Origin of the sequence: Pseudosulfitobacter pseudonitzschiae (genome assembly GCF_002222635.1) — a bacterium.
Lineage (GTDB): Bacteria > Pseudomonadota > Alphaproteobacteria > Rhodobacterales > Rhodobacteraceae > Pseudosulfitobacter > Pseudosulfitobacter pseudonitzschiae_A.
The window spans coordinates 57,672-173,014 of the sequence record NZ_CP022417.1 but is presented as its reverse complement, the minus strand read 5'-3'; the positions used below and the strand labels follow the sequence as shown (position 1 = coordinate 173,014).

At 57.8% G+C, this 115,343-nt stretch carries 92 protein-coding genes, 3 tRNA genes, 3 rRNA genes and 2 pseudogenes (2 of these 100 cut by a window edge); 69 read left to right on the top strand and 31 right to left on the bottom strand.

Annotated elements, in window-relative coordinates:
- The 3 genes in view from SULPSESMR1_RS20350 to SULPSESMR1_RS20340 are tightly spaced (each overlapping or abutting the next) and all read right to left on the bottom strand, a layout consistent with a single transcriptional unit that may run on beyond the window.
- Positions 1-850, bottom strand: partial view of a TniQ family protein gene (locus SULPSESMR1_RS20350; RefSeq protein ID WP_089422885.1) — the 5' portion only. 209 nt of this gene lie to the left of the window's left edge; 850 of the gene's 1,059 nt are visible here — the first part of the coding sequence; it begins with the start codon at positions 848-850; its stop codon lies beyond the left edge, outside the window.
- Positions 847-1,785: a TniB family NTP-binding protein gene (locus tag SULPSESMR1_RS20345; protein WP_089422884.1), complete on the bottom strand. Its 939-nt coding sequence runs from the start codon at positions 1,783-1,785 to the stop codon at positions 847-849. The genes SULPSESMR1_RS20350 and SULPSESMR1_RS20345 overlap by 4 nt, the downstream gene beginning before the upstream one ends.
- On the bottom strand, positions 1,776-3,437 hold the full coding sequence (locus SULPSESMR1_RS20340) for a transposase family protein (RefSeq protein WP_240311299.1): 1,662 nt from the start codon (positions 3,435-3,437) through the stop codon (positions 1,776-1,778). The genes SULPSESMR1_RS20345 and SULPSESMR1_RS20340 overlap by 10 nt, the downstream gene beginning before the upstream one ends.
- A gap of 107 nt (positions 3,438-3,544) precedes the next feature.
- Between SULPSESMR1_RS20340 and SULPSESMR1_RS20335 the strand changes: the two genes are divergently transcribed.
- Positions 3,545-4,582 (top strand): tyrosine-type recombinase/integrase, encoded by a 1,038-nt coding sequence (locus SULPSESMR1_RS20335; protein ID WP_240311298.1) that lies wholly within the window; start codon positions 3,545-3,547, stop codon positions 4,580-4,582.
- Here SULPSESMR1_RS20335 and SULPSESMR1_RS20330 read toward each other — a convergent pair.
- A complete protein-coding gene (locus tag SULPSESMR1_RS20330) occupies positions 4,579-5,763 on the bottom strand; it encodes a replication initiation protein (protein WP_240311297.1) in 1,185 nt (394 codons plus the stop codon). The genes SULPSESMR1_RS20335 and SULPSESMR1_RS20330 overlap by 4 nt on opposite strands.
- A 495-nt stretch (positions 5,764-6,258) precedes the next feature.
- Here SULPSESMR1_RS20330 and SULPSESMR1_RS20325 point away from each other — a divergent pair, with 495 nt between their 5' ends.
- The 15 genes and pseudogenes from SULPSESMR1_RS20325 to SULPSESMR1_RS20260 all read left to right on the top strand — a co-directional run.
- Positions 6,259-7,650, top strand: coding sequence for an AAA family ATPase (locus SULPSESMR1_RS20325; RefSeq protein ID WP_089422882.1), 1,392 nt, complete (start codon positions 6,259-6,261; stop codon positions 7,648-7,650).
- Positions 7,637-8,719 (top strand): ParB/RepB/Spo0J family partition protein, encoded by a 1,083-nt coding sequence (locus SULPSESMR1_RS20320; protein ID WP_089422990.1) that lies wholly within the window; start codon positions 7,637-7,639, stop codon positions 8,717-8,719. The genes SULPSESMR1_RS20325 and SULPSESMR1_RS20320 overlap by 14 nt, the downstream gene beginning before the upstream one ends.
- A gap of 141 nt (positions 8,720-8,860) precedes the next feature.
- On the top strand, positions 8,861-10,576 hold the full coding sequence (locus SULPSESMR1_RS20315) for a thiamine pyrophosphate-requiring protein (RefSeq protein WP_089422881.1): 1,716 nt from the start codon (positions 8,861-8,863) through the stop codon (positions 10,574-10,576).
- A 16-nt stretch (positions 10,577-10,592) separates the two neighbouring features.
- Entirely contained in the window at positions 10,593-10,751 is a 159-nt protein-coding gene (locus SULPSESMR1_RS25075) for a hypothetical protein (RefSeq protein WP_157729067.1), read from the top strand.
- A 733-nt stretch (positions 10,752-11,484) separates the two neighbouring features.
- Positions 11,485-12,946: ribosomal RNA gene (locus tag SULPSESMR1_RS20310) — 16S ribosomal RNA — on the top strand.
- A gap of 289 nt (positions 12,947-13,235) precedes the next feature.
- Positions 13,236-13,312: transfer RNA gene (locus SULPSESMR1_RS20305), tRNA-Ile, on the top strand.
- 21 nt (positions 13,313-13,333) lie between these two features.
- Positions 13,334-13,409 (top strand) — tRNA-Ala (locus tag SULPSESMR1_RS20300).
- A gap of 540 nt (positions 13,410-13,949) precedes the next feature.
- A 23S ribosomal RNA gene (locus tag SULPSESMR1_RS20295) occupies positions 13,950-16,780 on the top strand.
- A 116-nt stretch (positions 16,781-16,896) separates the two neighbouring features.
- Positions 16,897-17,011, top strand: a 5S ribosomal RNA gene (gene rrf, locus SULPSESMR1_RS20290).
- Together the 16S, 23S and 5S rRNA genes with 3 tRNA genes alongside form the textbook arrangement of a ribosomal RNA operon.
- Before the next feature lie 53 nt (positions 17,012-17,064).
- Positions 17,065-17,141, top strand: a tRNA-Met gene (locus tag SULPSESMR1_RS20285).
- A 108-nt stretch (positions 17,142-17,249) separates the two neighbouring features.
- A protein-coding gene (locus SULPSESMR1_RS20280) for an IS630 family transposase (protein ID WP_089422512.1) occupies positions 17,250-18,208 on the top strand; the annotation gives its coding sequence in 2 pieces (ribosomal slippage) (positions 17,250-17,591 and positions 17,594-18,208; 957 coding nt in all).
- A gap of 12 nt (positions 18,209-18,220) precedes the next feature.
- A pseudogene (locus tag SULPSESMR1_RS20275) lies at positions 18,221-19,411 on the top strand (IS1182-like element ISRssp12 family transposase); the annotation flags it as partial.
- A gap of 245 nt (positions 19,412-19,656) precedes the next feature.
- The gene (locus tag SULPSESMR1_RS20270; protein WP_089422880.1) at positions 19,657-21,516 is read left to right on the top strand and encodes an ATP-dependent nuclease; all 1,860 of its coding nucleotides are present in this window, start codon (positions 19,657-19,659) and stop codon (positions 21,514-21,516) included.
- Positions 21,517-21,752: 236 nt separating this feature from the next.
- A complete protein-coding gene (locus SULPSESMR1_RS20265; RefSeq protein WP_089422879.1) occupies positions 21,753-22,109 on the top strand; it encodes a nucleotide-binding protein in 357 nt (118 codons plus the stop codon).
- Positions 22,110-22,140: 31 nt separating this feature from the next.
- A pseudogene (locus SULPSESMR1_RS20260) lies at positions 22,141-22,650 on the top strand (IS630 family transposase); the annotation flags it as partial.
- Between the two features lie 12 nt (positions 22,651-22,662).
- Here the strand turns inward: SULPSESMR1_RS20260 and SULPSESMR1_RS20255 are convergent.
- Positions 22,663-25,965 (bottom strand): DEAD/DEAH box helicase family protein, encoded by a 3,303-nt coding sequence (locus SULPSESMR1_RS20255; RefSeq protein ID WP_240311217.1) that lies wholly within the window; start codon positions 25,963-25,965, stop codon positions 22,663-22,665.
- Between the two features lie 836 nt (positions 25,966-26,801).
- On the opposite strand from SULPSESMR1_RS20255, the gene SULPSESMR1_RS20245 reads away from it, so the two are divergent.
- Positions 26,802-27,446 carry a TetR/AcrR family transcriptional regulator gene (locus tag SULPSESMR1_RS20245; RefSeq protein WP_089422875.1) on the top strand — a complete coding sequence of 215 codons (645 nt, stop codon included), beginning with the start codon at positions 26,802-26,804 and terminating at the stop codon, positions 27,444-27,446.
- Positions 27,447-27,595: 149 nt separating this feature from the next.
- The gene (locus tag SULPSESMR1_RS20240; RefSeq protein ID WP_089422874.1) at positions 27,596-28,735 is read left to right on the top strand and encodes a DUF2855 family protein; all 1,140 of its coding nucleotides are present in this window, start codon (positions 27,596-27,598) and stop codon (positions 28,733-28,735) included.
- A 176-nt stretch (positions 28,736-28,911) separates the two neighbouring features.
- Here the strand turns inward: SULPSESMR1_RS20240 and SULPSESMR1_RS25070 are convergent, their stop codons facing one another.
- The 4 genes from SULPSESMR1_RS25070 to SULPSESMR1_RS20225 all read right to left on the bottom strand — a co-directional run bounded on the left by SULPSESMR1_RS25070 (position 28,912) and on the right by SULPSESMR1_RS20225 (position 32,686).
- Positions 28,912-29,298, bottom strand: coding sequence for a hypothetical protein (locus tag SULPSESMR1_RS25070; RefSeq protein ID WP_157729066.1), 387 nt, complete (start codon positions 29,296-29,298; stop codon positions 28,912-28,914).
- 282 nt (positions 29,299-29,580) lie between these two features.
- Positions 29,581-31,095, bottom strand: a complete 1,515-nt coding sequence (locus SULPSESMR1_RS20235) for a tripartite tricarboxylate transporter permease (RefSeq protein WP_089422873.1) — start codon at positions 31,093-31,095, stop codon at positions 29,581-29,583.
- 12 nt (positions 31,096-31,107) lie between these two features.
- A complete protein-coding gene (locus tag SULPSESMR1_RS20230) occupies positions 31,108-31,596 on the bottom strand; it encodes a tripartite tricarboxylate transporter TctB family protein (protein ID WP_089422989.1) in 489 nt (162 codons plus the stop codon).
- A 103-nt stretch (positions 31,597-31,699) separates the two neighbouring features.
- The gene (locus SULPSESMR1_RS20225) at positions 31,700-32,686 is read right to left on the bottom strand and encodes a tripartite tricarboxylate transporter substrate binding protein (RefSeq protein ID WP_089422872.1); all 987 of its coding nucleotides are present in this window, start codon (positions 32,684-32,686) and stop codon (positions 31,700-31,702) included.
- Positions 32,687-32,809: 123 nt separating this feature from the next.
- Here SULPSESMR1_RS20225 and SULPSESMR1_RS20220 point away from each other — a divergent pair, with 123 nt between their 5' ends.
- From SULPSESMR1_RS20220 to SULPSESMR1_RS20210, 3 genes are read left to right on the top strand one after another with little or no spacing between them, the layout of a single operon-like run.
- A complete protein-coding gene (locus tag SULPSESMR1_RS20220) occupies positions 32,810-33,481 on the top strand; it encodes a response regulator transcription factor (RefSeq protein WP_089422871.1) in 672 nt (223 codons plus the stop codon).
- On the top strand, positions 33,474-34,847 hold the full coding sequence (locus SULPSESMR1_RS20215) for a sensor histidine kinase (protein ID WP_089422870.1): 1,374 nt from the start codon (positions 33,474-33,476) through the stop codon (positions 34,845-34,847). Before SULPSESMR1_RS20220 ends, SULPSESMR1_RS20215 begins: the two co-directional genes overlap by 8 nt.
- The gene (locus tag SULPSESMR1_RS20210) at positions 34,817-35,845 is read left to right on the top strand and encodes an extracellular solute-binding protein (protein WP_089422869.1); all 1,029 of its coding nucleotides are present in this window, start codon (positions 34,817-34,819) and stop codon (positions 35,843-35,845) included. The genes SULPSESMR1_RS20215 and SULPSESMR1_RS20210 overlap by 31 nt, the downstream gene beginning before the upstream one ends.
- 30 nt (positions 35,846-35,875) lie before the next feature.
- Here SULPSESMR1_RS20210 and SULPSESMR1_RS20205 read toward each other — a convergent pair whose 3' ends face one another.
- Together SULPSESMR1_RS20205 and SULPSESMR1_RS20200 are read right to left on the bottom strand one after the other, a co-directional pair.
- Complete coding sequence (locus SULPSESMR1_RS20205) at positions 35,876-37,039, bottom strand: ATP-binding protein (RefSeq protein ID WP_089422868.1); 1,164 nt, start codon at positions 37,037-37,039, stop codon at positions 35,876-35,878.
- A 202-nt stretch (positions 37,040-37,241) separates the two neighbouring features.
- Positions 37,242-37,937 (bottom strand): GntR family transcriptional regulator, encoded by a 696-nt coding sequence (locus tag SULPSESMR1_RS20200; RefSeq protein ID WP_089422867.1) that lies wholly within the window; start codon positions 37,935-37,937, stop codon positions 37,242-37,244.
- 178 nt (positions 37,938-38,115) lie between these two features.
- On the opposite strand from SULPSESMR1_RS20200, the gene SULPSESMR1_RS20195 reads away from it, so the two are divergent.
- The 6 genes from SULPSESMR1_RS20195 (at position 38,116) to SULPSESMR1_RS20170 (ending at position 43,852) form a co-directional block, all read left to right on the top strand.
- A complete protein-coding gene (locus SULPSESMR1_RS20195) occupies positions 38,116-39,150 on the top strand; it encodes a C-terminal binding protein (RefSeq protein WP_089422866.1) in 1,035 nt (344 codons plus the stop codon).
- A gap of 110 nt (positions 39,151-39,260) precedes the next feature.
- Positions 39,261-40,283: a TRAP transporter substrate-binding protein gene (locus SULPSESMR1_RS20190; RefSeq protein ID WP_421086405.1), complete on the top strand. Its 1,023-nt coding sequence runs from the start codon at positions 39,261-39,263 to the stop codon at positions 40,281-40,283.
- Between the two features lie 63 nt (positions 40,284-40,346).
- Positions 40,347-40,937, top strand: coding sequence for a TRAP transporter small permease subunit (locus SULPSESMR1_RS20185; protein WP_240311216.1), 591 nt, complete (start codon positions 40,347-40,349; stop codon positions 40,935-40,937).
- On the top strand, positions 40,937-42,262 hold the full coding sequence (locus tag SULPSESMR1_RS20180; protein WP_089422865.1) for a TRAP transporter large permease: 1,326 nt from the start codon (positions 40,937-40,939) through the stop codon (positions 42,260-42,262). Before SULPSESMR1_RS20185 ends, SULPSESMR1_RS20180 begins: the two co-directional genes overlap by 1 nt.
- Positions 42,263-42,308: 46 nt before the next feature.
- Positions 42,309-43,160 carry a fumarylacetoacetate hydrolase family protein gene (locus SULPSESMR1_RS20175; RefSeq protein WP_089422864.1) on the top strand — a complete coding sequence of 284 codons (852 nt, stop codon included), beginning with the start codon at positions 42,309-42,311 and terminating at the stop codon, positions 43,158-43,160.
- Positions 43,136-43,852 carry a GMC family oxidoreductase gene (locus SULPSESMR1_RS20170; protein ID WP_089422863.1) on the top strand — a complete coding sequence of 239 codons (717 nt, stop codon included), beginning with the start codon at positions 43,136-43,138 and terminating at the stop codon, positions 43,850-43,852. The genes SULPSESMR1_RS20175 and SULPSESMR1_RS20170 overlap by 25 nt, the downstream gene beginning before the upstream one ends.
- A 30-nt stretch (positions 43,853-43,882) precedes the next feature.
- Here SULPSESMR1_RS20170 and SULPSESMR1_RS20165 read toward each other — a convergent pair whose 3' ends face one another.
- The 4 genes from SULPSESMR1_RS20165 to SULPSESMR1_RS25065 all read right to left on the bottom strand — a co-directional run bounded on the left by SULPSESMR1_RS20165 (position 43,883) and on the right by SULPSESMR1_RS25065 (position 47,277).
- Positions 43,883-45,406: a phospholipase D-like domain-containing protein gene (locus tag SULPSESMR1_RS20165; RefSeq protein ID WP_089422862.1), complete on the bottom strand. Its 1,524-nt coding sequence runs from the start codon at positions 45,404-45,406 to the stop codon at positions 43,883-43,885.
- A 36-nt stretch (positions 45,407-45,442) separates the two neighbouring features.
- Positions 45,443-46,378: a bifunctional enoyl-CoA hydratase/phosphate acetyltransferase gene (locus tag SULPSESMR1_RS20160; protein ID WP_089422861.1), complete on the bottom strand. Its 936-nt coding sequence runs from the start codon at positions 46,376-46,378 to the stop codon at positions 45,443-45,445.
- A gap of 127 nt (positions 46,379-46,505) precedes the next feature.
- On the bottom strand, positions 46,506-46,838 hold the full coding sequence (locus SULPSESMR1_RS20155) for a PRC-barrel domain-containing protein (protein ID WP_157729065.1): 333 nt from the start codon (positions 46,836-46,838) through the stop codon (positions 46,506-46,508).
- A 7-nt stretch (positions 46,839-46,845) separates the two neighbouring features.
- Positions 46,846-47,277: a PRC-barrel domain-containing protein gene (locus SULPSESMR1_RS25065; protein WP_157729064.1), complete on the bottom strand. Its 432-nt coding sequence runs from the start codon at positions 47,275-47,277 to the stop codon at positions 46,846-46,848.
- Positions 47,278-47,376: 99 nt separating this feature from the next.
- Here SULPSESMR1_RS25065 and SULPSESMR1_RS25060 point away from each other — a divergent pair, with 99 nt between their 5' ends.
- On the top strand, positions 47,377-47,553 hold the full coding sequence (locus SULPSESMR1_RS25060; protein WP_157729063.1) for a hypothetical protein: 177 nt from the start codon (positions 47,377-47,379) through the stop codon (positions 47,551-47,553).
- Positions 47,554-47,557: 4 nt separating this feature from the next.
- Here the strand turns inward: SULPSESMR1_RS25060 and SULPSESMR1_RS20150 are convergent, their stop codons facing one another.
- The 4 genes from SULPSESMR1_RS20150 to SULPSESMR1_RS20140 all read right to left on the bottom strand — a co-directional run bounded on the left by SULPSESMR1_RS20150 (position 47,558) and on the right by SULPSESMR1_RS20140 (position 53,402).
- Positions 47,558-50,680 (bottom strand): efflux RND transporter permease subunit, encoded by a 3,123-nt coding sequence (locus SULPSESMR1_RS20150; RefSeq protein WP_089422859.1) that lies wholly within the window; start codon positions 50,678-50,680, stop codon positions 47,558-47,560.
- The gene (locus SULPSESMR1_RS20145) at positions 50,677-51,858 is read right to left on the bottom strand and encodes an efflux RND transporter periplasmic adaptor subunit (protein WP_089422858.1); all 1,182 of its coding nucleotides are present in this window, start codon (positions 51,856-51,858) and stop codon (positions 50,677-50,679) included. The genes SULPSESMR1_RS20150 and SULPSESMR1_RS20145 overlap by 4 nt, the downstream gene beginning before the upstream one ends.
- Positions 51,859-51,974: 116 nt before the next feature.
- Positions 51,975-52,103 (bottom strand): hypothetical protein, encoded by a 129-nt coding sequence (locus SULPSESMR1_RS25760; RefSeq protein ID WP_284107862.1) that lies wholly within the window; start codon positions 52,101-52,103, stop codon positions 51,975-51,977.
- A gap of 183 nt (positions 52,104-52,286) precedes the next feature.
- Positions 52,287-53,402 carry a Do family serine endopeptidase gene (locus SULPSESMR1_RS20140; RefSeq protein ID WP_089422857.1) on the bottom strand — a complete coding sequence of 372 codons (1,116 nt, stop codon included), beginning with the start codon at positions 53,400-53,402 and terminating at the stop codon, positions 52,287-52,289.
- A gap of 176 nt (positions 53,403-53,578) precedes the next feature.
- Here SULPSESMR1_RS20140 and SULPSESMR1_RS20135 point away from each other — a divergent pair, with 176 nt between their 5' ends.
- From SULPSESMR1_RS20135 to SULPSESMR1_RS20110, 6 genes are all read left to right on the top strand, one after another.
- Complete coding sequence (locus SULPSESMR1_RS20135) at positions 53,579-54,250, top strand: winged helix-turn-helix domain-containing protein (protein ID WP_089422856.1); 672 nt, start codon at positions 53,579-53,581, stop codon at positions 54,248-54,250.
- Positions 54,247-55,599, top strand: a complete 1,353-nt coding sequence (locus tag SULPSESMR1_RS20130; RefSeq protein ID WP_089422855.1) for a sensor histidine kinase — start codon at positions 54,247-54,249, stop codon at positions 55,597-55,599. Before SULPSESMR1_RS20135 ends, SULPSESMR1_RS20130 begins: the two co-directional genes overlap by 4 nt.
- Before the next feature lie 312 nt (positions 55,600-55,911).
- Positions 55,912-56,781: a tyrosine-type recombinase/integrase gene (locus tag SULPSESMR1_RS20125; protein WP_089422854.1), complete on the top strand. Its 870-nt coding sequence runs from the start codon at positions 55,912-55,914 to the stop codon at positions 56,779-56,781.
- Positions 56,782-56,789: 8 nt separating this feature from the next.
- Positions 56,790-57,971 (top strand): IS91 family transposase, encoded by a 1,182-nt coding sequence (locus SULPSESMR1_RS20120; protein ID WP_089422853.1) that lies wholly within the window; start codon positions 56,790-56,792, stop codon positions 57,969-57,971.
- A gap of 410 nt (positions 57,972-58,381) precedes the next feature.
- A protein-coding gene (locus tag SULPSESMR1_RS20115) for an IS630 family transposase (RefSeq protein WP_089422485.1) occupies positions 58,382-59,340 on the top strand; the annotation gives its coding sequence in 2 pieces (ribosomal slippage) (positions 58,382-58,723 and positions 58,726-59,340; 957 coding nt in all).
- A 203-nt stretch (positions 59,341-59,543) separates the two neighbouring features.
- Positions 59,544-60,503: a calcium/sodium antiporter gene (locus tag SULPSESMR1_RS20110; protein ID WP_089422852.1), complete on the top strand. Its 960-nt coding sequence runs from the start codon at positions 59,544-59,546 to the stop codon at positions 60,501-60,503.
- A 355-nt stretch (positions 60,504-60,858) separates the two neighbouring features.
- On the opposite strand, the gene SULPSESMR1_RS20105 is transcribed toward SULPSESMR1_RS20110, so the two are convergent.
- Complete coding sequence (locus SULPSESMR1_RS20105) at positions 60,859-61,794, bottom strand: LysR family transcriptional regulator (protein WP_089422851.1); 936 nt, start codon at positions 61,792-61,794, stop codon at positions 60,859-60,861.
- Between the two features lie 85 nt (positions 61,795-61,879).
- On the opposite strand from SULPSESMR1_RS20105, the gene SULPSESMR1_RS20100 reads away from it, so the two are divergent.
- The 13 genes from SULPSESMR1_RS20100 (at position 61,880) to SULPSESMR1_RS20040 (ending at position 75,629) form a co-directional block, all read left to right on the top strand.
- Positions 61,880-63,064 carry a CaiB/BaiF CoA transferase family protein gene (locus tag SULPSESMR1_RS20100; protein WP_089422850.1) on the top strand — a complete coding sequence of 395 codons (1,185 nt, stop codon included), beginning with the start codon at positions 61,880-61,882 and terminating at the stop codon, positions 63,062-63,064.
- Entirely contained in the window at positions 63,061-64,014 is a 954-nt protein-coding gene (locus SULPSESMR1_RS20095; RefSeq protein WP_089422849.1) for a hydroxymethylglutaryl-CoA lyase, read from the top strand. The genes SULPSESMR1_RS20100 and SULPSESMR1_RS20095 overlap by 4 nt, the downstream gene beginning before the upstream one ends.
- Positions 64,015-64,038: 24 nt before the next feature.
- Positions 64,039-65,025, top strand: a complete 987-nt coding sequence (dctP, locus tag SULPSESMR1_RS20090; RefSeq protein WP_089422848.1) for a TRAP transporter substrate-binding protein DctP — start codon at positions 64,039-64,041, stop codon at positions 65,023-65,025.
- A gap of 12 nt (positions 65,026-65,037) precedes the next feature.
- Positions 65,038-65,562: a TRAP transporter small permease gene (locus SULPSESMR1_RS20085; RefSeq protein WP_089422847.1), complete on the top strand. Its 525-nt coding sequence runs from the start codon at positions 65,038-65,040 to the stop codon at positions 65,560-65,562.
- Complete coding sequence (locus SULPSESMR1_RS20080; RefSeq protein ID WP_089422846.1) at positions 65,559-66,845, top strand: TRAP transporter large permease; 1,287 nt, start codon at positions 65,559-65,561, stop codon at positions 66,843-66,845. The genes SULPSESMR1_RS20085 and SULPSESMR1_RS20080 overlap by 4 nt, the downstream gene beginning before the upstream one ends.
- 258 nt (positions 66,846-67,103) lie before the next feature.
- Positions 67,104-68,780: a Hint domain-containing protein gene (locus SULPSESMR1_RS20075; protein ID WP_089422845.1), complete on the top strand. Its 1,677-nt coding sequence runs from the start codon at positions 67,104-67,106 to the stop codon at positions 68,778-68,780.
- Between the two features lie 154 nt (positions 68,781-68,934).
- Positions 68,935-69,771, top strand: a complete 837-nt coding sequence (locus tag SULPSESMR1_RS20070; protein WP_089422844.1) for a helix-turn-helix domain-containing protein — start codon at positions 68,935-68,937, stop codon at positions 69,769-69,771.
- A gap of 13 nt (positions 69,772-69,784) precedes the next feature.
- Complete coding sequence (locus SULPSESMR1_RS20065) at positions 69,785-70,792, top strand: ArsJ-associated glyceraldehyde-3-phosphate dehydrogenase (protein WP_089422843.1); 1,008 nt, start codon at positions 69,785-69,787, stop codon at positions 70,790-70,792.
- An 80-nt stretch (positions 70,793-70,872) separates the two neighbouring features.
- A complete protein-coding gene (gene arsJ, locus SULPSESMR1_RS20060; RefSeq protein WP_240311368.1) occupies positions 70,873-72,063 on the top strand; it encodes an organoarsenical effux MFS transporter ArsJ in 1,191 nt (396 codons plus the stop codon).
- A 50-nt stretch (positions 72,064-72,113) separates the two neighbouring features.
- On the top strand, positions 72,114-72,455 hold the full coding sequence (locus SULPSESMR1_RS20055; protein WP_240311353.1) for an ArsR/SmtB family transcription factor: 342 nt from the start codon (positions 72,114-72,116) through the stop codon (positions 72,453-72,455).
- A gap of 3 nt (positions 72,456-72,458) precedes the next feature.
- Entirely contained in the window at positions 72,459-73,478 is a 1,020-nt protein-coding gene (gene arsB / locus SULPSESMR1_RS20050) for an ACR3 family arsenite efflux transporter (RefSeq protein ID WP_089422841.1), read from the top strand.
- Positions 73,479-73,616: 138 nt separating this feature from the next.
- Positions 73,617-74,282 (top strand): potassium channel family protein, encoded by a 666-nt coding sequence (locus SULPSESMR1_RS20045; protein ID WP_089422840.1) that lies wholly within the window; start codon positions 73,617-73,619, stop codon positions 74,280-74,282.
- 3 nt (positions 74,283-74,285) lie between these two features.
- Entirely contained in the window at positions 74,286-75,629 is a 1,344-nt protein-coding gene (locus tag SULPSESMR1_RS20040; protein ID WP_240311352.1) for a TrkH family potassium uptake protein, read from the top strand.
- A gap of 19 nt (positions 75,630-75,648) precedes the next feature.
- Here the strand turns inward: SULPSESMR1_RS20040 and SULPSESMR1_RS20035 are convergent, their stop codons facing one another.
- The 3 genes from SULPSESMR1_RS20035 to SULPSESMR1_RS20025 all read right to left on the bottom strand — a co-directional run bounded on the left by SULPSESMR1_RS20035 (position 75,649) and on the right by SULPSESMR1_RS20025 (position 80,311).
- On the bottom strand, positions 75,649-77,067 hold the full coding sequence (locus SULPSESMR1_RS20035; protein WP_089422839.1) for a TrkH family potassium uptake protein: 1,419 nt from the start codon (positions 77,065-77,067) through the stop codon (positions 75,649-75,651).
- A gap of 179 nt (positions 77,068-77,246) precedes the next feature.
- Positions 77,247-78,275, bottom strand: a complete 1,029-nt coding sequence (locus SULPSESMR1_RS20030; protein WP_089422838.1) for a trans-3-hydroxy-L-proline dehydratase — start codon at positions 78,273-78,275, stop codon at positions 77,247-77,249.
- A complete protein-coding gene (locus tag SULPSESMR1_RS20025; RefSeq protein WP_089422837.1) occupies positions 78,275-80,311 on the bottom strand; it encodes an NADH:flavin oxidoreductase in 2,037 nt (678 codons plus the stop codon). Before SULPSESMR1_RS20025 ends, SULPSESMR1_RS20030 begins: the two co-directional genes overlap by 1 nt.
- Before the next feature lie 116 nt (positions 80,312-80,427).
- Between SULPSESMR1_RS20025 and SULPSESMR1_RS20020 the strand changes: the two genes are divergently transcribed.
- A complete protein-coding gene (locus SULPSESMR1_RS20020) occupies positions 80,428-81,102 on the top strand; it encodes a TetR/AcrR family transcriptional regulator (RefSeq protein ID WP_089422836.1) in 675 nt (224 codons plus the stop codon).
- Positions 81,103-81,215: 113 nt separating this feature from the next.
- Here SULPSESMR1_RS20020 and SULPSESMR1_RS20015 read toward each other — a convergent pair whose 3' ends face one another.
- The 3 genes from SULPSESMR1_RS20015 to SULPSESMR1_RS20005 are packed head-to-tail and all read right to left on the bottom strand — an operon-like array spanning position 81,216 to position 84,930.
- Positions 81,216-83,450, bottom strand: coding sequence for a TRAP transporter permease (locus SULPSESMR1_RS20015; RefSeq protein ID WP_089422835.1), 2,235 nt, complete (start codon positions 83,448-83,450; stop codon positions 81,216-81,218).
- Positions 83,447-83,953, bottom strand: a complete 507-nt coding sequence (locus tag SULPSESMR1_RS20010) for a DUF1850 domain-containing protein (RefSeq protein WP_089422834.1) — start codon at positions 83,951-83,953, stop codon at positions 83,447-83,449. The genes SULPSESMR1_RS20015 and SULPSESMR1_RS20010 overlap by 4 nt, the downstream gene beginning before the upstream one ends.
- Positions 83,953-84,930 carry a TAXI family TRAP transporter solute-binding subunit gene (locus SULPSESMR1_RS20005; protein ID WP_089422833.1) on the bottom strand — a complete coding sequence of 326 codons (978 nt, stop codon included), beginning with the start codon at positions 84,928-84,930 and terminating at the stop codon, positions 83,953-83,955. Before SULPSESMR1_RS20005 ends, SULPSESMR1_RS20010 begins: the two co-directional genes overlap by 1 nt.
- Positions 84,931-85,089: 159 nt before the next feature.
- Between SULPSESMR1_RS20005 and hutG the strand changes: the two genes are divergently transcribed.
- From hutG to SULPSESMR1_RS19990, 3 genes are read left to right on the top strand one after another with little or no spacing between them, the layout of a single operon-like run.
- Positions 85,090-85,887 (top strand): N-formylglutamate deformylase, encoded by a 798-nt coding sequence (gene hutG / locus SULPSESMR1_RS20000; RefSeq protein ID WP_250161488.1) that lies wholly within the window; start codon positions 85,090-85,092, stop codon positions 85,885-85,887.
- The gene (locus SULPSESMR1_RS19995) at positions 85,884-87,305 is read left to right on the top strand and encodes a formimidoylglutamate deiminase (RefSeq protein WP_089422831.1); all 1,422 of its coding nucleotides are present in this window, start codon (positions 85,884-85,886) and stop codon (positions 87,303-87,305) included. Before hutG ends, SULPSESMR1_RS19995 begins: the two co-directional genes overlap by 4 nt.
- An 11-nt stretch (positions 87,306-87,316) precedes the next feature.
- Positions 87,317-88,066 (top strand): IclR family transcriptional regulator, encoded by a 750-nt coding sequence (locus SULPSESMR1_RS19990; RefSeq protein WP_089422830.1) that lies wholly within the window; start codon positions 87,317-87,319, stop codon positions 88,064-88,066.
- Positions 88,067-88,101: 35 nt separating this feature from the next.
- Here SULPSESMR1_RS19990 and purU read toward each other — a convergent pair whose 3' ends face one another.
- Positions 88,102-88,986 (bottom strand): formyltetrahydrofolate deformylase, encoded by an 885-nt coding sequence (purU, locus tag SULPSESMR1_RS19985; protein ID WP_089422829.1) that lies wholly within the window; start codon positions 88,984-88,986, stop codon positions 88,102-88,104.
- A 39-nt stretch (positions 88,987-89,025) separates the two neighbouring features.
- Between purU and SULPSESMR1_RS25350 the strand changes: the two genes are divergently transcribed.
- From SULPSESMR1_RS25350 to SULPSESMR1_RS19945, 9 genes are all read left to right on the top strand, one after another.
- A complete protein-coding gene (locus SULPSESMR1_RS25350) occupies positions 89,026-89,199 on the top strand; it encodes a hypothetical protein (protein ID WP_217621153.1) in 174 nt (57 codons plus the stop codon).
- Positions 89,200-89,244: 45 nt separating this feature from the next.
- Entirely contained in the window at positions 89,245-89,487 is a 243-nt protein-coding gene (locus SULPSESMR1_RS19980; RefSeq protein WP_089422984.1) for an AbrB/MazE/SpoVT family DNA-binding domain-containing protein, read from the top strand.
- Complete coding sequence (locus SULPSESMR1_RS19975) at positions 89,474-89,869, top strand: PIN domain-containing protein (protein ID WP_089422828.1); 396 nt, start codon at positions 89,474-89,476, stop codon at positions 89,867-89,869. Before SULPSESMR1_RS19980 ends, SULPSESMR1_RS19975 begins: the two co-directional genes overlap by 14 nt.
- Entirely contained in the window at positions 89,866-91,101 is a 1,236-nt protein-coding gene (locus SULPSESMR1_RS19970) for a metallophosphoesterase family protein (RefSeq protein ID WP_089422827.1), read from the top strand. Before SULPSESMR1_RS19975 ends, SULPSESMR1_RS19970 begins: the two co-directional genes overlap by 4 nt.
- A complete protein-coding gene (locus tag SULPSESMR1_RS19965) occupies positions 91,101-94,550 on the top strand; it encodes an ATP-binding protein (protein WP_089422826.1) in 3,450 nt (1,149 codons plus the stop codon). The genes SULPSESMR1_RS19970 and SULPSESMR1_RS19965 overlap by 1 nt, the downstream gene beginning before the upstream one ends.
- 342 nt (positions 94,551-94,892) lie before the next feature.
- Positions 94,893-98,090, top strand: a complete 3,198-nt coding sequence (locus SULPSESMR1_RS19960; protein WP_089422825.1) for a CHASE domain-containing protein — start codon at positions 94,893-94,895, stop codon at positions 98,088-98,090.
- Between the two features lie 141 nt (positions 98,091-98,231).
- Complete coding sequence (locus SULPSESMR1_RS19955) at positions 98,232-99,896, top strand: ATP-binding protein (protein ID WP_421086407.1); 1,665 nt, start codon at positions 98,232-98,234, stop codon at positions 99,894-99,896.
- Positions 99,897-99,908: 12 nt separating this feature from the next.
- A complete protein-coding gene (locus SULPSESMR1_RS19950; protein WP_089422982.1) occupies positions 99,909-100,283 on the top strand; it encodes a response regulator in 375 nt (124 codons plus the stop codon).
- Positions 100,284-100,383: 100 nt separating this feature from the next.
- Positions 100,384-101,342 (top strand): IS630 family transposase gene (locus tag SULPSESMR1_RS19945; protein WP_089422824.1). Its coding sequence is split into 2 segments (ribosomal slippage): positions 100,384-100,725 and positions 100,728-101,342, totalling 957 coding nucleotides; the frame shifts between segments, so codons are not numbered across the junction.
- A gap of 176 nt (positions 101,343-101,518) precedes the next feature.
- On the opposite strand, the gene SULPSESMR1_RS19940 is transcribed toward SULPSESMR1_RS19945, so the two are convergent.
- The 4 genes from SULPSESMR1_RS19940 to SULPSESMR1_RS19925 form a co-directional block, all read right to left on the bottom strand.
- Positions 101,519-101,875 carry an Hpt domain-containing protein gene (locus tag SULPSESMR1_RS19940; RefSeq protein WP_240311197.1) on the bottom strand — a complete coding sequence of 119 codons (357 nt, stop codon included), beginning with the start codon at positions 101,873-101,875 and terminating at the stop codon, positions 101,519-101,521.
- Complete coding sequence (locus SULPSESMR1_RS19935) at positions 101,872-102,855, bottom strand: response regulator (RefSeq protein WP_240311196.1); 984 nt, start codon at positions 102,853-102,855, stop codon at positions 101,872-101,874. Before SULPSESMR1_RS19935 ends, SULPSESMR1_RS19940 begins: the two co-directional genes overlap by 4 nt.
- A 231-nt stretch (positions 102,856-103,086) precedes the next feature.
- Positions 103,087-104,064, bottom strand: a complete 978-nt coding sequence (locus SULPSESMR1_RS19930) for a response regulator (protein ID WP_240311195.1) — start codon at positions 104,062-104,064, stop codon at positions 103,087-103,089.
- 198 nt (positions 104,065-104,262) lie between these two features.
- Positions 104,263-105,024, bottom strand: a complete 762-nt coding sequence (locus SULPSESMR1_RS19925; protein WP_089422823.1) for a DeoR/GlpR family DNA-binding transcription regulator — start codon at positions 105,022-105,024, stop codon at positions 104,263-104,265.
- 217 nt (positions 105,025-105,241) lie between these two features.
- On the opposite strand from SULPSESMR1_RS19925, the gene glpD reads away from it, so the two are divergent.
- From glpD to SULPSESMR1_RS19880, 9 genes are all read left to right on the top strand, one after another.
- On the top strand, positions 105,242-106,828 hold the full coding sequence (glpD, locus tag SULPSESMR1_RS19920; protein ID WP_089422822.1) for a glycerol-3-phosphate dehydrogenase: 1,587 nt from the start codon (positions 105,242-105,244) through the stop codon (positions 106,826-106,828).
- A gap of 9 nt (positions 106,829-106,837) precedes the next feature.
- Positions 106,838-107,926 carry an ABC transporter ATP-binding protein gene (locus tag SULPSESMR1_RS19915; RefSeq protein WP_089422821.1) on the top strand — a complete coding sequence of 363 codons (1,089 nt, stop codon included), beginning with the start codon at positions 106,838-106,840 and terminating at the stop codon, positions 107,924-107,926.
- A 3-nt stretch (positions 107,927-107,929) separates the two neighbouring features.
- Positions 107,930-109,006, top strand: coding sequence for an ABC transporter ATP-binding protein (locus tag SULPSESMR1_RS19910; protein ID WP_089422820.1), 1,077 nt, complete (start codon positions 107,930-107,932; stop codon positions 109,004-109,006).
- Positions 109,006-109,875: a carbohydrate ABC transporter permease gene (locus SULPSESMR1_RS19905; protein ID WP_089422819.1), complete on the top strand. Its 870-nt coding sequence runs from the start codon at positions 109,006-109,008 to the stop codon at positions 109,873-109,875. The genes SULPSESMR1_RS19910 and SULPSESMR1_RS19905 overlap by 1 nt, the downstream gene beginning before the upstream one ends.
- 3 nt (positions 109,876-109,878) lie before the next feature.
- A complete protein-coding gene (locus tag SULPSESMR1_RS19900) occupies positions 109,879-110,751 on the top strand; it encodes a carbohydrate ABC transporter permease (RefSeq protein ID WP_089422818.1) in 873 nt (290 codons plus the stop codon).
- A gap of 15 nt (positions 110,752-110,766) precedes the next feature.
- Positions 110,767-111,039, top strand: coding sequence for a DUF2160 domain-containing protein (locus tag SULPSESMR1_RS19895; protein WP_089422817.1), 273 nt, complete (start codon positions 110,767-110,769; stop codon positions 111,037-111,039).
- Positions 111,040-111,111: 72 nt separating this feature from the next.
- Complete coding sequence (locus SULPSESMR1_RS19890; RefSeq protein ID WP_089422816.1) at positions 111,112-112,833, top strand: ABC transporter substrate-binding protein; 1,722 nt, start codon at positions 111,112-111,114, stop codon at positions 112,831-112,833.
- 79 nt (positions 112,834-112,912) lie between these two features.
- Positions 112,913-114,400: a glycerol kinase GlpK gene (glpK, locus tag SULPSESMR1_RS19885; protein ID WP_089422978.1), complete on the top strand. Its 1,488-nt coding sequence runs from the start codon at positions 112,913-112,915 to the stop codon at positions 114,398-114,400.
- Positions 114,357-115,343, top strand: the 5' portion of a protein-coding gene (locus SULPSESMR1_RS19880) for an iron-containing alcohol dehydrogenase (RefSeq protein WP_089422815.1). 165 nt of this gene lie beyond the right edge of the window; only the first 987 of its 1,152 coding nucleotides appear in the window; the start codon lies at positions 114,357-114,359; its stop codon lies off the right edge, out of view. The genes glpK and SULPSESMR1_RS19880 overlap by 44 nt, the downstream gene beginning before the upstream one ends.

The window sequence follows — 115,343 nt, the reverse complement described above, 5'->3', positions numbered from 1 at the left end:
CGCCGGGCACGAGTTTTGCGCCGAAGAGGTCGTGCAAGATCACCAGTGTCAGAGCACGCCAACGGACCGGCAAGTGTTGGAGCGGCGCGAGGCTGCCCACGGCCGCGCGGGCGTTATACGGGCAGTTCCATCCCGGTTCGTCGTACCAGAGCGCGAGAACCGGTCGGGCCGCGCCGCCCCGGTCGAGCGGTGCCCAGATGGTGCGAACTGCATGCTCGAGACAATCAAGACGACTCGGATCAGCTCTGACGATCCTACTGATCTGACGCTGGAGATCGAGGACCCCCGCAGCAAAACTCTCTTCCGAGGGGCTTCCGCCTCCCGCTCCCCTGCTGGTCAGAACGGCATCGCACTTACGACAGAAGGGGCGTAGCAAGTCGTTCAGCATGCGAAAGGAAGGCCGCAGCCGGCCGCGACAATCGGGGCAGCGATCAAGATGTATGTTCCGATGAGCCGGGCAAACCACCTGCTCCGCCAATCGCCAATCCGCCCGCAGATAGGCATCACGACCAGCAGCGACATCCGCATCGAAGCAGGCAAGACAAACCGGAACGGTCTCGTTCAGGAACCAGTCCCGCGGCCGATCGGGATAGCGGGAAGCCAGAGACCTGTGTCGGAGCCGCGCCGGATCGATCCTGCAGGCCTTTGCCCATAGCCTGAGTAACCCCATGTCCGGCGCCACATCGTCGACCTGCCGCAGGCCTTCAGTAGGCCTCCCCTGCCCCGCCAGGTACACCGTCAGTTCAAGGGGCTCGGAGCCGTAGCGGGCCGACACCCGCGCCATCCAGGACGAAAGCAGTTCGTCCGCGAACAGACGTGGCGCGACGGGCAGTCGGACCGAGGCCGTCATGCCCCGACCCGTTGCGGCACGCGCTTTCCCCGCCGCCGAACCGTCTGGGTCATCGAGACCAGCGGCAGCACCAGATTGTCGCCGAAACTATGCGCGTCGAGGCGTTCTTTGCCCGATTGGACGGCATCTTCCGTCGCCGTCTCGATCAGGCGGAAGATGCGCGCCGTTACACCGGAGGTCTGCTTATGAATCCGCTCTCGGGCCTCCCCGCTGATCAGATCGGAGGCGCTGCGCAAGGGCAGGATGCGCTCGAAGCTTTTCAGGAGCCCGGCGAAGGCGGCATCGTTTTGCCAGGGCTTGAGATGAAACGCTTCGAACCGCTCGGCCAGTTGTGCATCGGTCAGCAAGGCCTGGCGGGCCAGATCCGTCCCGGCACAAACCAATGGAATTCGCAGATCATTGGCCAGAAACCGGATCGCATTGAGAAAGATGCGCTGCTGCCGAAAGGTACCGGCCAGCATGCCGTTCACCTCGTCGAGAATGATCATCTTCGCGCCCACGGTCCGCAACAGCGACCGGCAGATATCCTTCTCGCGGGCGAGCGTACCGCCCACCATGGCCGGCGCACCCATGCTGGCCATGAGTTCGCGGTAGAGATCGCGCTCGATCGGTTCTGATGGCACCTGCGCGACAACCACCGGGCGATGGTCCACACCGGTCACCTGGCTGAACTTCGGCGGGTGATCACGTTCGAACTTGCGCACGATCTTGGTCTTTCCCATGCCAGTTTCGCCATAGATCAACAAGCACGGCATCCGGTCACGCGGCGGATAGGTCAGCAGATTCTCCAGACGTGCCAGGGCTGCCCCGGACTGCTCGAATCCAATCCAGCGGTCGGCCCGGATCCAGGCGATGCGCTCATCGTCCGGAAGCGCCGCGAACCGGCGGTACGCCGGATCGAGATGTGCAAATGCGTTGTCCTCGGTCACGACCATTCCTCAACATAGAAACCCGGGTGGTCCCTGAGCACATTCTCGTTTTCCTCCGGCTCCGGGTCGGCATCCTCGGCCTCGTAAGCCCTTACCCCATCAAGCGCTCGATCCCGTCGTTCGGAAAACCGCCTGGCTTCCCGTGTCTCGCTGGTGGCCGCATCCACCAGAGCCCGCTGTTCCTCGATCACCTCGAATATGAGCACTTCGTCCTCAAGCGCGCGTCCGCGCTCGCGCAGGATCGCCTGCGCGCGGCGATGCTCCGCAAGGGTGATCGACGGATGGCGCAGATCGGCGAACCGGACAGGATAGCGCTGACCATCAGGGGTCCGGACAAAGATCGTGGAAAGGTCACGTGGATCGTAGGCCACCCGCATTTGCCGGTCCTGCCGGCCTGCCCAGAGGCTGAGGATATCGTCCCAATACCGCAGGCCGAAGAGATGGATGCCATCGCGGCGCACCATGCGTTCCGTGCTCGGCAGGAAGTCGATCCGGAACCCCACCAGGTCGTAAGGCAGGCGCAAAGGTGCCCCGCGACGCCCATAGGCCTCGTTCCAGGCCGCAACTGGTGGAATCCCGAGCGAGCGGTGCCGTTCAGCATGATAACGGGTGATTTCCAGCGCCATCCAGTGCTCCAGCTCGTCGAGCGTCATCGCGGATTTCGCCACGGAATCGTAATCCCCACGGTCCTTGATGCTGCTGAAGGTCGATCCCGGCAGCAGGTGGACCGCCCCCATCATAGTGCCGATCAGACGCTCGATGTGACCACCGTAGTGCGGCGCACCGATCGGCCGGTACTGCAGCGAAATTCCGTGCTCTTCCGCACCCCGCTTCATAGCCTTCGAGCGGAATTCCTTGGCATTGTCGACGTGTATGGTCTCCGGCAAACCCTCCGCGGGCCAATCCGCGTCGATATCCAGGGCCTCCAACCAGTCGAATTTGGGCTGCACCAGGTGCTGAATGGCCAGTGCCACCGACAAGGCCGACGGCGGCTCCAGCGTCAGATAAAACCCCGCCACCATGCGGCTGGCGACGTCGATGGCGAGCGTCAGCCAGGGCCGTTGCAAAGGCTCCCGATGAACCCGGTCCACAACGATGACATCCACCAGCGTGTGATCGATTTGAACCACCTCATAGGCCCGTTCAACCTGATAGCTGCCCGGCACCGGGCGGTGGCGCTGGCGAGAGGCCTTAGCGCCCTCACGCGCAGCGGTGAGCTCTGCTGGATCCAGTGCCGCCACACGATCCCGCAACGTCGTCCAGCACGGCGCGCGCAGACCCCGCTGACTGCACCGCCTGCGTACCTCCTTTTGCAGGGCATTTATGCTGGGCTTCTGGCGTGATTTGAAGAAGTCCTCAATCGCCCCTGAAATCACCGCCTCAATCTCGTCCGGCAGCCGTCGACTGCCCGATGGCGATCCGGCGGAAGCCATCAGCAGTGAGCTGGTGACCGGGCGCGCCTTATAAGCACGGATCAATTCGTAAAGACGGGATCGCTTGAGACCAAGGTCTCGGCAGGCCTTGAGGAATTCGGTGCGGTTCGGGGTAGCCGTGCTCGCCAGCCGTCGGATCACCGCCTCTCGCGCAACTGCATGTTCCCAAGCGGCATCGTCGACGGCGTTGAAGTCTGAGCGATCCACCATGGTCAAAATCAACAAAAAGGTGTCATATGTCCGATATATGAAACTATAATCCGGAAATGAAACAAGAACGTGAATGTCATGATATTAACACGTTAGAGTCCACTAATGGAACAAGAACGACAATGGCCAAACTCCCGCCCCACACCGACACATCGCTTGCCCTGCCCGACCACGTCGCAGGCTCCGGCACCCTTGACCGGCTGGTGGACACCGCCCGCACCTATGCTCAGGCCGCGCTGTCCGAAAATACCCGCAAAGCCTATACCAAGGATTGGGCCCACTTCACCCGCTGGTGCCGCCTCAAGGGAACAGACCCCCTGCCCCCCGCGCCCGAACTCATCGGCCTCTACCTCACCGACCTTGCCGCCCCCACCGGCAACACCCCTGCCCTCAGCGTCTCGACCATCGAACGCAGACTGTCGGGGTTGGGCTGGAATTACGCCCAACGCGGTCTCTCCCTGAACCGAACAGACCGCCACATCGCCTCGGTGCTTGCCGGAATTAAACGCAAACACGCCCGCCCGCCGGTGCAAAAACACGCCATCCTGCGCGACGACATCATCGCAATGATCGCCACCCTGCCCTTTGACCTGCGCGGCCTGCGCGACCGTGCAATTCTGCTTATCGGTTACGCAGGCGGCCTGCGCCGTTCTGAAATCGTCAGCCTTGATGTGGCCAAGGATGACACACCCGATTCCGGCGGCTGGATCGAAATCCTTGATCAGGGCGCGCTGCTCACCCTCAACGCCAAAACCGGCTGGCGCGAGGTTGAAATCGGGCGCGGCTCGTCCGACCAGACCTGCCCCGTTCATGCGCTGGAACAATGGCTGCACTTCGCCAAGATCGACTTTGGCCCCGTCTTTGTGCGCACGTCCCGCAACGGCAAAACCGCCCGCCCCGACCGGCTTGGTGACAAACACGTCGCCCGACTGATCAAACAAACCGTGCTGGCTGCCGGAATTCGCAGCGACCTGCCCGAACGCGAACGGCTGGCGCTGTTTTCGGGCCACAGCCTGCGCGCCGGTCTGGCCTCGGGGGCCGAGGTCGACGAACGCTATGTGCAAAAACAGCTTGGCCATGCCTCGGCGGAAATGACCCGCCGGTATCAACGCCGCCGCGACCGGTTTCGCGTGAACCTGACCAAAGCGGCGGGGCTTTAATCTTCCGGAACCATCTCTGCCCAGAACGCCACGATCGCGTGATAGTTCAGCGCAGACATCCAGCCGTGCCGCTCGAAATCATCGCGTGCCGCGGCACTCTCCAACTGCGCCAGAAACAACCGCTTGTCCGCGTCGCGCTGCGTTGGTGTGCGTGCGCCCGCCAGATCCCGCACCCGCGCCAGTTTGACCCCGCGTTCGCTGGTGACAGGGCGCGGCGCATCCGCAGCCGTCGCCTTATAATCGTCGCGCAAGGCCGCCGTCAGATAGCTGACCGGATTTTGCACGCCCCCCTGCCCCGCCACATAGTCCAGCTTTTCGCTCACATGCACCGCGCCGTGTTCCGTCACCCATTGCCGCGCCAGACGGTCACTGACCCCCAGTTCGCGCAACTTGGCGTAAACCGGCGTGTTGCGCAGCCCTTCGCCGTCGTCCAGATCAAGGATCGCCAGCTGCGGATTCTCGGCAATGTGAAACCGTATCTCGACCACCTCGCGCCCGCGCTTGCGCACTTCGGGCGTCACCACAATGTTCGATGTTTTGTTCACCTCGGCCACGCTGGGTTTGATGATCTTGGCGTTCAGATGTTTGTAGCTTTGATAATAGGGGCTGTCGTCCACCCCCATCAGACGCCGGAACAGATCCAGCGACCACCACCCGGTGCTTTTGGTGCGCACGAACCGGTAACAGTTCTCGTACAGCGCCAGCGCATGACCGCTGGTGAACCGCCGCTGGATGTTCAGATTGATCAGCGCAAAAACCTTGGGATCGTTCAGCTTGGCTGCCAAAGCGGGCGAATAGGCATATTCACAAACCCCCGCCTTCAGCTTGGCATAGCTCAGCAAACTGGACACGCCCCATTCCTGCTGTCCCTTATCGTCCAGCATATCCCATTCGGCCACCGTCTCTGCCAGCCCGCGTAGAGACTGTTTTAGCGTGTCCATGTCGTTGGAATTGTACCCGATCATCATGCACAGCGTCCGCGCATCAATCAGATGGGTCTGCTGGTCTGTCAGCGTATCATAGGCGTTCAGCAACAACACATTCGACAGCTTGCGCTGCAAAAGGGTCAGCTTGCCCGACACATGAATTGCCGCCACATGCTTTTTCACCGCCCCGCGCCGCAATGCACCGGTCAGTTGGTCACGGGGGATGTCTTCGGTTCTACCTGCTCGTATGGCCAAAGGTTTGATTCCTTCTTGTGCCGCCTGCCACACTATCGCCCGTAACAGTACCCATCGACAAGCCCTTTCTGGATACCTTAGCTGCGACGGGTTCCCTTGGTCCGCCACAGTCTATAGGTACCCGTTTACGGGCCTTGCCCTATATGGACGCCGGGCGATTCCCGCATATGTGACCCTAAACAGGCCAATACCGTGGTCGGATACCCCAAAACCCGCGAATCGCTCCCCTTAATCCCGTATGCGGGTACCCTTGGACCTGTTTTCAGGTCCGCTTGATCCCGTATTCGGGCACCCAAATCCCGTCATCAGACTGAAACCAAAGAGTTATTCTAGGGTAAAGATTCTAAATATCTAAAAGATTCTACAACTATCTGTGCCGTTCTTTTCTTGATTTATAGGGACAAAGCCTTGGCGGCAAAGTTACGATTCACTTCGGGCCGGTGATGTGCGATGATATGTGTAACATCGCGCAAACTTGCATACATCCGAGGGTTCATGACAAATTCAGGCAAGCCGACCCCACCCCCCTATTTCAACATTGATCCGGCAGCGGCAGCATCGCGTCTCTCCGACCCTATCGACACGCTGCGATTCGCAAAAGCGGCGACATTCGCAGCCAAGGGTCGCGACGATCTGGCCAAGCGCGGATATTCCCCCGACGGGCGCAAACGGCTGCGCAAATTCTCGACATGGGAAGTCTGCCGCTATCTGCTCGACATCGCGCCCGCCCATTTGCGCCGTGTGTTAAAAGCCCACGCGGATCTGCCCCAAGGCACCGGCGAAGGCAATTCCAAGTGGTTCACCCTTGAAGAAGTGCTTGCCTTACGCGAACACTTTGCCAGCGAAGGATCGGCATCCAAACAATACAAATCCTTCCGCCCCAAGGGCCAGCCCGCCAAGGTCATCGCCGTCGCCAATTTCAAGGGCGGCGTAGGCAAAACCAGCACCGCCGCGCATCTGGCCATGTCTGCCGCACTTGACGGCTATCGCGTGCTGGTGATCGACCTCGACAGTCAGGGCTCCATGACCTCGATTATGGGCGGCAAGGTCGAAGACGAATGGCAAACCGCCTTTCCCCTGCTGGCCCGCGACTATGCCCGCCACGTTCAGGCCGAGAATGCGAACCGTCGTGCGGCAGGCAGCACCGAACTGCCGCTTGACGAAACCTTAACCGAAAGCCTCGAGGTTTCGCCGCGAAACCTGATCCAGCCGACCCACTGGCCGAACATTGATCTGATCGGCGCGCAGCTCAACCTGTACTGGGCCGAATTTCAGGTGCCGGTCTGGCGGATGCAGTTGCGGTCATGGCCGCTGTGGGATGCGCTGACCAACGCGCTGCAATCTGACGAGATACTAAAGGACTACGACATCATCCTGCTCGATACGCCCCCTGCGCTTGGTTATCTGACCATCAACGCCCTGTCCGCCGCTGACATCCTTCTGGTGCCGCTGGGGGCGTCGTTTCTGGAATTTGATTCCACGGGCCGGTTTTTCGACATGCTCTATTCCACCTTCGCCAGCATCGAAGAGGGCGAAAACCGCCTGCGTCGTCAGGACGGGATGCCCGAGATGAAATTCGAATGGGACGCCGTACGCGCCCTGATCACCCGTTTTGACGCGGCCCAGCAGACCGATCTAGCGAATGTGATTCAGGCCTATTTTGGCGACTTTATGACCACCTATCGGCAGGAACTGACCGCGATGGTCGGGCAGGCCGGCGAACAGGTGAACGGTATTTACGAGGCAGACTACCGCGAGTTTAATCGCGACACCTATGTTCGGGGGCGCGAGACGTTTGACCGGACTTGGGCCGAGATCAAGGAAATCCTTCTTGGGACCTGGTGGCGCGACATGCAGATGGAGGGGCATGAAGATGGCAAAGCGTAGACGGCTGGAGGCACCCAGCACCGATGATCTGAGTAGGATCGAAGAGGAGTTTCGCCGCGAAACCTCGCCCCGGAAATCGGGCGCGCCCATCGCGCAGGTCGCGGCAGACAGCACCGATGCGATGGTGGCAGGCGCACAGGCCCGCGATATGTCGGACGCGCAGGCGATGCGAACGGCGCGGGAAAAGGGGCTGGTGATCCTCGAAATTCCGCTGGCCCAGATTCAAGCCGACGCGATGATCCGCGACCGCACAGTGCTGATCGCGGAAGAAATGACCGAACTTCAGGATTCCATTGCGCTGAACGGATTGCGGCTGCCGATCGAGGTTTTTGCCCTGCCAGATCCACAGCCTGACGGGCCCAGATTCGGCGTGCTGTCCGGCTATCGCCGTCTCAAGGCGGTGCAGCATTTGTATGATCTGACCGAGCAGGAAAAACACGCCACCATCCGCGCCATTCTGCGTGACCCCGACCAGATGGGCGGGGCCTTTGCCGCGATGATCGAAGAGAACGAAATTCGCGCCTCGCTCAGCCATTTTGAACGGGGCCGGATCGTTGTGATCGCGGTGCAACAGGGGTCGTTCATCAACGTCGAAGAGGCGGTGAACGCGTTGTTCCCTTCGGCGTCCAAAGCGAAGCGAAGCAAGATCCGGTCCTTTGCTCTGATCTTTGAAGAGCTGGGGGACATGCTGAAATTTCCCGAGACCCTGAAAGAAAAAGAAGGGCTGCGGCTGGCGCAGGTGTTGCGGCAGGGCGGCGAAGGGCGGCTGCGCGAGGTTCTGGCCTCGGAAGATCCGGCGACGGCGGCCAGCGAGGCAGAGTTGCTGAAGCTGGCGCTGGACGAATTTGACGACAAGCCCAAGGACACGCGGCGGGGTGGGCGGCCTTCGGCGAAATTGCCGTCGTCCGGATGGCAGGACAAGCGGACGCTGACCCTGTCGAGCGGGATCACCTTGCAGCGGGATGAGGATACGCGGGGCTATCTGATCCGGTTGTCGGGGCGGGCGGTGACGTCTGATCTGATTGATTCCGTGATGGTCGAGTTGCAGCATCTTTTGGAAAAACCCTGAGGTTTCGCCGCGAAACCTGTGCCAGGTCGGCTAGGGCAGGGGCCTTGCCCGACCTGCGCCGCCCGAAATGCTGCTTTGTAAATATTAATATATAAGCTACAGATCGTGCGCTGCCTTAACCTGTGACCCAGAAAGACCACTATGACCGACGATACCAGCACCATGACCGCAGGCGCCGCCCTTTTGTCGCGGATGGCGACCCTGGGCGTGGACTATATATTTGCCAATTCCGGCACCGACTTTCCGCCGGTGATCGAGGGGCTGTCAGAGGCCGAGGCGGCTGGCATCGCCCTGCCCGAGACTGTGACCGTACCCTTTGAAAGTGCCGCCGTTGCGATGGCACATGGCTATACTTTGGCCACGGGGCGGCCACAGGCGGTGATGGTGCATACCAATGTCGGGCTGGCCAACGCGGCGATGGGCGCGATCAATGCGGCCTGCGACAATATCCCGATGTTGCTGATGTCGGGGCGCACGCCGACGGTGGAAAAGGGCCGGTTGGGCGCGCGGACGGTGCCGATTGGCTGGGGTCAAGAAATGCTGGACCAGTCGAGCCTGATCCGCGAGGCCTGCAAATGGGATTACGAGCTGCGCTTTCCCGAGCAGATTTTTGATGTGATGGACCGCGCCCACGGCATTGCGACATCCACGCCCAAAGGGCCCGTTTATGTCAGCCTGCCGCGCGAAGTGTTAAGCGAGACGATCCCCGCCAAAGGGGCTGCGCGACGACCGCAGATGGCGGGTGTGCAAGTGCAAGTGGTCGATACCCAGATGGCACAGGTGGCCGAGGTTCTGGCCAATGCGACGCATCCGGTGATTTTTGCCCAGCACGGGGCGGGCAGTGCCGCTGCCTTTGATGCGCTGTCGCGACTGGCCGCGCGGTGGGGTATTCCGGTCTGCCAATATTGGGCGGTAGAGCTGGCGCTGCCGACGACGCACCCGATGGCGGCGGGGCCGGATCCGCGTGCCTTGCTGGAACGGGCGGATGTGGTTCTGTGTCTTGATGTGCTGGCACCGTGGTCGCCAAATCAGGTTGAGCCGCTGGACGACGCGCTGGTCATCCAGATTGGCCCACGCCCGTTGCAAGAACGTTCGGGTGTACGGAATTTCCGCTGTGATCTGGGCGTGACGAGCGAGGTTGCACCGGCCATACTGGCGCTGGAGGCCGCGCTTGATCTGTTGTGGGACGCGCAGGCGGACCGCGTGACCCAGCGTGCCAAGACCTGTGCCAAGGCGCACGGGCAAGAGCAGCGCAAGCGGTTTGATGCCGCACTTGCCACCCGCGACGGGGCGGCGCTGACAAAAAGCTGGATCAGTCACGCATTGGCCCGAAGTATTGCGGGCGTGGATGCGGCGGTGTTTTCCGAACTGGGCTGCCAGTTGCCGTTCATGCAGCTTGCGCGGCATCAAAGCTGGTTTGACGGGCCACATGCGGGGGGGCTTGGCTGGGGATTTCCGGCGGCGATGGGGTTTGCGCTGGCGCAGCCAGACAAGACCGTGATCGCGACGATGGGCGACGGTTCGTATATGTTTGCCAATCCTGTCGCCTGCCACCAGATCGCCGAGGCGCTGGGGCTTTCGCTGATTGTGATTGTGCTGAACAATGCCGAATGGGGGGCGGTGCGCAGTTCGGTTGTTGATATTTACCCCGACGGCCATGCGGCGCGCGCCAATGCGGTGCCGCTGACCGATCTGTCTCCCAGCCCCGATTTTGTGAAGGTGGCCGAGGCCAGTCGTGCATGGGCGCGCCATGTCAGCGATGCGGACGGGTTCGAGGCGGCACTGGCCGAGGCACAGGCCCATGTGACGGCCAAGCGCGGACTGGCGTTGATCGAGGTGGCGATCGGCAAAAGCTGACCGGGGATTCGAGAAGGTGCGCACCTCGGGTATCGTGGCAGAGAAACTGCGGGCCTATGGCGTGGAGATTGATGTGAACCTGCGAAACCCTGCCTTTGTGCTGGATGACGCGATTTTGCCGGTGGGCGCGTCGATCTATGCGCGGATCGTGGAAACCCGCCTGCCCAAAGCCTGAGACCGGCCGACTATATATATGCAACAAAAAACCGGCGCAGTGCAGCCGGACGGGGCAGGGGAGGGCGATTCCCGCGAATCCGGCAAAATCGCCCGCGACTCTGTGCAGACTCGGCCCAGAGTCGGGCGGTGAATCAGGATTTAAGGCCCGATTTGGTGAAATCGCAGCGGATTTTGCGGTGGCTGGCCGGTGACCCCGAACAGGTTCACCAATTTAATCTACGCTACGTCCTTGTTTATAAACGATAATTCGTAAGCCTTCAGAAAACGTTCATAATGTTAAAAAAAGGGGTTGCGGGTTTTGGGTGTTAGACTTAGAACCCCCTTCACCGGCGGCGCAGTGATGCATCGGCGGGGCGCCAGAGAGGCCGGAGCGGAGACGCGGTGGTTTTGAGGCGGAACGAAAAACAGAGATAGAGCAGGCGGGGCGCGCCAAGAAGTTAGGGCGCATCACGGTTTGTTTTTGTCTCTACGCTCTTTGAAATTGATAATATCTGAAGAGATATGTGGGCGGTTTGGTTCATTCGATGGATCAACGTCTGTATATCGCGCTCTTAGGGAATGGGTTTAGGCTCGCTACCGATTATAGAGTGTCAGCTTCACTGTTTGGACGGCCTTCGGTTACTTTGGTAACTGAAAGCACAACAAACAGAAAAGACGCCTGTATCATTCAGTAAGTGATGCAGGTCGATGTGCAGAGGTTCGACGTCAAGGATAAGCAAGCAATTGCTTTTCAACTTGAGAGTTTGATCCTGGCTCAGAACGAACGCTGGCGGCAGGCCTAACACATGCAAGTCGAGCGCACCCTTCGGGGCGAGCGGCGGACGGGTTAGTAACGCGTGGGAATGTACCCTTCTCTATGGAATAGCCTCGGGAAACTGAGAGTAATACCATATACGCCCTTCGGGGGAAAGATTTATCGGAGAAGGATCAGCCCGCGTAAGATTAGATAGTTGGTGGGGTAATGGCCTACCAAGTCTACGATCTTTAGCTGGTTTTAGAGGATGATCAGCAACACTGGGACTGAGACACGGCCCAGACTCCTACGGGAGGCAGCAGTGGGGAATCTTAGACAATGGGCGCAAGCCTGATCTAGCCATGCCGCGTGTGTGATGAAGGCCTTAGGGTCGTAAAGCACTTTCGCCAGGGATGATAATGACAGTACCTGGTAAAGAAACCCCGGCTAACTCCGTGCCAGCAGCCGCGGTAATACGGAGGGGGTTAGCGTTGTTCGGAATTACTGGGCGTAAAGCGCACGTAGGCGGATCAGAAAGTTGGGGGTGAAATCCCAGGGCTCAACCCTGGAACTGCCTCCAAAACTCCTGGTCTTGAGTTCGAGAGAGGTGAGTGGAATTCCGAGTGTAGAGGTGAAATTCGTAGATATTCGGAGGAACACCAGTGGCGAAGGCGGCTCACTGGCTCGATACTGACGCTGAGGTGCGAAAGTGTGGGGAGCAAACAGGATTAGATACCCTGGTAGTCCACACCGTAAACGATGAATGCCAGTCGTCGGGCAGTATACTGTTCGGTGACACACCTAACGGATTAAGCATTCCGCCTGGGGAGTACGGTCGCAAGATTAAAACTCAAAGGAATTGACGGGGGCCCGCACAAGCGGTGGAGCATGTGGTTTAATTCGAAGCAACGCGCAGAACCTTACCAACCCTTGACATGCCTGGACAATCCCAGAGATGGGACTTTCCTTCGGGACCAGTGCACAGGTGCTGCATGGCTGTCGTCAGCTCGTGTCGTGAGATGTTCGGTTAAGTCCGGCAACGAGCGCAACCCACATCTTTAGTTGCCAGCAGTTCGGCTGGGCACTCTAAAGAAACTGCCCGTGATAAGCGGGAGGAAGGTGTGGATGACGTCAAGTCCTCATGGCCCTTACGGGTTGGGCTACACACGTGCTACAATGGCATCTACAGTGGGTTAATCCCCAAAAGATGTCTCAGTTCGGATTGGGGTCTGCAACTCGACCCCATGAAGTCGGAATCGCTAGTAATCGCGTAACAGCATGACGCGGTGAATACGTTCCCGGGCCTTGTACACACCGCCCGTCACACCATGGGAGTTGGTTCTACCCGACGGCCGTGCGCCAACCTTTCGAGGAGGCAGCGGACCACGGTAGGATCAGCGACTGGGGTGAAGTCGTAACAAGGTAGCCGTAGGGGAACCTGCGGCTGGATCACCTCCTTTCTAAGGATGTTTCTAGCAGATTTTAAGTGATGCCAACGCGCTCAAGTAGCGAAGCGGTAGCGCATAAAGCTCGTGAAACACTTAGCAGGACAGCAAACAAAGCTGTCCATATTTAGGGCATCGCAAGATGACCCTTCGGACCGAGCCGTCCTCATATCTCTTCAGGAAAACGCGGCAGCAGCCGTTACCGGCAGCTGTCAGGTGACATAACCACTGAGTGCTGCTTACGGGCATTGCTTCGCAATACCCTGTCGCACACGGGTTTTGTTTTGCACGCAAAATGAAAACCGGGTCGGTAGCTCAGGTGGTTAGAGCGCACGCCTGATAAGCGTGAGGTCGGAGGTTCAAGTCCTCCTCGACCCACCAGTATCCCGCAAGGGGTTAGATGGGGCCTTAGCTCAGCTGGGAGAGCGCCTGATTTGCATTCAGGAGGTCAGGAGTTCGATCCTCCTAGGCTCCACCAAGTCTCTTTCGAAGAAAGGGACGTAGGTCTGGGAATTGCTACGCAGCAGCAATCAGAAGACCATTACTTAGTAGAACATATCTTCGAGCATTCTGTGAATGTTCGAACGTCTGTTCTCGGACGAAGCGCAAGCTTCTGTTCTGCAGACGAATTGACATCGTATAGAGAGATACATAATCAACACTGTTTGATCACCATAAGTATTTGGATGATCTCAGTTTGGTGCTTGGGCCTTTTGGTTCAAGCGAGCGTTTGCATGGACTGTTTCCTCGGTCCCCCAAGCGTCTGCCAGCTGAAAAGAACGTGTTGTCCAAGTCAAGTACACTAACCAGAACGGTTCTGTTCACTTCCTGCACGGATGGTGAACACTCAAGAGCCGTTCATTGTCAGCATGCACAAACATGCTGGCGGGAAAAAGTATACTTTTGATCCCAGAAGAAGATCGGGTTTAGTTACCAGCTGCCCGGTCGTGTTTGATGCGACGTCTTCTTGTGGCCGCAAGGTTGCAGGTTGGCTTCAAGTCTTTCTTTTTCTGGATCAAATCAAGCGCGAAAAGGGCGTTTGGTGAATGCCTTGGCAGTAAGAGGCGATGAAAGACGTGATACTCTGCGATAAGTCATGGGGAGCTGAGAATAAGCTTTGATCCATGAATTTCTGAATGGGGCAACCCACCTGATACTGTGTTATTACTACCCTTCGGGGTGGCTAATAATACGGTAAACCAGGTATTTCTAGACTGAATACATAGGTTTAGAAAAGCAAACCCGGGGAACTGAAACATCTAAGTACCCGGAGGAAAGGAAATCAATTGATACTCCCCTAGTAGCGGCGAGCGAACGGGGACCAGCCGAGCCTTGAATGTGAATAGAATGGTCTGGAAAGGCCAACCATAGTGGGTGACAGTCCCGTATATGAAGCACGATAGGACGTATTAAGTAGGGCGGAACACGTGAAATTCTGTCTGAAGATCGGAGGACCACCTTCGAAGGCTAAGTACTCCTTACTGACCGATAGTGAACCAGTACCGTGAGGGAAAGGTGAAAAGCACCCCGACGAGGGGAGTGAAACAGTACCTGAAACCGAACGCCTACAATCAGTTGGAGGGCCCTTGAGGCCTGACAGCGTACCTTTTGTATAATGGGTCATCGACTTGGTCTCACGAGCAAGCTTAAGCCGTTAGGTGTAGGCGCAGCGAAAGCGAGTCTTAATAGGGCGTCGAGTTCGTGGGATCAGACCCGAAACCGAGTGATCTAGGCATGACCAGGATGAAGGTAAGGTAACACTTACTGGAGGTCCGAACCCACACCTGTTGAAAAAGGTCGGGATGAGTTGTGCCTAGGGGTGAAAGGCCAATCAAACTCGGAGATAGCTGGTTCTCTGCGAAATCTATTTAGGTAGAGCGTCATCCGAATACCCCCGGGGGTAGAGCACTGGATGGGTAATGGGGCCCCACAGGCTTACTGATCCTAACCAAACTCCGAATACCGGGGAGTACTAGATGGCAGACACACGGCGAATGCTAACGTCCGTCGTGAAGAGGGAAACAACCCTGACCTACAGCTAAGGCCCCTAATTCATGGCTAAGTGGGAAAGCAGGTGGGACGACCAAAACAACCAGGAAGTTGGCTTAGAAGCAGCCATCTTTTAAAGATAGCGTAACAGCTCACTGGTCTAATCAAGTTGTCCTGCGGCGAAGATGTAACGGGGCTCAAGCCATGAGCCGAAGCTTAGGATGCACATAGTGCATGGTAGCAGAGCGTAGTGTGACATAATTCCATGTCTCCTTAAGCCCTTCGGGGCGATTGGAGACGCGGAGTTTTCTGTGAAGCCGGCGCGTGAGCGATCCGGTGGAGAGATCACTAGTGAGAATGATGACATGAGTAGCGACAAAGGGAGTGAGAGACTCCCTCGCCGAAAGTCCAAGGGTTCCTGCTTAAAGCTAATCTGAGCAGGGTAAGCCGACCCCTAAGGCGAGGCCGAAAGGCGTAGTCGATGGGAACCAGGTTAATATTCCTGGGCCAGATGGAAGTGACGGATCTCGAAGGTAGTTCATCCTTATCGGATTGAATGGGCTGCTTAGAGGTTCCTGGAAATAGCTCCATCGCTAGATCGTACCCTAAACCGACACAGGTGGACTGGTAGAGAATACCAAGGCGCTTGAGAGAACTATGTTGAAGGAACTCGGCAAAATACCTCCGTAAGTTCGCGAGAAGGAGGCCCAGTTTCTAGGCAACTAGAGGCTGGGGGCACAAACCAGGGGGTGGCGACTGTTTATTAAAAACACAGGGCTCTGCGAAGTCGTAAGACGACGTATAGGGTCTGACGCCTGCCCGGTGCCTGAAGGTTAAAAGGAGGGGTGAGAGCTCTGAATTGAAGCCCAGGTAAACGGCGGCCGTAACTATAACGGTCCTAAGGTAGCGAAATTCCTTGTCGGGTAAGTTCCGACCTGCACGAATGGCGTAACGACTTCCCCGCTGTCTCCAACATAGACTCAGCGAAATTGAATTACCTGTCAAGATGCAGGTTTCCCGCGGTTAGACGGAAAGACCCCGTGCACCTTTACTACAGCTTCACACTGGCAATAGGTCAGGCATGTGCAGGATAGGTGGTAGGCTTTGAAGCAGGGACGCTAGTCCTTGTGGAGCCACCCTTGAGATACCACCCTTGCCTCGCTTGTTGTCTAACCGCGGTCCGTTATCCGGATCCGGGACCCTGTGTGGCGGGTAGTTTGACTGGGGCGGTCGCCTCCTAAAGCGTAACGGAGGCGCGCGAAGGTTGGCTCAGAGCGGTCGGAAATCGCTCGTTGAGTGCAATGGCAGAAGCCAGCCTGACTGCGAGACTGACAAGTCGAGCAGAGTCGAAAGACGGCCATAGTGATCCGGTGGTCCCAAGTGGGAGGGCCATCGCTCAACGGATAAAAGGTACGCCGGGGATAACAGGCTGATACTGCCCAAGAGTCCATATCGACGGCAGTGTTTGGCACCTCGATGTCGGCTCATCTCATCCTGGGGCTGGAGCAGGTCCCAAGGGTACGGCTGTTCGCCGTTTAAAGAGGTACGTGAGCTGGGTTTAGAACGTCGTGAGACAGTTCGGTCCCTATCTTCCGTGGGTGTAGGATACTTGAGAGGAGTTGCCCCTAGTACGAGAGGACCGGGGTGAACGATCCACTGGTGGACCAGTTGTCGTGCCAACGGCAGTGCTGGGTAGCTATGATCGGACAGGATAACCGCTGAAGGCATCTAAGCGGGAAGCCCCCCTCAAAACAAGGTATCCCTGAGAGCCGAGGTAGACCACCTCGTCGATAGGCCAGAGATGTAAGCGCTGTAAGGCGTTCAGTTGACTGGTACTAATTGCTCGATAGGCTTGATTTGATCCAGTAGAAGCAAGACTTCACAGTGAAAACCGTGAATGACCGCATCGAAAGACAATCAAAAGCATACACATAATACAGTCGTACATGACTTGGACATTCAGAGGTTTTTCTTGGTTTGGTGATCATAGCGCAAGCAAAACACCCAGCCCCATCCCGAACCTGGCAGTTAAGTGCTGTAGCGCCGATGGTACTGCGTCTTAAGACGTGGGAGAGTAGGTCATTGCCAAACCTAGTAAAACCTCCGAATGCGTATCTCTCTAAACGATCCCTCAAACCATCTGGCGCGGGATGGAGCAGCCCGGTAGCTCGTCAGGCTCATAACCTGAAGGTCGTAGGTTCAAATCCTACTCCCGCAACCAAAATACAATATACATTACAATGTACTAAAGCGTCCGACGCAAAACTTGAATCAAAAGGGATTCCCTTGATGCTTCAACTGTGATTCATCCTGTTTGGGAGGATGGATCATGTCAGCACCTTTGCCAGACGCGCTTCGGGCGCGGTTTCAGCGATACATTGAGGAAGGGTTAAGCGGTCGCGCGGCGGCATTGCGCTTGAAACTCTCGCCCGCCACGGGAGCGCGGTGGGCGCTTGCGATCCGGCGGACCGGCCGGGCAGAGGCAGCTCCGCAGGGCCGACCAAAAGGCCGGGGCAAGCTGGACCCGCATCGGAGCTTCTTTGCTGAAATCATCGAGCAAGATGGAGACATCACGATGCCCGAGCTGAGTGCAGCCCTGTTTGACGCAACGAGTGTTCAGGCGCACCCCAACGCCATCGGTAAGTTCCTTCGCAAGCTGGGCTATACGTATAAAAAAAATCGCTGGTCGCCACCGAACGCCGCCGTGCCAAGGTAAGGCGACAGCGCGAAGACTGGTTCAAGCAGCGCCTCCCAGCCGTATCGAAGCACCCGGAACGCGTTGTCTTTATTGACGAAACATCCGTGAAGACGAACCTGACGCGGCAGCGGGGATGGGCCCCTTGCGGCAACCGCCTGATTATGGACACCCCCTTCGGCTCATGGGGCACCCAGACCTTCATAGCCGGACTGAGTGCCGACGCGATGATCGCCCCCTGGGTGATCAAAGGGGCCATGGATGGCGCGGCCTTCGCCGCTTACGTTGAAAAGGTGCTGGTGCCGGAACTCTCACCCGGAACCGTCGTCATTCTGGACAATCTCGCCACGCACAAGAATGCCGAAGCGGAAAAAGCATTGCGCAAGGCAGGGTGCTGGTTCCTGTTCTTGCCGCCCTACAGTCCCGACCTCAACCCCATCGAAATGGCGTTCTCAAAGCTCAAAGCACACCTGCGCCGGATCGGAGCGCGAACATTCACCGACATGTTCAACGCAATCGCCGAGATCTGCGACCTCTACTCTCCCGACGAGTGCTGGAATTACTTCACGGCTGCCGGATATGTCGCAGGTTAAAGGCAGGACGCTTTAGTGGGGTATTGCTTCGGCATCCGGTCCGAACGGCGGCTGTGCGAAGAGGTGCATCTGAACCTCGCGTATCGCTGGTTCTGCCGGCTTGACCTGAGTGACCGGGTCCCGGATCATTCGACGTTTTCAAAGAACCGACATGGGCGTTTCCGCGACAGCGAACTTCTGCGACACCTGTTCGAGACGACTGTCGCGCGCTGCATCGCGGAGGGTCTGGTCAGTGGCCAACGCATGGCCATCGACGCCAGCCTGATCGAGGCGGATGCCAACAAGCAGAACTCGACGCCGAAGGACGACTGGGACGCGGCGCGGATTGATCCGGCTGACGCTCCCCGCGCGGTTCGGGAGTATCTCGACACGCTGGACGAGGCAGCATTCGGTGCGGCCAGCGAGGTCCAGCCCAAGTTCACCTCGCATTCCGACCCGGCCAGCCAGTGGACCGCCGCGCGCAAGGGGCCCGCTTTCTTCAGCTATTCCGACAACTACCTGATCGACACGGATCATGGCGTGATTGTCGATGTAGAAGCCACAAGGTCGATCCGGCAGGCCGAGGTCGGATCGACCAAGACCATGCTGAAGCGGGTGAAGGCCAGGTTCGGTCTGCATCCCGAACGGCTGATTGCAGATACGGCTTACGGCACCGGACCGATGCTGGGCTGGCTGGTCGATCGCAAGATCGCGCCGCACATCCCGGTTATAGACAAGTCCGGACGCAACGACGGCACTTGGACGCGGGCAGAGTTCGAGTGGGACGCCGAGAACGACCAATATATCTGCCCCGAGGGCCATGAGCTGAAGCAGTTCCGCCGCAACTACTCGGACCCGAACCGGGGACCAACCGGCAATGGCACAGCCCGTTACCGCGCATTGAAGGACGTCTGCCAGGCGTGCCCATCCAAAGCCAAATGCTGCCCCAACGCCGAGGCGCGCAAGATCACCCGCGAAGAGCATGAAGACGCCCGCCAAGTCGCCCGCGACATCGCCAAGACCCGCCAATACGACATCTCGATGAAGCTCCGAAAAAAGGTCGAGATGCTATTTGCCCACCTCAAACGCATCCTTGGCTTAGGCCGACTGCGATTACGTGGTCCATGCGGCGCAAATGACGAATTCCTCCTCGCCGCAACCGCCCAGAACCTCCGGAAACTGGCCAAGATCTTTCCCGCACCGCAGCAAACGCGAAAAGCCTGACAGGAAAGGCGCTCGCGCGGCATTTGGAACAGCCATTTCTGCGCTCGCAAACGTTAGTTTTTCCACAAAATCGGCGGAGAGCTGCCGTTCGCTGCGGATGCGCAGTCATGGTTCCACTAGAAAAGAAGCGGGCACATGATTCGCAGGAGCGTACATAATATTTGTTTACTGGATTCCGAATTCATCTTCATCTAGCGATAAACGCGACATATCTTAACAAGCCCTATTTGGATGGAGCAATTTAATTGAGTTTTCCGATCGAAATTACTTCAAATATCACGCTGTCCAGCGGAAATGTCGCGAAAACGGTTACTCTTCATTCGGGCATGACGGTCATTCTTGGTCCAAATGGTTCTGGGAAGACTCAGTTAATGCGTGGAATGAAGCAATCGTTGCAGCAAGCCATTTCAGGAAAAAAGGTGAGCTTCGTTTCAGCAGGCCGGATTGGAATATTGGAAAGCTACCGATCCGATTATGATGGTCAGCGGAGTGGTCAGCCCCGATACGACGAGGCGGTATATGGTGGAAAGCGAGAGCAAGCGCGGCGTCACCAAACCGAAACGTTGAACGGCGCATTTCAGACACTTGCTGCCCGGCCTGACATATTAATAAAGGTCAAGGAACGCTTACGGAAGCTTTTCAAGCGGGACATCGAAATTCGCTGGGATGCTGGAGCCATTAAGGTGTTTTTTCTACATGGTGACAGCGCCGCCTATTCATCTGGACGGGAGGCGTCAGGTCTTCTGCACTTAGTGGGCCTGTTGGCGATGATCTATGATGATGATGTGGGCGCGCTCCTCCTCGATGAGCCAGAGGTGTCGTTGCACCCTCAATTGCAAGCATTTCTGCTTCAGGAGATAATATCCGTTTCGGGCTGGCCGGAAGCTGAAACCAACAAGAAGATCATCGTTCTTTGCACGCACTCAACTGAGTTTATCGAACTCAGCAAACCCTCAGATCTACTTAATTTAGTATTCGTTTCAGAGATTTCAGAGAATCCGACTCAAATACCTGCGGATGCGGGCGAACTTCAAAGCAGGAAAATTGCAGCTTTACTTGGCCGAATGGGACAGGAGCACAAACTAGCATTGTTTGCTTCGTCACCTCTGCTTGTTGAAGGTCCTTCAGATGTCATCGTCGGTTCAAGTGTTGCCCGTAAACTAGACCTTCAGTTGGAGGCCGGTGGCTCCCAAGTCTTGCCAGTTATCGGTAAGGGTCAGTTTGCCATCGTATGTAAGCTGTTCCGCATGATGGGAAAGAGACCAGTAATCCTAGCTGACGCGGATGCTCTAACCGACAATCTAGAGTTGGCGCATTTCATATTGAATTCCCAAAGCGCTAACATTGCTGCTGCTAGCCTTGGTGCGGGGTCTGCGACTGAATTGGCCAGCCAAGTCTATAATGACTTTTGCCAAATGACTGATGCCAACTGGGCTTCTATCGAGGCAGAAGCAGCAAAGCATCCCTATTGGATCGAACGCGAGCACGGACAAGGTGACGCTCAAAGAAAGGCCCAGAGAAGGTCTGCTTTTTCTACTATATTTATCCTTTCGGATGAAGAAGTCCGCTCGTTGGATCACGGAGAACAATGGGAGTCGATCAAACGGCGCTTGGAAACGTTACTCAGTCTACTGGAAGCAGAGGGCTGCTTTGTGCTTCGAAAAGGCGCTATTGAGAGCTATTTTGCATTCAACGCCGAGGAAGGTGCGGCATCAAAGCCTGAGGTTGCGGCTGTTGAAGCTGCTGGCCTCGCTGCTGCGGACTCTGAACAGGTACGAAGGATTTACGAAGATGTTGTACGATGCTTGCAATTCGCTTCTGCCGCCGAAAAAATTGTAGAGGCTGAAGCACTACAAGAAGTTCTTCTGGCAATATGTGCACCCGCGCTCGCGAAAATTCGGGCCGGGCAAGGCGCCACCAATCTGAATGCGATTGCTAGATCCGTAACTCCCGAGCTTGCAGGGATGTTCGACTTGCAGGCTGTCGACGGAAAGCTGCAAATCTCATTGAAGAGTAAGGTGCTTGATGTCAAAGGGTTCCCAATCACCGTGGCTGGCGGTGAGGATGTCCTTACTGTGGTTGCCACTGCATTGGCGATAGAATGAAGATCGAAGCTGGACTCCGATATGCACGAACGTCCGCTATCCGAAAGCTGCGCTGCAGCGTGGACTGATGGCTTGAACGTCGGCTTCGGGCCGATCACGTCACCAGCGCAATTGAATGAGTTTAATGCTCCATTACGCAGCACATTCACGTACCTTCCGGAAAATGACCTTTTGGTCATAAAGCTGCCAAAATCTGAAAATAATCTAGAAAAACACTTCATTATGTTTGGAATTTTATGCGCCACGTAATCAATTTTCTATCTGTCGCTATGGTCGCGCTCCTTCTTGCTGTTCCGGCCCAAGCCGAAACAATCTCAGCAAGCGATGCGCCACAGTATATTGGTCAAGAGATGACCGTCGAGGGTGTGGTTAGTCAGGTGTCGAGCAGCAGCGGTGGCACAATATTTATCAATTTTGGCGGGCGATATCCAAACCACATCTTCTACGGCGTTATTTTTCGGAATAGTGCCAGTCACTTTTCCGGAGTTCACGCGCTGGAAGGCAAAACCGTTGCGATCAGTGGAACGTTAAAACTGTACAAGGGAAAGCCGCAGATCATCCTTTCGTCGCCAAATCAAATCAAGGTGCGCTAGAAGCCTCGTCTAAGGTGGATTTGTGCGACACATACTATTCATTGACGAAACTTCGGTCAAAACCAACCTGACTCGACAGCGCGGATGGTCGCAGCGCGGCGAACGCCTCGTCATGGATGCCCCTTTCGGCAGTTGGGGCACACAGACCTTCATCGCGGGTCTCAGTGCCGATGCCTTGCTCGCGCCATGGGTCATCAAAGGCGCGATGGATGGCGAAGCCTTTGCCGCCTACGTCGAACAAGTGCTGGTGCCAGAGCTGGAACCAGGCACTGTTGTCATCCTGGACAATCTTGCCACGCACAAGAATGCCGCCGCTGCCAAAGCCATGCGCGAAGCCGGATGCTGGTTCCTGTTCCTGCCGCCCTACAGCCCCGACCTGAACCCAATTGAAATGGCGTTCTCCAAACTCAAAGCACACCTGCGCAGGATCGGCGCTCGAACATTCACAGATATGTTCCACGCCCTCACAGAAATCTGCGATCTATTCTCGCCAGAAGAATGCTGGAACTACTTTAAGGCTGCCGGATATGTCTCAGGTTAAAAGTCGGCTGCTTTAGTGTTCGCCCGCTCCGGTCGAAAAGAAGACCACCGAAACCCGCCGCCCGATCTCTGGTTCATGATCCCTCGACAGAAGCTCTGCTTCCTCGATCACCTTGGACATCTTTTGGTGTACCTCGTCAGCGTGTCGAACGTCATTTTCAAGCTTCTGCAGAATTGCTTGGATCGCGATGTATCCCTTCGGCAGGTCCTCGTAGGCGAAGCTGTCCCGCACCTCTTGCTTGGCTTGCTCCCAGAAGGGATCGAGCAGCCTGCTCCAAGACTCACAGATCATTTCGATGGCGGGGAGGGATAGGTGCCCGAACAGCTCTCGATCATCGTGGTTCTTGTCACCCCGCCGGCTCATGAACTCAGCACATGCTTTCATCAAGCTTTCAACGCGTGCTGGGCGTAGGTCCCATTCCGTAAGCACTCCAAGTTGGCCAGAGACGGTCTCAAGCGCGCTTGCCAGATCCTCCTCTGTCATCCTGGTCTGTTCCATGCCCAGGCTTCTGGTCCGCTCGTATGCTGAATCAAGGGTCTTTGCGCAGGCCAGCTGACCTCGCTCCAAAGTCAGGCCAGTCTCAGAAGCATGTAGCAGCAGCAAACGCGGAGGGAAGAAGTTGGTCGGCTTGTCGACGCCCTTCAGATGCAGCGCGGTGAAGCTCTCTCTAGCGGACAAGAGAGCTAATTCAGCGCCCCAGGTGCCTTCGATTTTTGCCTTACGGATGAGCCTGTAACGCTCCGGAGAGATCGTCTCTTTCGTCCGAGCTAGAACGTCGTGGAAGTTGTTGTCTCGCAAGCGCCTGGCCGATCCGAGGTATCTGGTCACGCTTTCCAAAATTACTTCGGTGTCGTCTGAGCCATCCTCCTGCACAGCGTCAATTAGTTCTTCACCAGCAAGTGTTCGATAGTTCTCGATGCGGTTGGTCACCTTCTCATCTGACGCAAACTGACCAACCGGAATATCGACAAGGTGATAGTTCACAACCCCAAATTGACTGTCGATGCGGTCGATGCGCCCCAATCCTTGGATGAGTTCCTTGAGGTTCGACGTCACCCCAAGCAGAACAAGCGTATCGGCTGACTGAAGGTTGATACCCTCGGCCATCTTGTAGGTTAAAAAGACCGATGCTGGCCCTTCCGGGGCGTTCCTCCCGCCAGGACGAAAGTAGGACTCGACAGACTTGCCGTGCGTGATCCGTCGAAAGCCATCCGGTCCGTTGCCAAAGATGGCCTTGACTGCCCTCTCATCACCCTTCGTCTGGTTACCAACAACGAAGTTCGTGTGGTGACCGCGGCGTGACAGCGCTTCAGCGAAGATTTCGAGCGTGTCTGTGCGCTCTGCGAGGAAAACAACCCGGTCCATCTGTTGCTGGATGCGGTGGCAGGCTTCGTACCGCTTTTCGTCAACCTCGCGTAGCGAACGCGAGTTGAGCTTTTGGGCTAGAGCGTCACACTTCTCGGGTGCCGCCAGCGCGTCGACGCCAAGCAGACCGAACATATCGGACTGACCTGGGTGCGGCGCTCTACGCCCCTTCTTGGAGCCTTGCTCAAATTCCCGCAGCCATTTCCCGATAACGCCGTGGGACATCTCCCAAGCTGCCTGCGCTGCGTTCACTCGAAGTATGTTCAGCAGGTTTCGGATATGGAGCTGGTCCTGAGTACTCTGCTGCGTTTTGACGTGGCCGAAACGGCTCTTCTCGACTGCCGTAACCCGCCCGCCGGGTGCGAGATCATTACACAGTGCCAAGATTTCGTCGAGGCGTGCCCTCTGAGGTTTCGTGAGCTTCAGCGTTTTGGGTCGCCCATGATTGGCAAGCTTGGGGTAGCCATGCTTGGAGCGATCCTCGTCCTCGCCAATGCATCGGCGCTGGCGGCGCGCCAGAAAAGGCGAAATCAGCTCAGAGAGTTCCGTGCGGGCCTGCCGTGAAAGAGCCGTTTCCGGTTCGGATAAGACAGCAAGTGGTGCTTTCTGATCGAAAATGTCAGGCGAACTTTGCATTTCGCGGTCAAACAGCTCACCCATGGCCTGTATGTAGTTTGGGGTCATGAAGATAGAGGCGCGCTTTTCTTGCATATGGGTAAGCCAGTCCACGTCACGATTGCCCAGCAGCGTGGCAGACAAGCAGACATTCCAGCTTGGTGGTGCGAGTTCGACCGCTGCAGCCATCTGGGATGCCTGTTCGAAGCCGGGCGTAACCGTATGGCTTTCGTCGATGATAAGTATACCGAACTGATCTAGTCTCAGACCGGTCTCGTTGTCGTCGCCAGCTCCTCTCAGGCGCTTCTTCGAAAGACTAGTGTTTGGTATGGCCTCCAAAGAGTTCGTGGAGTGCTTTTCCCAGCTCGGGATGACCTTCGGCGGCGCGATGACAGCCGCGTTCTTCCTGGCGACACCGTGCACAGGAGAGCGTGGAATGACCCGAGAAAAGGTTTCCGATAAGGCCTCGGCGAGGTGGCATCCGATTTCGGTTTTACCCGAGCCTGTAGGCGCCTCTACGAAGGCTATACCGTTATCATACGTGATAGAGCAGGCCTCATAGGTCAGCTCCTGTTGGTAATCATAGAGCGTGTGCCCGGTGATTTCTTGGCGACTGCCTGTGAGCCAGGGCTCAAAGCCCTTCTGCTCCGCGATCATGCGCGCCGTGGCGTCTTCGGCGGTGGCGGGCTTTATCAGCTTGTCGAGGATCTCGAGCGCTTCAGCAGTCCAGTCGGTCGAAACGTCCCAAATCTGCTCAGCCGCACTGGTGCGCTCAAGCTGGAGCTCATGCGTTCCAGCGTCGAGCCCATCTGCATATTCAATATTGCTGTACAGCCCTGAGCGTGAGAAGTTCGCCGAGCCAGCCACCGCGCCTATTGGCGAACTCACAATCTTGGAATGCATCCGACGATCCCCGTTGATCCCCAGGCGGGACTGGGCCAGCACGGGGTCAAAGACGCGAAGCTCAATCTTGCGAGTTTGGATCGCGCGCTTTGCAAGCACAGCGAGCAGGTCATCGTCATCCTCGACCTGCAGGCCGGACTTTTCCAGCCAATAGAGCTTCATTTCTTCAGTTACAGGTCTCGGTTTTGCCAAACGTCGAGAGTTCCCCGTATCGATACCGAATGATATCCGAATGCGGATGTCTGGGTCTGTGTCAGGGTCTTTTAGCTCCTTGACCTCTTTCATCAGGACGGCGAGCGAAGAAAGGAAGTCCTGATAGCCAGTCACGATCAGGCAATCGCCAGACGTGATGTGCGGCCGGTAGAGGTCAATGACAGGCCGGTCGATATTGGTCCCGACCTTGGGCGCAGCCGCGAGGTCGGTCTCGGCCAATTGAGTGGCCTTAGGCTGGTCAATGTTCTGTGGCTTTGGACGGAGCCAAGTCGGGAGCGAAAACAATAGGTAATACCAGGTAGATCAAGTTTCTTAGAGTATGGCGGGTGTTTCTAGCCTGAGGCAATGAATCTTTTCGGCCTGCCGCGTGTCCAGCCTCTGCTTTCTGCATTCACTCCCCGGGGTCCAAGTTAGCTCGCGAGAGAGGGGGGACCGGGAGCGGCCCAACGCCTCCCAACAGCACGGCCGGTGCTTGGGGTGGGGTGGCCACCGCCAGCTCCCCGATCTTGGCGTGCAGTGACGTTGAGCAAGCTGGCTGATTCGTCGATGAAGTTGCCATCCGCATGTTTCGAGTAGACGGGCGAGAGGATCACGACCGGTCGTTCGGCGCCCGGCAGTGCGTGAACCGCGCCGATTGTCATAGAGTTTTAGGCTTGGACCTGATGGAAATGACGGCAACTCTTTTCAAACCCTGCATTTCAAAGTTGTTCGGCAACGCTGGTTGTACCCTCCCGCAACCAACACTAACTCTTCAACAAATCCAGATACCCCAGAACCCGCTACGGCGGGATTTTGCCGTTTTGGTATCCAGTGAAGAACAAAGGTCCCGCCTCCGAGGCCATTCGCCTGAGAAATGCCTTGCGTGCGGAATTGGTTCGGATCTCTGCAGTATGCGTCGTCGCTGACAAAGAGGGGTACTTTTGAGATCAGCCAAGGTCTGGACCGGAGATTGTTCGGATACACGTTGCAGCCACATAAAAGCAGATGGAATGAACCAGGTCGTCTGCTATGTTAGATGAACGAGGGACGGCCAGTGAAAGTACGGTGTATCAGCTATGGCCGAAAAGCCTAAGAATCCGCATGCGCAACTTCCTCACAAGCGTCCCAGACAAAGCCGCGCCCAGTTTACCGTAGACACTCTTTATGACGGGTTTGTGCGTATCTGGCGCCGCGATGGGCCGGAAGCAGCAACGACTCGTGCGATAGCTGAAGAAACCGGGTATGCGGTGGGGACACTGTACGAATATTTTCCGAATACCACTGCACTTTTGTCTGGTTATGTCAGGAATTGTATTGAGCAGGATATTGTGAGGTTGCGTGAATACAATCTTTCATCCGAGGGGAAGCCCTGGTTAGAGCGCTTGTATCACGTCATAAGAGTGACTGCGGGTCAGCATCCCAACTCTCCTTATCTTGATCATGAAATGCTGTTGCGGGAAGGCCTGATTTCCGAAGAAAGACACCATCGCCATGCCTTCGAAAGGCTCGCCCAAATCTGGGTGGACATCGTATCCTCCTGGCCAGATCTGCCCGTGCGCCCCGCTCCGGAAACGATCAGGCTAATGTTTCTGATGGTCTGGGGCGTCAGGCGATACAAGCTGATTGCCCAGGTAAAAGATAGTGAACTGGGAAACTGGCTGGATGATATTCATACTATGTGCCGAGCGCTGCTACATGCAGATCGACCATCTGCCAGATAAACCGAACACTTCGTCTTAATATTGGGATCAGCCTGTTGGAAATCCAATAATCCATCACGCTGATTGATCCACTGAAATCCGAACGCATCCGGCGATAGTGTTTGATAATATGGCCAGCAGATCAACGCCATATTCGGGAGCTTATTGCCATGCCTCACAACTTTTCCGCCAACACAGCTCTCTTGCTTCCCCAGCAGCTTGAGGTTCAACGACTCCTATCGAAAAAGGGTAAGCTTGAGCATTCAAAAATAGACACCTTCGCAATGACGACCGACCTGAAAGACGATGAAGTTATTGTTAAAATTGATAAATTCGCTTTGACGACCAACAATATCACCTACGCTGCTTTTGGTGATTCGATGAACTATTGGCAGTTTTTTCCGACAAACGAAGAGGCTTGGGGGCATATGCCCGTCTGGGGTATAAGTACGGTTGTGGCAAGTGCCGCCGAGGACGTACCCGTTGGTGAGCAATACTTTGGCTACTACCCTATGGCGAGTCACCTAAAGTTAAGAGCGGGCAAAAGCAGCTCGCGCGGCTTTGTTGACACCTCAACGCATCGACAGAACCTGCCTGCAGCCTACAATTATTACACCCAGTATGATGAAACAGGGTTAAATTCCAAAATGAGCGATTATCATATGCTGCTAAGGCCACTGTTTCTGACTTCTTACATGTTGGCGGATTACCTTCTGGAAAGAGACCTTTTTAAGGTAAGGCATGCGATCATTTCTGGAGCGTCCAGCAAGACAGCCTATGGATCTGCATTTTGCCTTTCCGATCAACTAGATGTAAAATTGATAGGTTTGACATCCTCCAGAAACAAAGACTTTGTTCAAAGCTTGGGGTGCTATCAAACGGTGGCGACCTATGACGACTTGGAAGAGATTGATCCGTCTGTTCCCACGATCTATATTGATTTTTCCGGTGACGTGGATTTAAGAAGCAGAGTGCATCGGCATTTTGGTCAAAATCTGGCTCAGGATTGCTATGTGGGCTCTGCGTCCAACATGGAATTTTTCGAGCAAAGTACAAGTAACCAGGGGAAAACGCAGTTTTTCTTTGCTGCCGTTCATTACCGGAAACGTGTCGAGGAGCTGGGTGCAAAATCCGTGCTCAAAGGCATGAGCGAGAAGCAAGCCCAATTTGTTGAACGGGTTGGAAATCTGGAAAGTCCCTGGTTAACACTGAAATACAATAATGGCCTCGAGGCTGCTGCCGGGGTTGTACATAAACTCTGCTTGAACGAAGCGAGGGCTGATGAAGGATATATTGTGGCGTTGCCATAACTAAATAATGAATGGCAATATCGGTATTGGGGGCGGGTTCCGTTGCAAAATAAAGGCCCGACCGCTGTGGAGCGTATAATGGCTTTTGGCGCTCAAGGTTGGCATGTTAATTGACAGACAACGGCCCAGATGAGTGAACCAAAATTCTCAGGATGCTGAGCGCGCTTGCTGCGGGATTAAGTGCTTAGCTTTGGCGCAAACCGACCGCAACTGTTTCCATCGTAGCTGCTCGCGACCACACGGTTATTGTCAAGTGTCGCTTGAAACGTGCAACTGAGTGTGACCGTTTGTTGTCGTTGCCCTGAAACACGAGCTTTCCCAAACTGATCATAGCTGTAGATGGGTACAAAATCGGTTTTTGTCTCATTGTATTGCCAGATTGCAGATGTGCTGCTCTTTTGTGTTGGCGCCCCAATTGTGGCAATGACTTGGGAAAGCGGCAGCCCGTCAAACTGAGCTTGGCGGGCAGCAGTGTCCTGTGGACTCTCACATGCCGCCACACTTAGCAGTGCAAGAAAAAGCGTAAACGGGCGCGTAAATTTTACGAAGGATTTGGATGTCATTCTTATTCGATCTTTCCAATATGGTCACAAAAAGAGGTGTTTTCGAATTCAGGAGTGAATCAGAAATGTCAAAGTCGGTAATGCTCCGAACACTATGTCCACCATGTCCGGAATCGAATTTTCTTCACCTGTTGCTTCCCTTAGCAGGGTAACGGCTGTTTGCTCAATGGAAGACTGTTGGGAATGCCAGTACTCTTCCGGATATGAGCTTGCTTCACCCGGCTGAAACACCAACGGGACGACCCCGCGGTCAGCCGTATGCTGCGCGCCGTTGCCCCGCCATCAGTCGCCATCGGCAACGCCCTCGGCCCGCTTTCGTGCGCGGTAAGAGCGGAAGCTTGGCAGGACCACCAGAAGCACCGCGAGCACCAGCAGGCCCAACGTCATCGGACGTTCCAACACGAAATCAAAGCCGCGATACAGCTGCATGGCGCGTGCAAAGTTGTTTTCCAGCATCACGCCAAGGATGAACCCGATCAGCAACGGCGCCAGCGGGTAGTCGGCGAACCTGAGGAATGTTGCGATCACGCCAAAGCCCACAAGGATAAACAATTCGGTAGAATTGTTCTGGCCCAGATAACTGCCCATCAGTGTGAAAAACAGGATGAAAGGGATCAGGAATGTACGCGGGATTGTCAGGATCTTTGCAATATAGGGAATCAGCGGCAGGTTCAGAACCAGCAACACCAGATTGCCAAGGTACATTGAAATGATCACGGTCCAGAACACACCCGGTTCATCCACCATCAACCGCGGTCCCGGCGTGACGTTCAGCGCCAGCAGCGCACCCAACAGGATTGCGGTGGTCCCTGACCCGGGAATGCCCAGTGTCAAAAGTGGCACAAAAGATCCGGTGCAGGCGGCATTGTTGGCGCTTTCAGGTGCGGCAATTCCTTTGAGAGACCCTTTGCCGAACTCCTCCTGTTCAGCCCCCTTGGCGATGTTGCGTTCCACCGCGTAGCCCAGAAACGATGCAATCGTTGCCCCGGCTCCGGGGAGGACTCCGATAAAGAAACCCTGAATGGATTGCCGCCCGATCACAGGCGCGATGCTGCGGGCCTCGGCGCGTGAAATGCGCAACCCGCTGATCTTGCCGCCGTCGCCAGTAGCTGCACGGTTGGGGTTCATGACAAGAAACAGTGCCTCGGGCAGGGCGAACATGGCCATGGCCAGCGTGATGAAAGAAAACCCCGATTGCAGTTCCATCATGCCAAAGGTGAAGCGTGGTGTGTTCGAAAGTGCTCCCTCTCCTACTGTGCCCAGCATCAGACCAAGGATCGTCATCATCAGCGCTTTGGCCACCTGACCCGTGCCGGCAAATGCCGCGATGGCCGACAGGCCCACCACCATAAGCGCGAAATATTCGGCTGAGTGGAACAGCAGCGCCACCGTGGACAGAGCGGGCGCGAAAATCATCAAGAGGACCGCCCCGATCGTGCCACCTGCGAAGCTGGCGATGGCGGCAATGGTCAATGCCTTGCCTGCCTGTCCTTTGCGCGCAAGGGGATAGCCGTCAAAGGCGGTCGCGACTGTTCCTGCGACCCCCGGCGCGTTCAGCAGAATCGAAGAGGTAGAACCCCCGAAAATCGCCCCGTAATACACCCCTGACAACAAGATCAGCGCCGATGTCGGATCGCCGATGCCAATGGCCACGGGGATCATGATCGCGATGATCGACATCGGCCCAAGCCCGGGCAACATGCCGATCAGCGTGCCGATCAGGCAACCCGCAACTACCATCATCAGGTTGAACGGGGTAATGGCCGTGGTAAGGCCAATCAGAATACCTTCAATCATTTCCCTGTTCCTTTACATGAACATCGCGGGCCAGGGACGCAGAAAAATCCCCAACACCTCTTGCACCAGATACCAGATCGAAACGGCGGCAATCGCGGCCACAGGGATCATGATGTGAAAACGCCGCTCGCCAAGGACCAGCGACCCGATCAGCAAAAAGCTGATGGTCGCGCCGACAAACCCAAAGGGCCGCAGCGTAAAGGCATAGGCAACCATCAAGGCGATCAACGCCAAAGCCTGCCCGACATGGTAGTTGCCGAGACGGGTCAGATCGATTGCCCCGTCTTTCTTGGCGTCACCCGCTGCGCGCTTGGAGCCGAACAGGATGACAAAACCGGCGATCAGCCCCAGCACCGTCAAGATCTTGGGAAAGGTCGAAGGCCAGACCGGATTGCGTCGCAAGATTGGCGGCAATTGGTCGTCCATTGTAAAAAATGCGGCATAGCCATAAATGCAGCATAGCGTGATAAAGGCTAGCGCGATCCAGCGATCCAGCGTCATCGACGGCCCCTCCTGTTTTATGTTTTGTTTTGCTGTCTGCGGATGCCCCGAACGGCGCGGGGCATCCGCCATGTCATGTTACCAACTGTGTCGCCACAGTCGCTTACATGAACCCAAGTTCACGCATCAAATCGCCAAGCTGCTTTTCCTGAGCTTCGAGAAAAGTGGCGAATTCGTCACCCGGACGGAAGATGTTGACCAACCCCATGCGCGCGCGCATCACTTCCCATTCAGGGGTTTCCATCATCGCGGCAAGCAGATCCTGATAGGCGGTCAGCTTTTCCCCGGGCAGGCCAGGGGCTGCAAAGAACCCGCGCCAGTTCACGAATTGCGCGTCGATCCCCTGTTCGACAAAGCTGGGCGCGGAATCATAGGCTGGCACACGCTCGGGCGCGGTGACGCCCAGGATACGGATTTCGCCCTGTTCGGCCAGCGCGATGGCTTCGGAAAAGCCTGTGGACAGCGCTTTTATCTCACCCGATAGAAGGCCGGCCATCGCTTCACCGCCAGCGTCATAGCCGACATAGTTGAAGGCCGTCGGGTCTTCACCCGCGCCTTGCATGATGATCGCGGCCACAAGGTGGTCCATGCCACCGGGAACCGACCCGCCGCCGATGGTCAGGGCGTTAGGGTCTTTGCGGTAAATGGCCAGTGCATCGTCCATTGATGTGATCGGGCTGTCGGCCAGAACCACCAACGCCGCATAGTCGCCCACAGTGCCTGCGACCAGTGTCAGGTCACGGAAGCTTTGGGAAATTTCGCCGGTCAGGGCGCGGATCACGATTGGCGTGGAGTTCACCATCAGCGTGCCTTCGCTGCTGGCCGCGTTTTCAATCAGGCTTGCGATGGCCACACCACCACCACCACCAGAGAGGTTTTCATAGGTCGCATTGCCCACAAGCCCCGAATTCATCAGCGCCTCACCGGTGCCGCGCGCCGTGCCGTCCCAGCCACCACCGGCGCCGCCGGGGATCAGAAAGTGTACGGATTCCATCATTTGGTGTCCGTCGGCCTTGGCCATTCCTGTCATTGCAAAGCTTGCTGTTGCCGCTGCGATCAACGCACGGCGTGTCCACCCATAGGTGTTCATTGGTATTCCTCCCATTTGACAGGCGGACCTCCGCCGCCCATAGGTAATGCTAGCATGCAAAGCTGACAGAACCCTGACACCGCAAAAGGGCCAGTCATTGTGTGGGAACACAGGGAGGATCGGGTGCGTTATCTCTTGGTCGAAGACAACACCGAACTTGCTGAGGCCGTTCTAAAGCGGCTGGCACTGGACGGCCACGCCATTGACCATGCGCCGACGCTGGCAGATGCCGAAGACTGTCTTGCCGCTGCCAGTTATGACCTGATCTTGCTGGATGTGATGCTGCCTGACGGCGACGGGCGCGAGTTTCTTGCACGCAGTCGTGCACACCTTGAAACTCCGGTGATCGTGCTGACCGCCCGCAGCCAAGTGTCCGACCGCGTGGGCGCGCTGGATCAAGGGGCTGACGATTACATTACCAAACCCTTTGATTTTTCCGAACTCGAGGCACGCTGCCGCGCGGTTCTGCGCAGGCGGGGCGGGATGGCGCGCAACGAAATCACTCTTGGTCCACTGTCTTTCGATCTGCTCAGGGGCACTTTGCGGCGCGGCGATGATATTCTGGAATTGCGCAGCCGTGAAATCCGCCTTTTGGAAGTTTTTGCCCGCCACCCCGGCCAAATCCTGTCAAAATCGCACCTTATGGACCGCTTGTTTACATACGACACGACGGTTACCGAAAACGCAATCGAGGTATATGTGGGCCGCCTGCGCCGCAGAACTGCTGACATTGGTCTGCGCATTGAAACCGTGCGTGGCCATGGCTACCGGATAGAGACCGGCGGGAATGATTGAAAGCCGGTCCATCGGCAGACGCCTGACGCTGCTGCTGGCGGCGGTGGCCGCCCTTTTGTCGGTTCTCAGTTGGGTCATGGTGACGTGGCTTGCGCGCGAAGCGACACAACGCACACAAGATAACGTGCTGGCTGCCTCGGCCACAACGATTGCCGAAACCCTGCGCAGCGAACAGGGCCAACTGCGTCTGGAACTGCCTTATTCCGCTTTAGCCATGTTGGGCGCGATCAGCGAAGACCGCGTATTCTATCGGGTGGCAGCAGGCGAGGCGATCCTGACGGGTTACGAAGATATGCCCCCCCCAACCACAGCACGGCTGGGACAGGTGGTTTTTGACAGCGCAACCTTTCGCGGGGCATCAATCCGGATGGCGACGTCCAGCCGTCAGGTTCTTTCCGGTGACGGGCCGGTTCTGGTCACGGTCACAGTTGGCCAGACCCGTGATGGTGTCGGCGCAGTGGCAGCAGATCTGTCACGATTGGCGGCGATCCTGTCGGTTGCCTTTTTCGCGGTGGCGGTGGCGCTTTCGGCGTTCGTGGCGACCACGTCATTGCGACCTCTGAATGAAATCGCAGCAGCGGTGTCGCGGCGTGGCCCGTCCGATCTGCGCCCGCTGCAACGACCCGCGCCAACAGAACTGGCGCCGCTGCTGTCTGCGCTGAACCGGCTGATGGACCGCTTGCGCAATTCGATCCGCCGGTCCGAGGATTTTATCGCCGAAGCCGCTCACCGCATTCGAACGCCGCTTGCGACTGTACGCGCACAAGCGGAAATCGCACTGCGTACGGTGCAGGGGGATACGGAAAAGCAACGCCTGCGACGGATCATCCGCGCTGTGGATGAAAGCTCTCGTTCGGCGGGGCAGTTGCTGGATCACGCCACCGTCGCCTATCGCACGGAGAACCTGACCCGTGACAGGCTGGATCTGTCCGAACTGGTCGCAAGCACTGTCGCGGCGATGGAACCCACCGCGTCCATGCGCGACATCCGCATGCAACTGGTGGCCACCCCCGCACCAATCGCAGGGGATTCGATCCTGCTGGAAAGCGCGATCCGGAACGTTTTGGACAATGCCATCAAATATTCACCCGAAGACACCACCGTGACGCTTCAAATCACACGCGACCCTTCTGAGGTACGACTTGATGTTTGCGACGAAGGGCCGGGGCTGGGCGAAGAACCTTTTCAAAATTTGACTGAACGATTCCGGCGCGGCATCAATACCGGTGGCATCGTCGGGTCAGGTCTCGGGTTGACCATCGTCGCCGAAGTCTTGGCTGCCCATGGTGGGCGGCTTGACCTTGCGACATCAACCAATAGCGAAAGGGGCGGCGCATGCGTTTCCTTGGTCTTGCCTTCTGCCTGATCGTTTGGGCTGCCAGCGCGGCGACCGCGCTTGAAATCGAAGATCACCGGCTTTTCCCCGGCACTGGCGAACGCGTCCTGCGGGTTTTGTCGACCACTGATCTTGCTCTTTTCGCGCCTTACGTTCTGGGCTTTCAGAGAAGCCGCCCAGAGGTTTCGGTGGATTACACCGTCGTATCGTCAAGTGAACTGCACCGGGCGATCCGTGGCGGCGCGCAATTCGATCTCGCGATTTCCTCAGCGATGGATCTGCAATTCCAGCTCGCCAATGACGGTTACACGCTTCCTTACAGGTCGGATATTACGCAAGACCTGCCGGATTGGGCGCGTTGGCGTGACCTGATTTTTGCCTTTACGGTCGAACCGGCGGTTATGGTCATCAACACTGACCGTTTCGCGGGCTTTGATCTGCCCGCTACCCGGCAGGATCTGATTGCCTTGTTGCGCGACAACCCTGCGCATTTTGCGGGTGCGCTTGGCACCTACGATGTGCGCGAAAGTGGTTTGGGGTATCTTTTTGCAACTCAGGAAGACCGTTCCACGGATGCCTATTGGCGCCTGAACGAAGTTATGGGCCGGCTTGGACCGCAGCTTTATTGTTGCTCGGCGCAAATGATTGACGATGTTGGCACCGGTCGTCTTGCGCTGGCCTACAATGTGCTTGGTAGCTATGCCACTGATCGCCTGGCGGCGGTCGAAGGCGGGCGGATGCAAATTTTGCAGATGCAGGATTTCACCAACGTTATGCTACGCACCGTTCTGGTGCCCGCCACTGCACAAGAGACCGAAGCGGCAGGCGCTATGATCGACCTGCTTTCTGCTTCGGGCTTGCGTGAGCTGCCCGGCGAATGGCCACTACCCTCGCTAAGTCTCTCGGGCGAGCTGGAAAGCTCGGGATTTGGTCCGATCAGCCTGGGGCCCGCTTTAATGGTATATCTCGACCCGTTAAACAGGCGCGCCTTTCTGACTGAGTGGGAAAACGCAATGGAGCAGCAATAGGGTTTGACCGTCTGCACAGAAGATTATGAGCTAGAGCCCCCTCAGCAACCCGATCGCCTGTTCGAGTGGTAGTGCACGAACATCTTTTGCGATCGGGACTTCGTGCTCTCCTGCGTAGATCAGAAGCTTTCGGGTGGCCTTGATATCTTCAGCACCTACGTGAAACCCACGCGAGACTTTTGGCGCGGTCGTGCGTTTGACTTCGATCGCCCAGATGCCTTCTCCGGGCAGACGAAGGACCAGGTCAAGTTCAGCACCAGCAGAGGTGCGGTAAAAGAAGGCCTCGGTGCCGGCTGGGGCTGCTGCGAGTAGAGCTTCGATACAAAAACCCTCCCAACTGCCTCCGACCACCGGATGCCCGAGCAAGCCCTCGGTCGTGCCAATGCCCAAAAGGGCGTGAACGATCCCGCTGTCCCTGACATAGACCTTTGGCGATTTCACGAGACGTTTGCCAACATTCTCATGCCAGGGCTGTAGGCGCCGGACCAGCATGAGATCGACGAGCAGATCAAGATAGCGCCCGACAGTCTGCCCCGAAACACCAAGCCCTTCGGCGAGTGATGCGGCGTTCAGCAGGCCACCTTGAACATGGGCCAGCATGGTCCAGAACCGTCGCAAGGTGGCAGCGGGAATGCGCGGCCCGAGGGCAGGGATGTCGCGTTCGAGATAGGTGCGCAGAAAATCGAGACGCCAGTCCATGCTGGTCTGATTGTTCCCAGCCATAAAACTGTCGGGAAAGCCGCCGCGCAGCCACAGTTTGTTCAATTGATCCGTGCCCACCTCGGCAAGTTGAAGAGGGGGCATTTCGATATACCTGACCCGACCGGCAAGGGACTCTGCTGATTGTTGAAGCAGAACATTGGAGGCTGAACCAAGCAGCAGGAACTGTCCCGTCCGGAACCCGCTTCGTCTGCGGCGATCAATCTGGCCGCGCAGGCTTTTGAACAAACCCGGCATCTGCTGCACTTCGTCCAGAATGACAAGTTTGCCTGCCTGTTCGTCTAAATAGAGATCTGGTTCGGTCAGGATCTGCCTGTCCGCTGCACGTTCAAGGTCAATGTACACCGAGGGATGCTGTGAGGCGATGTCGAGAGCGAGCGTGGTTTTCCCGACCTGACGGGGGCCGAGAAGGACAACGGCGGCTTGGCTTTCCAAGGCGGATTGCACGATTTGATTGGTTTGGCGTGTATACATACCTTGCAAATACTCCATGTTGTGGAAGATTTGCAATGTTATTGTGGTGTGCCGTGGGGTCGGCACTTAGAATAATAAATAGCCCATAGGTATTGGATGCAAGCCCGCGATACCTTGCTGTGCTGTCACAAAAGGTGTTTCCACAGGTTTCAGTCCTATCAGTCGCGGTGTATCCAATAGTCTTGCCGTATGCATGTTCTGGTTAGCTAAACAGCTCTTTATAGGCCTCAAGCGTTCGCGTGCGCGCCTTGGACCGCGCGGCGCCCTGTGCCGGAAGCTTCAATCTGGAGTTGTTTATCACCATGATATGGTCCTCCAGAACGCGCGCCGCCAAATCCAGATTTCGCGCCTCCAGATGCCTTAGAATAATCTGGTGTTCGTCAAACGATTGTTTGCGGTACTCGCCTTCGCCCCCTTGCAGGCGCACGCGCAGAGCTTCGATGGTTGACGCTGTCAGGTTGTAGGCTTGCGGAAGATAGCTGTTGTTCGAATGGTTTATCAGCAGTCGGTGAAAATCCATGTCTGCCGTTTCATAGTTTTTCCATTCCCCGCCAGCCAGTGCATTCTCCATCCGGCCGACTGTCTCTTTTAGCGCGCCTGTAAGGGTTGTCGCATCATTCTCCATCGACAGCCGCATGCCCGCTGTTTCCAGCATGGCGCGGAAGATGCTCATTTCGCGCACGTCCTCTCGGGTTGGCGAAAAGACGTAGGTGCCTGCCTGTGGAACGATCGTGACCAGACGGATGTCCCGAAGTTCGAAAAAGGCGGTTCGAACCGGTGCCTTGCTCATTCCCAGCGCTTCGGCAATCTGCATCTCGGACAGGCGTTCGCCAAAGTCCAGAGCACCGGAAACGATGGCTTCGTGAATGCGGGTGAACGCTTCTTTGCTCAGCGACACTGTGGTTCCTTCCGGATATTGGGCCGAGATCGGGCACGTTTTTGCGAATTGCCTTCGGGTTTGAACGCTTTAGACCGCTAGGGCCATGTCAATCAATATATAGAAAAAATGCTCCTTGACAATTATTGATCATACTAGAATTCTAGTATGTGAAATATACGAAAAGGAAGAATATCATATGAGCCGGCTTCACCTGTTGACCCCAGACGCTCAATATCCGGACGATGCCGAAATAGAGCGCACGACGGCAGGGCCCCTTGTGGATTGGAGCATTCACCGCGAACGCCAGCCCGCGGCGATTCCCGACAAGGAGTGGAGCAGCGCGGACGCGTTGGTAGTTTGGCACGAGATGCCAATCAACGCCGAAGTGATCGAGCGGCTTGACCGTTGTCAGGTCATCGTTAGGGCAGGGGTCGGGTTCGACCATATCGATCTGGACGCCGCCGCCGCCAAGGGTATTCCGGTGTGCAATACACCCGATTATGGCACCAGCGAGGTCGCGGACCACGCCATTGCGATGATGCTGAATTTCAAACGTGGCCTTACATCTTATCACCGCGCGCTGATGGCGTCTCCGCAAACCGGATTTGATCATGCGCGCGCGCCCTTGATGGGACGGCTGCGCGGGCGGACGTTTGGCGTTGTCGGGTTGGGGCGTATCGGAACGGCCACAGCTTTGCGGGCCAAGGCATTCGGTTTGAACGTCGTTTGTTATGATCCTTATGTCTCGCGTGGGACCGAAATTGCCGTGGGTGTCCAACGGGTCGAAAGCCTGCGTGCGTTGCTGGAGGTCAGCGATGTGGTCAGTCTGCATTGCCCGCTGACAGACGAGACACGCAATATGATCAATGCCGAGACGCTGGGGTTGATGAAATCAAACGCCATTCTGATCAATACGGCGCGCGGTGCCATCGTGGATGTGCCTGCACTGTTGGATGCTTTGCGGGGCGATGTAATTGCTGGGGCAGCACTTGATGTGCTGCCCGTCGAGCCGCCTGCCAAGGACGATCCGGTTTCGGTTGCATATGCGGGGCGCGACGACGTGTTGACCGGCGAGCGCCTGCTTTTGTCGCCGCATGCAGCATGGTCCAGCCCCGAAAGCGTTGCGGACGCGCGGCGTCTGGCCGTGGAAACGGCGATGCTGTGTCTGAACGAGGGACGCATCCGAAACCTTGTGAACACTCCGAAACGTGCCCCGCTGGCAGCCGAATAACTGTCCGCGGGGAAAGAAGGCCCGAAGCAGAATGCTGCTTGGGGAGTGGCCGCGCCGGATGTGATGCCAGTGTCGCCAGAAATGCCAGAGTATCCATGGGAGGAGCAAAAATGGCTAATAACTTCAAAACGATGATTGTTGCCGGACTATTGACGGCGACAGCGGGTCTGCCTGTCTATGCACAGGAATTCTCGTTCAAGTTTCAATCTGTCGATCCGGCAGGCAACCCGAATTTCCAAATCCAGAAAGAATGGACCGAGCAAGTCGGTGTGATGAGTGGCGGGCGGATCGCGATCGAGCTGCTGCCGGTTGGCGCGGTTGTGGAATACAATGAAACCCAAGATGCGGTGGGGGCCGGTATTCTGGACGGGCATATCACCGATGTCAGCTATTTTTCCGGCAAAGACCCAGCTTTTGGTCTGATCGCAAACCCGATCGGTGCGTGGTCCTCGCCCGAAGAAATGTTCCGTTTCATGCGCTATGGCGGCGGCAACGAACTGATGGAAGACCTGGAAAAGCCCTATAACCTGCATTTTGTAGGTGCGACCACGACAGGTCTGGAAGGGTTCGTATCGAAGAAACCGCTGGGCGGTGTCGACGACCTGAAAGGTTTGAAAGTCCGCGCACCCGAAGGTTTGATCCAGCAAGTGTTTGCAGCGGCAGGCGCGGTTCCTGTCAATCTGCCCTATGCCGAAGTGTTCACCGCGTTGGACAAGGGCGTGATAGATGCTGCGGATTCAACCGTGTTTTCCACCAACCATTCGCAAGGTTTGCACGAGGCGGGCAATAATCCGGTCTATCCCGGTTTCCACTCGATGCCGCTGGTTGAAGTGTCGATGAACCTCGACAAGTGGAACAGCCTGCCAGAGGATCTGCAAGCGATCATGACCGTGTCGGTGCGCGATCTTGCATCCGATATGGTGGCGCAACTGTCGATCAAGGATCTGGAAGCCGTCGCTGAAGCCAAGGCAAATCCGGAGATCACTGTCCACAACTGGCCCACAGAAGAGCGCGCCCGTTTCCGGACCATCGCAATGGAGCAGTGGGAAAATGTTGCCGGTCAGTCTGACAATGCCAAGCAGGTCTATGACATCCTGACCGCCTATCTGGAACAACAAGGTATGCTCGACTGAGCACCCTGCGCGGGCAGGCTTCTGCCCGCGTGACCTTCTCCTTAATGATCTGGACGGTACGCTATGGCGCAACGTGAAAACATCGCCCCCGAGGCGATCCCCGCTGCGATGGCCGAACGCGGGCGGCCCTTGCCTCAGGCGGGGCGGCTTGGTCGGATCATCGACCGCATTTCTACGATCTTCGCTGCCGGAATGTTGCTGGCCATGGCGACGCTCGTGCTTGAGGTGGTCATGCGTTACTTTTTCAACGCACCCACGACATGGGCACATGAAACTTCCATGTTTCTCAGCGCGATCACCTTTATCTTTGGTGGGTTGCTGTGCGTTTGTCGCAATTCCCATATCCGCGTCGTGCTGATTTACGATCTGGTAAAGGGGCGCGCGCGGCAAATGCTGGATGTGGTGATTTCGCTGGTTTGCGCCTTCTCCACCGGCTTTTTTGCGTGGGCCGCGTGGCGGATGGTTAAAAAGGCGATCTACCGGCCTTCGGGTGATCTGTACCTTGAAACCAGCGGCAGCGCGTGGAATTCGCCCGCGCCCGCATTGGTCAAGATCTTCCTCTTTTGCGTTCTTATCGTGATGTGCTGCCAGTTTCTGGTGCTGGCCTTCAACTATTTGCGGGCTGCACGCGCGCACAGAAAGACAGGTAACTGATGCCATTCCTTTCCGCACTGACCGACCTGAGCAGCCTTGGCATCGAGTTGGGCACGCTGGTGATGTTCGGGCTGTTGTTGTTTCTGCTGCTGACAGGGATGCCGCTGGCGCTGGTCACACTTCTGGTCGCGTTGCTGTTCGCGCTTGGCTGGTTTGGCCCCGCTTCGGTGCCGCTGATTACCAGTCGCGTTTATTCCTTTGTCTCTTCCTTTGTTTTTGTCTCGGTTCCGATGTTTGTGCTGATGGCCGCAATCCTTGACCGGTCGGGTATTGCGCGCGATCTGTTTGACGCGATGAAACTGGTCGCGGGCCGTGTGCGCGGAGGCGTGGCTGTGCAGACGATCTTTGTCGCGGTTATCCTTGCCGCGATGAGCGGTATCATCGGCGGTGAAATTGTTCTGCTGGGTCTTGTCGCGCTGCCGCAGATGTTGCGGCAGGGGTATAACCGGCGGCTGGCGATCGGTGTGGTTTGCGCCGGTGGATCGCTGGGCACGATGGTGCCGCCGTCGATTGTTCTTATCATTTACGGGCTGACGGCGAATGTCTCGGTCGGAGAGCTTTTTACCGCGTCCTTTGTACCGGGTTTTATGCTGGCGGGTTTCTATGTGACCTATGTTTTGTTCCGCTCGTACACCGATCCTGCTGCTGCTCCAACGCCGGTGGTCGAGAAGATGCCCGCCCGCGAACGGCTGGCCCTGATCCGTGGACTGATCCTGCCGATGCTGGTGGTTTTCTTTGTGCTGGGGTCGATCTACGGGGGTATCGCATCGGTCACCGAAGCCTCTGCCGTAGGCGTCGCCGGAGTGATCCTGTCGACCATACTGCGGCGCGAATTCAGCTTTGCCATGCTGATCGACGCGGCCAAGCATACGCTGACCACTGTCGGCATGATCGTCTGGATCGGTATTGGCGCCAGTGCGTTGGTGGGTGTTTACAACCTGATGGGCGGCATCGACTTCATTTCGTCGCTGATTGCGGGCGTGTCCGACAACCCGACGATCATTGTGTTGACGATGATGCTGATCCTGTTCCTGCTGGGTATGTTTCTGGACTGGGTCGGAATTGCGCTGTTGACCATGCCGATTTTTGTGCCGGTGATCCGCGATCTGGGGCTTGATCCGATCTGGTTCGGCGTTCTTTTTGCGATGAACATGCAGGTGTCGTTCCTGACACCGCCCTTTGGTCCCGCCGCGTTCTATCTGAAAAGTGTGACACCGCCCGAGATTTCGCTGGGCGAAATCTTCCGATCCCTTGTGCCGTTTATCTGTTTGCAGGTGCTGGCAGTGGGGCTGCTGATCGTATTCCCGCAAATCGCGGTCTATTAGACGCGCGGGCGGCTGAGCTTTTACGCTAATGAAAAGGTAGAGAGACATGAAACTGGTGCGCTATGGCAAAGCTGGAGAAGAACGACCCGGATTGATTGATGCCGACGGTGCCCTGCGCGATTTGTCGGACGAAGTGCCCGACATCGACGGGCGTATTCTGGGGCCGGACGCCTTGGCACGAATTGCCGGACTGGACCACACCGCGCTGCCGCTTGTCGCGGGAACGCCCCGCGTCGGTCCGTGTGTCGGAAGTGTGGGCAAGCTGATCGGCATCGGCCTGAACTATTCCGATCACGCGGCTGAATCCGGAATGGACGTGCCAAGCGAGCCGATTGTCTTTCTCAAGGCGACCACTGCGATTTGTGGCCCCGATGACGATGTTGAACTGCCCCAAGGTGCTGCAAAGGTTGATTGGGAGGTCGAACTGGCCTTTGTCATTGGCACCCGTGCCAAGAACGTCACACAGGCCGATGCCCTCTCCCACGTCGCGGGCTATCTGATCGTCAACGATGTTTCCGAACGGTCATGGCAGGCTGAACGTCAGGGCCAGTGGACCAAAGGCAAAAGCCACGACACATTTGCGCCAATGGGCCCGTGGCTGGTGACCGCAGACGAGGTGGCGAACCCCCATGATCTGGGGATGCGGCTGGATGTGGATGATGTGCGCAGGCAGGACGGATCGACCCGAACGCTGATCTTTGGCATTGCGCATCTGGTCAGCTATCTCAGCACGTTCATGACGCTGGAACCGGGTGATGTGGTCACCACCGGTACACCGCCGGGTGTTGGTTTGGGTATGCAGCCCCAAGTTTTTTTGCAAGAGGGGCAAATGATGCGGCTGGAGATCGACGGGCTGGGTGTCCAGCAACAACGATGTGTGCGCAAGGCTGTATCGTGACTGTCAGAACCAAAACGGAAACCTACGACTATGTCATTGTGGGGGCGGGGTCGGCTGGATGTGTTCTGGCCAACCGGCTAAGCGCAGATCCGAAATGTCGCGTTCTGCTTCTTGAAGCGGGCGGCAGCGACAATCGCTTTTGGGTGCATGTGCCGATGGGGTATCTTTATACCATGGGCAACCCAAAGACGGATTGGTGCTTTCGTACCGAGCCCGAGGCGGGTCTTGGAGGGCGTGTTCTGAATTATCCGCGCGGCAAACTTTTGGGTGGGTGTTCGTCGATCAATGGAATGATCTACATGCGTGGGCAGGCGCAGGACTATGACCAGTGGCGCCAGATGGGAAATGCCGGTTGGGGGTGGAAAGATGTCTTGCCCTATTTTCGCAAGTCCGAACATCACTGGGGGCCGCAAAGCGCGTTTCATGGAAAATGCGGTGAATTGCGCGTTGAACAGCAGCGCCTGAGCTGGCCCATATTTGATGATGTGGCGAAGGCAGCAGAAGAAACCGGTACTGCGCGCATGGGCGACGACGATCTGGCTGTGGTGGATAACGATTTGCGGGTGCACGGGCTGTCGGGGCTGCGTATCGTTGATGCGTCGGTCATGCCGACCATCGTGTCGGGCAATACGCACGCGCCGGTAACGATGATTGCCGAAAAAGCTGCCGATATGATCCTTGCAAAGGCTTAGCGCGGCCTGTGCCAAACCTTAGTCGCGGTCCTAGCGTCCCCAAAGCCACCAACCCAGATAGCCGATCAATGATACGCCCAGAGCCAGAGCCAGATGACGGGGGCGCACACCTTTTCCGGCAGAGGAGTCGTCTGAGTGGGTATAGCGCGGGTCCATGAAACGTGTGGCGGCCAAGACCTTGCCGCGCAAATTCTCCGGCCTTTTCTGAAGGTCACGCAACCCCCGCCCATTGGGGCGGTTCAACTCTTCGATGGTGGCGATCAGTGAACCGGTGCGCTCAAGTGCTTCTGCAAACTCCTGTGGATCGGCGTCGATATGTTCGCACACTAGTTTGGTGCGCATGTTTCCGATCAAGGTTGCGTTGTCGTCCAGCGCCATATCGCATTCTGTGTCGAAACCCATCGAACGGTTGTTGATATTGCTTGAACCCAAGTGAATGAGCTTGGTGTCGGTGATCATGATTTTTGCGTGGACATAGATGGGTTCTTCTGCCGCATTTACCGGATGGTAGATCCGAAATTTGTCGTGATGGTCGGCATCGCGCAATTGCTTGATCATCCGGTTGCGGGTCACGTGCATGGAATCGTCTTCGAATTCCGACTGAGCGGACTGCGGGTTGATGATGATGATCTCTGGCCCGTCGGGTTCTTCCAGCCGCTCTTGCAACGCATCGCAAATCGACTCAGCGGCGAAATACTGGGATTCAACGTATATGGTATCCTTGGCAGCTTTGATGCTGTCGAGAAACAGGTTCTCGATCTCGTTGACCAGCGGTTCGCCGTCGTATGGGGGTTCGGTCCGTGCGATGGCGACCTTCACATCCGAGGCTTCGACCTCAAGACTTTCGGGCCATAGCGGCGTATCCGAAACAGTTGGCCGCTTTAGTGTCTCTCCTGTTGCACGTTGCCATCGCAGACGCGACAGCTCTCCCAAGGCGGAGGCCACCGGTCCCGTCATTGCCGAGGTCGCGTCATGCCAAGGCTGTGTGGTCGAGCCGTCTGTCAGGGTGCGGCGCGGGTCATCGGCCAGATGCTCTGACGTATCCCACCGGCTTACAGTCGCGTCGATACCGCCGCAAAATGCGAATGTATCATCCGCAACGACGATTTTCTGGTGGTGGCAAGCTCCGAACGGATGGTGTCCGTCCAGTGCAAAGTGAACGCGGTCGCCGCCGAAAACGCTGAGCACAGCGGGCGGGATGATCCCGCTTGGCGCCACCAACACCGCCCCGTTCCATTGAAGCAGATAGAGGTCCAGTTCGGGCGTTTGATCTACCACGGTTTCCAGAAACGGACCCAACTTGTTCGGCAGCCCGTCTGGCGCACAACCGTCTTTGTCACTCTCGCCCGGGAGCATTTCGATTTCGAGATCGAAGTCCCAGCCGATCAACATCAGCTGGCGTTTGCAATTCGAGACGATGTTGCGCAGGTGCTTGAAGTAGTCGGCACCATCAATGATGAAGGCGAGCTTTTGCGCTTGCTCAACACGCCAGCAGTTCGTTTCGGGGTCGAAAATTGAGTTGCCTTTTGAAGCTGCTTTCGTCTGAGCGTTCATCCTGAAGTCTCCGTCCTTATTATTTGTTTTTTCGGGTCATAGTGTCGGGACGGTTCGTGTGGCGGCGACGATGCACAAAAGGGCGGCGGAAGCGCGTCGCTCGGAGGGGGAATCGGCGCGGCTGGTCAGTGCGATGGGAACGGCACCGCCCAATACGATTCCTGCGGCCTCGGCGTCGGCCAGATAATCTAGGTTCTTGGCAAGGATATTACCCGAGACGAGATCAGGCACGATCAGAATATCGGCATGGCCGGCGACGTTGGATTTGATCCCCTTGATCTCGACCGCGCGGGGCGACACGGCAAGGTCCATCGCAAGGGGGCCGTCAATATCGGCACCGGTGATCGCGCCACGGTCGGCCATCTTGCAGATTGCTGCCGCCAATATTGTGGATTCAATTCGTTCGTCGATGTTTTCGGTTGCGGACAGCATCGCGACTTTGGGTCGCGCAATGCCAAGTGCATGGGTTAGACCGATGGCGTTGATCACGATGTCGCGCAGGCAGCTCAGGTCGGGGCGCACGTTCAATGCAGCGTCGGAGATAAACAGAAGGCGATCAAAGTGCGGTACGTCCATGACGAACACATGACTCATCCGGCGGGTCAGACGCATGGTCTTTTCCGCGATCACGGCTTTCATCAGCGTCTTGGTGCCAAGCGCGCCCTTCATCAGACCGCGCACCTTGCCCGAGACCGCCATCGCGACCGCCTTTTGCGCCGCCTCTTCGGGCGTCGATGCCGCGATGATCTTGAAATTGTCGGCGGATTGACCTTCCTGTCCGGCGACAGAGCGGATCAAGTCCTCGGGTCCGATAAGAACCGGTTGGATCAGATTTTTCTGGGCACTTTCCAAGGCACCCAGAAGGCTGGGCGCATCGACCGGCCAGACGACGGCGGTGGGCACATTCTCGAGCTTTGCAGCCATTTCTTCCAGCCGCGCAAAGCGATCGGGCAGTGCATCTTTGTTATTCATTGGTGTTATTCCATCTGGCTGGGCTTTTCTGAAACGAACTTGGTCACAATGTATGGGTCGATACAAACCACTCCGCGAGTCCTTCTGTCAGACCCGCGGAGTTTTTTGGATTTGGTATGCGGTGGATTTAAGCCCAGCCGACCCAATATGGAGTATAGCCATAGTGGGCATGAATGCTTTCTTCGTATTTGCGGTCGATTGTCGTCGACGGATCAAATTCGGGCGAGTCTTTGACCTTGTCGCGGGTGACACCGACGTGAACCTTGCCGTCAGTCCACGCGATGCCGCGCAGCCAGTCTGGCGAGATCAGGACCATTTTGCCAGGCCACCAGTTTTTGGTGTCGATCACCAGATAGCGGACAGCCCAACTGGATTCGTCGATGACGAAATCCTCGATGTGGCCGATGTTGTCGTCGGTGGCCTCGACATAATAGCCGGTCACTTCCTCGACGCTGTGCAAATGGCCATCACCCTTCTGTTGTTCCTGTGCAAGCTTTGCCTGTTGACGATCGACGGTCTGACCCGGAGTCAAGCCTGCGGGTTGCACTCCGCCGACCATTGCGTAGCCGTATCCGCCGTACCAATAAGGGTGCCATCCGTAAAAGCCGTAGAATATCGGTTTCGAGCTGTCGTGAGACCGGCTGGTCGGTTTCAAGACCGGGTGCATCCTCGATCTCGCTTAGGGTCAGATCGACGGGATATTCGCGGGTCGCGGGGTCAGGGGTGCCAAGTGCAGTTGGCGGCAGCAGAACCTTGCGACCGGGAAGCCACGTTCCGGTGTCGATTACCACCCAGCGCAAGCCAAAGTGCCTGTCGTCGAACAGGATGTCGGTAATCGATCCGATCGCGCCGTCCTTTGCACGAAGCGAGTATCCGATGATATCAGAACTGCGTTGCATGGGTGCGTCTCCTTTGCTTGTAAACCTGTTGCGGGGTTCGGAAGTCACAGGTTCGTCTGTTTGTTGATAAATAAACCCCGTGGCGCGGGTGATGGTTCCATGATCGGGGTCCAGACGTGGCGCGAGGCTGTGTTGTCCGTGCCGGAGTCGGACGAACTGATGGCATGCGAAGTTCCGAAAAGCCGCGAGGACGAATTTTATACCGCCGCCTATCTGTGCCGATCCGTGGCGCGGCAAAGATGTGCTGTGCGCTTTTACAAGGCGTGGATCAGGTAAGACCTCATGCCGGCCTGGTTGGGGTATGCGGCTGTGCCCGTCGCGATTTCTTTTCCCCCAGCATCAGCATGGCAGGTGTGACGATCAACGTCAGGATGGTCGCGATCACAAGCCCACCTGCGATGGCGGAACTGAGCTCTGTCCACCATTGCGTCGAGGGAGCGCCATAGACGATCTCGCGGGTGAAGAAATTCAGGTTCACGCCGATCACCATTGGCAGCAGGCCAAGCGCCGTTGTGACCGAGGTGAGGACGACGGGACGCAGACGCTGCGCGCCCGTTCTAAGCGCTGCTTCCAGCGGCGATAGTCCTGATTTTTTCAGGTCGTTATAAGTATCGATCAGCACGATGTTATTGTTAACCACGATTCCGGCCAGCGCGATCACCCCGATCCCGCCCATAACGATGCCGAAGGGGCGGCCGGTCAGGATCAACCCATAGAGAACGCCCGCCACCGAAAATACGATGGCGCTCATCACGACGAAGGCCTGATAGAAGTTGTTGAACTGGATCACGAGGATCACGAACATCAAGAAGACAGCCGTTATGAATGCCCCGATAAGGAAGGTCATCGCGTCGGTCTGGTCCTGCGCTTCGCCAGCAAAGGACGCTGCGACGCCATCGGGCAGATCCATCTTGTTGATCGCCGCTTGCAGTGCGACGACCTGATTGTTGACCAGAACGCCGGGGGCAACGTTCGCTTCGATGGTTATGACGCGGCGCTGGTCGATGCGGGTGATGGTACCCGACCGCGGCGACGGTTCGAAGGTGACGAAGTTCGATATCGGCACCAGACCGGCGGATGTGGGCACGCGCAAGCCCTGAAGTTCCTCCAGAGTTCGTTCCTCGGAAGGGAAACGCACGTTGATATCGACCGATCCATCGGCATCGGACGGGCGATAATCGGCAACGGTGATACCTCGCGTCAGCAGGCGCACAGCCTGTCCCAACGTCGAGATGTCGGCCCCGAAACGGGCAGCTTCGGACCGGTTCACCGAGATTTGCCATTCGACCCCCGGCAGCGGGCGGGTATCCGTGATATCGGTAAAACCGCCGATGTCCTCCATCGCATCGCGGATTGCCTCGACTGCAGTGGCTTGTGCTGCGGGGTCGCTGGAGCGCACTCTGAGGTTTACCGGTTTGCCCGCCGTGGGGCCGGATGATGCCGTCTGCACCTGTACGTCGATGCCCGGTATCGTGGCCATTTCGGTCCGGATTTCTTCGCCGATAATCGCGGCGGTCCGGCGCTTGTCCCATTCGATGAATTCGATCTGGATCGTTCCGATAAGGTCGGCGGCATCCTGATTGCCACCGCCCGAACGGGCATAGACCGATGCGATCTCGGAGTACTTGTAAAGGCGTTCTTCGACCTCGCGCACAAGCGCGTCCTTTTCATAGATCGAGAAGTTGTCGCGGGCGCGGACCTGCACTTGGGCGAAATCAGGTTCGACGGACGGAAAAAAGCTGATGCCGTTTCCGAATTGACCGTATGCTGAAAACCCTGCGAGCAGGAAGCTGACTGCCATGATCAGGGTGGCCCAAGGCCGCAGTATCGCGAATTGCAGGACACGCACATAGCCGCCGGCGAACCCGCCCAGATCGCGCGGGTCGCCGCTTTCTGCGGCTTGTAGCGCCTGTTTGGCTTTTGCCGATTGCGGAGGCTTTTTGCCGATGATGCCACCGACGACCGGGATGAAGATGAGAGCCATGAACAGCGACGCAGTGAGCGTCAGGATGACGGTGATGGGCAGGAATTTCATGAACTCGCCCACCGTGCCTGTCCAGAACAGCAGCGGAAAGAATACCGAAAGGGTTGTGGCCGTGGACGCGATGATTGGCCAAGCCATGCGTTTCGCGGCGTAGGCATAGGCAGCCTTTGGGCCGTCGCCTTCGTGCAGCCGTCTGTCAGCCAGTTCTGTCGTGACAATGGCCCCGTCGACCAGCATCCCCACCACAAGGATCAGCGAGAACAGCACGATGAGGTTCATCGTGGAGCCCATGAAATAGAGCGTGGCGACGCCCGCAAGAAACGCGCCCGGAATGGCGAGGCCAACCAGAAGCGCCGAACGGATGCCAAGTGCCCAGACGATGACGATCATCACCAGAATCACGGCCGCGATGACGTTTGCCTCGAGGTCGCTGAGCATGGTTTCGACCTGCTCGCTTTCGTCCTGCATATAGTCGATCTGCACAGAAGCGGGCCACTGGTCCTGGGCTTCTGCGATGACCTCGCGCACGGCAGCGACGGTTTCGATGATGTTGGACCCCGACCGTTTCTTGATTTCGAGGGCCAGCGCCGGTTGACCGTCGATACGCGCAAAGCCGGTCGGGTCTTCGAAGGTGCGGCGGATCGTGGCGACGTCGGCAAAGGTCACAACCGTATCGCCGCGCACCAGTACCGGCAGCGACATCACGTCTTCGATGTTCTGGATCAGGCCGGGTACTTTGAGCACGATCCGCCCTGCGCTGCTTTCTATGGCACCCGCAGCGATCAACTGGTTGTTGCGATTGATCTGACCGATCAGTTCTTCGAAGCTGAGGTTGTAGGTTTCGAACACAGTGGGGTCGATCAGCACCTCAAGCAGTTCGGTCCGCGCGCCGCCGATGTCGACCTCAAGCACCCCTGCTAGGGCTTCGAGACGGTCTTTGAGATCTTCGGACAGGTTGTTGAGTGTGCGTTCGGGCACCGGACCCGAAAGAATGACAGTCAGGATCGGGAACAATGCTGTGTTGATCTCGGTCACGACCGGATCAGTGGCATCCTCCGGCAGGTCGGGCTTGGCACGATCCACTGCCCTCTGGACCTTGTCGAGCGCGGATTCCGCGTCGAACCCGGGTTCGAACTCCAGTTGAACCGATGCGTAGCCCTCGCCGCCGTTGCCGGTCATCTGCTTGAGGCCGGTGAGCGACGACAGTTCGGTTTCGAGCGGTTCCACCAACAGGCGCTCGGCGTCTTCGGGGGATATGCCGTCGAGGCCGGTCGATACGTAGAAGATCGGGATTGGAATCTCGGGCGAGCTTTCTTTGGGGATCACGACATATGCATAGGCGCCAACGGCGAGTATCATGACCAGTGCCATGATCACCACGCGGCTGCGACCGAAGGCGGCGTCGATGAGGACGTTCATTGACCGGCTTCCGTGTCGGCGTTCTCTCTGCTTCTGTCGGTCTGCGCACTGACCTTCGTCACGCCCTGTTCGGCTTGGGGGTTCACCGTCTCGCCGCTGTTCACAAAACCCTGACCGATGGTGATGATCTGCGTCTGCTCGGGCAGGCCAGAGACCCAGATACCGTCGGTCTGGGCGCGCACGATGTCGATCTTGTGAAATTCGACGACGTTCTCGGGGTTCACCGTCTTGATGCCCAGCGTTCCGTCGGTGTCGAGCGAAAGGATCGCGGGCGAGACGAAATGCGCGGTCAGTTCTCCTGTGGGAATGCGCAACTGCGCACTGATGCCTGCAGGTATTGCGCCATCGGTATTGGGTACCGTAATTTTTGCCATGAAGGTGCGGGTTTCCGCGTCGGCGCTGGTTGCTACGAACTGAACCTCGCCCGTGGATGTTTCGTCAGTGATGAACGCGACCTGCGCTGCCTGTCCGACCTTGATGTCGCGCAGGGACTGCTGGGGTATCTGGATGCTGATGGTCAGCGGAGTGTTGTCGACGATGCGGCCCACATCGGCCCCCATGGATACAAATTCGCCGATGTTGATATCGAGCGATTCCAGACGTCCTGCGAATGGTGCCCGGATCTCGGTGTTCTTGATGGCCTCCTGGGCTTCGCTGACACTTGCCTGCGCGGCTGCCAGTGTCGCCCGTGCTTGGGCCACGCGGTCAACGGTTGCGATGCCGCGTTTGACCAGTTCCGTGGCGTTGTCGAATTCGCGTTGTGCGCGGCCAAGCTCTTGTTCGGCACGTTCCAGATCGGCCTGGCGCGAGGCCAGCCCGAACCGTGCGATCACCTGTCCAGCTTCCAGATCGGCGCCCATTTCGACCAGAACCTCGCCAATCTGACCGGATGTCTCGGCCCGGATCATCGTGTCGCGGTCGGGCAGCGCCTGTCCTTCGGCAACAAAAACCTGTTCCACCACTTCGGCGTCGGAACGTCGAACGGCGACGGTCACCGCGCGTGGGGTCACCGAGGTTTTGGCCGTCTCTTCCGTATCTTCCGATGGCAGGATATATCCGCTGCCCATCCAGCCGATGATTGCGATGGCAAGACCACCTGCGACCCATCGAGACTTGTTGGACCCACGGTCGCTTTCGAATTCGAGCGTCTGGCGCGGATTTGTTGGGGTCTCGGTCATCGTCTAGTCTCCTTGGGCTTGTTTGCCCGTTCGGCCATCCGGTTGTTCATAATAACCGCCGCGTGATCCGGATCACTGGTCTTGGCGGTCTTGATCGCGCGCTCCTGCACGGCACGTCATCCTTGGGACATAGCCAGAAACGTTCTGGTAACAAGGTCGATGTCGGGCATTACGGCAATGTACGCTGAGGCCATGACGTCGTTCCAACCCCGCGTGACGAACAGCTTTTGTTCAGCCTTTGCCATGCTATCTTTTGATACAAGCCGACTGTCGGTATGTCGCGAGGTGGGTGAGCGTCTTAAGGTCGTTTGAATGAATTCTGGTCTATAAAATTTACTGCGTTCGAAATCGTGGGTTTGTCGCGGCAACAATGTTTGCAGTGCAGTTGTTGGGGGTCGGCGCAACAGTGCTGCGCCGACCCCTATGTGTTACGTGTCCTGTGTGGGCATCTTGCCGACAGCTATTTCAACTGTCTTTTCCGCACCTTGGTGCAGGATTTTGACTGGCACAACGGTGTCGGGGTTGGTCGATGCCACGGCGCGGGTCAGGTCGCGCGTGTCGACGATCTCGGTCTCGTTGAAGGACAGGATGATATCGCCCTGCGTCAAGCCTGCCTTTGCTGCAGGGCTATCTTTGGACACAGCCTGGATCATCGCGCCTTTGGGCTGATCAAATCCCAGAACCTGCGCGATTTCCGCAGGCATGGGTTTGATCTGAACACCCAGCCAGCCACGTGTGATCATGCCGTCATCGGACAGATCCGCTACGATCGATTGAACGAGGTCGGACGGAACGGCAAAACCGATGCCGACCGAACCACCGTCGGGCGAGAAAATGGCCGTGTTCATGCCGATCACCTTGCCTTCGTTGTTGAACAGCGGACCACCCGAGTTGCCCCGATTGATCGCAGCGTCGGTCTGGATGTAGTTGTCATACGGACCCGAGTTGATGTTGCGTGACAGGGCAGAGACAATGCCGGTGGTCACTGTGCCACCCAGACCAAAGGGGTTGCCCACGGCCACGACTTCGTCACCTGCGCGCATTGCATCAGAGTCACCAAAGTTGACGAAAGCCATTTTTTCGTCGGTATCCAGCTGAAGCACAGCCACGTCGGTCATGGGATCGCTGCCGATCACAGTGGCATCAAAGCTGCGGCCGTCGGCCAGCTTGACCTTTACGGTCTCGGCACCCTCGACGACGTGGTTGTTGGTGACGATCTTGCCATCTTCGGAAATGATAAAGCCCGAGCCGAGTCCCTGACGTGCAGGTTGCTGGCCATTTTGCGGCATCATCTTCTCGAACTGGCGACGCAATTCATCAGGGATGCCTTCAGGCAGTTGTTTGGACATGTTGGTGGGCTGCGCCTTGGCTGTGACTTCGATAAAGACCACGGCGGGGGCGACGGTTTCGACCAGATCGCCATAACCTCCGGCTGGCACGGCGAGCGCCGGACTGGCGACCGTCATGGTCGCGCCGGTTGCACCGAGGGCGGCGACGAGCGCCGCTGAACTTGCAAAGCGGCGGAATATTGGAGTGTAAGTCATCGATCATAGCTCCGTTGTGTTGTGTTCGATGATGTCCATATGGTGGGCGCGTCTTACACCCGCCTGTGCGCTTCTATACAAATAGTTTATCTAACCCGCAGACCTTGTCCTTGATCGTCCGAACGCTGATCTTTGGGCCATGACCCGCTGACGGGCCAAGTACGGGTGAGAATGCGATGAGACTGCTTGTGGTCGAAGACGATGCAACGACGGGTGCCTATATCACGCGGGGGCTGCGCGAAGAGGGGCACAGCGTTGAACTGGTCACCAACGGGCGCGAGGCGTTGATACAGGCGACAAGCGGCACCTACGACGTGCTTGTCGTCGACCGCATGTTGCCCGAGATCGACGGCATGACGCTGGTTAAGACTTTGCGCGGGGCGGGAAACAATGCGCCGATCCTGTTCCTGACATCGCTTGGCAGCGTCGAAGACCGGATCAGCGGGCTGAATGCGGGGGGCGATGATTATTTGGTGAAACCCTTTGCTTTTGGAGAGTTGTCGGCGCGGGTCGCGGCGCTGGCCCGACGTCCGCAATCCGTCGAGCAGGAAACCGTGCTGCGCGCAGGATCGTTGGAAATGGACCTGATTGCCCGCAAAGTGACCCGGGAAGGACAAGAGATCGACCTTTTGCCGCGTGAATTTGCCATTCTTGAACACTTGATGCGCCGCAAAGGCCGCGTGCAGACGCGCACAATGCTGCTGGAAGCGATCTGGGATATTTCGTTCGATCCGATGACCAATGTGGTCGAAACCCATATCAGCCGGTTGCGTGCCAAGGTGGATAAACCGTTCGAGATGGAACTGATCAAGACGGTGCGCGGCGCCGGCTACCGGATTGACAGATGATCCTGATGCGTGACTTCATGTTGCGTTCCATGCCGCTGCGCTTGGCTGCCGGTCTTGTGCTGCTGTTCTCTTTTGTGTCGCTGCTGGGACTTCTGGCAAGTTACGTTTATACCGAGGCGTCATTCGAACAGACTCTGCGTGCGGATCTCACGCAGGACATGGCTGGGTTTCGCGCAGCACCCTCAGCGGCGGCTCTTGCCGCGTTGGTCGAGGCAGAGGCGCGCAATACCGATCCCGAACGCGTTGTGCTAAGCTTTTTTGCCCCGAACGGACGCCACTATGGCAATGCGTTGGTGGCGCGCGATCTAGATGGCTATCGTATTTTATCCAACCTTCCGGGAAATCCCGAGATCAAGGGCCGGTATCTGGCTCTGACTACATCGTTGCGCAACGGCCAACTCACCGTGGCGCGTAGCCTTGCGCCGATCGATGCACTGCGGGATGCGTTCCTAAATATTCTGGTCATATCGCTGCTACCAACGGTTCTTGTTGCGCTCTCGGGGGGTCTGATTTTGGCACGGCGCGGTGCCCGGCACGTGGCCGTGATCAGCGGTGCTTTGGATCAGTTGACATCAGGAAACCTGCAAGCACGGGTGGGGGATGTTTCGGGTTGGTCCAACGATCTGGCCCGGATTGCAGCCAAAGTTGATCAAATGGCCCGTTCTCAGGAAGATGCCGTGGAAAGCCTGCGGCAAGTGTCGTCTGATATTGCCCATGATCTAAAAACCCCGATCCAGCGCGCAGTGGTTCATCTGGACGATCTGGGCCAGAGCACGGACCTGTCCAAAGCCGAACGCACCCAGTTGGAAAAGGCCCAGATAGAACTCGACGGGATTGCATCAATCTTTCATGCGCTGTTGCAACTTGCACAGATCGAGAGCGGCTCTCCTCGCGCGCGGTTTGTTCCAGTTGACCTGTCCAACCTGTGTCAGACCCTGTGCGATATTTACGATCCTTCGGTCGTCGAGAATGGACAATTGTTGATGTGCGACCTTCCAGATGAACTGGTGCGTCCAGTGATGGGTGATCGCACGCTGTTGGGGCAGGTTCTTGCCAATCTGATCGAGAATGCCATGCACCACACTCCAGAAGGCACAAAAATCACTGTTGCCCTTGCCCGGACGGAAAGCCACGTACAGTTGTCTGTCACGGATACCGGCCCCGGTATTCCAGAAACAGAAAGAGACCTGGTGCTGCGTCGTCTCTACCGGCTCGACCGGAGCCGCGCGACTCCGGGTTACGGACTGGGCCTAAGTCTGGTGGCAGTGATAGCGCAGGTCCATGATGCAACGCTGACTCTGGAAGATGCGGCGCCGGGGCTGCGGGTAAAGCTTAACTTTCCAGTGTAGCCTGCGTCTGAAACAAGGCTTGGTTAACCGTATGTGCGTGCTGCTGTACCGCGTAATTTACCAAAACGCCCAAAAGTTTTGCATAGAGGGTTCGATCCATGAAAGTGGCCGTTCACGATGCCGGCGAAGCGCAACCTGAGATTGTGATTGATAGCCGTAAATTTTGGGGCACTTAAAGCGTCCGACGCAAAACTTGAATCGAAAGGGATTGAACTAACCCGCTGACGCGGGAGAGGCGTTAGTATTGGCCGGAATGGCCTCCTGATGAGAAGGTTTGGTTGCTCGACCAACCCTCAACCAGGAGACCATCCCATGACTAATGCCACGGCAGCGGTGAGCCCGCTGCGTCGTCGTATGATTGACGACATGAGCCTGCGCAACCTGTCACCCGCGACGCAACGCTCCTACATTCACGCGGTCAAGCGGTTTAGCCAGTTCCACGGCCGGTCGCCCGATCAACTGGGCCTTGAGGATGTGCGCGCCTTCCAAGTTTATCTCGTATCGCAGGGGGTTTCCTGGGGCGCACTGAACCAGACGGTGTGCGCGCTGCGCTTCTTTTACGGCGTCACGCTGGATCGGGCAGAGATCCCAGAGCGTATCGCCTATGCCCGAACGCCTCGTAAGCTCCCCGATATCCTGAGCGCCAATGAGGTGGTCCGCTTTCTGGAGGCTGTGCCATCTCTCAAGGCACGCGCCGCATTGACGACTGCCTATGCCGCCGGGCTCCGCGCGTCCGAGACGGTCAACCTGAAGATTGGCGATATCGACAGCGACCGGATGTTGATCCAGGTTCGCCACGGCAAGGGCGCCAAGGATCGTACGGTCATGCTTTCGCCTCAGCTCCTCGAGGTTCTGCGGACCTATTGGCGGCTTGCTCGTCCCGAGAGGTGGCTGTTCCCCGGACGAGGTGACAAGCCGATCGACGTTCAGGTGCTCCATGCGGCCTGCCGGTCTGCAACCAAGGCGGCAGGTCTGATCAAGCGGGTCAGCGTGCATACGCTGCGCCACAGCTTCGCGACACATCTGCTCGAAAGCGGCACGGATATCCGGATCATCCAAGTGTTGTTGGGGCACAGCAACCTCTCGACCACAGCTCGATATACGCATGTCGCAGCGACGACGATCTCCAAGACGCAGAGTCCATTCGACCGCCTGACGCTGGAGGTGGTGCCGCCGAATTGAGCGCAGCGATGCGCTCCGAACTGGAGGTGGCGGATATTTTTCGTTGCCATGGTCATGCCTATCGTTCTGCCAATGACGGCCATATCGGCCGCGTGGAACGCCGCGTCATGTCGGCGATCGAGCTTTGCCGGACCGCCGCGCTCGGCGGCCATGTCGAAGCCTGCGAGGACTGTGCGCATACTCGTGTCGTCTACAACTCCTGTCGCAACCGGCATTGCCCCAAATGCCAAAGCGCGACGCGTGAACGGTGGCTTGCCGACCGTCAGGCCGATCTGCTGCCAGTGCCCTATTTCCACGTCGTTTTCACAGTGCCGGCCGAAGTCGCCGAGATCGCCTTTCACAACAAAGCGATCGTCTATGCGATCCTATTCGACGCCGCCGCCGCGACGCTCAAGACCATTGCCGCCGATTCCAAGCATCTCGGCGGCAAGATCGGGTTCCTGGCCATTCTTCACACATGGGGTCAGGCGCTCACCCATCATCCGCATATTCATTGCCTCGTTCCGGGCGGCGCTCTCTCTCCCGATGGACGCTGGCTCGGCTGCCGACCGAACTTCTTCCTGCCCATCCGCGTCCTCTCACGCCTGTTCCGGCGGCTGTTCCTCGAGCGGCTTCAGGCGGCACATTCGGCCGGGCAATTGCGCTTCTCTGGCGGGCTCGACAGCCTTGGTGACGCCGAGGCATTCAAGGCCGCAACTCGGCAATTGCGTCGCAAGAACTGGGTCGTCTATTCGAAGCCACCGTTCGGGTCGCCCGAACATGTCCTCGCCTATCTCGGCCGCTATACTCACCGAGTTGCCATCGCCAACAGCCGCCTGGTCAGCGCCAACGAGACCAGCGTAACCTTCCGCTGGCGTGATTATCGCTGCGGCAACGCACCCAAGCTGATGTCGCTTGATCCGCACGAATTCATCCGCCGCTTCCTCATGCACAGTCTACCGGACGGCTTTCATCGCATCCGCCACTATGGTTTCCTCGCCAATGGCTGTCGCCGGACCCGGATCGCGAATATTCGCCAGCTACTGGCCACGACAAAGCCAGATCCAACCGCCGCCACGGGCGAAACGACTAGCTCGTTCCCGCGTTTTGACCCAACCGTCTGTCCGTGCTGTGGTGGCTTTCTGCGGATCACTGCCACGCTGCCGCGATGGCGTTCCGCGCTGTCACCGCCACAACCAGATACCTCATGACCATAGAATGTCGCCCCCACATTGATCGTATCAACGTCACGACATTAGCATCGATGGACGTAGGAAAACCCCATGCCCGAGACCTTGCCAACTGGTCCGAAGTGTCAAATCACTGCGCCAAGCTCGCCCGAAAATGCCGGCGGACGCGTCAATCACCTCGCTCAACGATGACGTTGATGCCTCGCCCTCACCGGTATGGTGGCATTGTATCCCCCCAAGTCGGCAATCTGGAACCGGCCTCGCGACACTAATCCCATAGCTCGCGCCTGCGTCAGCGGGTTAGCTCAATTCGGCTTCAATGAGGTCGCGCACAGCGCCAGCCCCCACCCTTAGCGCCGCGCGACCTCACAGAACCCTCCAGATTCCCTTGAGGCTTCAACTGTGATTCATCCAGTTTGGGAGGATGGATCATGTCAGCACCTTTGCCAGATGCGCTACGGGCGCGGTTCCAGAAGTTGATTGAAGAAGGGTTTAGCGGGCGCGCGGCGGCGTTGCGGTTGAAGCTGTCCCCTGCGACAGGCGCGCGTTGGGGGTTTGCGATCCGGCGAACTGGACAAGCAAAAGCCGCACCCCAGGGCCGCCCCCGCGGCAAGGGTAAGCTTGATCCGCATCGGTCGTTTCTCGTCGAACTGATAGAGCAGGACGGCGACATAACCATGCCTGAACTGGCCGGTGCTCTGTCGGATGCAACCGGCGTACAGGCGCACCCTGATGCGATTGGCCGATTTCTGCGCAAGCTTGGCTTTACGTACAAAAAAAGACGCTGGTCGCCACCGAGCGCCGCCGCGCACGTGTAAAGAAACAACGTGAAGACTGGTTCATCCATCGTCTGCCAGCCGTTTCGGCTAAGCCAGACCATGTTGTGTTCATTGACGAAACTTCGGTCAAAACCAACCTGACTCGACAGCGCGGATGGTCGCAGCGCGGCGAACGCCTCGTCATGGATGCCCCTTTCGGCAGTTGGGGCACACAGACCTTCATCGCGGGTCTCAGTGCCGATGCCTTGCTCGCGCCATGGGTCATCAAAGGCGCGATGGATGGCGAAGCCTTTGCCGCCTACGTCGAACAAGTGCTGGTGCCAGAGCTGGAACCAGGCACTGTTGTCATCCTGGACAATCTTGCCACGCACAAGAATGCCGCCGCTGCCAAAGCCATGCGCGAAGCCGGATGCTGGTTCCTGTTCCTGCCGCCCTACAGCCCCGACCTGAACCCAATTGAAATGGCGTTCTCCAAACTCAAAGCACACCTGCGCAGGATCGGCGCTCGAACATTCACAGATATGTTCCACGCCCTCACAGAAATCTGCGATCTATTCTCGCCAGAAGAATGCTGGAACTACTTTAAGGCTGCCGGATATGTCTCAGGTTAAAAGTCGGTTGCTTTAGTGCGTGGCTGCCGTTTCACGGGAATAATCTGCATCCGCGCCAGCGAATACAACCACGGCACGTCGGAGGTGAGAAAATAGTGTCGAAATTTGTAGAATTATCCGGTGGCTTCCGTTTCTTTTCCTGCGTGCCACCTTAAGTACAGACACGGCGCATGGATGCCGGATTTTGTCTGACAGGACCAGGAATGCAATACGACCTCCTTCTCGTGGCCGCTGGCCTTGTTCTTCTTTTTGTGGGTGGCGAAGGGTTGGTTCGGGGGTCTGTTGCCATCGCCGAACGGATGGGTATTTCAAAGCTTCTGATCGGGCTTGTCATCGTTGGTTTTGGCACCTCGACGCCGGAATTGCTGGTGTCGGTCAACGCTGCACTTGATGGCGCGCCAGAGATCGCGCTTGGCAACGTTGTCGGATCGAACATCGCCAATATCCTGCTGATCGTGGGCGTGGCGGCCCTGATCACGCCGATTGTCGGGTGGGAGCGGACAGCGGTGCGCGAAGCGCTGGTGGCCACGATTGTGTCCCTTGCAGCCTTTGCGCTGGTTCAGGGCGCCATCATCACCCGCATCGAAGGGATCGCGATGCTGGTGGTGCTGGCTGGCTATCTTTATGCCAGCTACTGGCTGGAAAAACGCAATCGCGCTGCAAAGACGTATCAGCACGAGGTTGAAGAGTTTGAGGATATCCCCCTGCCGCGTCCGTGGTTGGCGCCAGTTCTTGTCATTGGCGGCATTGCGGCGCTGGTGTTCGGCGCGGATATGCTGGTCGAAGGCGCGGTGAACATCGCGCGCGACTTCGGAGTTCCGGACGCCGTCATCGGTCTGTCGCTGGTCGCCATCGGCACGTCACTGCCCGAACTTGCCACTGCCATCGTCGCCGCGATCCGGCGTCATGCGGATGTGGTTCTGGGCAATGTGATCGGCTCCAACATTTTCAATATCCTTGCGATTCTTGGCGTTACGGTGGTGATCCAGCCCATCGAAGTCACCGAACGGTTCCGCACGATCGACACGCCGGTCATGCTGGGGGCCAGCCTGCTGATGCTGGTGCTGCTGTTCGCGACCCAGTCGATTGGACGCCTCTGGGGCGTGCTGATGCTGGTCGCCTACGCGAGCTATATGGTGTTTCTGTTCTCGAACGGGATGTAGGGGTGAAGACTGCAAACGCGAGTAACCAGATGACCCGAAAGATACTCGAGAAGCGGGCTGGGTGACACTGGCGGGCTTGATATTGGTGCGGGAATGTCATTGAAGCGAAACATAACCGTCCACGGGCACGCCCGAGGATGGGCGGCATCCTCGACGTCAGCCCGAGAGGGTCGTTAAGGCCACGAATTTTATTTCCGCATCTTCGAAGAGATAGAATTCACCACTGACGACTATACGTTCGCCAACTTCGATCTGCTCGGTTCCATCACTGTCGAAGTCGGACAGGCGCAATGACGTCTTGATGGGTAGATGCGTCGCTGTACCCTGAACGCTGCGTGGTTTGTCACAACCATTATCAAGCGCGAAGTAGCAACTGCGCCTCCCAAGCCCCCGACAGGACGGCTTCCTGAACGCGGTCAATCAGGATTTCTCGAATGGCTTCGGATGCAAAGGTTGGAGGTCGGGACGCGAGACGGCAGAGATACAGGGTGCGCGAAAGCTCGGGTGTAATGATCGGACGCGCGCGGACAGTGCCGCGTTCCAGTTGGTCGTGCATGAAAAGCCGCGTGCCGATCACACAGCCAAGCCCGGCCTCGATTGAGCCTGCTATAGCCTGAACGGAATTCATTTGCAGGATTGCTCTCGTCTCGATCTTTTTTAGCAATGTTATATCGTCCATGATCGCACGCGCAGACACTCCTTGCCTGAGGAGGATGATTGGCAAATCCAGCAATTCGGCAAAGGTGATCGGATCCTCGGTATCACCGATGATGTCGCTGCGGCCCACGCAAAACATCTTTTCCTCGAGCACCGGTTCAGACTCAAATGTGGGATCGGCGGGCGGATTGTAGATCAGCGCCATATCGACGTCAGACGCCAAGAGGTGCGGCAGTGCTGCACCAGAAAGGCTCTCGGTCAGGGCCAGTTGGACATTGGGAAAATCGCGCACCACCTGAGTGACAAAAGCGACCCCGATCGCCTTGACTGCGGAAAAGGACATACCAACCGATACCGGCCCCGAAATCTTGTCGACCGCATCTGTAAGATCTGTCTCGGCGGCGATCATGGCGCGCAGAATGGAACGTGAATGTCCGTAGAGGCGGTGCCCCGCTGCCGTCGGCGCCATGCCTCTTGGTTTGCGACTGAAGAGCGGTGTGCCGAATCGGGTTTCCATCTGGGCAAGATGATGGCTGAGGGCCGACGCGGCGATACGCAGGTGTATGGAGGCCCGCGCCAGCGATCCATGTTCGTAGATTGCGTTGAAATATTGAAGCTGGCGCGTATCAAGCATTCTGTTTTCCAGAAGGGTTTCATCGAAACATTATAATATTCCGTTTACACGGCATTGGCTATGGTCAGTGGAGGGAGGATTTTTCATGACCACTGACATCAGGCCACTTGCCGGACTTCGCGTCGTTGAAATGACGCATATGATCATGGGACCGTCCTGCGGCATGTTTTTGGGCATGCTTGGTGCCGAAATCATCAAGGTCGAACCGCCGGAGGGCGACAAGACCCGCGCGCTGACCGGAATGGGGCGTGGATTCTACCCAACCTTCAACCGCGGCAAGAAGAGTATCACGCTTGATCTGAAATCAGATGCTGGGAAAGAAGCGCTGCACCGGCTTCTTGAGGGCGCGGATATCTTTGTCGAGAATTTCCGGGATCAATCCCTTGCCAAGATGGGCTTTGCACCAGAGGTGCTGAAAGCCCGCTATCCCCGTCTGATTGTGTCGTCGCTCAAAGGGTTCCTGAAGGGACCATACGAGAACCGGACAGCGATGGACGAGGTTGTGCAGATGATGACGGGCATGGCCTATATGACCGGCCCCACAGGGCGGCCATTGCGTATCGGCTCATCCGCGAATGACATCATGGGTGGTCTTTTTGGTGCCTTTGCGGTCCTTGCTGCGTTGCTGCAACGCGAGAAGGATGGACAGGGGCATGTGCTGCGCACGGGTCTTTTCGAAAACTGCCTTTTGCTTGTTGCTCAGCATATGGTGCAGTTCGACATCGAAGGCCGCGAGGCACCTCCGATGCCCGAGCGCGAATTTTCCTGGCCCGTCTATGACATCTTCGAGACATCCGAGGGACGGCAGATGTTCATTGGTGCCGTGACCGAAGGGCAGTGGGTGACGCTGTGCAATATTCTGGGGCTGGATGTACTGCGCGATGATCCGGCCTTGCAGACCAGAATGGACCAGATCGAAGCCCGTGACCGCACCATTCCGGTTGTGGCCAAAGCGGTCAGTGGCCGGTCGTTTTCCGATCTCATCGAGGTGTTCGAGGATGCAGGTATTCCTTTCTCGCCTATCCACCGTCCGGCCGAGATGTACGACGATCCGCACGTCACACGACCCGGCGGGCTTTTTACATCGACCCTGCCCGAGGGCGACACCTATCGTGCACCTGTTATGCCGTTTGAAATTGACGACCAGCCTGTTGTGGCTGGTCCGCTCGACATTGCTGCAATCGGCGCGGATACACACGCGGTTCTGTCGGCGGCTGGTCTTAACGAGGCTGAAATCGCCGCTGCCTGCGGCTTGGAGAGTGCAGCATGACCCGCGCGGGCGTGATTTATCCCTCCGACCGCGTGACCCTGCGCGAAGTTGGTCTGCGTGACGGGCTGCAAATCGCAAAATCGCAGCCCTCGACCGAGGCGAAGATCGCCTGGCTGGAAGCAGAGCGCGCCGCCGGCGTGCAACATTACGAAATCGGATCATTTCTTCCCGCAACCCGCTTTCCCCAGTTTGCTGACATCGACGCGATGATTGCTGCAGGGGAACGGCTGGACATTCATTCTGCTGCATTGACTCTGAACGAGCGTGGGGCCGAAGCCGCTGTGCAGACTGCGATACGCGAAATGGTCTGCGTTGTTTCTGCAACGGAAGAACACAGTCAGGCCAATATGCACCGCTCACGCGAAGCGGCAGTCGAATTGGTGGGTAAAGTCGTCGCGATGCGCGATGCGCAAGCCCCCGAAAAGCTTGTGAACGCCGGAATCGCGATGGCGCTTGGCTGTTCGATCTCTGGCAATGTGAACCCTGAAGAGGTTGTCCGTTTGGCTGCTGCCTGTCTTGAGGCAGGTGCCGATATTGTCGGCATCGCAGATACGGTTGGTTATGCTGGTCCAAAGGCCGTTGGCGCGCTTTGTGCGCGAATGGAGAAGCTGTGCGGCAGTCAGCCCTTTATTATCCATCTGCACGACACGCGTGGCATGGGTGTGGCCAATGCGGCGGCTGCTTTGGATAGCGGTGCGCGGGTGATTGATGCGTCGCTGGGCGGATTGGGCGGATGTCCCTTCGCACCGGGAGCCACTGGCAACGCTGTGTTCGAAGATATTGTATTCCTGTCCGAGTCCATGGGTTTCACAACCGGAATCGACCTCGACAGGTTGAAAGACGTCAGGCGCATCGCGGAGGAGGCGATGCCCGATGACGAGTTCCACGGTGCCCTGCATCGCGCAGGTCCGCCAAAGAACGCAGATTGGCAGGCCAAAACCTTGGTCTGAATTAACTTGGGAGGAGAACCAACAATGAAATACATAGCATCAGCCGCCTTGGGCGCGGCAATCTTCGTGGCATCTGCGCCGGTTTCACAGGCCGCCACGGAAATGCGTTGCAGTCACCAATTGCCCCCTGCACACCACATTGCCAAGGTCGTCGACCGTTGGGCTGCAGAGGTCGAAACACTCTCGGCAGGTGAGATCGACGTGCAGATATTTGGGGCGGACAGCCTTGTCGGTGCGCGCGAGAACATCGTGGCGACCGCAAAGGGCGACATCGAATGTGCGTTTTCGCTGAACTTTCAGTGGGGCAAGACGCTGCCAATCATGAACGTGACTGTCGCACCGTTCGCCTTTGGTGACATCGAGATATGGAAGAAATGGCCGACCTCCGAGGCTGCGGCCTTCCTTGAAGAGAAGCTTTCGGAAAAAGGTGTCAAGAATGTCGTCTGGCTGTTCCAGACCAACACTTCCGTTTTCACCACGAACGGAGAACCGCTGGTGACACCAGAAGATTTCGAGGGTTTGAAGATGCGCGGCCTGACACCCCCCTTTGACGCCTCCCTCGCAGCGCTTGGGGCAACGCCCACGGCAATGCCGGGCTCAGAGGTGTATCAGGCGTTGGCCACCGGCATCATCGACGGTGCCATCACCGACGTAGCCGCAGCCGTGTCGCGGAAATACTTTGAAGTTCAGGACGCCTTTACCGTCGTGCCCGTACTGTCAGCCTATCTGCATGGCTATCTGAACCCGGATTTCTACGACGGGCTGTCGGACAAGTCCAAAGACGCTCTCAAGGAAGCGGGCTTGAAAGCGTCGGAATGGGCTATTGAAGCCTCGTCCGAGGCGGGTGCGGCTGGCCCCGCCCAGCTTGAGGAAAAAGGTGTTGCAGTTCATATCGCCACACCCGAAGAGATCGCGGCGCTTGAAGCGGTCATGCGGCCTGCTTTCGACAAGTCTTTTGGTGAAGGCAATGCCGACAGTCAGAAGCTTCTCGAACTCATCGGCAAGATGTGAGCAGGCCTTCCCATGGTTGACCACAAAGAGAAGGGGGCGGCGAACGCTCCCTTCTTCCCAGACCGCATTGTCACCGGGCTTGTTCGCTTTTGCGGGGCGCTTAGCACGGCGCTGATCCTCGTGATTTTTGTCCAGATCGTTGTCGCCGTAATCCGGCGCTATCTTTTCGACAGCCCCCTGCAATGGAGTGATGAGATGATTGGCTATCTGCTTGTTACGCTTATCATGCTGGGCTCTGCTGAAGCGCTGCGGCGGGGGGATCATATCGCAATCGACCTTGTGTCGGCCCAGTTGCGTCCCGGCACGGCGCGCGTGCAGATGGCCGCGGCGAACCTGTCGGTCATGGCATTTGCCATCATTGTAGGCCTGTCCATCTGGGACAGCATCACCTTTGCGCACAGCTTTGGTTCCTACTCGGTCGGCTATATCGAAATTGCGACGTGGATTCCGCAGGTGCCGGTTGTCCTTGGGATGGCACTGTTGTTCCTGACTGCGGCGCTTGGACTCTACCGCATATTTAGGGGGCTGCCACAGTGACCCTTGTGCTTGTATTCGCGGGGCTTATCCTGCTTCTGCTCACCGGGATTCCGATTTTTGCGGCCCTTGGCCTGACCGCCAGTGCCATCATGATGATTGTCGAAGGTGATATTGATGGGCTGGGCGACTCTGTCTTTACCCAACTCGACAAACCAATCCTAAGCACCATCCCGCTTTTCGTTTTCATGGCGCAGGTGATGATCCGGGCCAAGGTGATTGATGACCTCTACACCTTTGCCCACACTGTCATCGGCCATGTGAAAGGTGGCCTTGGCGTCGCCACTGTCCTCGCCTGCACAATCTTCGCCGCGATTTCGGGCTCGTCGGTCGCCACAGCGCTGTCTATCGGATCAAGTGCCATCCCGCAGATGAAACGTTTCGGTTACGCAGAGCGCGATGCATTGGGCGTTGTGGCGGCTGGCGGCACGTTGGGTATTTTGATCCCGCCGTCCGGTCCGATGATCCTTTATGCCATCGTCTCGGAGGCCTCTATCGGCGCGTTGTTTCTGGCCGGGATCGTACCGGGGATGCTCTTGGCGCTGATGTTCTCTGCCTATTGCATGATTCAGGCGCGCGGGCGCGACGGGATCAACACACCGGACTGGGCAGGCTGGACCGCTGCGGTTTCGGCCTTTCGCCGTTCGGTCTGGGCGTTGCTGGCGCCTCCGGTCGTGATGGGCGGAATCTACTTCGGTATCTTCACCGCATCCGAAGCCGCCGCCGCAGGGTCTCTTTACGCGGTGCTGGTCGCCGTGCTGGTGTATCGCAACTTCGGGCTTCGTGATCTTTGGGCCAGTGCCTATGCCACGATGCGAACCTCGATGATGGTTTTCATGATTATCGCCGGGGCTGCTATGTTTGGCCACGCCATTACGTTGGTTCGTCTTCCGGTCGGCGTGACCGAGGCCGTGACAAGCCTCGGGCTTGGGCCAATTGGATTTATTCTGGTGGTGATGTGTCTGATCTTCGTGCTGGGCATGTTCCTTGAGTCCATCGCGATCATCCTGATCACGACACCGATCTTGTTGCCCACAATGATTGTGCTTGGCATTGATCCGATCTGGTACGGCGTCCTGTTGATGATCAACCTTGAACTGGCGATGATCACCCCACCTGTCGGTATGAACCTTTTTGTAATCAAGGGCATCACGAACGCGCCACTGGGAACGATTGTGCGCGGTGCCGCCCCGTTTGTGATGATCATGATTGCCGGTCTGGCGCTGTTGATCGCAATGCCAGAGCTGGCGACATGGTTGCCAACCGCTGCGGGATTTGGTCGGTGATCAGACAGAGCGGTTCAGAAACAGGTTTGCAGGCCGCGTGGGGTAACGAACCAACTCCAGGGTACGGCTAGGACGGTGGCCGTTTGTCGGCATCAAGCGACGCTGTTCAAGCCGACATGCCCGTAATCCGTGTTGGAAGCTGATCATTTTATTTGAGCTTTAGGCATAGTCTCTCGGTGACGTGTTTATGAAAACCAAATCCCAACACTCGTGTGGTTCAGTGGTGCAGGCCCAAGTGCACCAAAGTGAGGAACACGCATGCCCACGGCATCGGAACTGCCAGTTGACACGACCGCCACGGCGGAAGACATGGCGAATGAAATGTTTGGCTCCGGCATCCAAATTGTGTCGGCCAGTTATACAGGCAGTGCCAATGCTTCGGGCACATACACCGGTGGCGACACCCAAGCACCTGGCGTCACCCCGTCCGATACCGGTGTGATCCTGTCTACGGGCAAGGCAACCGATATTACCAACAGCTCTGGCGATGCGAATGTCTCGGCTGGCACAACCACCAATTATGGCATGGCAGGTGATGCCGATCTGGATGCGATATCGGGGCAGACAACCTATGATGCCGCCGTGTTGGAGGCGACCTTTGTTCCAAGCGGCAGTATACTGACCATGCAGGTGGTATTCTCGTCCGAAGAATATCTCGACTATGTGAATTCGGGATTTAATGATGCTGTAGGCATCTGGGTGAACGGGGAGCCTGCGAAGCTTCAGGTCGGAAGCGGGAATATCTCGATTGACGAAATCAACGATATAGCCAACGAAAACCTGTATATCGACAACCCGTCCAATGCCGAGCAATACAACACGGAGATGGACGGGTTTACGGTCACGTTGACGCTCAAGGCACCAGTCAATCCGGGTGAAGAAAACACGATCAAGATCGGAATCGCGGACGGCGGTGACGGTGCCTACGACAGCAATTTGTTTATCGCCGGGGATTCGGTGCAGACGGCGCTGGTTGCAGGTGATGACGACATCGAAGTCCGCGCGGGCGGTAGTGAAAAATTCGATTTGCTTGCCAATGACTTCACTACTACAGGCAGTATTTTGACCATCACGGAAATCAACGGCCAGCCGGTTTCGGTGGGTGATACTGTAACGCTGGCCACCGGCGAACAAATCACGCTAACGGAAACCGGGATGGTGCTTGCGCATTCGGATGATGATCTGGGCACCAATACGTTCACTTACAAGGTCGAGGACGGCGACGGGAACACTGATGTCGGACTTGTAAACCTGACGACCACCGCGCCTTGTTTTACCTTGGGTACGCAGATTGCAACGCCCGAGGGGCCGGTTCCAGTCGAACAATTGCAACCCGGAGATCTTGTGTTGACATTGGATCACGGACCACAACCGCTCAGGTGGATCGGGTCCAGCAGGCTAGAGCGGGCAGACCTGAACGCCAAGCCGCATCTCAAGCCAATCCTCATTGCCGCCGGTTCGCTTGCACCCGGCCTTCCCTGTCAGGATCTGAGCGTGTCGCCGCAACACAGGGTGTTGGTCAGTTCCAAGATTGCGCGCCGCATGTTCGGGTCGGCGGAAGTATTGGTCGCGGCCAAAAAGCTGCTGACCCATCAGGGGATCAGTGTTCTGGAGGATAATCCGGACGGGGTGGATTATTTCCATATCCTGTGTGACGACCATCAGATCGTTTTTTCGAACGGACTGCCAACGGAGAGCCTCTATGTCGGGGCCGAAGCAAAAATAGCTCTACCGCAAGACGCACAAGCCGAGATCATGGCGTTGTTTCCACAGCTGTGGGCCCCCGGCTATGATCTGGCGCCTGCACGCATAGTCATCAAGAAGGCAAAACGGATAGACCAACTTATTGCACGACATGTGAAAAGCGGCAGGTCAATTTTTGAAAATGTACCCTTTGCTGACCCCGAACTGGGGTTAGTGTGGCCCATGAACTGAAGGAAATTAGCCAGATCGCGGAAATGACGGACCAACGCCAGCCAACGGTGCCGTTGCCGAGTTCAGAACGCCAAAGCAAGGAAAGCCAACGACGGCCCGAACTGTCATTAAAAGTTCATTGGACCTGCATTCATATATCCATTAATCGGGAAATATGGAACAAAACTTTGCCTCCCATGCGTTTGCGACGCTTGGCCATTCCGGTCGGCTGGCGGTGTTGCGGTTGCTGATGCGGTTTGCACCGCAAGGCGTGCGTCCGACGGAAGTGGCGCAGGCGCTTGGGTTGAAGCAAAATACGCTGTCGCATTACCTGTCGGATCTGGTGGCGTCGGATCTTGTTCAGGTCGAACGGCACGGGCGGTCGCTTTTCTATTCGGTCAATCTTGAGATGACCGAGGGGCTAATCGGCTACCTTGCGCTTGATGTGGGCCGCGCGCGGCCCGCCTTTCTTTCCCCTTTATTTGCAACCCGAAAGGACAGGTCCATGCAGGACACGAATTTTGATGTGCTTTTTATCTGCTCTGGTAACTCGGCCCGCTCGGTCTTTGCCGAGGCTTTGCTGCGCGATCTTGGGCAGGGCAGGTTTCAGGCCTTTTCCGCCGGAACGCGCCCCAATACAGAGCTGAATCCCTTTGCGCTGGAGGTCCTCAAGCGCAATGGTCACGACGTCTCGGACCTGCGATCCAAGCATGTTTCGGAGTTTCAACAGCCCGATTCCGTGGTGATGGATTTTGTGTTCACTGTCTGTGACACGGCCGCCGCCGAGGAATGTCCGCCGTGGCAGGGCCAGCCGATCACCGGACATTGGGGGCAGCCCGACCCGGTGAAGGCGACAGGCACCGAAGCCGAAAAGGCGCTGGTTTTTGCCCAGACCTATGCAGCGCTGCGCCGGCGGATCATGGCCTTTGTTGAACTGCCGTTCGAAAGCCTGAGCCGCATTTCATTGCAATCGCGCGTTGACGAGATCAGCACCGACGACTTTATTTCCTAGAAAGACTGAATTTATGACACGAATAGCGGTGAACGGCCTTGGTCGGATCGGTAAGCTTGTCTTGCGCGACCTGATTGACAGCGGGGCAGGCGGCGAGGTTGTTTTGCTGAACGATCCAGTGGGGGACGCTGAGCAACACGCGCTTTTGTTGGAGTTTGATTCCGTGCACGGGCGCTGGCGCACACCGGTCGGTTTCGAGAAGGGCGCTTTGGTGCTGGAAGACAAGCCCGTGCGCTTGACCCATGAAAAGACCATCGAGGCGCTGCCGCTGGGTGAACTTGGCGTTGATGTGGTGATCGACTGCACCGGTGTCTTTAAAACCGAGGCAAAGCTTGCGCCCTATTATGCGGCCGGTGTCAAAAAGGTTGTTGTCAGCGCGCCGGTGAAAGACGGCGCAGCGCTGAACCTTGTTTATGGGGTGAACCATCATCTTTATGACGGGTCGCAATCGCTAGTCACGGCGGCGTCGTGTACGACGAACTGTCTGGCGCCGTTGGTGAAGGTGATCCACGAAAATCTGGGGATCAGGCACGGTTCGATCACCACCATCCATGATGTGACCAACACCCAGACCATTGTGGATCGTCCGGCCAAGGACATGCGGCGTGCCCGTTCGGCGCTTATGAACCTGATTCCGACGACCACCGGCAGTGCCACGGCAATCACGCTGATTTACCCCGAGCTTAAGGGGCGCCTGAATGGTCATGCGGTGCGTGTGCCGTTGTTGAATGCCTCGCTGACCGATTGCGTATTCGAGGTTGAGCGCGCGACGACGGTGGACGAGGTCAACACCTTGTTCAAGGCAGCGGCTGACGGCCCGCTGAACGGTATTCTGGGGTTTGAAACGCGGCCGCTGGTGTCGTGCGATTTCACCAATGACCCGCGTTCGGCCATTGTCGATGGGCCGTCCACCATGGTGATCAATGGCACACAGGTAAAGATTTATGCGTGGTACGACAATGAATGGGGATATGCCTGCCGTCTGGCCGACATCGCGCGGATGGTGGTGGGGTCGTTGTGAGCGACACGGTTTCACCGTCCAGTCCGCCGCCGAACCCGTTGCGCGCCTATGCGGCGGTAACCGCGGCCTATTGGGCGTTCATGCTGTCGGATGGCGCGCTGCGGATGCTGGTGCTTTTGCACTTTAACGCGCTGGGATTTTCGCCGGTGCAGCTTGCCTGGCTGTTCCTGCTGTACGAGATTGCGGGGATTGTCACGAATCTGGGTGCCGGATGGCTTGCCGCGCGCTTTGGTCTGGCGGCGACACTTTATGGCGGGTTGGCGTTGCAGATTGGCGCGTTGGTGGCGCTGGCGCAGTTGGACCCTGCGTGGTCGATCGCGGTCTCGGTTATCTTTGTCATGGCGGTTCAGGGGGTGTCGGGGGTGGCCAAGGATTTGGCCAAGATGTCGTCGAAGTCTGCCGTGAAACTGCTGGCTCCCAAGGAAGATGGCGGGCTGTTCCGGTGGGTGGCCTATTTGACGGGGTCAAAGAATGCCGTGAAGGGCGCGGGGTTTTTCCTCGGGGCGGCGCTGCTGGGGCTGGCCGGTTTTCAGGTGGCTGTCTGGGCGATGGCGGTTGTTCTGGCGTTGATCCTTGCTGCGGTGGTGGTGTTTCTCCCGGCTGGTTTGCCCGGTCGGATGAAAGCCGCGAGTGCGTGGGACGGGTGGCGGTCCAAGGATGCGCGGGTGAACCGGTTGTCGCTGGCGCGGATGTTCCTGTTCGGGGCGCGGGATGTGTGGTTTGTGGTTGGTATTCCGGTCTATTTCCACGCGGTTCTTTCTGACGGTACAGCCGAGGGGCGGCGCGAAGCGTTCTTTTTGGTTGGCGGGTTTATGGCGTTGTGGATCATTGCCTATGGCGCAGTTCAGGCCATTGCGCCGCGCCTGTTGGGGGGCAAGAGCCAGACAGAGGCCGAGACAACGCGGAAAGCAATTCTGTGGGCAGGGCTGTTGGTGCCTATCCCGTTTGTGCTGGCGGCTTTGGCGTGGGTCTCTGGCGGCCCCGCGCCGTGGTTGACCGCCACGCTGGTTGTGGGGATTTTGCTGTTCGGCTTTGTTTTTGCTGTCAATTCCTCGGTCCACTCGTACCTGATCCTTGCGTTCGGGGCGGCAGAGCGCATTACCCGTGACGTCGGGTTTTACTATATGGCCAATGCTGCGGGGCGGCTGATTGGCACGCTTCTTTCGGGCCTCAGTTATCAATTTGGGGGGCTGTCGCTGTGTCTTGCGACTGCTGGTCTTATGGCGTTTGCAAGTTGGTTGGCCGTTCGCAGGCTTGCCACGCTGGGTTGATCGATATATCGATAACCGACGATAAACGATATTAAAGACCGGAGCGGGCTGTGACCCCAGAGGATCAAGACGAGTTGGACGTGCGTATTGCCTCGATGGCCAAGGCCCTGGGCCATCCTGCCCGGCTGAAGATATTGCGGTTGCTGGCGCGCACGCCCGGTTGCATTGGCGGTGATATTGTCGAGGCCGTAGGGCTTGCACAATCCACGGTGTCCGAACATCTGCGCATTCTGAAGGCCGCAGGTGTGATCGAGGGGCAGATTGTTCCGCCAAGGGTCTGTTATTCATTGGCCGCAGGCGCATTGACCCCGTTGGCCGTGCTAACCCGCGATCTTGAGATTGCAGGCCGCGAAAGTGGCGGCTGCGTTACACCGATTTCTGACCAAGGATGACCTATGTCACTGTTTGAACGCTATCTTTCGATTTGGGTTGCCGGGTGCATTGTTGCCGGAATCGTGCTGGCGAACCTGCTGCCGGGGCTGTTCGGATTTCTGGCATCACTTGAATATGCCTCGGTCAATCTGGTTGTGGCGGTGCTGATCTGGGCAATGGTCTATCCGATGATGGTTGCCGTAGATCTGGGGGCATTGAAGGGGATCGGCAAGCGCCCCAAGGGGTTGGTGATCACCGTGGTGGTGAACTGGCTGATCAAGCCGTTTACGATGGCTGCCTTGGGCGTGTTGTTCTTTAACCATGTCTTTGGCGGGCTGATCGACCCCGCCGATGCGGGGCAATACATTGCGGGGCTGATCCTGTTGGGGGCCGCGCCCTGTACAGCGATGGTGTTTGTCTGGTCACAGCTGACCAAGGGCGATCCGAATTACACGCTTTTGCAGGTGTCGTTGAACGATGTGATCATGGTCTTTGCCTTTGCGCCCATCGTAGCGCTGTTGTTGGGCGTGACCGATCTGAACGTGCCGTGGGAAACGCTGGTGCTGTCTGTGGTTTTATATGTCGTGCTGCCGCTGGCGGCGGGTCTGATCACCCGCGCGCAGCTTTTGCGTCAGGGGGGTGAGGCCGCCATTGCGCAGTTTACCACGCGGATCAAGCCGGCGTCGGTTTTGGGTCTGCTGCTGACGGTTGTCTTGTTGTTCGGGTTTCAGGGCAATGTGATCTTGGAGAACCCGTTTTTGATCGTGCTCCTGGCCACACCGATCCTGATCCAGTCCTATGGTATCTTTGCCATCGCCTATTTCTGGGCTTGGAGGTGGCGAGTGCCGCATAATGTTGCCGCCCCCTGTGCGCTGATCGGGACGTCGAATTTCTTTGAACTGGCGGTTGCCGTTGCGATTGGCCTGTTTGGTCTGAATTCCGGCGCGGCATTGGTGACAGTCGTTGGTGTGTTGGTTGAGGTGCCGGTGATGCTGTCGCTGGTCTGGTTTGCCAACCGCACGCGCGCAAGATTTCCGGCATAAGTTACGTATGTTTCCAGTCTCTTAGGGGATCTGTTGCGGATCACAGACCCGATAAAATCCGTTAGCGACATGAACAATCAGGATTGATTGACTGCGTCTGGCGTCGGGCATAACGTGCCGAGTCTATCGGAGACCAATATGCCCAAAAACAAGAACCGAAGCTTTGCCGTGATCGGCCTTGGGACGTTTGGCACGACCGTTGCCTCGGAACTGGCCCGTTTCGGGAACCATGTGCTGGGCATCGACACGGTCGAGCGGAACGTCTCGCGTGTGGCCGAAACGCTGACAGAGGCCGTTATTGCGGATGGACGCGACGAGCAAGCGCTGCGCGAGGCGGGTGTGGGCAATTATGACGTGGCCGTTGTCGCCATCGGTGAAGAACTTGAGGCGAACATCTTGTGCACCATGAACGTCAAACTGTTGGGCGTGCCGACGGTATGGGTCAAAGCGATGAGCCGGACCCATCACCGTATCCTGACCAAGCTGGGTGCGGATCGTGTGATCCAGCCCGAACAGGAAATCGGACGGCACATCGCGCAGATGCTGCACAACCCGCTGGTGCGTGATTACGTAAGCCTTGGCAACGGGTTCCATGTCGTTGATTTCCGCGTGCCCGAAAGTCTGAATGAAAAACGTGTGGATGCAGTGGGGCTTACCGATGATTTTGATCTGCGGGCGCTTGGTCTGATGCGGGGCAGCGAGTTTGTCGGTTGCGAATCCGGGGCGACCCAGATGCGCACCGACGATAAGCTGCTGCTGCTTGGTCGCCGGGAAAACCTGCGACGTTTCGCGGACGGGCTTTGACCCTTGAAACGGGTGGCATGGGCCAGAAGGGGCGGGCGCCTGCAAGTGGCGCCGCCTGCGATCCTCGCTTTGCTTTACGCGGTGTTGATTGCGACGGGGGGAATACTTCTCAAGTTGCCGATCGCCACACCCGAGCCGATCACGTGGTCCGATGCGATTTTTACTGCGGCCTCGGCGGTCACGGTGACCGGCCTTGTTGTGATCGACACTGGCAGCCAGTTGACGCTGTTCGGGCAGGGCGTGGTGATGGTGCTGATCCAGTTGGGCGGGCTGGGGCTTATGACGTTTGCTGTTCTGGTCCTGTCGATGCTGGGCCTGCCGGTCAGCATGTCGCAACGGATATTCCTGCGCGAAGACCTTAACCAGACCTCGGTCAGTGATCTTCTGGTGTTGGTGCGTGGTATCCTGAAGGCGGTTCTGGCATGTGAATTGGTGGGCGTTGCGCTTTTATCGGTCGTTTTTGTGCCCCAGTTCGGTTGGGCGATGGGGCTTTGGCAGGCTTTGTTTCACACAGTTTCGGCGTTCAACAACGCGGGCTTTGCGCTGTTTCCGGACAGCCTGTCGCAATGGGTGGGTGATCCGATCGTGAACATCACGGTGCCCGCGCTTTTCATCCTTGGCGGGCTGGGGTTCATCGTCGTGACCGAGCTTTATGCAAAGCGAAATTGGCACGGTTTTTCATTACATACCAAGCTGATGGTGGTGGGTACGCTGGCGCTGATCGCGTGGTCGGTGCTGTCCTTTGCGGCGCTGGAATGGACGAATCCACGCACGCTTGGCGGGCTGGACAACCTTGGCGACAGGCTGTGGGCAAGCTGGTTTCAAGGGGTAACAACGCGCACCGCCGGTTTCAACACGGTCGACATTGGCGGCATCCATGACAGCACTTCGATGATGTTCATGTCACTGATGGTAATTGGCGGCGGCAGCACTTCGACGGCCGGAGGTATCAAGGTGACCACCTTTATCGTGTTGCTGCTGGCCACCATCGCATTTTTTAAACGACGTCAGCAGTTGCATGTGTTTGGTCGCAGCCTTGGTGCGGAGGAGGTGATGAAGGTGCTGGCGTTGGCAATGGTCAGTCTACTGACCGTGTTTGTGGCGATTTTTCTGATCACGACGTCGCATGATGGCGAGTTTCTTGATCTGGCGTTCGAGGTCACGTCGGCATTTGGCACTGTTGGCCTGTCGCGCGGTGCCACCGGAGAACTGGATGGTTTTGGGCGGGCTGTCATTATTGCGGTCATGTTCATCGGGCGGGTTGGCCCGTTGACGCTGGGGTTTTTTCTGGCGACACGATCAAAGCCGCGGGTCGGTTATCCACCCAGCAAGGTATACTTGGGCTGATTGCGCCGAGGGGCTTCTTTTACGCGACTTCCCGCCAGAAGGTCGCGGTCAGCAGGACGTAGACGGTCAGCATTTCAAGCCTGCCGACGTACATGCCAAAGCATAAAAGCAGCTTGGCGCCGTCCGGCAGCGTGGAAAAATTGCCGGCGGGTCCGATTGTTGCGCCGACGCCGGGGCCGACATTGGCAACCGCTGTCAGTGCGCCGCTGATCGACGTTTCAAGGTCCAGATCGTACAGGCCAAGACCGATGGCCAGAACCCCAACCGTTGCAGCGTAGAACACAAAAAATGTTGTCACGCCGCCAACCACGTCGTTATTGACCGGTCTACCCTCGTAACGTGCGAAAATGACCGCAGAGGGCGCGCTTACTTTCCTTGTCTGGGTCCGGATTTTACGTATCGCGATGATCCATCGCATCATCTTGGCACCGCCCGATGTGGAGCCTGTGCATCCGCCGACCGCCGTCAGAGCGAAAAATGCCGCCACTGCGAGTGGCCCCCACATCGTGTAGTCGGTTGTCGCATAGCCGGTTGTCGTAACCACCGAAACGACGTTGAAAGCAACAAGTCTGAGCGTTTCGAACAAAGGCGTGTGCGCCGTCAGAATGCGCCACAGTGTGAGAAGGGCAATCGTTGACGCAAAGAAGATAAGGATGCCCTGAACCTGTTCGCTGCGAAAGTCGCGCCGGTTGAGCACCTTGATATACCACGCAAAAGGCAATGCGCCTGCAGTCATGAAGATTGTTCCCGACCATTGCAGAAATCCACTGTCGAAATGGCCGAAAGAGGCGTCCGACGTCGAGTATCCGCCAGTGGACACCGTTGTGAGGGCATGGGCAATCGCCTCGAAAAAGGTCATGCCGCCCACTGCATAAACGACAGAGCACAGGCCCGTCAGCGAAAGGTAAATCCAGACGGTTGCCCCGGCAAAGCGTGCGGCGCTGGCCATTTCCTTTTCGCCGCGCTCGGAGCTTTCGGTGCGGAAAAGCTGCATTCCGCCCACGCGCAGGATAGGCAGAAATGCGATTCCGGTCACGATAAAGCCCACGCCACCCAGCCATTGCAGGATCGCACGCCAGAGCAGAATACCATGTTCTGTGGTGTCTAGGCCGCTCATCACTGTCGAGCCGGTTGTGGTGATCCCCGACATTGCCTCAAAGAATGCGTCAATCGGCGCGAGTTGCCACAGCCAAAGGGGCATGGCCCCTGCGGTGGCGCCGGTGATCCAGATGCTGCCGGTTAGCAGGAATGTGTGCAGCCTGCGGAAATCCGACATGCGGTGCGACACTGCGAGCGAAGCGAAGGCACCGATCAGACCGACAACAATGGCAGAGATTAAAAACACCTCTCGCGTTGCTGGAAACACTGCGCCGACAACGGCCATGATGCCAGCCATCCCGAGCAGCAGAATGCCATTCGAGAACACGACGAAGTTCAAAGAACACCTTCTATCGGCCAAGCTTTAGCGTTGAGGCATGACGTGATCGGCAAAAGAGAATCAGTCGTTGTTGTGATCGAACGAGACATTGTTCCACAATGGGGGGAAGGTCCAGAAGGCCAGCGGCCTTCGTGATCAAGGTCTGTATTGAGCATAGGCTGCCGCAGGGGCGATGCGTTTTATCGGGCGCCCCATGTGTCCGACAACCGGTAGCCTTCGGGCCAGGGGTCTGAAGGGTCAAGCATATGTTGGTGGATGCCCGTGACCCAGCCACGCCCCGATATTTCGGGCAGGATCGCGGGGCGTCCGCCCACGGTTGTTTCACCCAATATCTGACCCGAGAAGGTCGAGCCAATCAGGGACCGAGTGGTCAATCGGTCGCCCGTTTTCATCACGCCTTGTGCGTGCAGTACCGCCATACGCGCTGAAAGCGCGGTGCCCGTGGGCGAGCGGTCAACCTTGCCGGGCTGGATTGCGACGGCGGCCCCTGCCTCCAGTCCCTGCGGACCTTTTGTCAGCGGTCCGGCAAACAGGCAAAATGAGATGTGTCGCCAGTCGGGATTGTCGGGGTGGTCAAACCCCAGTCGGGCATTGGCGGCATCGGTGATCTTGACGCCCAGTTTGGCGATGTCATGTGCTTCTGTTTCGGTCAGTGAAAAGCCAAGTGCGGCAGCATCAACGATGACGAAACTGTCGCCGCCATAGGCGGTATCGACGCGCAGCGTGCCCAGCCCGTCTATCTCTAGCGGCACATCCAGACGCGCGGCAAACGAGGGCAGGTTCTGAACGAATATCCGTTCTGCCTTGCCGTTTTTGCAGTTCGCCCTGACCCGAACCAGCCCGCCCGGAGCCTCAAGCACAAGATTGGTCTCAGGTTCTGTCATGGGGATAATGCCCGCATCCAGCAGAACCGTGGCGACGCAGATCGAATTGGAGCCGGACATGGGCGGCGTGTCTTCGGGTTCCATGATGATCCACGCGGCCTGTGCCTGCGGGTGCTTTGGCGGCACCAAAAGGTTCACATGGCGAAATACGCCGCCACGTGGTTCGTTCAGGACAAAATTGCGCAAGGTCTGGTTCTGCGCGATCCAGCGGCTTTGCTCCCAGATTGTATCGCCCGGCGGGGGCAGAACGCCGCCCACGATCACGTCGCCCACCTCGCCTTCGGCATGGGCGGAAATGACGTGGATTGTCTTGGTTGATCGCATCAGAGACCCTTTACCAGACGCAGCGCGTCATAGATCGCGGCATGGGTGTTGCGCGCGGCGACGGCATCGCCGATGCGAAACAGCTGATAGTTGCCCTGCGCGTTGCGGTTGACCTGTTGGGGGTGCCCTGCGACCAGATCTTCGTAGTCGACCTCGCCCAAGTTGGACGACCCGTCGCGCAGGTCAAAATACAGATCATCCAACGGCCTTGTTCCGTGGTTGACGATGACCTGATCGACGTGCCGTTCGCGGCTGACACCGCCATAGTCACTGCCGATGGTCGCCACCAGCTTGTTGCCATCGCGGCGCACGGCGTCCAGCTTCCATGTGACGGTGAACGTCACGTCGCGCTTTTGTAATTCGCGCATGGACGGGGTCAGCGACATCGCCATGACCTCGGGGGCAAAGATGCGGTCGCGGGTCATGATTTCTACTTTAGCGCCGGTTGCGGCGATTTTTTCGGCGGCTTGCAGCGCGGGATAATCACCGGCATCGTCGTAGATCAACACGTTTTCCCCGGGCTGAGCATCGCCCGACAGAATATCCCATGCAGACACGACAAGGGCATCGCCCTCGGTCAGCAGTTCTGTATGGGGCAGGCCGCCGGTGGCGATAATGACGACATCGGGGTTATCCGCCAGAACCATGTCTGCATCCGCAAAAGAATTGAAGCGGAAGGTGACCCCCATCTTTTCGCATTCTTCAAAGCGCCATTGGATGATTAGGATCATCTCGGCGCGGCGGTCGGTCTGCGCGGTCAGGCGGATCTGCCCGCCCGGATCATTCGCTGCCTCATGCACGATCACCTCGTGGCCGCGTTCTGCAGCAATGCGGGCGGCTTCCATTCCTGCGGGACCGGCCCCCACAATGACAACACGTCGTTTGTTTTCGGCTTTGGTCGCCACGTGTGGTTGTTCCAACTCGCGCCCAGTGGCCGCGTTGTGTAGGCACAGGGCCATGCCGCCCTGATAGATGCGGTCAAGGCAGTAGTTCGCACCGACGCAGGGGCGAATGCGATCCTCTTCGCCGCGCATGATTTTTGCCACGATATGCGGATCGGCCATGTGCGCGCGGGTCATTCCCACCATGTCCAGTTTGCCACTGGCAACGGCATGGCGTGCGGTGGCGACATCCTGAATTTTGGCGGCGTGAAAGGTTGGGAACTGTGTTGCTGCCCTGATCTCTCCGGCAAAATCCAGATGCGGGGCGGATCGCATGCCTTGTACCGGAATCAGGTCGGTCAGACCTGCGTCGGTGTCGATATGCCCTTTGACCACGTTCAGGAAATCGACCATGCCGCTGTCTTTCAGGCGGCGCGAAATTTCCAGCCCGTCATCTTTGGTCAGTCCGCCGGTCAGTTCCTCGTCGCCGGTATAGCGCACACCGACGATGAAATCGGGGCCGACGCGGTCGCGGATCGCCTTGAGCGTATCAAAGGTGAACCGCAGCCGGTTGTCGAGACTGCCGCCATAGGGGCCGTCAAGATCGTTGGTCAGCGGCGACCAGAACTGATCCATCAGGTGCCCGTAGGCCTGCAATTCGATCCCGTCCAGACCGGCATCGCGCATCCGCTCTGCTGCATCGGCATAGTCTTCGATGATACGCGCGATGTCCCATTCCTCGGCTTTTTTCGGGAACGCCTTGTGCGAGGGCTCACGCTCGTGACTGGGGGATACGACAGGCAGCCAGTCGGCCTTGTCCCAGCGGGTACGGCGACCAAGGTGCGTAAGCTGGATCATCACGGCGCAATCGTGATCGTGACATTCGTCGGTCAGCTGCTTCATCCAGCCGACCACTTCGTCCTTCCATGCCAGAATGTTGTTGAAAACGGGTGGGCTGTCCCGCGCGACAGAGGCCGAGCCGGCTGTCATCGTCAGCGCCACACCTGCCCGCGCCCGTTCGGCGTGATAGGCGCGATAGCGTTCTTTGGGCATCCCGTCTTCGGGATAAGCGGGTTCGTGACTGGTGATCATCAGACGGTTTTTCAGCGTCAGATGTTTGAGTTGGTACGGCTGGAGGAGTGGATCGTTGGACATGGGAATCTCCTTGGCGTTTGAGCGAGTACGTCATAAAATGTTCATACATGTCAAGTTCGAAGTCGTGGGTGAACATTTTGTTTGTCGGGACCGCGCATTGGGGATAGATTGAGCGCATGAAAGATACGCAAACAGACGATCAGACAGCAAAAGGCTGGCGCGGTTCGCGCGAAGTCTGGCTGGACGCGGCCAAGGCAGCCTTTGTGGAAAACGGGGTGGATGCGGTGAAAATCCAGCCTTTGGCCTCGGGGCTAAAGCTGTCGCGCACCAGTTTTTACTGGTTTTTCAAGGATCGCGAGGCGTTGCTTGATGCCTTGTTGGAGGATTGGGAGGCAAAGAATACCGGCGCCTTTGTAGATGCGTGCACGGCCTATGCCGAGACCGTGGCAGAGGCTGTTCTGAATCTTATTGTGGTGTTCCACGATCCCCACCTGTTTGACCCCAAGCTGGATTTTGCCGTGCGCAGTTGGGCGCATCATTCCCAGCTGGTGATGGAGCGGATCAACGCAGCTGATGACAGGCGCTTGGCTGCAATTCGCGCGATGTTCCTGCGTTTTGGTGTTCCCGAGCAAGAGGCCGATGTGCGGGCGCGCACCGTTTATCTGACCCAGATCGGCTATATCGCGATGCAGGTGCAGGAAAGCACGGCGACAAGGATGGCCCGCGTTCCAGAGTATGTAAAAACATTCTGCGGGTCAGCGCCGACAACCAGCGAATGTGCCCGCTTTCACGCCCGTCTGAAGTTTGATCCGCTGGACCAAAACCTAGATCGGAACAGTTTGGCCGAATAATGCGCCACTTGGGATGACGCAAAGTTCATCAGGGGTGGTGCGCTGTGTGACAGTCGATCAAGATAAAAAAGGCGACAGGTTTTACTGTCGCCTTTTCCGTACTTGTGGTGCCCTCAGGTGGTCATGCGTGCCTGTGTCCCAGGTCGGAACAGCACGAAAAGCAGCGTGACGACACCCACGGCGATGGCCGCCCAAAAGGTCGAAATCAGCAACAACCCTGCAAGGGTCAGCGCCACCTTTTCCCACAGCATCAGATCGCGGCGGAACCAGCCGATATAGGCGGCTGACAGCGCAAGGATGCCCATCAGACCGGACAGAAGTGCGGTGATAAATTCGATCCATGTGAAGTTCACGAACAGCAGGCTGGGCGCATAGATGAACATGAATGGCACCAGCGCCTTGCCCATCGACAGGCGAAAGGCGGTTGTGCCTGTTGTCATCGGTTCGGATCGTGCAAGGCCCGCCGCCGCATAGGCCGCCAAGGCCACGGGCGGCGTTACATCTGCCAGTACACCAAAGTAGAACACGAAGAAGTGGGTGGCTACCAAGGGCACGTCGAATTCCATCAATGCCGGTGCTGCGATCGAGGCAAGGATGATGTAAGTGGGCGTGGTCGGGATACCCGCGCCCATGATAATGCAGGCGATGGCCACAAATATCAGGCCAAAGAACAGTGCCATGCCGTTTTCAGACAGCAGGCCGGTGAAATCCAGACCGATGATCAGCCCCGCCACATCGTGCGCCAGTTGCACCACCGCACCCGAGAATTTGAACCCCAGACCGGTCAGCGTGGTCATGCCCAACAAGAAACCGACGCAGGCACAGGCCGCACCGATGGCCAACGCGAATTTGGCACCATCCTCGAAGCCACGGACCAGACGGGGGGGTGTCAGAACGGTTGATGTATCCATGCTGGTGTTGCCCAGCATCCGCATCACCAGCGGCACATAGCTGAAGGCAATGGTCAGAATGATGCCCCAGAAAGCGGCCAAAAACGGCGTGTATTGCATCAGCAACATCGCCACCATCACGCCCAGCGGGATGAACAGGTGCCAAGATTTTTTCAGCACTGCGCCAAACTGCGGAATCTTGTCTTTGGACAGTCCTTCGAGGCCCAGTTTCTTGGCTTCGAGGTGAACCATCAGCAGGATCGCGATGTAGTGGAAACATGCGGGCACGATGGCGATCAGGATCAGCTCGTTATAGGGGATGCCCAGCATTTCGGTCATCACAAAGGCCGATGCGCCCATGATGGGCGGGGTGACTTGTCCACCGCAGGAGGCCGAAGCCTCGACGGCACCCGCAAACCGCCCCGAGAAACCTGACTTTTTCATCAAAGGGATCGTGAAAGCCCCCGTCGTTACCGTGTTGGCAATGGGCGAGCCCGAAATCATGCCGAAAAAGCCCGACGAGACAACGGACACCTTGGCAGACCCGCCCGAGGCGCGGCCGGCGATGATGGTTGCAAGGTCGATGAACAGCTGACCCAGACCGCTCATCTGGGCGAGGATACCGAACAGAACGAAGTGGAAGACATAGGTGGCGACCACGCCGACGGCGACGCCATAAATGCCTTCGGTGCCGATGAACAGATGGTTGACGATGCGGGTGATCGAATAGCCCCGATGCGCAAGAATACCCGGCAGGTAGGGGCCAAGCAGCGCATAAAGAAGGCAGCCAATGCCGATCCATGCCAGCATTGGACCCATTGTGCGGCGGGTCGCTTCTAGCGTCATGATGATGGCGACGACGCCCATCATATAAACCGGATCAGGAGGGCTGCCGACGTTGTCGATGAAGATGTGTTTGAAAAAGAATGTCAGATAGGCGGAGAACCCTGCGCCAAAGGCCGCAAAGACCCAATCGCGCACAGCGATCTTGCCGGGATCTGCGTTTTTCAGATTGACCGGCAGCGTCAGGACAACCAGCGCCAGCACAATGCCGACAAACACTATCTTGGTCGCGCTTGGGGGCAGCGATACGGCGATGTCATAAAGAATATAAAGGTAGAAGCTGGTGAAGATTATGGATTCGATCCAGTTTTTCGGCGTTGCGACCGCGCGTTTGCGCGGGAACACCAGAAAGATCAGGCCCATTACGAAACTCAGGTGGATCGTGCGGTGCATCACCTCGTTCAGCAGGCCAAAGCCCGCCGTATAGACGTGGAACAGCGACAGGGCGACCGACGCAACCGTGACCAGCATCGCGGTGGGACCGACCAGCTTGCGGAAGTTCGATTCTGAATCGTACTCGCGGACCAGCGCTTCGACTTCGTCGGCAGAAAGCTGGTGGTCGCCATCAACGGCTGTGTGGCCCCGGTTGTCTTTCGGGTTCGTCTCGTGGGTCATTTCAGTGTCTCCTCGTCGCACGGGGCAAGGGTAATGGCGGAATGGCCCAGATCGGCCAAAGGAAGGTCGGTTCCGGCAATGTGCAGCGTGTTCTTGAATTCCGCCTGAATGCGAAGCGGTATCGGGCCGGTCAGACGGTGCATGTCCAGAATGAACTGGCCGTTCTCGTGACGCCAGCCCGTTGCGTCCATATCATTAGCAATCGAGGGCAAGCCAGCGCCATGTGCCAGAAAAATCTCGGCGGTTTGTACGATTTGACCGTTTTCGACGCGGTAAAGATCGCGGACGGGTGTGTGTGACACCGAGTGGATAAAACTGAGTTCAAAGGTTGCTGTGTGTCCCAGTGGCAGTCGCGCGATGTTTGCGCCGGTGCCACGGGTTTCGGTCAGGCACAACCAGACGCCCCCTGTGCCAGCATGTGCCGGAAGGGGGGTGATTGCCAGAAAGGGGATGGCGGCCAAAACCGCCACCCCCACGCTGCGCAGGGTTCTGCGCTGACGCATTACTCCGAGATGCCCTTTTCGGCGTAGTATTTTGCCGCGCCGGGGTGGACCGGAATCGACACGCTTTCCAACGCCTTGTCGATCGAGATCTGTTTGCCCATCGGGTGAACCTGACCCAACGTCTCTGTGTTTTCATAGAGCGCTTTGGTTACAGAATAGATCAGATCTTCGGAGACATCGGCGTGGGTTGCCCAGATGGCGCGAACGGCCAGTGTTTCCACGTCGGCGTCAACGCCCTTGTATGCGCCAGCCGTAATCACGGAATTGGCGTAATAGGGCTGGGTTTCTTGAAGCTTGGCGATCGCCGGACCGTTCAGCGGAACGATGCGGATTTCGTGGCCGTTGGCCAGGTCGGTAACGGACGATGTCGGCAGGCCAGCGGTGATCAGGGATGCGTCAAGGTTGCCGTCTTTGATCTTGTCCACGGACTGCGAGAAGGACGAGTAGTCTTCCGAGACGTCTTCGCGTGCGATGCCGTGTGCTTCGAGCAGATCGCCCAGCAACTGCCACTGGCCTGAACCCGGGGAACCGGAGGAGATGGATTTGCCCTTGAGGTCTTCGAATTTTTCGATGCCGCTGTCGGCGCGGACGACAAGTTGCACGGTTTCGGGATAGAGCGCACCAACGGCGCGCAGGTTCTCCAGTGGTGCACCTTCGAACTGGCCGACACCACGCACCGCTGCGTCCAGAATGTCGGCGGCGACAAAGGCGGATTCAATTTCGCCACGGCCCAGAAGCTGGGCGTTGGCAACCGATGCGTTGCCGGTCTCGGCGGTGGCCGAAATTTTGGTGTCGGGCATTTCGGCGGTGTTCGAGATCAGCTGCGCCAACATGCCGCCCAGCGGATAGTAGGTGCCGCCGGTGCCGCCGGTAGCGATGCCGAAAAAGGTGCGGCCCTGCGCGAAAGCGGGCGTGACCAGTGTGGCCAGCGTGGCCGCAGCGGTGGTTCCAAGGAAATGGCGACGTGAAATGGTCATGCGAGACCCTCCGTGATCTGTTGCTATACCCCCGCGCCGCGCAGCCCGTCGGGCCCGCCGGATACGGGGTGTAGGTGCAAACCAACTTGACGAATGGTTTTTGCATGTCAATAAAGATTTTCAAATATGAAAGGTTTGATGGTGTCAAAATCTACTGAAATGCCTCTGTTCGACCAGATTTGCGGCGACGGCCCTCTTATTCTGAATGTGCCGCATGCGGGAACGGATCTGCCTGATTTCCTGCGTGATGCCCTGCACCCTGACGCGCTGGACCTGCGTGACACCGATTGGCACATGGACCGGATTGCCCGTGATGTACTGCCAAAGGGCGCCAGCCTGATGGCCGCACGGGTGTCGCGTTATGTGGTTGATCTGAACCGGCCCGGCGACGATATTCCGCTGTATGCAGGCGCGACGACGGGGCTGATTTCGACGATAGATTTTGATGGAACGCCGCTCTACCGTGACGGGATGGAGCCGGACGCAGAGGCCCGCGCGGCACGGGTTGTTGCGTTCTGGGAGCCTTATCACGCCGCCTTGGCCGCCGAGATCAACCGCATTCGCGCAGCACATGGCTATTGTCTGTTGCTGGACGTGCATTCGATTCGCAGTCATGTGCCCCGATTGTTTGATGGACGGTTGCCGGACCTGAACCTGGGGACCAATTCAGGGGCGGCCTGCGCGGCAAAGCTGTCGGACGCGGCTTTTGCTGCGTTGCAGGACAGCGGGTTTAGTGCTGTGCGCGACGGGCGTTTCAAAGGCGGGCATATTACGCGGCACTACGGCGATCCCGAATATGGCGTGCATGCGCTGCAAATCGAGATCGCGCAGGAGTGTTACATGATTGAAAAAAGTCCCTGGACCTATGTGCCCGAGAAAGCGGACCGCTTGAAAGTGGCGCTGGCGCGTCTGGTCGGGGCGATGACAGATTTCCACCCTGAGGGGCCGCAGACATGACACAGATGAACGGTGCGCATTTTCGACTGGCGCTGACGCAGGACGGCTGGCGGCGCAATCTGTCGGCGCAGTTCGCGCCCGATGGTACGATTTCGGCCCTGCGCGAGGATGACAACCCGGACGGGTTGCCGGTGTTCGAGGCTCCCGTGGTGCCGGGGATTACGGACCTGCACAGCCATGCGTTTCAATATGCGATGGCGGGCTTGTCCGAGGTACGGCGCAATCCGGTCGACAGCTTCTGGTCGTGGCGCGACATCATGTATTTCTTTGCCCTAACCCTGTCCCCCGAGGACGTGCAGGCGATTGCCGCACGGCTGTACCTGTCGCTGTTGAAGGGGGGATATACCGGGATCGTCGAGTTCCACTATCTGCACAACGATCTGGACGGCACGCCCTATGCGCGGCCCGAAGAATTGTCGCTGGCGATTTTCGAGGCGGCGCGGGTGACGGGGCTGGAGTTGACGCATTTGCCGGTGTTCTATGCCCATTCAAACTTTGGCGGGCTGGCGCCCACCGATGGGCAGCGGCGGTTTATTCAGGACATCGACGGCTATGCCGTGATGCTGGAGGCGTTGAAGGGTCCGGCGGCGCAGGCGGGGCATGTTCTGGGCATCGCACCGCATTCGCTGCGGGCGGTGACACCTGACGAGATGGCGCAGTTGATGGCGTTGCGCGAGGGTCTGTTGCCACAGTGTCCTGTGCACATCCATGTGGCGGAACAGGTGAAAGAGGTCGAAGACGCGCTGGCCCACAACGGGCGGCGTCCGGTTGAACAGTTGTTTGATATGGCGCCGGTCGATGCTGCGTGGTGCTTGATCCATGCGACCCATCTGAACGATGACGAGGTGCGGAAGATTGCGCGTTCAGGCGCGACGGTGGGTCTGTGTCCGATGACCGAGGCCAATCTGGGCGACGGGATTTTCCGCGCGACGGATTATCTGGCCGAAGGCGGGGTGTTCGGGATCGGGTCGGATTCGAACATTGCCACCTTTGCCGCGCAGGAATTGCAGCAGTTGGAATACAGCCAGCGTTTGCGTGACCGGCAGCGCAATGTGCTGGCCAGCGGCGGCCAGCCGCATGTGGCAGCCAACCTTTGGACCCGTGCCGCGCAGGGTGGCGCGCGTGCTGCGGGTCGTCCCGAGCAGGGGATTGCTGTGGGTGGCATGGCCAGTTTTGTCACGCTGACCAGCCCCGAACCTGCGGCGACAGGACCGGTTGCCGACGAGGCGGTGTTGGACTTTCATATGTTCGCGGGGCGCGGGTTTCATGCGGGCGATGTGGTTGTGCGTGGCCGTCATGTGATTGTGGGCGGGCATCATCCGCAACAGGACGATATTCTTGCAGACTATGCGGCCGCGATGGGCCGCGTGTCGCAACGGCTGGCCGAGCGCAACAGCGATGGCCGTATGGGAGGCTGAGGGCGCCGGATATGGCCAAAGATCCCACCTATCGTTCGAATTCGCTGCTGCGCGGGTTGAGCATTTTGCAATGCTTTGACGACCGCCATCCTGAAATGACCCTGAGCGGGATTGCCGAGGCAATCGAAGTTACCAGTTCGGCCGCCTACCGGTTTGTGGTGATGTTGGAGCGCGAGGGGTATTTGACGCGCAAGGACAACCGTTACCGTTTGGCACCAAGGGTGATGGATCTAGGATACCGCTATCTGTCGTCGCTGGATGTTTATGACATTGCGCGGCTGCCTGCCGATGAATTGCGTAACGAAACCGGATTTACCGTACATGTGTCGGTGCTGGAAGGGTGCGAGATCGTTTATGTCTACCGCGCGCTTTCGGACCGCGCGATGGTGTCGAACGTGCCGGTGGGAACGCGGTTGCCTGCCTATTCGACAACGATGGGACGGCTGCTGCTAAGCGATCTGTCCGAGGAAGAGCTGGACCGGCGGTTTGAAGGTTTTGTCTTTGCGCCGATCAGCCCTAACGCGCCTGCGTCGCTGGCAGAACTGAAGCCGTTGTTGGTCAGGGACCGCAAGCGCGGCTATGTGGCGAACGGTTCGCATCTGGCGACGGGCACGGTGTCGATCGCCGCCCCGCTGGTGTCGCGGCACGGGCGTTATCTGGCGGCGATGAACCTGTCGGGGCACGAGTCGCAGTTGCAGATCGACAAGGTGCTGGTCAAACGTGTGCAGGACGTGGCCGCAGGTATATCGAAAATGTTGTAACGCAGGCGCTGGTCCAAGCGGCCAGCGCCGCGTGCTTAGCCCATGCGTTCGCTGCTGTACGATCCGGGCGAGGGGGGGAAGACCACGGTTTTGTTGCCGTTCAGGAACACGCGGCGGTTGGCGTGCGCGTGAATGGCGCGGGCCAGCACTTGCGCCTCGACGTCGCGGCCCAGTGAAACGTAATCAGACCCGTTCTGGGCGTGGGTTACGCGCACGATGTCCTGTTCGATAATCGGGCCTTCGTCCAGATCGGCGGTGACATAGTGGGCAGTGGCCCCGATCAGTTTCACGCCACGCTCGAACGCCTGTTTATAGGGGTTTGCCCCCTTGAACGACGGTAGGAACGAGTGGTGGATATTGATGATGCGCCCCGACATTTTCTGGCACATGCTGTCCGACAGGATTTGCATATAGCGGGCCAGTACGACCAGATCGGCGTCGACGTCTTCGACCACTTCCATGATCCGCGCTTCGGCGTCGGGTTTGTTCTGGGGCGTCACCTTGATGTGGTGAAAGGGGATGTCGTGGTTGACCACAACCTTTTGGTATTCGGTGTGGTTCGAGATGACGGCAACGATGTCGATGGGCAGCGCGCCGATGCGCCAGCGGTACAGCAGATCGTTCAGGCAGTGGCCAAAGCGCGAGACCATAATCACGGCCTTCATCTTGGTTGCTTCGTCATGGAACGACCAGTCAAGGTCCAGCGCTTGGGCCACAGGGCCAAAGTCTGCGATCAGCGTTTCCAGCGTCGCGTCCAGTTCGGATGTAAAGCCGACGCGCATGAAGAACTTACCGGTGTTCAGATCGTCGAATTGCGCGCTGTCCAGAATGTTGCACCCGTGGTCGGCCAGATAAGCCGAGATGGCAGACACGATGCCACGGCGCGAGGCGCAGCTTACGTTCAGGCAATATTTCGTCATCGTCAGGTATCCTAATATTTGGACGTAAGAGGGGAAAGTGTGTACGGCACCCGTGCCGACACCTATGCGCCAGCGGGCGGGATCGACAAGGATGCACAACGGCGCGGTGCGACAGAAAAACGACACGCGCAGCAGATTCTGAAGCTTTGCTTGAAATTTACCTGCCAGGGGTGGGGCGGCGATGGCTGGAATGTAATGAGATACTTGAAATAGTAAGGAGTGAGGATTAACGTGAAGGTTCCGATCAGGGATGCCGTTATGCAAGAATCTACCGTCACACTAAAAGGTCAGACAACCGTGCCCAAATCGGTGCGCGCGGCGCTTGGCCTGCGGCCGGGGGATCGGGTGCGGTATCTGATATTGGACAACGGCGAGGTGCGGTTGCTGAAATCGCGCCCCCTATCGGAACTGGCCGGACGGTTGCGCCATGACGGGCCTGCGGTGACGCTGGACCAGATGGACAAGGCGATTGCCCACGGGGCCGCCGATGATCGGGATTGATTCCAATGTTCTGGTGCGCTTTCTGACACAAGACGACCCCGCCCAATCGGCTGCTGCAACCCGTTTGCTGGGTCAATTAACGATGGACAGCCCGGCGTTTGTCGCGCGAGAGGTGATGATCAAAACCGTCTGGGTGCTTGAGCGCGCTTACCGGTTTGATCGCGCCCGCATTGCCCAGGCACTGGAAGGGCTGTTGGAAGCCGAGGAATTGCAGATCGAGGCCGCCGATGCGGTCGGGCTGGCCTTGCACCGCTATGGGGCAGGGGGGCCGAGTTTTGCCGATCATATGATTCAGGTGGCGGCGCAGGCGACGGGGTGTACGACGACATATACGTTCGACTGCAAAGCAGCGGCGACTGATGCTGCGACCCTGCTGGTATGACCATTCGCATCCTGCACACCGCCGACTGCCATCTGGATTCGCCACTGCACTCGCTGGCGTTGCGCGATCCTGACCTGCGCGATAGGGTGCAGACCGCCACGCGCACCGCATTTGCACGCATTATCGACACGGCCTTGGCCGAGCAGGTGAACGCACTGCTGATCGCGGGCGACCTGTTCGACGGGGCCGAGCGCAGTGCGAAAACGGCGGCCTTTCTGACGGCGCAGATGGACCGGCTGCAAGCGGGCGGCATCGCGGTGTTCTATATCAAGGGCAACCATGACGCCGAGAACCCGATCACCGGCGCGCTGAGCCTGCCCGATAATGTGCATGTTTTTGACGGGCGCGGCGGCAAGGTGCAGTTGGTCGGGGCGGATGTGTGGATTCATGGTGTCAGCTTTGCCGGGCGGCACGCACCCGACAGTTTGCTGGGCAAGTTTCCGGCTCCCGTGGCGGGAGCAGTGAACATCGCGATGCTGCACACGTCGCTGGTGGGGGCGGCGGGGCACGATCCCTATGCGCCGTGTACGGTGGCCGAGTTGGCGGGCATGGGGTTTGACTATTGGGCGCTTGGCCATGTTCACAAACGACAGGTGCATTCCGAAGCGCCGTGGATCGTGATGCCCGGTATCCCGCAAGGGCGGGATATTGGCGAGTTCGGTGCAAAATCCGCCAGTTTGCTGACGCTGGAGGCGGGGCAGATTTCGGTGCGCGAAGTTGCAACTTCGGCGATCACTTTCCTGCACCATCGGATCGATGTGTCCGGCCACGACCACCCCGATGCGCTGCGCGGTCATTTGCGTGATGCGCTGGCGGATCTGGCGACAGACCAGCCCACCGATGCGATCCTGCGCCTGACGCTGAGCGGTGCCACGCCGCTGCATTGGCAACTGCTGCGTGACCGCGACATCTGGCAAGAAACTTTGGGCCGGATGGCGCAGGACACCGGCATGCTGTGGCTGGAAAAGCTGCGGTTTGATTTGCGCGACGACCACACGCCCGCTGATGCCTCGGCCACCGATGCGCTAGGGCAGATGATGCAAGATATGCTGGCCGAACCGGGGATGATGGCCGCGCTTCAAGACGAATTCGATACGCTTCTGGCCGAACTGCCTGCCGCGCGGCGCACTGCACTGGCCCCCACACAAGAAGCCGCCGCCGCGCGGGCGCAACAACTGGCAGCATCAGGTGCGGCACAGATGATTGCTCGGATGAAAGGGGCCGACAGCTGATGCGTTTGCGTCGTCTTTCGCTGGATTATTTCGGCCACTTCACCGGCCAAAGCTATGACTTTGGCGCGCTCGGGGACGGGTCCGATTTCCATGTGATCTATGGCCCCAACGAGGCCGGTAAAACCACCACGATGGAGGCGGTTCTGCGCCTGCTCTACGGCTTTCCCAGCCGCGAAGCCTATGATTTCCAGCACAAGCGCAAAAGTCTTCAGGTTTCGGGAACGGTCGAAGTGGACGGCGAGTTGCGCGATCTGGTGCGCATGACCGGACGCAAGGGCGCGCTAAGTGACGCCAACGGTGCGACCCTGCCTGAAGCGGCGGTGTCGGCACATCTGGGCGGGCTGGCGCTGGATGATTACCGCACGCTGTTGTGTCTGGACGACGACACGATCGAAAAAGGTGGCGAGGCGATAGCCAGCAGCAAGGGCGACATCGGTCGGCTGTTGTTTTCTGCCGCCGCCGGCCTTGGTGATTTGGGGGCGGTGCTGGATCAGGCGGGCGCGCACGCCGATGCGCTGTATCGCAAACGCGCCAGCAGCACACAGATGGCGGCATTGAAGAAAGAACTGGCCGAGGTCGAAAAGGCGATCCGCGATGGTGACGTATCGGCCAGCGCTTTTGCGCGGTTGAAAACAGAACTGGCACAGGCGCAGGAGACCGAGGCACAGTTGCGCGAGGAACGAGACGCACAGGCGCGTGCGCTGGCGCAGGTCGCGGCACGTCAGAGCGCACTGCCATTGGTGATGGAATATGACGGGCTGGCAGGGCAGATTGCCGACAAATCCGACTATCCCGCGCAGTTGGATATCACCGCCGAGGCGCTGGTTGACCTGTTGACCAAGGACAGTCGGGCCGAGAGTGATATCGCGCGGTTGACCGAGGAAATCGCTGCGTTGGAACGGGAAATCGGTGCGCTTGCTGTACGCCCCGATCAACAGGATTTGGCACAGAAGTTGGTTGAGCTGGACGATTTGCGCAGCCGCTTTGTCACTGCCGACCGAGACCTGCCGCGTCGCAAAGGCGATTTGACGGATTTGGTACAGGCAATGGCGGATGTTGTACGCAATCTTGAGGCGACGGGTGATCCTGCCGCGATGGTGCTGACGCCCGTACAAATTCAGCGGTTGGAAACGGCCCGCGATGCGGCGCACGCAGCCGTGCGTGCTTGCACGGTCGAGGCGGGTGAAGTTGAAGCGTTGCGGGCGCGTCTGGTCGAGGCCGAGGCGGCCTTGGCGGACCACGCTGCGCCGCAGGACAGTGGCATTGGGGCATTGCTGGAACGCTATGCTGCCGACAGTCTGCAAGGAGCCTACGCCACGGCCCGCGCCGAGGTGGACGCGGCTGACGCGGCCTTGGGTGCAGCTTTGGACGGGCTGCATTTCAAGGGGCAGGATTTTAAGGCCTTGCCGCCCTGTCCGCTGTCCTTGCAAGAGGCGCAGCGATTGGCAGATCAGCACGCCGAGGCCCTGCGCGATAAGGCGCAGGCACTGGAAAAAGCGCGGGAGCATAGCGCGCTGGCAGCAGAAGCGGCGTCCCAGATTGCGCAGAGCACGGCGCAGGTTGGCCAGATCGGCGATGCCGAAGCGCTGGCCAAACGCAGCACCCGTGACGGATTGTGGGCGGCGCATCGTGAAGTGCTGTCTGATGATACGGCGGAGCGCTTCGAACAGGCGATGATGCAGGCCGATGCGGTGTCGGATGCGCGGTTGTCACATGCCCGCACGCTGGCGGATTTGCGGGCGGCGGAACTGGCTCAGACGCGGGCCGAGACGCGGGCAACTCAGGCCGAAAGTGAGGCTGAAAGCTGTCAGGTGCGCATTGACGCGTTGGAGCTTGCAGCGGCGGAGGCTGCTGTGGGTGCGGATCTGTTGCATCCCGCTTTGCCCGCGGATCTGGCTGCTTGGGTTGCGGCCCATGCTGTGGCCAGAACGGCAGAGCAAAAGGCCAGACGTTGCGCCGACAGCCATCGTGCCACTTTGGACAAGGCAGCGCGTCTGGCTGCGGAACTGGCCCCGCTGATTGATCTGGATGCACCGGATTTTGCGACGCTGATCGACAGCGCCCGTCGACGCGCAGCGCAGGATCGGGGCGCAGCCGAGGCGCTGGCGCTGGCGGCAAAGGCGCGCGATGTCTGTGCGGCCGATCTGAAGGCCCGCGCTGATACGTTGCAGCTACTGGGCGGGGAAAAAGACGCACGGCTGCGGGACTGGGCTGACGCTGTGGCCCAAACTTTGGGCGGGCAGGTTCTGCCGGATGTTCTGGATGCCTCGCTTGAGCCATTGCGCCGCTTGGCAGTGCTGGATGACAAACGTGCGGGGATCGCGGAACGGATTGGCAAGCTGGAACAGGACCGTGTGCAGTTTGGCGCGGCAATGGCGGACTTGGGCCAGCGGTACGGGGTCGAAGGTAATGACGCGGGCGAGATTTTCGAGGCGCTGCGCAAGTTGGCCGGCGACGCCGCAGCGGCAAGCACGTTGCACGGGACGCTGACCAACAATCTGACGCAGGCCCAAGAGGCGTTGCAGGCTGCTGAAACCTGCCGCGCGGATATCGCCCGCAAGGTCGCGGTTTGGGCTGCGGGTTTTCCGGATCATGTGGCAACCGAAAGCCTGCCTGATTTGCGTGCTGCCGTGGCGGACGGAACCGCTGTTATCGCTGCGCGCGCCCGTATGTCCGAACTGGATGCGCAGGTGCGGCTGGCGCTGTCAGTGGATACGCTGGATGCAGCCCGTGCGGTGCTGAGCGAAACCACCAGCGCCGATCTGGATGCGGAAATGGCCATGTTAAAGACCGAACGGGACAGTCTGACTGCCCGTCTGGAAACTGCCATCGCGGTACGGGCAAATGCGCAATCCGCTTTGACCGCTATCACGGGGGATACCGACATCGCGCGGTTGACCGAACGTCGTGCCACGCTGGAATTGCAGATGGAAGACTGTGCGCTGAGCTATCTGGAGTTACGCATGGGTCAGCGGTTGGCCGAAGAGGCGCTGCGCAGGTATCGTGATACCCATCGCAGCGGCATGATGCAGGCGACCGAGACGGCGTTTTGCACGCTGACGAATGGCGCTTATGCACGGTTGGGCACTCAACAGGGCGCGAACGGGGCCGAGACGTTGTTGGCGATTGATGCCACTGGCACGTCGAAACAGGCGCAGGATCTGTCCAAAGGCACGCGGTTTCAGTTATATCTGGCATTGCGGGCGGCGGCCTATCAGCAGCTGGTGGGACAGGGTGTTTGCCTGCCGTTTCTGTGTGACGATATTTTCGAGACTTTCGACGAGGACCGCACAGCCGCCGCCTGCCGTGTGATGGAGCAGATCGGGCGCAGCGGGCAGGCGATTTATCTGACGCACCACCGCCATGTGGTCGAAATTGCAAAGCAGGTCTGCACCACGCCGCCCATGATCCATGTCATTGGCGGGGCAGATATTGCAGGCGAAGTGTGAAAACCGCAGGGCCCCACGCATTTTCCATAGGCCAATGATGATCAGAACGCATTTCTGTGTTGAACAATCATAGGTTGATCCAGTATTTCACGCTATGGGTGTGGATAGGGCCGCCGGTGCCTACGATGAGGTCGAAAGGGAATCTGCCAATACATGCGAAAGTTGTGGATTATGAGACACCAATGCGGATTGTGCCGCCGCACAAAGGGAGAAATATTTAGACACAATTCGTCTTATCAAGTATCAACTTCAGATAGCGGATTTCGCGAACGGCCCATAAACAATACCAAAAATCGGTCGCGCATCTAAAGTAAAGTTATCGCAACCAAGTCAGGCTCTTCCTTGCGCAAACTGGATATTTTTTTTGTTGTTCTGTTCACGCTGATCACCGTCAGCCTTGCAATGCTGCGCTATCAAACCTCGCAAAATTCGGCGCGAGAGGAGTTTTCGCGTCTGACCACGGATGGGATCGAGGCACTGGATATCCGTATGCAAAGCTATTTGCACAGTATGACGGGTGTTGCGGCGTTCATCGACGCCTCGAATTATGTCAGTGCGCAGGAATTCGACAATTATGTCAAATCCCTTCACATCGAGACCTATCTGCTCGGCATTGTGGGCATGGGCGTGGTCGAAGAAGTGAATACTGCGGATTTGGAGGCATTTCAGGCCCGTGAACGGCGCAACGGTCAGCCTGACTTTACGGTACACCCGAAGGTTGATGTGCAAGAGCATTTTATCGTCAGCCGTTTGGCGCCCTTGGCCGCCAACACCAAGTCGTTGGGGCTGGATGTTCGGTCAGAGCCGGTGCGAGAGGCGGCGCTGATTGTGTCACGGGACACGGGTAGGCCGCATTTGACGGCGCAGGTTGATTTGTTGCGCGATGGAGTCGAAAAACCCGGTTTTGTGTTGGTGATGCCGGTGGAAGACATCAACGGGCTAAGCGGGGCCAATCACAGATGGGTTTACGCCCCTTTTGTAGGTGCGGATATCCTCAGCGGTCTGACGCCAAGCCAAAGCAGCAGCTACGAGGTCAAGATTTACGACGGCAACCAGATTGTGCCCGAAACGCTGGTCTTTAATTCGGATGTGGGCGGCAACAACGCGGGCGCGTTCAGTCGCGTGATTCATGCCGACTATCTTGGCCGGACATGGACAGTAGTTTACCAAAGTACGCCGGCTTTTGATGCTCTGTTCAAGAAATACGCGCACCTGTTGATCCTGATTGCAGGGACGATCTTGACTGTGATGCTGATCGTGGCCTTGCGCAGTTCGCGGTTTCGCAGCGAAGCAATGGCAGAAGTTGCCGAAATGCGCGCACGCAAGCTGAACGCGCAGGAGGACGAGAAAAGCTCGATTCTGGAAAATGCGGTGTCGGCGGTGTTCATTCTGGATGACAGCAATCGGGTGCTGTCGGCCAATAAGGCGGCACTTGATATGTTCGGGTACAGCGCCGACGAAATGCCGGCCAAGGATTTTTCGGCTTTGGTGCGGTGTCCGACTGATCCTGATCCGCAAGAGCGCCATAACGCCATCGGCCATACCAAGGACGGGGCCGAATTGTTGCTGGATGTGCAGCGCAACGTCTGGAAGTCGTTCGACGATTATTTGCGCAAGACGATCATCGTTCACGACCTGACTGAAGAAATCCGCATCCAAAATGAGTTGAAGAACACCAAGACACTGTATGACCTTGCCTTGCAGGGCGCGCGGATCGGGGTGTTTGATGTGGATCTGGTGAATGGCACCTCGGATGTGACCGAGACCTGGAGCCGGATTATGGGGCTTGAAGGGGGCACGCGCGGGGTGGACACGCAGGCGCTGTTTATCAGCCGTATTCATCCCGAAGACCTGCATATTCTGCGCGATGCCGACAGGGCGTGCATTCGCGGTGAAACCGAACGGTCTATCGCCGAATACCGGGTTCGGTTCGACACCGACGCGGGGCCGGTCTGGCGCTGGATGAAGTCCAATGCCATCGTGGTCGAGCGGGACAAAAACGGCAAGGCGATGCGCCTGATCGGCACCCAGACCGACGTCACGGAGCTGCGCCATTCGCGCAATGCGCTGGAAGCCAGCGAAAAGCGGTTCCGCAAGGTTCTGGCCGTGGCCCCCGTGGGCATGGTGATGATGGATGACCAAAGCATTATCACCGGCGTCAACGCGGCATTCTGTGCGGTCAGCGGCTATTCCGAAGAAGAGTTGATGGCACCGATGCGCATGTCGGACCTGATCCCACCCGATGAGCGTGGACCGATCTATCGTGCTGTGGCGGCAATGGTTGACGCACGTGGCGAACTTTATCAGGGCGAACATCAGGTGTTGCATTCCAGCGGCGAGCTGCGCTGGTGCTATTTCCGCGTCAGTTGGGTCTATGATAGAAATCAGGGCCGCAATTTTTATGTGGCGCAGGTTCTGGACATCACCGATCAGAAAAAGATCGAGCAGATGAAAAACGAATTTGTGGCTACGGTCAGTCACGAGTTGCGCACGCCGCTGACGTCGATCAAGGGTGCGTTGGGTCTGATCACGGCCACCGCAGGTGACACGCTGAATGCGCCATTGCGCCGGTTGGTGGACATTGCATCGACCAACACCGACCGTCTGACCTCGATTGTGAATGATATTCTGGATCTCGAGAAGATCTCGTCGGGCGAGGTTACGTTCAACTTTGAGTCCGTTAATATGTGCGACCTGATCAACGACACGCTGATCGAGCTGTCGCCGTTCATAAAAAATCACAATGCCGTTCTGGACGTGAACCTGCCGGACAAGGCACTGCGGGTCTGGGCTGATCCGGGGCGGACCAAACAGGTGTTGGTCAATCTGTTGTCGAATGCGTGCAAATATTCGCCCGATCACAGCACCGTGCGAATCAAGGCCGAGATGCTGAACAACAAGGCCATCGTCTATATCCAGAATGAAGGGCCGGGCATTCCCGAGAACTTTCATTCGCAAATCTTCAAGGCATTCTCGCAGGCTGACAGTTCGGATACGCGGGCCAAGGGGGGCACCGGTCTGGGGTTGAACATCACGCGCCAGATCGTCACCCGTCACGGTGGCGAGATCGGATTTGAAAGCGTGCCCAATCGTGTCACCGTATTCTGGTTCACTTGCCCGTTGGCCGAATATCAGGAGATGCTGCCGGACATTACCCCCAAGCCGGTCACACCGAGACAGGGCGGCAACCGGATCAAGGTGCTGCATCTTGAAGACGATCCAGATTTTGCCGAAGTCATTCAATCGGGCTTGGGCACTGTCGCCGACGTGCGCCACGCCACAAGCCTTGCCGAAGCGCGTCAGCGTTTGAATACGGAACGCTTTGACGTTGTGGTTCTGGACTGGAGCCTGCGCGACGGCGACGCCTCGGAGCTTTTGGACGAGGTGTGGAGCGCCAACAAGGACGTTCGAATCGTGTCGCTGTCTGCTGATGGCAACCGCAGTGCAGACCCCCGCCTGTCGGCGAACCTGATCAAATCGCGCACTGATCTTGCGGGAATATCGGCCTGTGTTCTAGGTTATGAAACGCAGGTTTCATAACCCTTTTCCAACGGTAAGAGTTGAAAAACTCAACACTGCCCTATTTTTGCCAAGTTGGATTGTAATAGATCGCATACCACCCGAGCTTGGGAGGTTTAAGCAGAAATGGGATGTCTTTTGGCGGCATCCCAGTGTGCAGGGATGAGTGTTTTGTTTATTCAGAAGTTGACTGACAAGACAGGGATGGGCTTTGCAATTGGCACAGCTTTGGCCTGTGGCTGGTACGCATTCAGTCCGACAGTTTTTTCTGGACCTTCTTCGAACACTGTGGCCGCTCTGGGTGCGATTGCGTTGGCGGGCTTAACCCCTGTTGTGATTGCCAAATACAATCTGCACCGGACCAGTTCGGGCCGCGCTCTGTCGATGGCGCAGCGGCTGAGTGCGCTAGACCGTCACGCGATGGTCAACATTGTTAACGACAAACACCAGATGACCGAGGTCAACGACCTGCTGCTGGAAATGACCGGTTACTCGCGCAGTGATCTGATTGGCGAACAGGTTCTGAAGCTTTACGATGCGACGAACCGCGCGCTGGCGTTGCAGATCCGCACCTACCTGCAACGGGGCGAGATGTGGCAGGGTGAAACCCCGCTGCGCTGCAAAGACGGGTCGATCATGTATACCCATTGCACGATCATGCCGCTGTTCGATACCAAGGGAAACTGGTCCGGCTCTATCTCGGTGCGGACCGACATTACGCAAAGTCGTCAGTTGTTGGCAGAACACCATGTTTCGGAAAGTCTGCATGAGTTGCGTGACGATATCTGGATCGTGCGCGCCGACACTGAGCACTTCACCTATGTCAATGCTGCCGCGCGCCGTCGTTTGGGATGGCAAGGCACCGGTATCAGCGCCCATTCGCTGGGGGATCTTTCGCACCAGCCGGGCGGCAAAGCGATCCGCGCGGCCTGTCGCCGCATGATAGAACGGGACGAAAGTTCGTCCCAGTTTGAAGATACGCTGTTCGACGTGCCCTTTCACATCAGCATCAAGTTTCTGCGCAACGATCAGAACGATGCGCGGTTCCTGATTGTGTTGAACGACATTTCCGACCGGATCGAGCAAGAGCGCCGCCAGTCGGAATTTATCTCGACCGTCAGCCACGAGCTGCGCTCGCCGTTGACCTCGATCAAGGGGTCGATGGGGCTGATGCTGTCCAATGCCACTGGCGATCTGCCTAAAAAGGCGGTGGGGCTGCTGGAAATTGCGCATCGCAACGCGGACCGTCTGGTGCTGATCCTGAACGATATTCTTGATCTGGAAAAGATTTCAGCGGGTAAGCTGGAATTCACTCTGGACGATGTGAACATGTGCGATTTGGTGCGCGAGGCCGCCGAGGCCAACAAATCACTGAGCGACCGGTTTGGCATCACCTTGGAAATGGTGGGTCTGGACGAATTGCCGTTAAACCTGCGGACCGATCCGAATCGTGTGATTCAGGTGCTGAACAATCTGGTGTCGAACGCCTGCAAATTCTCCAAGGCGGGCGATACAGTCACCATTCGCGTGCGTGACGAGGGCGAAAACGTGCGCGTTACAGTGCGCGATCAGGGACAGGGCATTCCGGTGCCGGACCAGCACAAGATTTTTCAGAAGTTTGCCGACCTTGCAAATTCCGCCCGCTCGACCAAAGGTGGCACCGGGCTGGGGCTTAGCATTTGCAAGGCGATTGTTCAGAGCCTTGGCGGAACCATCGGATTTACCAGCCGTGAGGGCAGTGGCACAACATTCTACTTTGTTTTGCCAAAACGCAGCATTATGAAAGAAGAGGCAAGCAGTGAACCGACTTTGCGCGTAGCCTCTTGATTGGAATATTTGATGATAAAACTTTTGCACGTAGAAGATGACGCGGACATTCGCGAAATCGCTCAATTGGCACTTGGCCTCTCGGGCGATTTCGAGGTTGTTCAAAGCGCCTCTGGCGAAGAGGCGCTTCTTGTTGTGAAAACTTTTACACCTGATGTGCTGCTGTTGGACATGATGATGCCCGGTATGACCGGTCGCCAGACGCTTGAGCAGATGCGACTGATTCCCGCACTGGCCGAAACGCCGGTGATCTTTATGACCGCGCGTGCTCAAAACGCCGAAGTTGAAGAGCTGCGCAATCTGGGTGCGGCGGATGTTATCAGCAAGCCGTTCGATCCGATGACGCTGGGCGAACAGATCAAGACTACGCTCAAGGCGTTTGCCTGAGGGGCGAGATTTCAGTTTAAAGCGTCCGACGCAAAACTTGAATCGAAAGGGATTCCCTTGAGGCTTCAACTGTGATTCATCCAGTTTGGGAGGATGGATCATGTCAGCACCTTTGCCAGATGCGCTACGGGCGCGGTTCCAGAAGTTGATTGAAGAAGGGTTTAGCGGGCGCGCGGCGGCGTTGCGGTTGAAGCTGTCCCCTGCGACAGGCGCGCGTTGGGGGTTTGCGATCCGGCGAACTGGACAAGCAAAAGCCGCACCCCAGGGCCGCCCCCGCGGCAAGGGTAAGCTTGATCCGCATCGGTCGTTTCTCGTCGAACTGATAGAGCAGGACGGCGACATAACCATGCCTGAACTGGCCGGTGCTCTGTCGGATGCAACCGGCGTACAGGCGCACCCTGATGCGATTGGCCGATTTCTGCGCAAGCTTGGCTTTACGTACAAAAAAAGACGCTGGTCGCCACCGAGCGCCGCCGCGCACGTGTAAAGAAACAACGTGAAGACTGGTTCATCCATCGTCTGCCAGCCGTTTCGGCTAAGCCAGACCATGTTGTGTTCATTGACGAAACTTCGGTCAAAACCAACCTGACCCGACAGCACGGATGGTCGCAGCGCGGCGAACGCCTCGTCATGGATGCCCCTTTCGGCAGTTGGGGCACACAGACCTTCATCGCGGGTCTCAGTGCCGATGCCTTGCTCGCGCCATGGGTCATCAAAGGCGCGATGGATGGCGAAGCCTTTGCCGCCTACGTCGAACAAGTGCTGGTGCCAGAGCTGGAACCAGGCACTGTTGTCATCCTGGACAATCTTGCCACGCACAAGAATGCCGCCGCTGCCAAAGCCATGCGCGAAGCCGGATGCTGGTTCCTGTTCCTGCCGCCCTACAGCCCCGACCTGAACCCAATTGAAATGGCGTTCTCCAAACTCAAAGCACACCTGCGCAGGATCGGCGCTCGAACATTCACAGATATGTTCCACGCCCTCACAGAAATCTGCGATCTATTCTCGCCAGAAGAATGCTGGAACTACTTTAAGGCTGCCGGATATGTCTCAGGTTAAAAGTCGGTTGCTTTAGGTGCTGTTTGAGGCACCCACCGCGCGGTGGGTGCCTTATTACTGTCGGGCCAGATCAGCGGCCATTGCAAGGTGATAGCGGTTGCAAGGCATGGGTCGCAATGCAGAAACGCGCCGACTGGCGGCGCGTTTTTGACAGGCTCTGATTCCCGGGAGGGGGGTCAGTCGGCAGTGTCGTGGCATTGTCTGACAAAATCGTCGAGCTGCACCAGCAGCCCGTCAGGGCACAGCGCCAGATCATTGTCGGGGCCTGTAAGATGGGCGATGATTTCATTCTCGCAAAAGCGCGCCGAAGCACCGAGCTCTTCGAACCCGAGCGAACCAGCGGTGCCTGCGATCTGATGCAAAATATCACGGGCCGCGGCAAGGTTGTCGTTCACGTCCTCGACTGTGATGCCATCATAGGCCTGCACAGCATGATGCGCGATGCTTTGCCGGCGGGCCTCCAGCAAGTCGAGAAACCGGCTCCGGATCTTTTCGAGGCCCGACACCATGTCCAAACCGCCCTGCATCATCATGCGCGTTGCTCCGTCAGCCAAAAGTCGTGGCGGTTTCGTTCGTACTTCAGTGCTGCTTCCTTGGCGCTGGCGTGCGCCTCGCCCAAGGTGTCCATGATTGCGTTGCCGGTTTTCCAGGTCATCCGCACGGCGTCGCCGGTGCTGACGCGCGGCTCCAGCGGCTCGCCTGCGTTGTTGAACATTTCCATCCGCGACAGGGCCAGGTTCACGTCGTCCATCAGCCGCTCGGGATCGGGCCGCCAGCCGCTTTCGGTGACGCACACAAAGGTGCCGTCCCCACCGTAGGACATCAGGAACTGGTGCCCCGACAGCGTGTCTGACAGCACTTCGGCCACGTCTGAAATCAGCCCGTTGAATTCAAATGCGTTCAGCGTCTTGTGAAAGTTCTCGATCCCGCGCACCGAAAAGGCAAAGGCGGTCGAGCCGAACAGCGCGTTGCGCGACAGTTGGGCCACATAGTTTTCCATCGAGATGAAGTCGATCACGTTGTCTACGTCATAGACCGACAGCGGCTCGTGCAGCTCAAGCGTCTGCGGCACCTCGGCGGTGGATTTGGCGGCAAAGATTTTTTTAGTCCGCATCTGGCGGGTCGCAGCCAGCTTTTCGACCATACCGACGCGCGCGCGTAATTCGTTCACTTCGAACGGTTTGGTCACATAGTCGGTGGCCCCTGCGGCAAAGGCCGCGTCGATATAACGTTTGTCAGCCATGGCTGTGACCATCAACACCGGCGTATCGGCATAGCGGGCCATGTCACGAATATGTTTTGTCAGCTCGATCCCGTCCATCTGCGGCATCTGGATGTCCAGCATGAAGCAGTCAAACGGGGCGATACCGGGTGTCTTGAGGATATCCAGTGCCTGCGGGCCGGATTCAGCCGTCGTCAGCTCGTGTACGCCAATGGCTGCAACGAATTGCGTCAGCAGTTCCAGAATGATCGGGTCGTCATCGACAGCCAGAATACGCACTGTAGTCTCCATTTTTTGATTCCGTCACTCAGCAGTGCGCTAAGTGCTTATGAACAACCCTACGGGGAAAGGTGTCATCAATTGGGCAAAAGCCGAAACAATTGAATATTTTCAAAAAAACTGTCGCTGATACTGGGCAAGGTGTCATATTTCCAGAAAACCCGTTGATATTAACGACAAACGGTGGCGCGGGCGGGATGCCTACGACCACCGTCAGCCGGATTAACGCATGACCGGGGAAAGTCAGTCGCGGGCATCCACATAGTGTTCAAATTTCGCGAACAGGTTAATTTCTTCTTCCTCGACGCTTTCTTTAAAAGGTTCCGGTTTGATGCTGGTCTCGCGCAGCTTTTCACTGGCGGACAGGCCGGACCAGTAACGCTGGTTGCCCACGGAATCGATGCGCACCTTGGGGGGCGTCGCGATCTGGCTGGTTTCTTCGTCCCAATTGCGTGCAAGATCCTCGGACATGCTGCGGCGCAGCTTGTTCAGGTCCAGACGACGGCGACCGATGGTCAATCCCAGAAAACGGCCCGAGCCGACATAGGCCACATGCGCTGCAAAGCCGTTCAGCGAATCCAGCGTAATCTCGGCCAGTTGTTCGATTGCGTTGCGGAATGCGGGGGCCGACACGGTGTTGTGGGCCGCTTTCATGCCTTGGGCTTCGATGCTGAACAGGTTCATTGCATAGCACCCGGTCTGCAAACGCAGCAGATGGTTTTCCATCTCAAGCAGGTTCGACATGCCGGGAGTGTCCAGTTTGAACGGCTCATCAAAGCGTACTTTGACCAGCGCGGTCAGTTCGCCAAGGGTATGTTGCGCTTCGCGTTCGCGCAGCAGGCTGGCGTTCAGCAGCCCCGCCGAGTTGATCCGCGCGCCCAATTCGACGCCTTCCAGCGGTTTTGAAATATAGTCGGTTGCACCGGCGAAAAACGCGCGTTGCATCAGGCCGGCCTCGCGGCTGGCGGTCATCATCAGGATCGGCGTACTGCGATAAGCGGCGCACGCGCGGATCATTTCGCACATTTCGATCCCGTCGACACCGGGCAGCATGATGTCCACAAGGAAACAGTCGAACAGACGCGGCGATTCACGCACGATGTCCAGCGCTTCTTCGGCAGAGGCTGCGCAGGTCAGTTGGTAGTTTTTCTCTTCGGTCAGGCTGCCTTTGAGAAGGTCAAGAATGACCGGGTCATCGTCTACAGCAAGAATGTGCATCATTTATTTCGGTCCCCATATACGTTTTGGCCGGCAGCAGAAAAAACCCGCTTTAAGTTATTTTCAAATTTTCAAGGAAAGGGGGCAAATTTGAGACGCGTTCGCGGAAAAGTAGTGTTGAAGGCAGTTGAAACGACGTATTCAGGCTGAAAGTCGCCGAAACGCGCCCTACGCGGATACGAATTGTGGCAGAAATTTGCACTACTGCGCGTAGAAAACCTTTGTTCCGGTGCTGTCGCAAAATGCAGCACAGGCAGGGGACAGGGGCAGGTCGGTGAAAAAGACGTCTACCTCGGACATTGACGCGATACGGGCGGGGGCCTTGCGTTCGAATTTGGACCCGTCGGCGACTAAAAACACCTCTTCCGAGTGTGCAATGATGGTTTTGCTGACGCCGACCTCTTGAATGTCAAAGTCCATCAGGTCGCCATTGTCGCGCAGGGCCGAACAACTGATAACCGCATGGTCGAAACGGAATTGCCGGATTGTCTGGGTCGCAAGATCACCGATCAACCCGCCGTCGGAGCGGCGCAGGTTGCCGCCCGTTACCACCACCTCGATGCTGGGGTTTTGCGACAAAATCATGGCAATGTTGATGTTGTTGGTGACAACCAGCAAGCCTTGGTGATGCAGCAATTCTGCGGCAACCGCTTCGGTGGTTGTGCCGATGTTCAGGAAGACAGAACAGTCGTTGGGAATGTGCCGTGCACAGATCCGCGCGATGTCGACTTTGGATGCCTGATTCAGCGCGCGCCGTTCACTGTATCCTATGTTTGTTGTCGTGGACGGCAGCACTGCGCCGCCATGCACCCGTTCCAGTTTACCCGAGTCTGCCAACTCTGTCAGGTCGCGGCGGATGGTTTGCGGGGCCACGCCGAAGTGGTCGACCAGACCGTCCACTGTCACGCGGCCTTCGCGACGCGCAATCTTGATGATTTCGGGTTTGCGCAAAGACTGGCTCATATTCACTCCAAGTTCGCCGCGAATCGAACTTGCGGCCTGCGCTATTGTGCGGTTTTCAGGGTGCGCTTGTAAATTGCCGCGCGTTTATGGACGAAATACAGAGTAAATTCAGCCTGTTGGCGAAAAACGCGCAAAAACGAACATTTTTATCTTACAAACGCGCGTAAATTTTGTAACCTTTGATCAAGCGGCGGAAACGTCGCAGGGGAGGCTTACAATGAAACCGGATTACGACCTGCTGATTATCGGCGGTGGCATCAATGGATGCGGCATTGCGCGTGACGCGTCTGGCCGTGGTCTGTCAGTGTGTCTGGCCGAGATGAACGACATCGGGTCGGCAACGTCGGCATCTTCGACCAAACTGTTTCACGGTGGCCTGCGTTATCTTGAATACTTTGAACTGCGTCTTGTGCGCGAGGCGCTGATCGAGCGCGAAGTGCTGCTGCGCGCAATGCCGCATATCGCGTGGCCGATGCGTTTTGTGCTGCCCTATCACCCCTCCATGCGTTTTGACATGAGCACGCCGACGTCCAAACTGCTGAACGTGGTGATGCCGTGGATGCGGGGGCGGCGGCCTGCCTGGCTGATCCGGCTGGGCTTGTTTATGTATGACAATCTGGGCGGACGCAAAATTCTGCCCGGCACGTCCAAGCTGGACCTGCGCACAGCACCGGAAGGGCGCGCGCTGGATCCCAGGTTTGAAAAGGCGTTCGAATATTCCGATTGCTGGGTCGAGGATTCGCGTCTGGTGGTGCTGAACGCCCGTGACGCCGAAGCACGCGGCGCACGGATCATGCCGCGCACCAAGGTCACCAGCGCCGAGGTGATCGACGGGGTATGGCATGTTAATCTGCACGACGCGGCCACGGACGAGACGCGCACCGTGACTGCCAGGATGGTGGTAAATGCTGCGGGCCCGTGGGTGGGCGACGTGTTGCGCGGTACGCTGAAAAGTAACGCACAGGGCGGCGTGCGACTGGTACGGGGCAGCCACATCGTGACCAAGCGTCTGTTTGATCACGACAAATGCTATTTCTTTCAGGGCACCGACGGGCGGATCATCTTTGCGATTCCCTATGAAACCGACTTTACCCTGATCGGGACGACCGACATGGACCATACGGATGCGGATGTTGCGCCACAGATCACGCCGGAAGAACAGGCTTACTTGATCGACTTTATCAACGGCTATCTTTCGCGCCCGATTTCCGACGACGATGTCGTCTGGACCTATTCGGGGGTGCGGCCGCTGTATGATGACGGGGCCAGCAGTGCCAGTGCTGCGACGCGCGACTATGTGATCAAAACCGACACCAGCCGCGGTGCACCTGCGCTGAGCGTTTTTGGCGGCAAGATCACCACATACCGGCGGCTGGCCGAAACCGCGATGGAACAGATTGCACAGCAGTTCGACGGCATGGACAAGCTGTGGACCGCTGGCGTGCCGTTGCCCGGTGGCGATTTTCCGGTGTCGGGTGTGGATGATCTGGTGGCGGCGCTGAAAAACAGCTTTCCGTTTCTCGGCGACCGCTGGGCACTGCGGCTGGTCCGGGCCTATGGCACCGACGCCGCTCGGATGCTGGAAGGGGCGGCCACGGCTGCCGATCTGGGCGAGGATTTTGGCGCCACATTGACCGCGCGCGAAGTTACATGGCTGATGCAGAAAGAATACGCGCGCACTGCGCAGGACGTGGTCTGGCGGCGCAGCAAGCTGGGCTTGCGGATGGATGCAGCGGCAATCGACCGCTTGCAGGGATGGATTGAAGACCACGCACAGCAGTCGAATGCTGCGGCGGCGGAATAGGGGGGCGGTATGACGCTTGAGTTCAAAAACGTGTCCAAGGTGGTAAGCGGCGAGGTGCATATCCACCCCACCGACCTGACGCTGGAGCGCGGTACGATGAACGTGCTTCTGGGGCCGACGTCGTCGGGGAAAACATCGCTGATGCGTCTGATGGCGGGGTTGGATGTGCCGACCGAGGGGCGCGTGTTCTGGGAAGGTCAGGATGTCACAGGGATGCGCGTACAGGATCGCAAGGTGGCAATGGTCTACCAGCAGTTCATTAACTACCCGTCGATGACCGTATACGACAACATCGCCTCGCCCCTGCGGTTGATGGGCAAAACCAAAGCCGAGATTGACGTGGCGGTGAAACAGGCCGCGGATCTGATGCAACTGGGGCCGTTTCTGAAGCGTAAACCGCTGGAGTTGTCCGGCGGGCAACAACAGCGTTGCGCGCTGGCGCGGGCCTTGGTCAAGAATGCAGGGTTGGTGTTACTGGACGAACCGCTGGCCAACCTTGATTACAAGCTGCGCGAGGAATTGCGCGTGGAGATTCCCAAGATATTCGAGGAATCCGGCGCGGTCTTTGTCTATGCCACGACCGAACCCGAAGAGGCGCTGTTGTTGGGTGGCAATTGTGCGACCCTGTGGCAGGGCCGTGTGACCCAGTTCGGACCCACGCCGCATGTGTACCGCCAGCCGGTTGATGCGACGACGGCGCGGGTGTTCAGCGATCCGCCGATGAATTTCATGACCATCAGCAAGACCGGCGGCACGCTGATGTTCGGCAAGGGCCAGAGCGCCAAGGCCACCGGCCCGCTGGTTGACCTGGCCGATGGCCGCTATCTGGCGGGATTCCGGCCCAACCACCTTGAGATCAAACAACAAAAACCGGGCGCATTGCAGTTCGATGCAAAAGTGACAGTGACCGAGTTGACCGGATCGGAAACCTTTGTGCATCTTGACCACCACGGCGACACATGGGTGGGGCTGGTACATGGCGTACACAATCTGAAACCGAGGTCTGCGCAGCCGGTCTTTCTGGACCCGGCCCACGTTTATATCTTCACCGAAGCTGGCGATCTGGTCGCGCCCGCATCCTATGCATTGGCGGCTTGAGACATGGCAAAGATTACATTGGACAATCTGGCACATTCCTACCTGCCCAAGCCGACATCCGAAGCCGACTTTGCGCTGAAGGAGTTGAACCACGACTGGGCCGACGGTGAAGCATATGCCCTGCTGGGCGCTTCGGGCTGTGGCAAGTCGACGTTGTTGAACATCATCTCGGGGCTGCTGCATCCCAGTCAGGGGCGCATCCTGTTCGATGGCAAGGATGTGACCCGATCCAGCACTACCGACCGCAATATCGCGCAGGTGTTCCAGTTTCCGGTTGTCTACGACACGATGACCGTGCGCGACAATCTGGCGTTTCCGCTGCGCAACCGTGGCGAAAGCGCATCTTATGTGGCCGAGCGGGTGCAGAAGATCGCGGAAATGATCGGCATGGAGGATGTGCTGAGCAAGCGCGCCCGTGGTCTGACGGCGGATGCCAAGCAAAAGATTTCGCTGGGGCGCGGCATGGTCCGCGAGGACGTGAACGCATTGCTGTTCGACGAGCCGCTGACGGTGATCGACCCCCATATGAAATGGGAACTGCGCACCCAGCTTAAATCGCTGCATCACGAATTCGGGCACACGATGATCTATGTGACGCACGACCAGACCGAGGCGCTGACCTTTGCCGACAAGGTGGTGGTGATGCATGACGGGCGCGTGGTTCAGATCGGCACACCGCAAGAGCTGTTCGAGCGGCCAGAGCATACTTTTGTGGGGTATTTCATCGGCTCTCCCGGTATGAACCTGATCCCTGCATCGGTCGAGGGCACGTCTGCAGTTGTGCATGGTGCGCAGGTGGTATTGGGGCAGCGGTACGCGGCACTGAGCGGTGACGTGAAGCTGGGCGTGCGGCCCGAGTTTGTGGCCCTGACCGAAGGCGATGGTTTGCCGGTCAAGGTGCGTCGCGTCGAGGATGTGGGCCGTCACAAGATCATCCGTGCCGACCTGTTCGGAAACGAAATCAACATCGTTGCCGCAGAAGGCACCAGTATCACGCCGGACATGACGCGCATTGCGTTCGATACCGCGCAGGTCAACGTCTATGTCGATGACTGGCGCCAACAGGGAGAGGCCGCCTGATGAACAAGACAGTCAATCAAAAAGCATGGTTTCTGGTGCTGCCGGTACTGTTGCTGGTCGCCTTTTCCGCCGTCATCCCGTTGATGACCGTCGTCAACTACTCGGTGCAGGACACATTCGGGCAGAACCAGTTTTTCTGGGCCGGTCTGGAGTGGTTCGAGGAAATGCTGCATTCGGATCGCATGTGGAATGCGCTGGGGCGTCAGTTGATGTTCTCGGGGATTATTCTGGCAATTGAAATTCCGCTGGGCATCTTCGTGGCTCTGAACATGCCCAAATCGGGCTTCTGGTCCAGCTTTTGTTTGGTTGTGATGTCGCTGCCGCTGTTGATCCCGTGGAACGTGGTCGGCACCATCTGGCAGATTTTCGGACGCGTCGACATTGGCCTGCTGGGCTATACGCTGGACAAGATGGGCATTTCTTACAACTACACGCAGGATGTCTTTGCTGCATGGGCCACCGTGGTGGTGATGGATGTCTGGCACTGGACATCGCTGGTGGCGCTGCTGGCCTTTGCGGGGCTGAAATCCATCCCCGATGCCTATTATCAGGCGGCCAAGATCGATCAGGCCAGCCGCTGGAAGGTGTTCCGCTTTATCGAGCTGCCCAAGATGGCGGGCGTGCTGATGATCGCCATTCTGCTGCGGTTCATGGACAGTTTCATGATCTACACCGAGCCGTTCGTGGTGACAGGTGGCGGTCCGGGCAATGCGACCACGTTGTTGTCGATTGATCTGGTCAAGATGGCGTTGGGGCAGTTCGATCTTGGACCTGCCGCTGCGTTCTCGTTGATGTATTTTCTGGTGATCCTGCTGATCTCATGGGTGTTTTACACCGTGATGACCACGCTGGACAACAAGGAGGGATAAGGGATGACCGACGCAACCACCCAACCCGACGCCCTTCCGGGCAACCTGACCGCAGGCGGTACCAAACGCCGGATGCGGGTCAAAGGGTCGGCCATCGTGATGACGGTCTATCTGCTGTTCCTGATGCTGCCGATCTATTGGCTGCTGAACATGAGCCTTAAAACCAACACCGAGATTTTGAACAGTTTCACCCTGTGGCCGCGTGATCTGACTTTTGCCAACTATGCTACGATCCTGACCGATCCGGCGTGGTACATGGGCTATGTCAACTCGATGATCTATGTGGTGATGAACACGACCATCAGCCTTGCTGTGGCGCTGCCTGCGGCCTATGCGTTTTCACGCTACAGCTTCATGGGGGACAAGCATCTGTTCTTCTGGCTGCTGACCAACCGCATGGCGCCGCCTGCCGTCTTTGCGCTGCCGTTCTTTCAACTGTATTCCTCGGTGGGTCTGTTCGACACCCATATCGCGGTGGCGTTGGCGCATTGTCTGTTCAACGTACCGCTAGCGGTGTGGATTCTGGAAGGTTTCATGCGCGGCGTGCCCAAAGAGATCGACGAGACCGCCTATATCGACGGCTACAGCTTTGGCCGCTTTTTCATCAAGATTTTCATGCCGCTGATCGCCAGTGGCATCGGGGTCGCTGCGTTCTTCTGCTTTATGTTCTCGTGGGTCGAACTGCTGCTATCGCGCACGCTGACCACGGTGGACGCCAAGCCGATTGCCGCCATCATGACACGGACCCAAGGGGCCAGCGGCATCGACTGGGGTGTGCTGGCGGCGGCGGGTATTCTGACCGTCGTTCCGGGGGCCTTGGTCATCTATTTCGTGCGCAACTACATCGCCAAGGGCTTTGCCCTCGGGCGGGTCTGAAGGGAGGGCCGACACATGGACTGGATGGCTTGGACATGGCCGACTGCGATTTTCTTTATGGTCATCGCGTCACTGCTGGTCACCTTTACGGTGCTTGCACTTAAATTTCCCGAAACACCGCGCCGTGGCGTGCTGGGGATGGAGACAACGCGCGGGGACCGTTTGTTTATCACGCTTTTGGGCAGTGCGTTTATCAATCTTGGCTGGCTGGGGCTGGTCGGGGCCGCGCAACCCTATGCGTTGATTGTTTGTCTGATCTACGCCGCAGCGGTGTTTCGCTGGGTGTAAGTGACGGGCGCGTGGGCATGTGGGGCCTGCTGCGACCACGAAAGTACCCACATTCATAAGGGAGGAAACATTATGAATATTTCACTGAAATCCTCAACGGCGGTTGCCGTTGCGCTGGGACTGTTTGGCAGCCCTGCGTTTGCCGATATGGAGGCCGCGAAAGCGTTCCTTGATGCGGAAATCGGAGAGGTGTCGACGTTGTCGCGCGCCGAACAAGAGGCCGAGATGCAGTTCTTTGTGGACGCGGCCAAGCCTTTTGCCGGTATGGACATCAAAGTGGTGTCGGAAACCATCACCACGCATGAATACGAAAGTCAGGTTCTGGCCCCCGCATTCACTGCGATTACCGGCATCAACGTGACCCACGACCTGATCGGTGAGGGCGATGTGGTTGAAAAGCTGCAAACACAGATGCAGTCGGGCGAGAATATCTATGACGCCTATATCAACGACAGCGATCTGATCGGCACGCACTGGCGGTACAAGCAGGTGCGCAACCTGACCGACTGGATGGCGGGTGAAGGCGCGGACGTGACCCTGCCGACGCTGGATCTGGAAGACTTCATCGGCACGTCGTTCACCACCGGCCCCGATGGCAAGCTGTACCAGCTGCCAACCCAGCAGTTCGCGAACCTGTACTGGTTCCGCTATGACTGGTTCAACGACGAAAAGAACATGGCCGATTTCAAAGAGAAATATGGCTATGATCTGGGCGTTCCGGTCAACTGGTCGGCCTATGAAGACATTGCAGAGTTCTTCACCGGTCGCGATCTGTCGCACATGGATGTAACCGGCGAAGTCTATGGCAACATGGACTATGGCAAGAAAGACCCAAGTCTGGGCTGGCGTTACACCGATGCGTGGATGTCGATGGCTGGCATGGGCGATGTGGGTGAGCCCAACGGCTTGCCGGTGGATGAATGGGGCATTCGCGTCAACGAACAGTCGCAACCGACCGGTTCATGCGTGACACGCGGCGGCGCGACGAACTCGCCTGCGGCGGTCTATGCGGTGACCAAGGCGATTGAATGGCTTCAGAACTATTCGCCTCCTGCTGCTGCCGGTATGACCTTCTCGGAAGCGGGCCCAATCCCCGCGCAGGGCAACGTCGCGCAACAGATGTTCTGGTATACGGCGTTCACTGCCGACACGGTAAAACCCGGACTGCCCGTGATGAACGAAGACGGCACACCCAAGTGGCGCATGGCCCCTTCGCCCCACGGTGTTTACTGGAAAGAGGGCCAGAAGATCGGCTATCAGGATGCAGGCAGCTGGACCTTGATGGAATCGACGCCCGTGGACCGCGCACAGGCCGCTTGGCTTTATGCACAGTTCGTTGTGTCGAAAACTGTTGATCTGAAGAAATCGGATGTGGGTCTGACCTTTATCCGTGAATCCACGATTGACAGCGATCACTTCAGCGAACGCGCACCCCGTTTGGGTGGTCTGGTGGAATTCTACCGTTCGCCCGCGCGTGTGGCATGGTCGCCCACTGGTACAAACGTGCCGGATTATCCCAAGCTGGCGCAACTGTGGTGGCAGAACATCGGCGACGCAATGTCCGGTGCCAAGACACCCCAGCAGGCGCTGGACGCGCTATGTTCCGATCAGGAACGCGTGCTTGAGCGTCTGGAACGTGCCGGTGTCCAAGGCGAGCTTGGTCCCAAGCTGAACGAAGAGCAAAGCGCCGAACACTGGTTCGAGCAGCCCGGCGCGCCCTATCCCAAGCTGGAGAACGAAGACGAAGAGCCAAAGACCGTCGCTTATGACGAGCTGATCAAATCCTGGGAATAAATCCTGATTTGCATGATACTGCGGGGGGCCATATCTGGCCCCCCGTTTTGCCCTTTTGATCCAGACATATGTGGCCGCAATGAAATACATCCTGTCGATCGACCAAGGCACCACATCCAGCCGTGCCATCCTGTTTGACGAAACGCTGAATTTGAAAGCGACGTCGCAAGAGGAATTTCCCCAGATCTTTCCCAAATCCGGCTGGGTCGAACACGATCCTGCGGATTTGTGGAGCACCACCGCAGGCACATGCCGCGCTGTCATCGAACGCGCGGGCATTGATGCCAAGGACATCATTTCCATCGGTATCACCAACCAGCGCGAAACCACCGTGGTTTGGGACAAGACCACCGGCAAGCCGGTCTATAACGCGATTGTCTGGCAGGACCGCCGCACCGCCGAGTTCTGCAAATCGCTGCGGGATGCTGGGCATGCCGATATGGTGGCCGACCGCACCGGACTGTTGCTGGACCCGTATTTTTCCGCGACCAAGGTGAAGTGGATACTGGACAACGTGGACGGCGCGCGTGCTGCAGCGCAAGCGGGTGATCTGCTGTTTGGCACGGTTGACTGCTATCTGATCTGGAAGCTGACCGGCGGGGCGGTCCATGCGACCGACGCCACCAATGCTGCGCGAACGATGCTGTATGACATTCGCAAGGGGCGCTGGAGCCAGACGATTTGTGATCTGATGGGTATTCCGGTGTCGATGCTGCCGCAGGTGCGCGACAGTGCCGCCGATTTCGGGCACACCCGTTCCGACCTGTTTGGCCGCCAAATCCCGATCATGGGCGTTGCGGGCGATCAGCAGGCGGCGACCATCGGTCAGGCCTGTTTTGAACCCGGCATGATGAAATCGACCTATGGCACGGGGTGTTTTGCGCTGTTGAACACAGGCGAAACGCCGGTGCGGTCGAACAACCGATTGCTGACGACGATTGCCTATCAGCTGGACGGCAAGCCGACCTATGCGCTGGAAGGGTCTATTTTTGTGGCCGGAGCCGTGGTGCAATGGCTGCGCGACGGGCTGAAGATCATCCGCGAGGCATCGCAGACGCAACCCTTGGCTGAAAAAGCAGACCCCACACAAGGCGTGATTTTGGTGCCAGCTTTTACCGGTCTTGGTGCACCCTATTGGAACCCCGATTGTCGCGGTGCGATATTCGGCCTGTCGCGTAATTCCGGCCCCGAGGAACTGGCTAAGGCAGCGTTGGAAAGTGTCGGCTACCAGACCCGCGATCTGCTGGAAGCGATGTATGCCGACTGGACAGACGACGGTGGCCACAGGGTGCTGCGTGTCGATGGCGGGATGAGCGCGTCGGACTGGGCGATGCAGTTTCTGTCAGACATCATCGGCGCCCCTGTGGACCGGCCCCGCGTGTTGGAAACCACCGCATTGGGTGTTGCGTGGCTGGCCGGAATGCAAGCTGACGCGCTGCCCGATCAAGAGGCGTTTGCCAAGCAATGGGCGTTGGACCGGCAGTTTGAACCGACACTCTGCGAAGAGGCCCGCGAAGCGAAATATGCCAACTGGAAACGCGCTGTTGATGCGACGTTGCGGTATTGATCCCGTGACGCCCTTTGCGATCGACTGCCCCGTGCAAATCGCCTTTGGCGCGGGCAGTGCCGCAGCCTTGCCCGATTTTGTACAACATCCGGTGATTTTTGTACAAGGTTCCAGCGGGGCTGCTTCTGATCCGGTGTTGGCGATGCTGGGCGACGTAGCGCAGGTGATCCGCTGTGCCGGAGAGCCATCGGTCGCCAGCATCAACGCCGCCCTTGATGCGCTGGACGGCATCGCGGTTCAAACGGTTGTGGCCTGCGGCGGCGGGTCGGTTCTGGACACGGGCAAGGTATTGGCGGTGCTGGCAGGATCGGGCATGCGGCTGACAGAAGACTTTGGCCAGATCGACCCCGCGCTGCTGGAGCGACGCGCCAATGTGCGTCTGATCGCACTGCCCACGACCGCGGGCACAGGTGCAGAAGTCACGAAAAACGCGGTGCTGGATGTGCCGAGTTTGGGCACCAAGCTGAGCATTCGGGGCCGCGCGCTGTTTCCCGATCATGCGCTGGTCGATCCCGACCTGATGGCAGGCGCGCCGCGTTCGGTTGCCCTACACGCGGGGCTTGATGCGGTGACGCAACTGATCGAAGCGCACACCTCGGTAGTGGCCACGCCCTTTACCCGCGCGCTGACCGCACAGGCGTTGCCCGAGGCCTTGGGTGCGCTGCGTACTGTGGTGACGGGCGATGTGGCGGGCTGGCCCGCGATGGCGTGGGCGTCGCTGGCCAGTGGCGTGGCGTTGGCAAACGGCGGATTGGGTGCGGCGCACGGATTGGCGGCGGTTCTGGGGGCACGATTGGGTGCTCCGCACGGGGCGTTGTGCGGGCGTTTGCTGGTGCCGGTGATGCGGGCAAACGCGGGTGCGCGCGGTGTAGAGCACTGCGCCGCCGAGGTTGCTGCCGTCTTCGCACCGGTAGAAAACGGCGATGCGCTGTCGGGTCTGGCC

What these genes read in the sequence shown, in the direction of transcription:
- SULPSESMR1_RS20345 (WP_089422884.1), bottom strand. Translation starts at nt 1,785, where the DNA reads ATGGTCGTGACCGAGGACAACGCATTTGCACATCTCGATCCGGCGTAC.
- SULPSESMR1_RS20335 (WP_240311298.1), top strand. Translation starts at nt 3,545, where the DNA reads ATGGCCAAACTCCCGCCCCACACCGACACATCGCTTGCCCTGCCCGAC.
- SULPSESMR1_RS20325 (WP_089422882.1), top strand. Translation starts at nt 6,259, where the DNA reads ATGACAAATTCAGGCAAGCCGACCCCACCCCCCTATTTCAACATTGAT.
- SULPSESMR1_RS20320 (WP_089422990.1), top strand. Translation starts at nt 7,637, where the DNA reads ATGGCAAAGCGTAGACGGCTGGAGGCACCCAGCACCGATGATCTGAGT.
- SULPSESMR1_RS20315 (WP_089422881.1), top strand. Translation starts at nt 8,861, where the DNA reads ATGACCGACGATACCAGCACCATGACCGCAGGCGCCGCCCTTTTGTCG.
- SULPSESMR1_RS20265 (WP_089422879.1), top strand. Translation starts at nt 21,753, where the DNA reads ATGCGCCACGTAATCAATTTTCTATCTGTCGCTATGGTCGCGCTCCTT.
- SULPSESMR1_RS20245 (WP_089422875.1), top strand. Translation starts at nt 26,802, where the DNA reads ATGGCCGAAAAGCCTAAGAATCCGCATGCGCAACTTCCTCACAAGCGT.
- SULPSESMR1_RS20240 (WP_089422874.1), top strand. Translation starts at nt 27,596, where the DNA reads ATGCCTCACAACTTTTCCGCCAACACAGCTCTCTTGCTTCCCCAGCAG.
- SULPSESMR1_RS25070 (WP_157729066.1), bottom strand. Translation starts at nt 29,298, where the DNA reads ATGACATCCAAATCCTTCGTAAAATTTACGCGCCCGTTTACGCTTTTT.
- SULPSESMR1_RS20235 (WP_089422873.1), bottom strand. Translation starts at nt 31,095, where the DNA reads ATGATTGAAGGTATTCTGATTGGCCTTACCACGGCCATTACCCCGTTC.
- SULPSESMR1_RS20230 (WP_089422989.1), bottom strand. Translation starts at nt 31,596, where the DNA reads ATGACGCTGGATCGCTGGATCGCGCTAGCCTTTATCACGCTATGCTGC.
- SULPSESMR1_RS20225 (WP_089422872.1), bottom strand. Translation starts at nt 32,686, where the DNA reads ATGAACACCTATGGGTGGACACGCCGTGCGTTGATCGCAGCGGCAACA.
- SULPSESMR1_RS20215 (WP_089422870.1), top strand. Translation starts at nt 33,474, where the DNA reads ATGATTGAAAGCCGGTCCATCGGCAGACGCCTGACGCTGCTGCTGGCG.
- SULPSESMR1_RS20210 (WP_089422869.1), top strand. Translation starts at nt 34,817, where the DNA reads ATGCGTTTCCTTGGTCTTGCCTTCTGCCTGATCGTTTGGGCTGCCAGC.
- SULPSESMR1_RS20205 (WP_089422868.1), bottom strand. Translation starts at nt 37,039, where the DNA reads ATGTATACACGCCAAACCAATCAAATCGTGCAATCCGCCTTGGAAAGC.
- SULPSESMR1_RS20195 (WP_089422866.1), top strand. Translation starts at nt 38,116, where the DNA reads ATGAGCCGGCTTCACCTGTTGACCCCAGACGCTCAATATCCGGACGAT.
- SULPSESMR1_RS20190 (WP_421086405.1), top strand. Translation starts at nt 39,261, where the DNA reads ATGGCTAATAACTTCAAAACGATGATTGTTGCCGGACTATTGACGGCG.
- SULPSESMR1_RS20185 (WP_240311216.1), top strand. Translation starts at nt 40,347, where the DNA reads ATGGCGCAACGTGAAAACATCGCCCCCGAGGCGATCCCCGCTGCGATG.
- SULPSESMR1_RS20180 (WP_089422865.1), top strand. Translation starts at nt 40,937, where the DNA reads ATGCCATTCCTTTCCGCACTGACCGACCTGAGCAGCCTTGGCATCGAG.
- SULPSESMR1_RS20175 (WP_089422864.1), top strand. Translation starts at nt 42,309, where the DNA reads ATGAAACTGGTGCGCTATGGCAAAGCTGGAGAAGAACGACCCGGATTG.
- SULPSESMR1_RS20170 (WP_089422863.1), top strand. Translation starts at nt 43,136, where the DNA reads ATGTGTGCGCAAGGCTGTATCGTGACTGTCAGAACCAAAACGGAAACC.
- SULPSESMR1_RS20165 (WP_089422862.1), bottom strand. Translation starts at nt 45,406, where the DNA reads ATGAACGCTCAGACGAAAGCAGCTTCAAAAGGCAACTCAATTTTCGAC.
- SULPSESMR1_RS20160 (WP_089422861.1), bottom strand. Translation starts at nt 46,378, where the DNA reads ATGAATAACAAAGATGCACTGCCCGATCGCTTTGCGCGGCTGGAAGAA.
- SULPSESMR1_RS25065 (WP_157729064.1), bottom strand. Translation starts at nt 47,277, where the DNA reads ATGCAACGCAGTTCTGATATCATCGGATACTCGCTTCGTGCAAAGGAC.
- SULPSESMR1_RS25060 (WP_157729063.1), top strand. Translation starts at nt 47,377, where the DNA reads ATGATCGGGGTCCAGACGTGGCGCGAGGCTGTGTTGTCCGTGCCGGAG.
- SULPSESMR1_RS20150 (WP_089422859.1), bottom strand. Translation starts at nt 50,680, where the DNA reads ATGAACGTCCTCATCGACGCCGCCTTCGGTCGCAGCCGCGTGGTGATC.
- SULPSESMR1_RS20145 (WP_089422858.1), bottom strand. Translation starts at nt 51,858, where the DNA reads ATGACCGAGACCCCAACAAATCCGCGCCAGACGCTCGAATTCGAAAGC.
- SULPSESMR1_RS25760 (WP_284107862.1), bottom strand. Translation starts at nt 52,103, where the DNA reads ATGGCAAAGGCTGAACAAAAGCTGTTCGTCACGCGGGGTTGGAACGAC.
- SULPSESMR1_RS20140 (WP_089422857.1), bottom strand. Translation starts at nt 53,402, where the DNA reads ATGACTTACACTCCAATATTCCGCCGCTTTGCAAGTTCAGCGGCGCTC.
- SULPSESMR1_RS20135 (WP_089422856.1), top strand. Translation starts at nt 53,579, where the DNA reads ATGAGACTGCTTGTGGTCGAAGACGATGCAACGACGGGTGCCTATATC.
- SULPSESMR1_RS20130 (WP_089422855.1), top strand. Translation starts at nt 54,247, where the DNA reads ATGATCCTGATGCGTGACTTCATGTTGCGTTCCATGCCGCTGCGCTTG.
- SULPSESMR1_RS20125 (WP_089422854.1), top strand. Translation starts at nt 55,912, where the DNA reads ATGACTAATGCCACGGCAGCGGTGAGCCCGCTGCGTCGTCGTATGATT.
- SULPSESMR1_RS20120 (WP_089422853.1), top strand. Translation starts at nt 56,790, where the DNA reads ATGCGCTCCGAACTGGAGGTGGCGGATATTTTTCGTTGCCATGGTCAT.
- SULPSESMR1_RS20110 (WP_089422852.1), top strand. Translation starts at nt 59,544, where the DNA reads ATGCAATACGACCTCCTTCTCGTGGCCGCTGGCCTTGTTCTTCTTTTT.
- SULPSESMR1_RS20105 (WP_089422851.1), bottom strand. Translation starts at nt 61,794, where the DNA reads ATGCTTGATACGCGCCAGCTTCAATATTTCAACGCAATCTACGAACAT.
- SULPSESMR1_RS20100 (WP_089422850.1), top strand. Translation starts at nt 61,880, where the DNA reads ATGACCACTGACATCAGGCCACTTGCCGGACTTCGCGTCGTTGAAATG.
- SULPSESMR1_RS20095 (WP_089422849.1), top strand. Translation starts at nt 63,061, where the DNA reads ATGACCCGCGCGGGCGTGATTTATCCCTCCGACCGCGTGACCCTGCGC.
- dctP (WP_089422848.1), top strand. Translation starts at nt 64,039, where the DNA reads ATGAAATACATAGCATCAGCCGCCTTGGGCGCGGCAATCTTCGTGGCA.
- SULPSESMR1_RS20085 (WP_089422847.1), top strand. Translation starts at nt 65,038, where the DNA reads ATGGTTGACCACAAAGAGAAGGGGGCGGCGAACGCTCCCTTCTTCCCA.
- SULPSESMR1_RS20075 (WP_089422845.1), top strand. Translation starts at nt 67,104, where the DNA reads ATGCCCACGGCATCGGAACTGCCAGTTGACACGACCGCCACGGCGGAA.
- SULPSESMR1_RS20070 (WP_089422844.1), top strand. Translation starts at nt 68,935, where the DNA reads ATGGAACAAAACTTTGCCTCCCATGCGTTTGCGACGCTTGGCCATTCC.
- SULPSESMR1_RS20065 (WP_089422843.1), top strand. Translation starts at nt 69,785, where the DNA reads ATGACACGAATAGCGGTGAACGGCCTTGGTCGGATCGGTAAGCTTGTC.
- arsJ (WP_240311368.1), top strand. Translation starts at nt 70,873, where the DNA reads ATGCTGTCGGATGGCGCGCTGCGGATGCTGGTGCTTTTGCACTTTAAC.
- arsB (WP_089422841.1), top strand. Translation starts at nt 72,459, where the DNA reads ATGTCACTGTTTGAACGCTATCTTTCGATTTGGGTTGCCGGGTGCATT.
- SULPSESMR1_RS20045 (WP_089422840.1), top strand. Translation starts at nt 73,617, where the DNA reads ATGCCCAAAAACAAGAACCGAAGCTTTGCCGTGATCGGCCTTGGGACG.
- SULPSESMR1_RS20030 (WP_089422838.1), bottom strand. Translation starts at nt 78,275, where the DNA reads ATGCGATCAACCAAGACAATCCACGTCATTTCCGCCCATGCCGAAGGC.
- SULPSESMR1_RS20025 (WP_089422837.1), bottom strand. Translation starts at nt 80,311, where the DNA reads ATGTCCAACGATCCACTCCTCCAGCCGTACCAACTCAAACATCTGACG.
- SULPSESMR1_RS20020 (WP_089422836.1), top strand. Translation starts at nt 80,428, where the DNA reads ATGAAAGATACGCAAACAGACGATCAGACAGCAAAAGGCTGGCGCGGT.
- SULPSESMR1_RS20015 (WP_089422835.1), bottom strand. Translation starts at nt 83,450, where the DNA reads ATGACCCACGAGACGAACCCGAAAGACAACCGGGGCCACACAGCCGTT.
- SULPSESMR1_RS20010 (WP_089422834.1), bottom strand. Translation starts at nt 83,953, where the DNA reads ATGCGTCAGCGCAGAACCCTGCGCAGCGTGGGGGTGGCGGTTTTGGCC.
- SULPSESMR1_RS20005 (WP_089422833.1), bottom strand. Translation starts at nt 84,930, where the DNA reads ATGACCATTTCACGTCGCCATTTCCTTGGAACCACCGCTGCGGCCACG.
- hutG (WP_250161488.1), top strand. Translation starts at nt 85,090, where the DNA reads ATGCCTCTGTTCGACCAGATTTGCGGCGACGGCCCTCTTATTCTGAAT.
- SULPSESMR1_RS19995 (WP_089422831.1), top strand. Translation starts at nt 85,884, where the DNA reads ATGACACAGATGAACGGTGCGCATTTTCGACTGGCGCTGACGCAGGAC.
- SULPSESMR1_RS19990 (WP_089422830.1), top strand. Translation starts at nt 87,317, where the DNA reads ATGGCCAAAGATCCCACCTATCGTTCGAATTCGCTGCTGCGCGGGTTG.
- purU (WP_089422829.1), bottom strand. Translation starts at nt 88,986, where the DNA reads ATGACGAAATATTGCCTGAACGTAAGCTGCGCCTCGCGCCGTGGCATC.
- SULPSESMR1_RS19980 (WP_089422984.1), top strand. Translation starts at nt 89,245, where the DNA reads ATGCAAGAATCTACCGTCACACTAAAAGGTCAGACAACCGTGCCCAAA.
- SULPSESMR1_RS19975 (WP_089422828.1), top strand. Translation starts at nt 89,474, where the DNA reads ATGATCGGGATTGATTCCAATGTTCTGGTGCGCTTTCTGACACAAGAC.
- SULPSESMR1_RS19970 (WP_089422827.1), top strand. Translation starts at nt 89,866, where the DNA reads ATGACCATTCGCATCCTGCACACCGCCGACTGCCATCTGGATTCGCCA.
- SULPSESMR1_RS19965 (WP_089422826.1), top strand. Translation starts at nt 91,101, where the DNA reads ATGCGTTTGCGTCGTCTTTCGCTGGATTATTTCGGCCACTTCACCGGC.
- SULPSESMR1_RS19955 (WP_421086407.1), top strand. Translation starts at nt 98,232, where the DNA reads ATGAGTGTTTTGTTTATTCAGAAGTTGACTGACAAGACAGGGATGGGC.
- SULPSESMR1_RS19950 (WP_089422982.1), top strand. Translation starts at nt 99,909, where the DNA reads ATGATAAAACTTTTGCACGTAGAAGATGACGCGGACATTCGCGAAATC.
- SULPSESMR1_RS19940 (WP_240311197.1), bottom strand. Translation starts at nt 101,875, where the DNA reads ATGATGATGCAGGGCGGTTTGGACATGGTGTCGGGCCTCGAAAAGATC.
- SULPSESMR1_RS19935 (WP_240311196.1), bottom strand. Translation starts at nt 102,855, where the DNA reads ATGGAGACTACAGTGCGTATTCTGGCTGTCGATGACGACCCGATCATT.
- SULPSESMR1_RS19930 (WP_240311195.1), bottom strand. Translation starts at nt 104,064, where the DNA reads ATGATGCACATTCTTGCTGTAGACGATGACCCGGTCATTCTTGACCTT.
- SULPSESMR1_RS19925 (WP_089422823.1), bottom strand. Translation starts at nt 105,024, where the DNA reads ATGAGCCAGTCTTTGCGCAAACCCGAAATCATCAAGATTGCGCGTCGC.
- glpD (WP_089422822.1), top strand. Translation starts at nt 105,242, where the DNA reads ATGAAACCGGATTACGACCTGCTGATTATCGGCGGTGGCATCAATGGA.
- SULPSESMR1_RS19915 (WP_089422821.1), top strand. Translation starts at nt 106,838, where the DNA reads ATGACGCTTGAGTTCAAAAACGTGTCCAAGGTGGTAAGCGGCGAGGTG.
- SULPSESMR1_RS19910 (WP_089422820.1), top strand. Translation starts at nt 107,930, where the DNA reads ATGGCAAAGATTACATTGGACAATCTGGCACATTCCTACCTGCCCAAG.
- SULPSESMR1_RS19905 (WP_089422819.1), top strand. Translation starts at nt 109,006, where the DNA reads ATGAACAAGACAGTCAATCAAAAAGCATGGTTTCTGGTGCTGCCGGTA.
- SULPSESMR1_RS19900 (WP_089422818.1), top strand. Translation starts at nt 109,879, where the DNA reads ATGACCGACGCAACCACCCAACCCGACGCCCTTCCGGGCAACCTGACC.
- SULPSESMR1_RS19895 (WP_089422817.1), top strand. Translation starts at nt 110,767, where the DNA reads ATGGACTGGATGGCTTGGACATGGCCGACTGCGATTTTCTTTATGGTC.
- SULPSESMR1_RS19890 (WP_089422816.1), top strand. Translation starts at nt 111,112, where the DNA reads ATGAATATTTCACTGAAATCCTCAACGGCGGTTGCCGTTGCGCTGGGA.
- glpK (WP_089422978.1), top strand. Translation starts at nt 112,913, where the DNA reads ATGAAATACATCCTGTCGATCGACCAAGGCACCACATCCAGCCGTGCC.